Raw genomic sequence first — 115343 nt, 5'->3', positions numbered from 1 at the left:
CAGTCTGATGCGCGTCATGGCTCAGATGGGCATGGTGATGAACCTGGACAAGTGCATCGGCTGCCACACCTGTTCGGTCACCTGCAAGCAGGCGTGGACGAACCGGTCGGGCACCGAGTACGTCTGGTTCAACAACGTGGAGACCCGGCCTGGGCAGGGCTATCCCCGGCGGTACGAGGACCAGGAGAAGTGGAAGGGCGGCTGGGTGCTCAACCGCCGCGGCCGGCTGAAGCTGCGGGCCGGCGGTCGGTTGAAGAAGCTGCTGGGCATCTTCGCCTCGCCGGTGCAGCCGGAGCTCAAGGACTACTACGAACCGTGGACCTACGACTATCAGACGCTGATCGACGCCCCGCTCGGTGACGACTTCCCGGTGGCCCGACCGAAGTCGCTGATCACCGGCGAGGACACCAAGATCACCTGGTCGGCGAACTGGGACGACGATCTCGGGGGCACCAGCGAGCTCGGCCACCTGGACCCGATCGTGGCCAAGGTCCGGCAGGAGTCGAACGACAAGATCAAGTTCGAGTTCGAGAAGACGTTCATGTTCTACCTCCCGCGGATCTGCGAGCACTGCCTGAACCCGTCCTGCATGGCGTCCTGCCCGTCCGGCGCGATCTACAAGCGGTCCGAGGACGGCATCGTGCTGGTCGACCAGGACCGGTGCCGAGGGTGGCGCCAGTGCATAACCGGTTGCCCGTACAAGAAGATCTACTTCAACCACAAGACCGGCAAGGCCGAGAAGTGCACGATGTGCTACCCCCGGGTCGAGGTCGGGCTACCCACCGTCTGCTCGGAGACCTGTGTGGGTCGGCTGCGTTACCTCGGTCTGTTCCTGTACGACGCCGACGCGGTCACCGGTGCCGCCGCCACCCCGGACGAGAAGGACCTCTACGCCGCTCAGCTGGACGTGATCTTGGATCCGAACGAGCCGGAGGTCCTCCAGAACGCCCGCCAGCAGGGGATCCCAGCCGACTGGCTGGACGCGGCGAAGCGGTCGCCGGTCTACGCGTTGGCTAAGAAGTACAAGGTGGCACTGCCGCTGCACCCGGAGTACCGGACCATGCCGATGGTGTGGTACATCCCCCCGCTGTCCCCGGTCGTCGACCTGCTCCGCGACCAGGGGCACGACGCGGAGAACGCCGACGTCCTGTTCGGCGCGATCCACGAGCTCCGGATCCCGCTGGAGTACCTGGCCGAGCTGTTCACCGCCGGAGACACCGGCGAGGTCGAGCGGGTCCTCACCACCCTGGCCGCGATGCGGGCCCAGATGCGCAACGCCACGCTGGGCCGGACGGCCGACGAGTCGATCGCCGCCGCGGTGGGCATGACCAGCCAGGAGGTCTACGAGATGTACCGGCTGCTGGCCATCGCCAAGTACGAGGATCGCTACGTCATCCCCAAGGCCCACGTCGAGCAAGCCCACGACCTGGAGGAGATGGGCTGCTCGCTGGACTTCGACGGTGGACCGTACGAGATGGGTGAGTCCGGGCCGTTCGGCGAGGCCAGCGGTCGATCCACACCGGTGGCGGTGGAGACCTTCCACGCCCTCAAGCAGCGGCAGACCTCCGACAGCGCCACCTCCGACGAGACGCTGCGCGGCCGGGTGAACCTGTTGAACTGGGACGGCAACGGATCCCCACCGGGCATGTTCCCGTCGTCCCCCAACGCGACAACGGAGAGGCAGAGCCAGGCATGAGGGGCTCCGACAGGATCGACCGGTCGGACCGGGTCGTCTGGCAGGCCGCCTCCGTGGTGCTGGGCTACCCCGACGACGAGGTGGTGGGCCGAGAAGGTCTCATCCGCGCAGCCCTCACCGACGCGGCCCCGGGTCGTGCCGCCGACTTCGACGCCGTGTGGGACTTCTGGGCGACGACCGCCGCGGCAGCGGTGCAGAACCACTACGTCGAGATCTTCGACCTGTCCCGACGGCACACGCTGTATCTGTCGTACTACACCGACGGCGACACCCGCCGACGCGGTGAGACCCTGATGACGATCAAGCAGCGCTACCGCCGCTCCGGCTTCCTCGTCGACACCCACGGCGAGCTGCCCGATTACCTGCCGTTGATCTTGGAGTACGCCGCCCGGGTGGACCCGCGAGACGGAGCCGAGCTGCTGCAGGACTTCCGGCGCAGCCTCGAGCTGCTCCGGCTGGCCCTGGTCGACAAGGCCACCCCGTACGCCGGCGTGGTCGCAGCGGTGTGTGCCACCCTGCCGGGACCATCGCCCCGGGACCGGAAGGCCGTGATGGCGATGGCCGCGGCCGGGCCTCCGACCGAGACCGTGGGACTGGAGCCGGCCGATCCGCGGCTGCTGCCACTGAAACCGGTGAACGTCTGATGGACGTGCTGCTGTGGGGAGTCCTCCCCTACCTCATGCTGGCGGTGCTGGTGGGCGGCACGATCTGGCGCTACCGCTACGACCAGTTCGGCTGGACCACCCGGTCCTCCCAGCTGTACGAGTCGCGGCTGCTGCGGATCGGCTCGCCACTGTTCCACTTCGGCATCCTGGTGGTGATCGTGGGTCACTTCGTCGGTCTGGTGATCCCGAAGTCGTGGACGGACCGGATCGGGGTGAGCGAGCACCTCTACCACCTGAACGCCCTGGCGCTCGGCTCGGTCGCCGGGATCGCCACGCTGGTCGGTGTGGTGATCTTGATCTACCGGCGGCGGACCACCGGACCGGTCTTCATGGCCACCACCAGGAACGACAAGCTGATGTACGTCGTCCTGGTGGCCGCGATCATCGCCGGGCTGGCCACCACCGTGCTCAGCGTGGTGGCGCCGGACCACGGGCCAAGCTACCGGGAGACGGTGTCTCCCTGGTTCCGCTCGGTGTTCATCCTGCAGCCCGACGTCACCGCGATGGCCGCCGCGCCGCTGGCCTTCAAGATCCACGTGCTGATCGGGATGCTGCTGTTCTGCCTGTGGCCGTTCACCCGCCTGGTGCACGCCTTCACGGCCCCCCTCCACTACCTCTTCCGGCCCTACATCGTCTACCGCAGTCGCGACGACCGGCCCCGCCCCGGCGCCACTCCAGGGCACCGCGGCTGGGACCCGGTGGGCACCCGAGACCGCAGCCGCGGTGCCCCCTGACCGCCTGAACGGAGCGACATGACCGCTGCCACCCCGTCGACACCGACGATCGAGAAGTCTGCCCAGACCCGCAACCTCCTTCTGGCCCTGCTGGCGTTCGCCGTCACCTTCTGGGCCTGGAACCTGATCGGCCCGCTGGGCGTCCGCTACAGCACCGAGCTCGGGCTCAGTGCCACCCAGAAGTCCCTGCTGGTGGCGATGCCCGTGCTCGTCGGCTCGCTGGGCCGCATTCCCGTGGGCGCACTCACCGACCGGTACGGCGGTCGGGTGATGTTCACGATCATGCTGTTCGCCTCCAGCGTGCCCGTGCTGCTGGTGTGCCTCGCCGGAACGCTGAAGTCCTACTCCCTGCTGCTGGCCTTCGGCTTCCTCCTCGGTATCGCCGGCACCACCTTCGCCATCGGCATCCCCTTCGTCAACGCCTGGTATGAGAAGCCCCGCCGCGGCTTCGCCACCGGCGTCTTCGGCGCGGGCATGGGCGGCACCGCGCTCTCGTCGTTCTTCACCCCGCGGATGGTGCAGTCGATCGGCTACGTCGCCACCTACGTGTCCATCGCGATCGCCCTTGCCGTCGTCGGGGTGATCGTCTGGTTGATGATGCGCGACTCCCCCCTCTGGTCGCCGAACACCGACCCGGTGGTCCCGAAGCTCGCGGCCGCGGCCAGGCTCACTGTGACCTGGCAGATGGCGTTCCTCTACGCGGTCACGTTCGGCGGCTTCGTGGCCTTCTCCACCTACTTGCCGACTTACCTGAAGGACGTCTACGACTTCGACCTCACCGGGGCCGGCACCCGGACCGCAGGCTTCGCCATCGCCGCCGTGATCGCCAGACCGGTCGGCGGCATCCTGTCCGACAAGGTCGGGCCGCGGGCGGTGATGATCGTCTCGCTGGCCGGTGCGGCGGTGATGGCGATCGTGATCGCCCTGAAGCTGCCGCCGGAGATCCCGGCCGGGATCGCCTTCGTGCTGATGGCGGTGTTCCTCGGTCTGGGCACCGGGGCCACCTTCGCCTGGGTGGCCCAGCTCGCCCCGCCCGCGAAGGTCGGAACCGTCACCGGCATCGTCGGTGCCGCCGGCGGCCTCGGTGGCTACTTCCCGCCGTTGGTGATGGGAGCCACCTACGACGAACAGGACCACAGCTACACCATCGGGCTGATCCTGCTCTCCGTCACCGCCGTTGCCACGCTGGCCTACACGATCTTCGGGATCAAGAAGAAGCAAACGACCGCAGCTTAAACCGCAGGGGAACGACAGACGCCAGACAGAGCACATCCGTGCCTGGCTGCTGTCCGATAGGCCGCCCTATGACGACGACCCCGTGCCTGTGGTCGAGCGTTCGGACAAGGCGGCGAGAGGCTTCGGTGCTGCGATGGCGACGCACCGCATCCGCTCCCATGCGGAGGGTTCCCACCGTCAGCTCAGGACTGTCTTCGGACGACTTCCCCTGGCGCGTCGACGGAGGTCAGCGCCATCTCTGCACGTCTCGGATGTCCCTCTCCAGGTAACCGGCATCAGCGCAGTCAGACGGGCTCATGGACCACGCCTACCACCGAACTACCGTAGTGTTCTGGTCGGTTGCTGGGCCTGCCACACGCCGTCCCGCCCATCCGCCCAGAACCGTGGAGGTGGTCGCGACGGATCAATCGCAGAAGGCGGGCGCGGTCCTGATCCGTGACGCTCAGGTTCTCGATGCGCCAGCCATGGGTGAGCTGATGGTGACGACCTGGCTACGGGCGCATCGCGCCCACATCCCAGCGGGAGCCTGGCATCGGCGGCGGGCCTCGTGGACCCCAGAGGATTCAGCCGCCGGCTGGGAGCGGCACCTCCGAGACCGTGACGCCGACCCGGGCGGCGCCCAAGCGTGCTATCTGGTCGCCGAAGACCCCGCCGGATCCCTGGTCGCGGTCGCCGCGGCGGCCGTCGCCGCGAACGACCCGACTGGCTCCACAGGTGAGGTGGGGTCGCTGTACGTCGACCCCGATCATCAACGTCACGGCCTCGGACGACAAATGCTCCAACAACTCGCCACCCGGCTTGGCACCATGGGCGTCCGGACCCTCCACATCGGCGTGATCGCCACCAACGTCGACGCGCAGCGCTTCTACGAGGCACTCGGCGGCCATCCCGAGGGAGAACGCCTCTTCGACGAAGACGGTGACCTCCTGCCCGAGCGGATCTACGCCTGGCCAGACCTCACCACACTGCTCCCACAGCCCTGACCCGACGTCGCCGCTCGTGACCTGGTGGATTGGTTCACCGCCCACCTACTGGTCAACTGCGCCCCACGGCTCGACGTCGAGGCGTCCAGCACACGGTCGTCGGCATTCAGCCCGACGTGGCCCTCACCATGGTCGTCTGACCTCCGGGGTCGGACCGGCGACCACCCTCGAGGTGGCATCACCACGACGGTCTGGCCCACCTGCGGCGGAGCGGGCCGTCATCGGTCGAGGCGCCGCCGCCGTCGATAGAGTGAGGCATGAACAGCCCACGCGTTGAACAGGCTTCCCCGCTGCCGGCGGTGCGCGTCGAAGACGACACCCAAGTCCGCCTGAGCTCCGCCGAGTTCGTTCTCGTCGAGTTCGACGACCCCGTGTTCGACACGGCCAGGATGCATCCGGTCAACGGGAAGAAGGACCGGATTCGGTTGCCCGTCTCCGGCACCTACGTGCTCACCGGCGAGGTGGAGTGGGAACCGAATGGCGACGGGTACCGCACAGTGCAGATCGTCGTGCTGGACCGCGGCGACAACTACCCCAGCCTCGGGAAATCCCTCGTCGAACCACGCGCGAGCACAGTGCAGCCCACCGTGCAGCAAGTGGTAGCCATAGCCCGCCTCGACGAGGGCGCGATCATCGGCCTGATCGCCGGGCAAGGCAGCGGAGGTGACCTCGAGCTGGTCCGCGCGACCCTGGCGGCCGCCTTCATCAGCCCCTGACGCGCGATTCAGCCGTCCGGGTGCAGCTGACCCCTCGAAGTGGGCATCGTCATCGAGCGGGACATACGACGATGCGGATCCGCCAGGTGCGGAGCGCTGACCGGGAATCTGGCTCGCTGCTCAGGGTGGACGGCTGACAGAAACCTCAGCGGCAGACTCAGGGTGCACGTGTGAGTCCTGCCGGCCGAGAGCGTTGGTCGCGGAGTCGTCGCCGTCAGCGGCAGCGAATGCCGAGGCAGTCCTGTTCTCCGTTGCCGCGGGCTTGGTTGCCGCCGGCGTCGATGTGGCCGGGTCCGTCGGCGCGCAGACCGACCGCGCCGTTGTGGTTGGCGCTGTTGCGCCGCCAGACGGTCCCGTCGCCGGAATCGTTGATCCCGTTCTCGTCATTGTGGCTCACGCGGTTGCCGACGTAACGAACGCCAGACCCAGCTACTGCGTCGATGCCGTCGATACCGTTGCGGCGTACGACGTTGTCGATCACCACCGTGTTGACTGCGGATTCGAGAGCGATCCCGTCGAAGGTGTTGCCCGCGACGTGGTTGCGGGTGTGCAGATTCTCTCGAGAGTCGATGTCGGTGATGCCGGTGGTGTCGTTGTTGACTGCCAGGTTACCGGCGACCGTCACCTTCTCCGTGCGGCGGAGCACCATGCCCTCTCGGTTGCCCACCAGCCGGTTGCCCGTCACCTTGACAGCGGTCGACTCCTCGAAGTTCACACCTTCCAGGGTTCGCGTGATCGTCACCCGCTCGACGCGGGCAGCGTCGGCGTCGTACCCGAGGACGCCTCGGCTGAAGTCGCTTATCCGGCCGTTCCTGATGCGCACGTTCTCGTACGCGTCGATGTCGATGCCGGACAGGCTGACAAACGGACCAACACCAGAGACCAGGTGTCCGTTGAGGTCGATGTCCACGTCGTTCGCGCCGACGATCAAGCCGTTGCCGGGACAGCCGACCAGATCGCGGGTAAGCCGCACGTTCTCGGTGATCACGCTGCCGCACGTCAGCTGCACATCCGAGACGGTCGGGGTTGCGAGCGCTGTCCCGCTCGGTGCGATGGCGAGAAGAGCCGTCACGATGCCGGCCGCGGCAGCCCCGTGGCCTGTGCGCTGGCGCTTTTGAGGCGTTGTGGTGGTGGGCATGATCAGTTCCTTTCGTTGACGTGTTCGTGATCACGTGCTGGGTCTATTGGCCTGTGCCGGCACGCCGCTGCCATCGTGTCGGCGACCGTGCGCTCCCGGGGCTGAGCCTGAACATGATCGAACGCGTTCTGTCTCGCTCAGACCTTGGTGTAGGACAGTCCGGCGCTGGCCCTCTCCTACCGCCGGTTGGTTGGTGTTCACCACCGTAGGGAGACCCTGCCGCTGCCGGCATCGGCGCCGGAACTCACTCTCGCCCGGCGCTGCCCAGCACTGATGGCGGCCGACGCGTACTCCTGCACATCCGCCGACACACGGAAAGGCGGCCGCGGACGCGGCGTGCATGCCCCCAGCAGCAGGCGGCGGCATGGCGCAGCGCCTCACACGCCACATACGCCTGACTTGGCCGACCTGCTCGCACAGACCCGTACGGAACGACTGAACGGCACCCGTCAGCTGCTGGCCTGGTTGCCCGGCGCCAACCTTGACACCCCGCAGGCCGTCGACGTGGTCTACGCCTTGATCTCCCCCGAACTCGCTTGCTCTCCGAACAACGCGGCTGAGACCTCACCACCTGCGCAGCTTGGCTCGGCGGCCAGATCACCGACCAGGTCAACAGGCTCGCTGCACCCTCAACGCCCCGCGACTCTGACGGTCCCCGGTAGGCAATGTGTCCCGGCGCGGGAAGTCCTTAGGCCCTACTGGGTCGGCGCACGCGCACCTACCGTTCAAGTGGCAAGGAAGATCGGCCCGGAGAGTCCGGCCGGCCTCTGAGAGGAGGACTTCGTGCACGACTCCGCTATCTCGGGTGCGCTGGCGACCATTCGCACGAGGCTGCAGGATCCGGCCGTGCTAGTCGTCATTGCGGTTGTTTTTCTGGTCTCCGCCGTCGGACAAGCGATCTTGCGGGCCTGGGTGGGCGACAACTCAGCCGTGATCACCGCGGTGCTGAGCATCCTCGGATCAGTGTTTCTGGCTGCGGCCATCATCGTCGCTTCCCGACGCGACCGCTGACCAGATGAGCCGCTCACCACCCGGGATGCAAGCACACAGCACGATTGGTCTCTGCCACCTGTTGTCACATTGACGGTGCCGCGACCGTCATGGCGCTCGACGCACGCAATCGTCGGTGACGGTCGGTGTGAGCCGTACCGATGAGGCGCCGATCGCGAGCTGCAGCGGCGAGCGGGCTGATGGGGAGGTTATCTTGGCGGTTCCCTCACCTTCAACCGACTCATCGGCAAGAACGGGCTAGGCCAGGTGCATCCAGCGTTCGAGGACCCGACGCAGCGCGGCATCCTCGCGCGCCACGGTGTCAGCATCCGGGAACGTGATCACGCCGCGAATGTCGGACAGCCAGCGGACCAGTCCTTCATCCTCGGTGAGGATCGCAGGTCTGCTCCGATCCTCGGGTCGTTGAGCGCCACGATGCAGGATCAGCTGCACCTGTCGCTGCCGGTTCTGCACGTTGACGGTCATCAGGTCGACGGCATCGAGGGTGTAGGTCGGTGAGTTCCACTTCACGTGCTCGTGCAGCTGCGGCCCTACGTCCTTGATGCGCGCACGAAGCGCTTCGACGATCCCGCGTTGGCGTGCATCGAGATCGTCGAGGAAGGCTGCGACGTCCCGGTAGCGTGCCTTCGCCGGTCCTCGGGCTCTGGTCCGGCCCCCCGAGGTGGCGTCACTGCCCGTTCTGGTCCGAGCCTCGCTGTCGCTCACGTTGTCTGAGACCGACCGGTCGCCGCGATCTCATCGGGCCTGAGCACACGGAGTGGTCGTCTGGACAGCTGACGTACCGCCGGCTGGGGCGGCTGCAGGTCGGGAGCTCGTGCGCGCACCGTGCGCGGGTGGCCAGACGTCTCCATCTGGCCCGTCCGACGAGCGTGGCTGGGAGGCCTTCAATCGATCGGCTAGTCTGGAGCCGGTATACCCCCCTGGGTATTGCCCGCAACAGAGGAGAGAGCCATGGGCTACGCGCTCAGCACCACCGTCCAGCAGCCGTACGACGCCGTCGTCCCCCGGGTCAAGGCCGCCCTGGGCGATCAGGGATTCGGGATCCTGACCGAGATCGACATCAGGGCCACGATGAAGGCCAAGCTCGATGCCGATGTGCCGGCCCAGGTGATCCTGGGCGCCTGCCGGCCCCCGCTCGCGCTGGCCGCCCTCCAGGCAGAGCCGTCGATCGGGCTGCTCCTCCCGTGCAACGTCGTCGTGCGCGCCCTCGACGCGTCCACCACGGCGGTCGAGGCGGTCGACCCCCAGACCATGGTGTCGATGACCGACAACCCCGCGCTGCAAGGGGTGGCCGACGACGCCACCCAGCGGCTCACGACCGCTCTGGCGAGCCTGGCGGCCCGATCGACCGAGGACCGGTGATGGTCCAGCTGCAGCCCGACACGGTCCGGCCCCTCTCCAACCGGCTCAAGCGCGCCCAGGGCCAGCTCAACGCCGTCATCCGGATGCTCGAGGAGGGGCAGGACTGCGAAGCAGTCGTCACCCAGCTCGCGGCCGTCAGCCGCGCCCTCGACCGCGCCGGCTTCGCCGTCATCGCCACCGGTCTCAAGCAGTGCCTCACCGAAGACGGTGGAGCCGACAGCCTCGACACGAAGAAGATGGAGAAGCTCTTCCTCTCTCTCGCCTGACACGTCCTGACTCCGGCCCGGCAGGGACTGCCGACGGCCTCCCTGGCCGGGGCCTGAACTCCTCCCACCGGCACCTACCGGGGGGGCCTGGGCTGACCCACCCAGCGCCCTCGAGGCACAGACGACGCGGTAGAGTTCATTACCAGGAATGTTGTTCGACGTGATGAGATCGGACGGGTCATGGAGTTCTTCGATGTGCTGGTGCGCTACGAAGTGGCGCTGTGGAATGCGGTCGACCAGGCCCTGCGCCGCGATGGCCGGCTGACTCTGGGTCAGCTCCACGCTCTGCGCGTGATCGACCGGTACGCCGGTCAGGCCCGAGTGCAGGACCTGAGCAGCGACATCGGCATCAGCGTGGGTGCGGCGAGCAAGCTGGTGGACCGGCTCGAGCGGGACGGCCTGGCCGTTCGGAGGCCCAACCCGGCCAACCGACGCTCGTCGCTGATCGCGTTCACGCCTCGTGGGCACCAGGCGCTCACGGCGGCGCTCGAGCGGGCGCTCGCCGCCGTGGACCGCGCTGTGGCGGGCGAGGATGTTCAGCCGCTGGTAGCTGCGCTGGGTCGGCTCCAGGCGCGACTGGATGACCGGTCCGTGGGGACGGCAGCATGACCGAGACCGCTTCTGGTGAGCCGCCGGCGAGACCACCAACCGGCTCGCCCGCGGTCGCGGTCGCGTCGTGCTGACCTGACTCAGCCACCCCGGACCCCAGAGAACTCACCCACCAGTGAAGGACGCATCCGTGATCACCCACGCCCTGACTGACCTGCCCGACGGTGCTGTCGCCCACCGCGTCACCGCCCGACCAGCTGACGTCGGCGGCCGCAGAGCCGTCGCCGTCGAGCTGCCGGACGAGATCACCCGGCACGGCCGACCCGGCATCGACTACGTCGACCAACCCACCTTCCTGATCATCCCGACCACCTTCAGCACCGGCACGATCGCCGTCGACGTGTGGAGCCGCCTCAACGGCAAGGGCATGCCCGACTCCCGAGCATTCGCCGGCCTCGCGTATCGCATCAACGACCGGCGCGACGCCTTCGAAAGCGTGTACCTGCGCCCGCTCAACGGCCTCAGGTGCGACCCGCCGCCGCCGCGAGACCGTCGTGCCATCCAGTACTTCGCCTACCCCGATTGGCCGTTCGATCGGCTCCGAGACACCTACCCGGACGGCCGGTACGAAGCCGGCCTCGCCATAGGCCCCGAAGAATGGATCTACCTCGAGCTCGCCGTGACCGCCACCACCGTGACCGCCACCGTCAACGGGGTCGCCGCGCTCACCATCGAACAACCCAAGGCACAGCCACGGGCCGGCGCCGTCGGTCTGTTCGTCGACATCGGCACCGAAGCGTTCTTCTCCCACCTCACCATCGACACGGGCTCGTAAGCCGTCGGTCACGCAGTGAGATCACTGGTCCAGCGTCCCGCGCTCTGCCGGCTACCGGTTGATCCACTGCTGCATCGCCGCGGGGTAGCGGTCTCCGGTGAGATCGATCGTGGCGGCCGCCGCTGTGATCTCGGCCAGATCCTCTTCAGGCAGCGTGACCGCTGCGGAGGCCGTGTTCTCCTGCAGCCGGTGCCGCTTCGTGGTGCCCGGGATGGGCACGATGGAGGGATGCTGGGCCAGGATCCAGGCCAGAGCCACCTGAGCGGGTGCGGCGTCGAGGCGCGACGCGACGACGGACAGGAGGTCGACGAGATCCTGGTTGGCCCGCCGGGCTTCCTCGGTGAACCGGGGAAGTCGGCTGCGCAGGTCGTCGTCGGCGAAGCTGGTCGAGCTGTCGATGGTGCCGGTCAGGAAGCCCTTGCCGAGCGGACTGAACGGGACCAGACCGATCCCGAGCTCCAGCAGCGTGGGCAGGATCTCCGCCTCGGGTTCGCGCCAGAACAGGGAGTACTCGCTCTGCAGCGCCGTGACCGGCTGGACCGCGTGGGCGCGACGGATGACGTCGACCCCGGCCTCGGACAGACCGAAGTGGGCGACCTTGCCGGCGTCGATCAGCTCCTTGACGGTGCCGGCGACGTCTTCGATGGGCACCTCCGGATCGACCCGGTGCTGGTAGAGCAGGTCGATCCGCTCGACATTCAACCGTCGCAGGGATTCCTCGACTGTCGATCGGATGTGATCGGGGCTGCTGTCGAGGCCGCTGCGGGTGCCGCCGTCGAACGAGAAGCCGAACTTGGTGGCGATCACGACCTGATCGCGCACGCCCGCGATCGCCTTGCCGAGCAGCTCCTCGTTCACGAACGGCCCGTACACCTGGGCTGTGTCGAAGAACGTGACACCGAGATCCACGGCCGCCTGGATGAGGTCGATGCCGTCCTGCTCGGGTACGTCGCTGCCGTACGCGTGGCTGAGGCCCATGCAACCGAAGCCGATCGCGGAGACCTCGAGGCCGCTGGTGCCGAGCTCGCGGGTGATCATGATGGTGTCCTCACTGGTGATCGGGTTCGGGTCTGGCTGGGTCCATCCGCGGGCGTAGCTACCGGAAGTAGGTCGGCTGCCGCGGCAGATAGTGCTGCTCGAGGGCGACGACCTCGTCGTCGGTGAGCTGGAGGTCGAGGGCGGCCACCGCATCGCTGAGGTGGTGCGGCTTGGTCGACCCGACGATCGGGGCACTGACCACCGCGTTGTGCAGCACCCAGGCGAGCGCGACCTGCGCCATCGGCACGCCACGAGCTTCGGCGATCCGCTGCACGGCGTCGACGACGGCGACGTCACTGTCCAGGAACAGCGGCCGACCGTACATGTCGACGTCGGCGTTCTTGACCGACCGCTCGGTGCCCGTCGCACCCCACGGGCGCGCGAGTCGGCCGGCCGCCAGCGGGCTCCACGGAATGGCGCCGACACCCTGGTGGGCCAGCAGACCGAACATCTCCCGCTCCTCCTCCCGGTGCAGCAGGCTGTACTGGTCCTGCATCGAGATGAACCGGGTCCAGCCGTGGAGGTCGGCGGCGTGCTGCATGGTGGCGAACTGCCACGCCCACATCGACGAGGCCCCGAGATAGCGGACCTTGCCGGCCTTGACGACGTCGTGCAACGCCTCCATCGTCTCTCGATCGGCGTGTGCGGGTCGAAGCGGTGGATCTGGTAGAGATCGATGTAGTCCGTGCCGAGCCGGGCCAGCGACGCGTCGACCTGCTCCAGCACCGCTCGTCGGGACAGCCCGGCACCGCCGGGCCCATCGCCCATCGGCTGGAAGAGCTTCGTCGCCAGCACGATGTCGTCTCGACGGGTGTACGCCTTGAGCGCGCGCCCCACGATCTCCTCGGAGCTGCCGTGCCCGTAGATGTTGGCGGTGTCCCAGAAGGTGATGCCGAGCTCGATCGCCTGGCGGAAGATCGGCTCCCCCGCCTCGTCGCCCAGTGCCCACGGCATCCGGGAGCCGTCGCCGAAGCTCATGCACCCCAGGGCGATCCTGCTGACCTTCAACCCCGACGACCCGAGTCGTACCTGCTCCACCACGCTGTCCTCTCTTTGACTCCCCCCATCCAAGCCGCCCTGAGGGCCGCGAACCAGGCCCTGCTGAGCCATGGCCTGACAGGGCCTGGGATCCCGTCAGCTCCCGCACGAGCGTCAACCGCTGACCGGACGGCAGGTGCCTCCCACCCGCTGGACCCGGCGCTCGAGCTCCGTCAGCGGTAGCTCTCGTGACCAGATCCGCGGGCACCGGCCACGTCGAGCCGGGCGGACCGAGCATCGATCTCCGCGATGTCGTCGGCACCGAGGATGACGGCGGCGGCCTGCAGGTTCTCGGTGACCCGTTCCGGTCGGCGGCTGCCGGGGATCGGGACGATGCCGGGCGACTTCGCGAGCAGCCAGGCGAGAGCTACCTGTCCTGGGGTGACCTGCTGGCGGCCGGCGATCTTGCTGACCAGGTCGACGATCGGCTGGTTCGCCTCCAGCGCCTCGGGGGTGAAGCGGGGGAACCGGCTGCGGATGTCGTTCGCGGCGAACGCCTCACCGCGGCCGACGGTGCCGGTCAGAAAGCCCTGCCCCAGCGGTGACCAGGGCACGAAACCGATGCCCAGCTCCTCGCAGGCGGGCAGCACCTCGGCCTCGGGGTCGCGGGCCCAGATCGAGTACTCGCTCTGCACGGCGGCGACGGCCTGCACGGCATGGGCCCGGCGGATGGTGTCCGCGCTGGCCTCCGACAGACCGAAGTGGCCGACCTTGCCGGCGTCGATGAGCTCCTTGACGGTGCCGGCGACGTCTTCGATCGGCACCTCCGGATCGACCCGGTGCTGGTAGAGCAGGTCGATGTGGTCGGTTCGTAGCCGCTGCAGCGATCCGTTGACGGCCCGGCGGATGTTCTCGGGCCGGCTGTTCAGCCCGGTGCGGGTGACGCTGTCGTAGCCGAAGCCGAACTTGGTGGCGATGACGATCTGGTCGCGGATCGGCTCGATCGCCTCGCCGACCAGGGTCTCGTTGGTGAGCGGACCGTACGCCTCGGCGGTGTCGAAGAACGTGATGCCCTGGTCGTGGGCACTGCGGATGAGGCTGACGCCGTGGTCGGTGTCGACCGGTTCGCCGTAGTTGGCGCTCAGGCCCATGCAACCCAGCCCGATCGCTGAGACCTCCAGGCTGCCGAGATGTCGCTTCTCCATCGTGTTCCTCTCGTGTCGCGCCGTGTCGTGCCGGGCGCGGTCGTCGTTGGTGGGGTGGAAGTGGGTGAGAGCCGTCAGGCGAGAAGTCGGTTCTGACGGAGCCAGGTCTCGACGTCGTCGCGCTGCTGGGCGACCTCCTCGCCCCGGACAGCCAGGCCCGGACGGATCTCCGCGCCGGCGCAGGCCTCGGTGTAGAGGCGTTGGGTGCTGCCGAGGCCGCTGACCGCGTACGTGACGAACGGGTGCACCGTCGTGCCGGTGAGGTCGAGTCCGTCGACGAAGGTGTTCATGATCATCAGGGGCCGAACGTTCCAGATCGGGCTACCCAACAGCACGTGCTCGCAACCCTCGACCGACGTCAGCGGTGACACGATCTCCGGTCGCGCGTCGGAGTCCTGCTCGGTGACGTTGCGCGCAACAGTCTCGTCGTACGCCTCCGGGTAGGGCTCGGCCGCCTCGATCCGGAACACGTCACAGTCGATCAGCTCGGCGATCATCTCGGCCAGCACCTGCGTGTTGCCGACAGCCAGATCCCGCCGCCCGCCGTAGTAGTAGTTCTCCCCCGGCCGGGAGAAGTACGCCACAGGACGCGGCCGGTCACGGAGGTGTCACCTGCTGTCGGGGTCGAAGCGGGAGCCGCTCAGGGCGACGTGGTGGGGTTCTGATCAGCGGCCGGGGGCGGGCTGCCCGGAGCAGCACAGCCCGCCAGGGTCCAGCCACCGGCGCCCAGGAGCACTGCTGCTCGCAACAGCGTCCGGCGGCTGGGCCCTGACGACCCGTCGGTGCGAGGACGGCTGATCGTGCTCAGTCCTCGGGGATCGGACGACCGAACGCCTCGAGGGTGATCACCTCGGGCTCGGGTCCGCCGCGCTGACCGGTGTCCAGGCCGTCGATCGCGGCGAGCTCGTCGGCGGTCAGGTCGAAGTCGAACACGTCCAGGTTCTCCGCGATCCGGGCCGGCTTGGTCGACTTCGGGATGACCGAACGCCCCTGCTGGACACCCCACCGCAGCATCACCTGAGCGGGTGACTTCCCGTGCGCCACGGCGAGTCGTGCGATCACCGGATCCTGCAGGGTGCTGGTGTGCTTCCCGTCGCGGTAGAAGGTGATGCCGCCGATCGGCGACCAGGCCTGGGTGAGGATGCCGTGCTCGGCGCCCAGGTCCTGGACCTCACGCTGCTGGAAGTACGGGTGCAGCTCGATCTGGTTGACCGCCGGCACCACCGTCGCCTTCTCGAGCAGGGCGGTGAGGTGGTCGACCATGAAGTTGCTGACCCCGATCGCGCGGACCTTTCCGTCGGACAGCAACGTCTCCAACGCTCGGTACGACTCCAGGGTCGCCTCAAAATCAGACGGCAGCGCCTGGTGCAGGATCAGCAGGTCGATCTGGTCGACACCGAGCTTCCGGGCCGACTTCTCGAACCCGTGCAGGGTCTGGTCGTAGCCGTAGTCGCTGATCCAGATCTTGGTCTCCACGAACACGTCACCGCGATCGACACCGGAGGCGGCGATGGCCTCCCCGACCTGACGCTCGTTGCCGTAGGCAGCGGCGGTGTCGATGTGGCGGTAGCCCGCCTCCAGGGCGGCCGTGACCGCATCCCGGGTCTCATCGGGCGGGGTCTGGAACACCCCGAGTCCGAGGGCGGGCAGGGTGACGCCGTTGTTCAGCGTGAGCGTGGACACGTCGGGCATGGTGCATCTCGTTTCTCTCCGGCGTTCGCCTGAGGTGGTGGGACGGTGCGAACAGGGTTGTCGGTTGATCGTCAGTCGCTGCCGGGGACCGGGCGGTCGGCCCCGGCCGGTCTCGCGACCGGGGTGTGTGGCGTGGCTCCGGTGGCGGCCCACGAGGCGAGCAGCCTCAGCTTCTCCTCGGCCGGTGAACCGGGGTCGGCGGTGTAGGCGATCAGCGTCAGGTCGTCGCCGGAGAACTCCAGAGCGTCCCCGGTCAGCTCGATGTCGCCGACCAGGCGGTTGTGCAGCCGCTTGCGGGCGGTCCGGTGCAACCGTACGTTCTGTCGCGCCCAGCGGGCCACGAATTCGTCACTGCGCGTCGACAGCTCCCCGATCAGGTCACTCAACGCCTTGTCGCGCGGGTCGCGTCCGGCCTGGGCCCGCAGCGCCCCCGTGAAGTCATCGGCGACGTGGTCCCAGTCCAGGAAGAAGCCGCGCGAGTGCGGGTCCAGGAACAGATAGCGGGCCAGGTTCACCGGCAACCGCTCCTCATCGAGCACCCCCCCGTACAGCGCTCGGCAGAGCTCGTTCGCGGCGACGATCTCCATCCGCGACGTGCGCACGTAGGCGGGAACACCGGTCATCCCGGCCAGGATCGCCCTGATCGCAGGCCTCGGCTCGGACGTGGACCTGCGACGCCGCGGCCGCGGAAAGGTGCCGCCCCGGGACCGGGCGAGATCGAACAGGTGCTGGCGTTCGGCATCGTCGAGCTGCAGGGCCCGGGCCACCGCCTCCAGCACCGACTCCGACGCACCGCTCAGGTTGCCGCGCTCGAGCCGGCCGTAGTAGTCGACGCTGAGACCGGCGAGCAGAGCGACCTCCTCCCGCCGCAGACCCGGCACTCGGCGGTTGGCACCGTACGACGGCAGACCGGCCTGCTCCGGACTGAGCTGGGCCCGCCGGCTGACGAGGAAGTCCCGGACGTCTTGGCGCTGATCCACGACACCGACGCTAGAGGGCCGCCCTCCCTCGGAACAGGACCTGTCAGTACATGGTTCACCAGGTCCCCCCGCCCTGAGGCGGGGCCGCGACGAGCGGCCACGTCGGTCGTGACATGGGCCCTCCTGCGGGGTGTGGGCAGGCGACCAGTGCTCAGAGCGCCTTCCTCAGGTGCACGTCCTCAGGCTCGAGCTCGTAGAGCTCCGGCAGTGGTCGGTCAGTCACGACGTAGCCTCGCGCCAGGTAGAAGCGGACCGTGTTCTGCGATGGTGTAGCGCTGACGACGATCTGGGTGGCGCCGGCGTCGCGGGCGATGCAGTCGAGCTCGTCGGAGAGGCGACGACCGATGCCCGTTGCGCGGAAGGCCGCGTCGACATGGAGAAAAGCGAGCTGCGCGATCTCGGGGCGGACGTGGGGCACGACCACGCCGATCCCGACCAACCGCCCGTCAGCGAGAGCGCCGAGAGCGATCCCGCCCGCATCAACGTAGTGCTCGAGGGCCTGGCGCTGCGCCGCGACGGAGTGGTCGTGGGTGCCGTGGGGGTCCCAACCTGGCGAGTTCCAGCTTCCGGGACGTTCGTGAAGGTCGACTCCGCGCTGCTCGTAGATGACGTCGATGCGCTCCTGCCGGTCGAGGTCGGCAACGCCGCCCAGGTCCTCGCGTTCGAGCCGCTTGTACTCCATCGAAGCCCCCACGTACCCACCTCAGCCGCATCGACGACCATCCGTCAAGACCGTTGACCCCCTCCACTCAGGACGCCACGGTCCTCCTGTGCCGATGCACCCCCGGTATCACCCGCGTCAGCCCTTTCTCTTAGTGGCAACGGCCGACCACCGTCGGCTGCCGTCTGCGAAGGAGCACACCATGCACCGACTCACCGCAACTCTGGCCGCCACCGCCGCCCTCGTCACCGCCTTCGTCGCGTCGCCGCCGGCGGCCACGGCCGCGCCCTCCGACCCTCCCGCGCGTGGGGTCGTGGTGGCACACGGCGGCCTGATCGGACACCTCCGACCCAGCGTCCACGCCCCGGCCAACTACACGTTCCCGAACGGCTCGAAGGTGACGCTGTCCTGCAAGGTGTCCGGCACCGTGGTGGACGGCAACGCCCGCTGGTACCTGGTGGTGGCGGAGGGCGACGCGAACTGGGTGTCCGCCCGTTACGTGAGCAACGTCGGTCCGGCCCCCGATCCGTGTGACCCCAGCGACGGCACCTTCGCCGCCAAGGCGACCGCGAAGCTGACCAAGCGGGTCGGTCCGACCACCGCCGACGCCAGCGCCGGCAGCTACGCCAAGGGCCAGAAGCTCCGGGTCCAGTGCTTCACCGACTCCGGCCAGAAGTGGTACCTCACCGACGGCGGTCGGTGGGTCCGGGCAGCGTACGTGAGCACGTCGTCGAAGGTGCGCTACTGCACGAACTACTCCTGATCGCAGCCCGTCCGGTGGCACCTGTCGATGCCACCGGACGTGCGCGGGATCCAGCGCGGTGCCAGCCGATCGCCGGGTGACTGTCACGGCCCGGGGCGGAGTTTTCCACCAGGCGGAGCAGCCAGCAGGAATTCTTTTGACGTTGGGAGTTTTGCGGTTCCGGCTGACCCCGGGACGGTTAGCCTCCCGCCATCGACAGGCGCCGGTCGCCGGCGTCTCCACTCCGGATGTCGAGGTCAGAGAGGACTGAACGTGCAACTCGCAGAGAGGTCGGCCCCGCGCCGACGGCGGGCGCTGGTCGCCGCCTCGGCAGCTTTCGTCGTCGCGGCGGCGTCGTGGGCGTCACCGGCCCACGCCGAGCCGGACCCGGGCGGGCCGGTCACGACGCAGGTCGCTGACCCGTGTCCCTCCCCCGTCCCGACCGCCGCCATCGTGCCGGGCCTGGTCGGCCAGGGCATGACGGTCGTCCGGGGGGACACCCCGCAGCCGTTCACGGTGACGGTCCTCGGCCTCCTGAAGGACGGCATCGGCGCCGGTCGCGACATGGTGATGATCGAGGTCTCCGATCTGGACGGCTCCACCGTCGTCGGGGACAACGGGATCTGGGCAGGGATGTCCGGATCACCGGTCTACGTCGACGGCAAGCTGCTCGGTGCGGTCTCGTACGGGTTCACCGCCTCGCCGTCACCGATCGGCGGGCTCACACCGGCGGCGGACATGCTCGCGCTGCTGGGGTCGAGCCCGGCCAGGACGGCGAGTGCGCCACGGACGAAGGTCACGCTCTCGACGGGCCAGCGGAAGTCGCTGGACACCAGGGCCGCGGCCGCTGTGCCCCGCACCACGCTGCAGCGGCTTCGGACCCCGGTCTCGGTGAGCGGGCTGACCAGCAAGCGGCTGGCCAGTCTCCAGGGAGCCTTCGACGGCGCCGGGCGGTCTGTGATCACCTACGCCGGCGGCCGGACGAGCGCCACCGCCGTGGCCGCCGCCGCTCCCGTGCCGGGCGGGAACTTCGCCGCCGTGCTGACCTCGGGGGACCTGTCGATCAGCGGGGTCGGGACCACGACGGCCGTCTGCGGCAGCAAGGTGCTCGCCTTCGGCCACCCGATGGACTTCGCCGGCCAGGTCACCTACGGGGCGAACGCCGCCACCTCACTGGCCATCGTCAAGGACGGCACCTTCGGCTCCTTCAAGATGGCGAACGTCGGTGGGACCTTCGGGACCGTGGACCAGGACCGGCTGGCCGCCCTCCGCGCCACTCTCGGCAGGGGCCCGGCGACGACGCCGATCACCTCGACGATCACGAACCTGGACAACCGGCGAACCCGCACCGGCACCACCCAGGTCGCCGCACCCGACTACACGGCCGTCGCCACCGCGTACGGCCTGTGGGCCAACTACGACTCGACCTTCGACAAGTGGGGGAAGGGCCTGGCCACCTCCAGCTGGACCATCCGCGGCACCCGAGCGGCGGGCAAGGCCTTCGCCGTGAGCCGCAGCAACATGTGGTCCGATCGGAGCGATCCCACGATCGAGCCGACGATCGAGGTCGCGGACGCGGTCGACGCCATCCGTTCCAACGAGCTCGAACCGGTCAAGATCACCAGCGTCGCCTTCAAGTCCGCGGTGTCGTCGGCCTACGACCAGTACCGGATCACCAGGATCGCCGTCTCGGTCAACGGCGGCAGGTACAAGACGTCGTCGGTGATCAAGGTGAAGCCCAAGGCGAAGCTGCGGGTCAAGGTGACGATGCGCGGCTACCAGAGCACGGTCGATCGCACGGTCCTGCTGAACCTGACGGTGGCGAAGCGCTACGCCAAGCAGACCGGCACCCTGACGGTGCAGGGCGGGCTGGACGGTTCCAGCAGCTCCGACACCGATCCCAGCTGTCTGCTGGAAGCCTGCGACGAACCGGACGGGAGCCTGAACTCCGTCCTGGCCGGCCTCACGGCGGCGCCGGCCAACAACGCGGTGCAGGCTGACCTGGACTTCGACGAAAACGCCGAAGGCGAGTTCAGCACGGATGCGCGGACCGCGGCGAAGGCACCGGTGTCCGGCGAGCAGTCCATCGTGATCAAGGTCAAGAAGAAGTAGGTCACGCCGGCCGCTGCTCGGTCCTCGCGGGAGGACCGAGCACCGGCCGGTACGTGCTCGAGTCACTGGCCACCTGGCCCGCAGGGATCAGCGCAACCGACGCGCGCGCAGCACCAGGTCGTCGACGTGGTGGGCACCAGCGCCGCCCTCGGGGGTGATCCGGGGACGTTGCTCGTCGACCTCCACCTGCCAGTCGTCGTCCAGCAGCGCCGCGACCATCGCGGGCCACACGTAGTCGGCGGGGTCGAAGCCGCCCTCGTGCACCGGCTGGGTGTCCATCCCGGCGTGGTGGACCAGCAGGAGCACCCCGCCGGGGGCGACGGCGGCGAGCAGCGCCCGTTCGGCGGCGGCGTCCGGTGTCCGCTGCAGCGCCGGGTACTGCGCGGAGACGAGGTCGTACGACCCCGACGGCAGCGAGGCCTCGGCGAGCCCGGCGTGCACCCACTGCACGGCGACCCCGGCATCACGGGCGTGACCGGCCGCCCGCTCCAGCGCCACCCCGGAGACCTCGAGCGCGGTCACGTCCCACCCACGCTGAGCCAGCCAGACCGCGTCCGACCCCTCACCGCACCCGACGTCGAGCACCCGGCCCGGGAGGAGGTCGGCGGCCTCCACCACCAGTGCGCCGTTCGGCCGCCCGCTCCACAGCCGGTCGCTCTCGCGATAGCGGGTGTCCCACTCGGCCCGGACCGTCGGATCCCCCACGTAGTCGGCTGCGGGGGGCCGGTCGACGTCGCTGGATCCTGCCGGGCTCGTGATCATGGCTCCATCCTCACCCAGCAGCGTGATCCCGCCGCCGCCGCGTTGCCGACTCGGCAAGGCGCACCTGGACAGCACTCCCCCGACGCCCGGCGTGCGTGGTGGTTCACCACCCGGGCGGAGCGGGCGAGTGTCGGTCAGCGCCGGGCTGCAGCGCTGAGGGGCGTCAGCTGACGAGCTCGGAGCCGACCCGGTCGGCGATCGCCCGCAGCACCGGCACGGCCCGGTCGCCGAACGCCTCGTCCACCCGGCTCAGCGGACCCGAGACGGAGACCGCCATCGGCGCCGGCGCCTTGGGGATGGACACCGCGTAGCAGCGGACGCCGAGCTCCTGCTCCTCGTCGTCGATCGAGTAGCCCCGGCGACGGATCTCGCTCAGGTCGGCCAGCAGCGACTCGATGCTCGCATGGCTCTTCGGCGTGGGCGTGGCCATGCCGGTCCGGGACACGATCCGGCGTACCTCGTCGTCGGACAGCGTGGCCAGGATCGCCTTGCCCACCCCGGTGTCGTGCAGATTGGCCCGGCGGCCGACCTCGGTGAACATCCGCATCGCGTGCGGTGAGGGCTGCTGGGCCACGTAGACGATCTGGTCGCCGTCCATCAACGCCATGTTGGCCGTCTCGCCGAGCTCGCGGACCAGCTCCACCAGCTTCGGTTGTGCCACCCGGCCCAGCTGTCGGCCCGCACGCTCACCGAGCGGAATGAGTCGGGCACCCAGGGCGTACCGGCGGGACGGGAGCTGACGGGCGTAACCGAGCAGCACGCAGGTCCGCAGCAACCGGTGGATCGTGGGCATCGGCAGCTCGGAGGCGGCCGCCAGGTCGCTCAGGGACGCCTCGCCACCGGCGTCCGCGATGATCTCCAGCAGCTCGAAGACACGCTCGACCGACTGGACGGTGCCCGAACGAGCCTCGGTGGTCGGCTGGGCCATGGCGGACCTCTTTCTCACATCGATACGGCTTCCACCATACAGAAGAGTCCATCCGATGGGCGAGATTCACCGCGCAGGCCACCTTGACGACACCGCCAACTCTGCCTAGAGTTTCCACATAACAGATAGTTGCTTCCACAAAGCGGAACAGAAGAGGATCTAGCCGACGATGTCGACCTACACCGTGAACGCCTCCATCCTGCTGACCGAGGTGGCGATCCTGCGCCGACCCTCCGCCGTGGCCGATGCCGGGTTCACCGCTGCGGAGTTCTGGTGGCCGTTCCCCGGCGCCGTGCCCAGCGACAGCGACGTCGACGCGTTCGTCGGGGCCGTCCAGGACGCGGGCCTCCAGTTGTCGGGTCTCAACTTCTTCGCCGGCGACATGGCCGCCGGCGACCGTGGTCTGGTCAGCTGGGTCGGACGCGAGTCCGAGTTCGCCGACAACGTCGACGTCGTCGCCGGCATCGGCGAGCGGCTGGGTTGCCGAGCATTCAACGCCCTGTACGGTCTGCGCCCCGACGACGTCGCCACCGCGGCGGCCGACGAGCTGGCGGCGACCAACCTGCACCTGGCCGCCGACAGGATCGCCGGCATCGGCGGGACCGTGCTGCTGGAGCCGGTGTCCGGCTCACCGACCTACCCGCTGAAGACCGCGGCCGACGTGATCACCGTGATCGAGCGGGTCGGCGCCGACAACATCCGGCTGCTGGCCGACTTCTACCACCTGGCGGTCAACGGCGACGACGTCGCCGCGGTGATCGCGGAGCACGCCGCCGACTTCGGTCACATCCAGATCGCCGACGACCCGGGTCGCGGCCAGCCCGGCACCGGCACCCTCCCCTTGGCTGACTGGCTCGCGGCGGCCACGGCCGGCGGCTACGACGGCTACGTGGGGCTGGAGTACAAGGACAGCACCGACGACCCGTTCGGGTGGCTCCCGCGCGACCAGCGCTCCTGATCCACCGAGTTCCCGCCCGACCGACGACTGACGACGAAGGACCTGACCATGACTGACAGCAAGCCCCGCATCGCCTTCATCGGCCTCGGCATCATGGGTGGGCCGATGGCCGCCAACCTGGTGAAGGCCGGCTACGCCGTGACCGGCTACAACCGCAGCCGCGCCAAGGTCGACACCCTCGTGGAAGCCGGCGGCGCCGGCGCCGACAGCATCGCCGAGGCGGTCGCCGACGCGGACGTGATCATCACGATCGTGCCGGACTCCCCCGATGTCGAAGCCGTGGCTGACGGTGAGGACGGGATCTTCGCCCACGCCAAGTCCGGGGCCGTCTGGGTGGACTGCTCGTCCATCCGACCGGACGTGTCGGTGGCGCTCGCGAAGCAGGCCGCCGAGAAGGGCATCAGAGCCGTCGACGCGCCGGTGTCCGGCGGTGAGGCGGGCGCCATCGAGGCCACCTTGTCGATCATGGTCGGCGGCGACGCCGACGTCGTGGAGTCCGTCCGCCCGGTGCTCGAAGCCGTCGGCAAGACGGTCGTCCACGTCGGCCCGTCCGGCTCCGGTCAGACCGTCAAGGCGGCCAACCAGCTGATCGTGGCCGGCACCATCGAGCTGGTCGCCGAGGCGCTGGTCTTCCTGGAGGCGTACGGCGTCGACACCGCCGCCGCCATCGAGGTGCTGGCCGGCGGTCTGGCCGGCAACCGGATCCTGGACCGCAAGGCCACCTCGATGGTCGCCCGCGAGTTCACGCCCGGCTTCCGGGTGGACCTGCACCACAAGGACATGGGCATCATCCTGGCTGCCGCTCGTGAGGCCGGCGTGGCCATCCCGCTCGGCGCCCACACCGCCCAGCTGATGCAGTCGCTGCGCCAGCTCGGGCACGGCGACCTCGATCATTCCGCCCTGCTGCTGCTGGTCGAGCAGCTGTCCGGCCGCTCGCCCTCCCACTGACCCCCCACGACACGCTCGACGCTGAGCAAGGAGAACTGACATGACTCGGATGAAGGCCGCGGACGCGGCAGTCCTGATCTTGGAGAAGGAAGGGGCGACGCAGGCGTTCGGGCTGCCCGGCGCGGCGATCAACCCCTTCTACGCGGCGATGCGCCGGCACGGCGGCGTCAAGCACGTGCTGGCCCGCCACGTGGAAGCGGCCTCCCACATGGCCGAGGGTTTCACCCGGGCCGAGGCCGGCAACATCGGTATCTGCATCGGCACCTCCGGTCCGGCCGGCACCGACATGATCACCGGTCTCTACTCCGCCGCCGCGGACTCGATCCCGATCCTGTGCATCACCGGCCAGGCCCCGGTGGCCAAGCTGGACAAGGAGGACTTCCAGGCCGTCGACATCGCGTCGATCGCCGGCCCCGTGTCCAAGTGGGCGGTGACGATCAAGGAGGCCGCCCAGATCCCGGGTGCCTTCCAGAAGGCGTTCTGGCTGATGCGCGAGGGTCGCCCCGGTCCGGTGCTGCTGGACCTGCCGATCGACGTGCAGCTGACCGAGATCGAGTTCGACATCGACACCTACGAGCCGCTGCCCGTGCAGCGTCCCGCGCTGACCCCGGCCCAGGCGAGCAAGATCATCGACCTGCTGGCCGCCGCCGAGCGACCCGTCATCGTGGCCGGCGGTGGCATCATCAACGCCGACGCCGCCCAGCGGCTGGTCGAGCTGGCCGAGCTGCTGGGCGTGCCGGTGATCCCGACCCTGATGGGCTGGGGCATCATCCCCGACGACCACCCGCTGCACGCGGGCATGGTGGGCATCCAGACCTCGCACCGCTACGGGAACGCGACCATGCTGGAGTCGGACTTCGTGCTCGGCATCGGCAACCGCTGGGCCAACCGGCACACCGGCGCGCTGGACGTCTACACCAAGGGCCGCACCTTCGTGCACATCGACATCGAGCCGACACAGATCGGCCGCGTGTTCGCCCCCGACTACGGGGTGGCCTCCGACGCCGGCGCCGCCCTGGACGCCCTGCTGATCGAGGTGAAGAGCCGTCGGGCCGATCTGCGGCTGCCCGACTACGACGTGTGGGCCAAGGACTGCGCGCTGCGCAAGTCCACCCTGCAGCGCAAGACGCACTTCTCCGAGGTACCGATCAAGCCCCAGCGCGTCTACGAGGAGATGAACCGCGCGTTCGACCGCGACACGGTGTACGTGTCCACGATCGGGCTGTCGCAGATCGCCGGCGCTCAGCTGCTGCACGTCTACAAGGACCGGCACTGGATCAACTGCGGTCAGGCCGGACCCCTGGGCTGGACGATGCCGGCCGCCCTGGGCGTGGCCGTGGCCCGGCCGGAGGCGAACGTGGTGGCGCTGTCCGGCGACTACGACTTCCAGTTCCTGATCGAGGAGCTGGCCGTGGGGGCTCAGCACCGGATCCCCTACGTGCACGTCCTGGTGAACAACTCCTACCTGGGGCTGATCCGGCAGGCGCAGCGCGGGTTCGACATGACCTACCACGTCTCGCTGGGCTTCGACAACATCAACTCCCCCGAGCTGGAGGGCTACGGCGTCGACCACGTCAAGGTGGTGGAAGGCCTGGGCTGCAAGGCGATCCGGGTCCACCAGCCCGACGACCTGGAGGCCGCGCTGCGGTCCGCGCAGGAGCTGGCCCACCGCGAGCGGTTGCCGGTGGTGGTCGAGGTGATCTTGGAGAAGATCACCAACATCTCGATGGGCGCCGCCGGGTTGGACGCGGTCAACGAGTTCGAGCCGCTGGCGATCTCGGGCGAGGACGCACCGACGGCCATCTCGGTGATGGACTCGCCGGAACCGGTCCTGGTGCCCGCGAGCGTGACGGCAGGCGCGGGAGACTGATCTCATGCGCGTGGTCATCGCTCCCGACAAGTTCAAGGGCTCCCTGAAGGCCGCCGAGGTCGCGGCGGAGGTCGCCGCCGGTCTGACCGACGGAGGGCTGGTCGCCGAGGTGCATCGGGTGCCGATGGCCGACGGCGGTGAGGGCACGGTGGAGGCCGCCCTCAGCGCCGGGTACGCGCCGCTGGTCGTCGAGGTGTCCGGGCCGCTCGGCGCGCCGGTGCGGGCCACCGTCGCCGTCGAGCAGACGACCTCCACCGCGGTGATCGAGATGGCCGCCGCGTCCGGACTGGGCGTCCTCCCGACCGGCGACGACGGCGAGCTCGTCCGGGACGCACTCCGCGCCTCCAGCCGCGGCACCGGCGAGCTGATCCTGGCCGCCCTGGACGCCGGGTGCCGCCGGGTCGTGCTCGGGGTCGGTGGCAGCGCCAACACCGACGGCGGCGCGGGCCTGCTCGCGGCCCTGGGCGTACGCCTGCTGGATCCGGACGGGCAGCCCGTGCCCGACGGCGGCGGCGGTCTGCGCCGGCTCCACACGGTGGAGGTCGACGGCCTGGATGCCAGGCTCGGACAGACCGAGCTGGTGCTGGCCGCCGACGTCACCAACCCGCTCCTCGGTGACACCGGGGCGGCCGCGGTCTTCGGACCGCAGAAGGGTGCCACCCCCGCCGACGTCGCCGAGCTCGACGCCAACCTCACCGGGCTGGTCGACCGGCTGGCTGCGGTGGCCGGCGCCGGCGCCCGGGACGCGGCCGGTCGACCGGGAGCCGGCGCGGCCGGCGGGGTCGGGTACGCCGCCCTGTTCCTCGGTGCCGTCCGACGCCCCGGGATCGAGGTCGTGATGGATCTGGTCGACCTCGACGCCGTGCTGTCCGGCGCGGACGTGGTGATCACCGGCGAGGGCAGCCTCGACGGCCAGAGCCTCGGCGGCAAGACGCCCCTCGGCGTGGCCGCCCGGGCCCGGTCCCTGGGGGTGGCCACCGTGCTGGCCGTGTGCGGCCGGACCACGCTCGAGGAGACCGAGCGGCGAGGCGCCGGGTTCGACCGGGTCTGGGCCCTGACCGACATCGAGTCCGACGTGAGCCGCTGCATGTCGGAGGCCGGGCCTCTGCTGCGGCGGCTGGGCGTCGAGATCGCCGGCTACCTGACCGATTCCACCCGTCCCTGACCGAGGAGCACCTGTGTCCCCCTCAGCAAGCACCGACCCGGCCCGTATCGCCGAGGTCAACCGCCCGGAACGGGTCCGCGCCCAGATCGCCGAGCTGCGGAGGTCCACACCGGCGGCCGAGCCCGCCCCGCCGGTCGAGACCGCCGAGCGCACCGCTCCGTACGACCTGGTCTTCCGGGGCCGCCGGATCCTCACCACCGCCGGCATCACCGACCGGGAGATCGGCGTCCGGGCCGGCACGATCGTGGCCATCGAGCCGTACGGTCACGGGCTGCAGGGCACCCAGGTGATCGACCTGGCCGACGACGAGACCCTGATCCCGGGTCTGGTCGACACCCACGTGCACATCAACGAGCCGGGACGCACCGACTGGGAGGGTTTCGCGACCGCCACCAAGGCGGCCGCCGCCGGCGGGGTCACCACGGTGATCGACATGCCGCTGAACTCCATCCCCTCGACGGTCAACGGACCGGCGCTCGAGCTCAAGCGCCTGGTCGCCGAGGGCCAGGCCTACGTCGACCTGGGCTTCTGGGGCGGCGCCGTCCCGGGCAACCTGAACGATCTGCGCGAGCTGCACGACGCGGGCGCCTTCGGCTTCAAGTGCTTCCTGCTGCACTCCGGGGTGGACGAGTTCCCGCACCTGGAACCCGACGAGCTGGAGGAGTACCTGCGGGTGCTGGCCTCCTACGACGCGCTGATGATCGTCCACGCCGAGGACTCCCGGGCCATCGACCGGGCCCCGCAGCCCGACGGTGACGTGTACGCGAAGTTCCTGGCCTCACGGCCCCGCGGCGCGGAGAACCTGGCCATCGCCGAGGTGATCGAGCGGACCCGCTGGACCGGCGCCCGGACCCACATCCTGCACCTGTCCAGCTCCGACGCGCTGCCGATGCTGGCCAGCGCCAAGGCCGACGGGCTCGACATCACCGTGGAGACCTGCCCGCACTACCTGACCTTGATGGCCGAGGAGATCCCCAACGGCGGGACGGCGTACAAGTGCTGCCCCCCGATCCGGGAGATCGGCAACCGGGAGCAGCTCTGGCAGGGGCTGTTGGACGGCACCATCGACTACATCGCCTCCGACCACTCCCCCTCCACGCTGGAGCTGAAGGACCTGGAGAACGGCGACTTCGGGGTCGCCTGGGGCGGCATCGCGTCGGTCCAGCTGGGACTGTCGCTGGTCTGGACCGAGGCCCGCCGCCGCGACATCAGCCTGGAGCAGGTGGTGGAGTGGATGGCCAGCAAGCCCGCCGATCGGGTCCGACTCCGGTCCAAGGGTCGGTTGGCCCTGGGCTACGACGCCGACCTGGCCGTCTTCGCCGCCGACGACGCGTACGTGGTCGACGCGGCCAAGCTGCACCACAAGAACCCGCTGACGCCGTATCACGGCAAGACGATCTCCGGCGTGGTGCGCCAGACCTTCGTCCGCGGCCGGCTGGTGGACTTCGAGACCCCGCACGGCCGGCAGCTCAGCCGCGGCATCGACTGACCCGGGCGCTCCTCCGGCCCCCCACACGGATCTGCTCGGGTTCGTCGGTTCTGCTCGGTCTATAGATCGAGCAGAACCGCCGAACCCGAGCAGATGTGGTGTGAGCAGGAAGCGCGCCGTCAGCTCATGTTGTGGCGGAGGTAGGCGGGCTCGCGCAGGCCCAGGATGGCCTCGACCATCCGAGCGGCGCGGACCGACTCGCGCACCTGGTGCATCCGCAGGATGCGCGCCCCGTTCAGTGCGCAGACCGTGGCAGCGGCCAGCGACGCCTCCAGCCGCTCGCCCCGCTCCAGGTCAACGGACTCCCCGATGAAGTCCTTGTTGGACACCGCGGCCAGCACGGGTAGCCCGAGGTCGGCCAGCTCGGCGAACCGGCGGGTGATCTCGAGGGAGTGCCGGGTGTTCTTGTTCAGGTCGTGGCCGGGGTCGATGACGATCCGCTCCGCCGGCACACCGCGCGCGGTGGCCAGGGCGACCCGGTCGACCAGGAAGGCACGGATCTCGGACACCACGTCGTCGTACGTGGGTCGCCGCAGGTGGACACCGGGGGCCGCCGCGCTGTGGGTGATCACCAGGGTCGCGGCCGAGTCGGCCACCACGTCGGCCAGCTCGGGGTCCCGCAGTCCGCTGGTGTCGTTGATCACCCCGGCGCCGGCCGCGATCGCCGCCCGGGCCACCACCGGTCGTACGGTGTCGACCGACACCACGACCCCCTCGGCCGCCAGACCGGCGACGACCGGGATCACGCGGTCCAGCTCCTCCTCCGGCGACACCTTCGGCACGTCCGGGGAGAACGGCACCCCGCCGACGTCGATCCAGCCGGCCCCGTCGGCGGTGGCCCGCCGCCCGGCCTCGACCGCACGGTCCAGCGCGTACGTGCGTCCACGGTCGTAGAACGAGTCGGGGGTGCGGTTGACGATGCCCATCACCACGATCTCGTGGGCGAAGTCGAACACCCGCCCGCCGATGGTGCGAACCGGCTGGGCGAGCGGCGGCAGGTAGGGCATGTGGATCAGTCTGCCCCGGACACCTGGTCCTCGCTCGACTCGCGGCCCCGCAGCCGGCTGACGAGCACCGGATCGCTGACGACGAGCCGGTCGACCTCCTCGCCGCCGTCGCACCGGCACAAGCCGATGGTCAGCGACGCCGAGCTGCGGCCGACCACCCGCCAGGTGCCGCCGGCGTCCTCCCAGCGGCTCAGGGTGCCGCGTTCGTCCACGACGTCCTCATCCACGACGACTCCTCACTCCAGCGACTCAGTCACGGGTCTCGCTCACCGACGACGCCCACCGCGCAGGACGTGCTCGGGGGCACCCTGCTCGGCCGGACGCACCGCGAGGGCCGGCTCAGTGAGCCGACCCTCGCGGTCAGGGGTGGAGGTGGCGGGAATCGAACCCGCGTCCTCGAGCGACGATCCAGGACTTCTCCGAGCGCAGCTGGTGAAGATCGTTTTCTCGGCCCCTGCACTCGCGCCAGCACGTTGCAGACAGGCCCAGTCTCAGTTGATGTTCCCGTTAGGTCCTGGGACCACTCCTAACAGGTGAGCCTTCTTGATGAGGCCAGATTCCGGGACGAAGGCACGCCCGGGCTGACCCTTCGATCACTGATCAGGCAGCGAGAGCGAAGTCAGTGCGTTCAGACTTGGCACTTATTGGTTTCCAAGGAACATTAACGAGTTGACCTTGGATTCTCGGCTCGCTTCTCCTGGGTCTACCGACCCGAGTCGAAACCGATCACCCCCTGTTGAGTTGTGCTCCACCACTCTACCCGGTCTCGACGACGCGGGCACCCGGTTTGCTCCGGATGCCCGCGTCGGTCGAGTCGCGCCGGTCGTGCTACCGCTCCGAGAGGGCCTCGACCTTGACGATCTTCTTGACCGGGTTGGTCCAGTCGTCACCCTGCAGCGCCTTGGCCCCGCTGAGCACGGTCAGCAGCACCCAGCCGAGGAAGGCCAGACCGATGAGGAAGTCGAAGATGCCCAGACCGGTGACCCCCTGCAGCACCAGCAGACCGATCCAGCTGCCCAGGGCGACGAGCTGGAAGTTGAACGCCTTGGCCGCCTCCTTGCGGGGGTAGCTGCCCTGCGGGCTGAGCGCGAAGAACACCAGCGGTCCGAAGATCGAGGTGAGCAGAGCCGAGAAGTGCGCGGCCCCGGCGACGCCGCGGCCCGCCTGCTGCTTCGTCTGCCGGCCCACCAGCGGCTGGTAGGCCGGGTGGACTCCCATGGCCCGCGAGGTGGTGGGCACCTGGACGAGACCGTAGAACGCCTCGTTCAGGTCCTTGCGGGTGCCGGCACCCAGGACCTGGCCGATGCGGCGGTCGAACTCGTCGGAGGAGACGCGGCCGTCGGCGTACGCCTCCTGGAGCCAGTGCTCGGCTCGGTCGCGTTGTTCCTCGGTCACGGGGAGGTGGAGGCTGGGATGCTCGAAGGTGGCGCTCATGGAGACCATGCTCCCCGCGTCCGCCGGCTGGGGCCATCGGGCTCTCCCCCAGTCCGACCCCGACCGGGCGGCAGGGGGGCACGAGGACGGTGACCGTGGGGCGGCGCTGTCGACGTCGAGGCGGTTGCCGCAGACTGGGGTCGTGCCGAACGAACGCAACGTCCTGGGCGGTGAGCTGGAGCCGTGCGGACTGGATCCGATCACCGGCTTCTACCGTGACGGTCACTGCACCTGTGGTCCGGCGCAGGCCCGCCACCTCATCTGCGTCGTCGTGACCCGCGAGTTCCTCAGCCACCAGCGCTCCGTCGGCAACGACCTGACCACGCCGATCCAGACCTACGGGTTCCCGGGTCTGCACCCCGGCGATCGCTGGTGCGTGGTGCTGGAGCGCTGGTTGCAGGCCTACGAGGCCGGGGCGGCGGCACCGGTCGTGCTGACCGCCACCAACGAGCAGGTGCTCGAGGTCATCGAGCTGGAGGTGTTGCGCCGGTTCGCCGTCGACGTGCCCGATGACCTCAGCTCGCTGGGCTGACCCGGGTCGGCGAGAGACTCCGCCGGCGTCCCCCGCGGGGGTCGGCCGACGATGACCGGATCCCGGCGCCGTCGTGCTCGCCACCGCACCCACCGGTAAGTTGGTCGCCCATGACCGAGAAACCAGAAGTGGACTTCTACGAGGGTGACACCCCGACGGACCTGGTGATCACCGACCTGATCGTCGGCGAGGGTGATGAGGCGAAGGCCGGCCAGCAGGTGAAGGTGCACTACGTGGGCGTCGCCCACAGCACCGGGGAAGAGTTCGACGCGTCCTACAACCGCGGTGCGCCGCTGGACTTCCCACTCGGGGCGGGCCGCGTCATCCAGGGCTGGGACCAGGGTGTGGTCGGGATGAAGGTCGGCGGTCGCCGCCAGCTGGTGATCCCGCCGCACCTCGGCTACGGGGACCGCGGCGCCGGCGGCGTGATCAAGCCGGGCGAGACGCTGATCTTCGTGGTCGACCTCGTCGCTGTCCGGTAGCTCGCTTCCGAGCGGAACTTCCGCTACCGGGACCCCCACCTACCAGGAACCGCCGCCACCGCCACCACCGCCGCCACCGGAGAACCCGCCGCCGCCGAACGAGCTGCCCCCGCCGAAGCCGGTTCCGCTCGCGCCGGACGACGGCGCCGGGGCGGCGGCGGTGGTCAGGCTGCTGGTCAGGAAGCCGGTGTTGAAGGCGGCCATGTTGTAGCTGCCGACGTACCAGTACGGGGTCTCGTTGGGGATCCGACCCATGGCCACCAGGTCGCCACAGATCTTGGCCCACCGGTCGGCGAGCTCGAAGGCGATGGCCCACGGCAGGTACTTGGAGAAGATGTCCTCCCCCTCCTCGAACCGGATCTGGTCGGCCTCGGCGGTGGCCAGGTAGGTCTTGAAACCCTCGACCTGGTCACAGACCGCCCGCCCGTCCGCGGTGCGCTGACCTCGGCGCATCTTGAACCGGATGATCGCGAACGTGATCAGGATCGGCAGCAGCGGCACCAGCAGCAGCAGGAAGACCGCGCCCAGGGTGAAGCCGAGGAAGACAGCGAACACGATGATCCCGAAGCCGAAACCGCTGGTCGCCGCCGCCGAGGGGACGGCGCGGAACCAGCCCCGGCTGGCCACCTGGTTGCGGACCGACTTCTGCATCGCCAGGTGCGCCTTGGACAGGCTGCCCTGCTTGGACAGGTCCTCCACGGCTCCCGGCGGCTGCCCGCCGAACAGCTCGGTCAGCAGCACCATCTCGTGCGGTGCGGTGGCCCGGTTCGGGTCGACCAGGGTGACCTGGAAGTCCTTCTTGCCCTCGCTCTGCACGGTCAGGGCGCCCTTGACCGCCAGGTCGATGATGGTCGCTGCCGTCTCGCGGGTGTCGACCTGCCCGTCGATCAACAACCCGGCCTCGGCCACCGGGATCCGTGGCGGGGTGAAAGCCACCGGGATGGGCAGATCCGGGTCGCTGGCCACCACCGGCGCCTGCTGACCGGGCAGCGGCACGGTGCCCGGGGCGAGCCCGGCGTAGCGGCGGTCGCGGCCGTTCTTGCGCCACCACAGCGTGCCGACCAGGGGTGCGCCGATCAGCGAGACCAGCCCGGCCCCGATCAGGGCGAAGACCCCGGCCCGCTCCCCCGCGCTCAGCTTGCTGCCGTCCGGCTCCAGGTGCGGCGCGTTGTCGGTGACCAGACCGGACCTGATCTTCACGCCGACCGTCATCCCCTGGCCGGCCGGGAGGCTGTCCTGGGTGAAGGTGGCCACGCCGTCGGCGATCCGGTCCGAGGTGCAGGCGTCCTTGCTCTGCACCGGTCCCGCGAAGCAGCTCAGCTCCTGGGCGCCGCCCGGCACCGTGGCCTTGACCGAGACGTCGGACATCGGCGCCTTCCAGTCCGAGCCGGTGGCGTCCCAGTAGAACTCGTCGTAGCCGTTGAAGGTGCGCATCGCTCCCTTGACCGAGTACGTGATCACATACGTCGCGGTGGGCGAGCTGATGGTCTCGTCGGGGTCACCGATCCGGAGCCGCAGCTGTTCGCCGCGCCCCCCGTCGGTCTCGTCGGTGTTCGCGCTGAACTGGGTGGCCACGCCGGGATCGGGGCTGCTGACGTCCTCGATGTCCACGGTGTAGACCGCGTCCTGCTGGTCGTCGTACTTCTCCCGGGTGACGAAGTAGCGGTCGATGCCGTGCCGTCCGGACTCGGAGCCGAACCGCCAGACGATCGTCTCCTTCGCCTGCAGCACACCGTCGGTGCCCATCGTGTACTCGATGGCGAACTTCTCGATCTGGTCCGTGGCGGCCGCGGCGGGGGACGCGGTGGCCAGGGAGAACCCCAGGGCCAGGACCAGCCCGGCGAGGCCGAGCAGGAGCTTGCTTCCCAGCCGACGCATCAGCGACCTCGCCGGGTCCGCGCGGCCAGGGCGCGCTGCGCCTCCCGGTCCGCATCACGCTGGGCGATGGACTGACGCTTGTCGTACTCCCGCTTGCCGGTGGCGATGGCGATCTCCACCTTGGCGTAGCCGTCGTTGAAGTAGATGGCCAACGGCACCAGCGTCGAGCCCTTGGTCTCCAGCTCGCGGGCGATCTTCTCGATCTCACGGCGGTGCAGCAGCAGCTTGCGCGTACGCCGGGCGGTGTGGTTGGTCCAGGTGCCGTGGCTGTACTCCGGGATGTGGGCGGCCCGCAGCCACACCTCGCCGTCGTCCACGGTGGCGAAGGCGTCCGCCAGCGTGGCGCGCCCCTCGCGCAGCGACTTCACCTCGGTGCCGCTGAGCGCGAGGCCCGCCTCGTAGGTGTCCCCGATGTGATAGTCGTGCCGAGCCTTGCGGTTCTGCGCGACGATCTTGCGTCCCGTCTCCTTCGCCATGTGTCCATCCTGCCAGCACCTGGGGCGCAGTCTTCAGGAGTAAAACCCACGTCGGGTGTGGATAGCGGTGCAAAAGCCGGTCAGAACCAGGTCATCGGGTTCCGGAGCTTGCCGTCGAGGTAGACCATCAGGTGCAGGTGGCATCCGGTGGAGTAGCCCGTGGTGCCGACGTAGCCGATCACCTCACCCTTGCTGACGTGGTCGCCGACGCCGACGGTGTAGCGGATCGCGTGGTTGTAGGCGGTGGTGACGAACCGGCCGTCCACCACGCCGTGGTCGACGATCAGCCGGTTGCCGTAGCCGGCGTTGTAGTACTTCTCCACCACCTTGCCGCTGTACGGCGCGCGGATGGCGTTGCCGCAGCCCGCCCCGAAGTCGGTGCCGTCGTGCAGCTTCCAGTACTTCAGGATCGGGTGGAACCGCATCCCGTACGGCGAGGTGATCGGTGCACTCACCGGGTAGGAGAACCCGTGGCTGGCGCTGCGGCCCGAGCTCGACGAGCCGGACGAGCTCGAGCTGGACGAGCTCGAGCCGGAGTCGCTCTTCGCCTTCTTCGACGCCCTGCTGCTCGAGCTGGAGCTGCTCTCCTCGGCCGCGGTGGCGGCATCGGCCCGGCGCTCGGCGGCCCGCTGCTTGGCCCGCTCCCGCTTGGCCTCGGCCTTGCGCTGGGCCCGCTCGGCCGCGGCGGCCCTGGCGGCGGCGATCCGGGCGGCGCGCTCGGCCGCGGCCTTGCGGGCGGCCTCGGCCCTGGCCTGGGCGATCCGCACCGCGATGCGCTGCTCGACGTTCGCCCGCTCCTGGCTCAGCTTGGTGTAGTCCCGCTTGTCCTGGGCCACCTCCGAAGCCGCCTGGGAGGCAGCCGACTGACGCTGCGAGAGCAGCGACGCGACGGCCGCCTGCTGCTGGGTGGCCCGGGTCTCCAACCGCCGCTTGGTGACCAGGTTGTCGGCCGCCTCCCGACGATCGGCGGCCATCGCCTTCTCGATCGCCGCCTGCTTCGCCTTGGCCGCGGCCAGCTGCGCCTGCAGGACCTCGGTCCGGTCGATGGTGGCGGCCGTGGTGTCGAACATGGTGGTGGACCACTGGAGCCGGGTCTGCAGGTCCGTGGTGCCGGTGTCGGAGATCATCATCGCCACCGGGAGCAGGTTGGTCTGCTGCTGGTACTGGTCACGGACCATGTCCCCGGCGAGCTTCTTCTCGGCGTCCAGCTTGGCCTGGTTGGCCTTCACCGCCGCCTTGGCCTTGGCCAGGTCCTGCTGCGCCTTCTTGAGCTTGGCGGCCATGACCACGTCGAGCCGCTGCGCCGCAGCCAGCTCGACCCGGGTCTGCGCGAGGGCCGCCTGCGCGCCGGCGAGCTGCGACTCGGCCACGTCGACGGCATCGGCCGCCGCGTTGAGCGCCCGGGAGGACTCGTTCAGCTCCTGCTTCTTGGCCGCCTGCTGCGCCTTCACCTGGTCGCGCTGGTCGGTCAGGTCGTCCGCCAGGGCCGGCGGGACCAGGAGGGCAGCGGTCACTGCGGAGCAGATACCCACGGCCACCACCAGCCGTACGTGCCCGAATACCGGTGCCACAGCTCAATCCCCAATCGCTTTGATGACCCCGAACCAAGCGGTTCGAGACTCTCAAGGTGCAATTGAGGTTGAGATTTTCCTTATTACACCCTGAGGTACTTACGAGTCGTTATCAGCGTCGGGATGATAGACAGCGCGAGCCCCACGGCCGCAACCCCTAGAAGGGCCCAACCGGTCTGTTCCCACCCAATCCAAGGTAAACCTCTAATAGAGACTTGAGCTTTCTGCATGATGATGAAGTAAACGCCTGTGACGAGTGTGACGGAAGCGAACACAATGCCGATAAGTGCAGCAATGACCGCTTCAAAAAGGAACGGCAACGTGATATAGAGATTGCTCGCTCCGACCAGGCGCATGATGCCGATCTCCCGGCGCCGGGCGAAGGCGTTCAGCCGGATGGTGTTGCCGATCTGCAGGGCGGCGGCCAGGAGCAGCAGCACGGAGGCGCCGATGGTGCCCCACTGCAGCAGCCGGAGCCAGGAGAACAGCGGGTCCAGGTACTTCTTCAGGTCCTGGACCGCCTGCACGCCCTTCAGGCCGACCACCGCACTGACCACCCCCTCGTACTGCTCGGGGTTCTTCAGCTTGACCCGGAACGACTCCTGCATCTGGTCGACGGTGAGGGAGTCCTGGATCGGGCTGCCCGCATAGGCCTTCTGGAACGCTTCCCAGGCCTCCTGCTTGGTCTCGAAGTAGACGCCGCCGGGAGCCACCTCGGGATTGGACTCCAAAGTCTGCCGGATCGTGTCCTTCTGCGCCTCGGTGACGCCCTGCCCGGGCTCGCACTGTTCGCCCCGCACGTCGGGGGTGCACAAGAAGATGGAGATCTCGATCTTGTCGTACCAGTTGCCCTTGAACAGGTCGACCTGCTGGTTGGCCAGCAGACCCGCCCCGAACAGCGACAGCGACACCCACATGGTCATGACCACGGCGAGAGTCATCGTCAGGTTCTGCCGCAGTCCGGCGAAGGTCTCGGAGAAGATGTGGCGGAAACGCATGCTGGGTCCTCAGTCTCGGGCGCCGGATCGGGCCGGGTGGGCGGGAAGGGCGACCGGCTCACTGGTAGCCGTACACGCCGCGGCTCTGGTCGCGGACGACGGCGCCGTCCTCGAGCTCGATCACCCGCTTGCGCATCTGGTCGACGATGGTCGAGTCGTGGGTGGCCATCAGCACCGTGGTGTCGGAGCGGTTGATCCGGTCCAGCAGCTTCATGATGCCGACGCTGGTGGCGGGGTCGAGGTTGCCGGTGGGCTCGTCGGCGATCAGGATCTTCGGCCGGTTGACGAAGGCGCGGGCGATGGCCACCCGCTGCTGCTCGCCCCCGCTGAGCTCGTCGGGCAGCCGTCCGCCCTTGCCGTCCAGGCCGACCAGGTCCAGCACCTCCGGCACCACCCGCTTGATGGTCGACGAGGGCTTGCCGATGACCTGCAGGGCGAAGGCCACGTTCTCGGCCACCGTCTTGTTGGGCAGCAGGCGGAAGTCCTGAAACACGGTGCCGATCTCCCGCCGCATCGCCGGGACCTTCCAGCTGTGCAGCTTGTTGAGCTCACGACCGGCGACGAAGACCTTGCCCTTGCTCGAGCGCTGCTCCCGCAGGATGAGGCGGAGGAAGGTCGACTTGCCCGAGCCCGACGGCCCGACCAGGAAGACGAACTCGCCCTTGTCGATGTCGACCGACACCTCGGAGAGGGCAGCTCGACGCTGGCCGTCGTAGGTCTTGCTCACGTTGTCGAAACGAATCACGTCACGCCTCGGGCTGGGGTAGACGACAGGGAACCGGGCGTGGTACCCGGCGGCAGGCCGTCGACGAGTCTAGGTGACCGATCTGTGATTCCCGGGCCTTGGCAAGGCGTCGGGCGTGCCCGCAACGACTCAGGACGCGGCGATCTCGCTGGTCCGCCGCCACCGGATGCCGGACTCGATGAAGCCGTCCAGCTCCCCGTCGAACACGGCATCGGGTGAGGACACCTCGAAGTCGGTGCGCAGGTCCTTGACCATCTGGTAGGGGTGCAGCACGTAGGAGCGCATCTGGGAGCCCCAGCTGTTGCCGCCGTCGCCCTTCAACAGGTTCATCTCCGCCTCGCGGTCCCGCCGGGCCTTCTCCAGCAGCCGGGACTGCAGCACCCGCAGCGCCGCCGCCTTGTTCTGCAGCTGGGACTTCTCGTTCTGGCAGGAGACCACGATGCCGGTCGGCAGGTGGGTGATGCGCACCGCCGAGTCGGTGGTGTTCACGCTCTGGCCACCCGGACCGGAGGAGCGGAAGACGTCGATCCGGATGTCGGCCTCGGGCACGTCGATGTGGTCGGTCTCCTCGGTCACCGGCAGCACCTCGACCCCGGCGAAGGAGGTCTGCCGCCGCCCCTGGTTGTCGAACGGGGAGATCCGCACCAGCCGGTGGGTGCCCTGCTCGACCGACAGCGTCCCGTACGCGTACGGGGCGCGGACCTGGAAGGTGGCTGACTTGATGCCGGCCTCCTCGGCGTAGGAGGTGTCGTAGACCTCCGTCGGGTAGCCGTGCCGCTCGGCCCAGCGCAGGTACATCCGCAGCAGCATCGCCGCGAAGTCGGCCGCGTCGATGCCGCCGGCCTCGGAGCGGATGGTGACCAGGGCGTTGCGGGGGTCGTACTCCCCGGCGAGCAGGGTGCGCACCTCCAGCGACTCGACCGCCTTGTGCAGGGAGGTCAGCTCGGTCTCGGCCTCGGCCAGCGACGGGGCGTCGGCCTCGTCCTGGGCCAGCTCGATCAGGATCGTCAGGTCGTCCAGCCGGGAGCGCAGCTCGGCCAGCTTGTCGACCTCGGACTGCAGGGCGGACAGCTTCGAGGTGACCCGCTGGGCGTTGTCCACGTCGTCCCACAGATCGGGGGCGGCGACCTCCTCCGAGAGCGCCGCGATCTCGATCTTCTTGGTCGCCGGGTCGACGACGGCCTCGATCGAGGTCAGAGCCTTGTCGAGAGCCGAGAGTTCTGCAGGAAAGTCGGTGCCAGCCATGATCGACCACTCTACGCAAGGACGCCGGTGGTTGCCGCCGGACGCTCGTCCGGCCCCTCTCGCCCCCACTAGGGTGACGCGCATGAGTGAGACCGTGCTGGCCATCGACATCGGTGGCACCAAGATCGCGGCGGCCGTGGTCGACGCCGAGGGCACCGTCCTGGCCGATCGGCTGGAGCCCACTGCCGCCTCCCCCGACCCGGAGACCGTGTTCGCGGGTGTCGCGGCCGCCGTGCGCGGTCTGAGCGACCAGCTGCGGCCGACGGACGGGCGGATCCGGGTCGGCATCTCCTCCGCCGGACCCATCGACGGACCGGCCGGCACCGTCTCCCCGGTCAACATCGGGGCCTGGCGCGGTTTCCCGGTCGCCGCCCGGGTGCGCGAGGTGCTCGCCGAGACGCACGGAGCCGACGTGGTCAGCGTCGGTCTGGCCGGTGACGGACACTGCTTCGCCCTCGGCGAGCACTGGCTGGGTGCCGGCCGCGACGTCGACTCGATGATGGGAGTCGTGCTCTCCACCGGAGTCGGCGGCGGCGTGGTCGTCGACAACCGGCTGTTCGCCGGATCCACCGGCAACGCCGTCCACCTGGGGCACATCAGCGTCAACGCCTGGGGCCCGCGGTGCGTCTGCGGCGGCCAGGGCTGCACCGAGATGTACGCCCGCGGGCCGGCCCTGGTCGCCGCGGCCCAGGAGCAGGGCTGGGCCGGCGGGGACGACGCCCGGGCGCTGACCGCGGACGCCCGCGCCGGCGACGACATCGCCGTCCGGGTGATCGACCAGGGCATGCGCGCCCTGGCCGCCGGGATCGCCACCACCGCGACCGAGCTGGACGTCGCCGTGGTCGTGCTCGGCGGCGGCGTGTCCAGGGCCGGTGAGGTGATCTTCGAGCCGCTGCGACGCCACCTCCGCGACTTCGCGGTGCTCGACTACGTCGCGGCTCTGGAGGTCCGGCCGGCCGTCCTGGAGACCGCCGGTCTGCTCGGCGCCGCGGCGCTGGCGTTTAGCCGGGAGTAGCCGCCGGGCGCGGCCGGTAGACCGACAGGGTCAGGGCCCCGTCACTCGCCACCCGCACCAGGTCGAGATCGACCGTCCCGGTGAACAGCCGCTCCCCCTCGCCGAGGAAGGTCGGCACGGCGAGCAGCCGGTACTCGTCGACGGCGCCCGCCGACGCCAGGTCCCGGACGACGCCGAGGCTGCCGATCACCACCACGTCCCGGGTGGCGGCGAGGCGGCGGGCACCCTCGACCACCTCTCCGGTCAGCCGTCGGGAGTTCGCCCAGACGGTGAGGTCGGGACCCGAGCGGGTGACGACGTACTTCGGCAGGGTGTTCATGGCGGTCGAGAAGGCGTCCAGGCGCTGGGGCCACAGCCGCGAGAAGTGCTCCCAGGTGCGTCGCCCGAACAGCACGGCCCCGGTCTGCAGGATCGGACCGAGGTCGAACTTGTCACCGGCCAGGCGTTCGGGGCCGAACCGGAACGCCCACCCACCCCGGGCGGTGCCGCCGCGACCGTCGGGGTCCTCGACGATGCCGTCCAGGGTCACGTACTCGATGACGATGATCTTGGCCATGCTCACTCCTGTCCCTCCGGCTCGGTGCCGGTCGGAGAGTGATACCGGTGGGAACGGCCGGGCTCATCGGTGTCGGCCCGATCGCGGCGACAGGGTCAGGCCGAATACCGCGGCGGCGCCCCCACGAGCTCGACGACCGCCGGGTCGGCGAAGACGGTGGCGCGGACCACGAGGCCACCGGCCACGGTGAGCAGCTGGACGGAGTGGGCCTCGCCGTCCAGGTACGCGGTGAAGCCGGCCTCGCCGTTGGCCCACACCGGCACCGTGCGCCAGTCGCGGCCGCGGGTCCGGTAGACCCGCCTCATGAACCCCGCGTACGCCTCCGGTCCGACGTACCAGTTCCACATCGGCGGCATCTCCAGGACGACCTCGGCCGCCAGCAGGCGGACGATCGCCGGCACGTCGGCCCGTTCGAAGGCGGCCGCGTACCGGTCGACGACCGCCCGCTGCTCGGTGGGCGACCCGGTTACGGTGTCGGCGCCGCCCCCGATGTCCGCGAGCCGGGCCCGGGCCCGCTGCAGCGCGCTGTTCACCGCGGCCGTGGTCAGGCCGAGCGCCTCGGCCACCTCGGCCGCCGGCAGCTGCAGGACCTCGCGCAGCAGGAGAGCGGCCCGCTGCCGCGCCGGCAGCAGCTGGAGCGCTGCGACCAAGGCGAGCCGAAGCTGGTCGCGTTCGACCGCCGAGGTCGCCGGATCCACAGGGAGCGGGATCAGCCAGGGCACCTCGGGGCCGCGGACGAACGCGGTGTCCGGGTCGTCGAAGCGGGCACCGACCCCGGAGGGCAGCGGTCGGGACCGCCGCGACGCCAGTGCCGTCAGGCAGGCGTTGGTCGCGATCCGGTAGAGCCAGGTGCGCAGCGACCCCCGGTCCGGATCGAAGGAGTCGGCGGCCCGCCACGCCCGCAGCAGGGTCTCCTGGACCAGGTCCTCGGCGTCGTGCGGTGAGGCCATCATCCGGTAGCAGTGGACCAGGAGCTCGCGGCGGTACGGGGCCACCAGCCCGTCGAAATCCGCGCGCAGGGTCGGCGCGGTCACGGCACCGGGGTCAGGCGTCCCCTGGTGAGGGCCAGTCGGCGGCCCGCCACGGCGGCGATCTCCTCGGGATCGTGACTGACCAGGACGACGGGGATCGGTTGCGTACCGACGTCGGCGAGCACGGCCTGCAGCAGCCGGATCCGGGTGCCGACCTCGACCGCCGACAACGGCTCGTCCAGCAGCACCGCGGCCTCCGGACCGCCGAGGCCGAAACCCACGATGGCCCGGGCCAGCGCCACCCGCTGCCGCTCGCCGGCGGACAGCTGCGCCGGGCGGCTGTCGGCCAGGACGGTGTCGAGCTCCAGCAGGTCCAGCACCATCGCGACCCGATGCGCCCCGATCCGGCGTCGCTTCTTGTCCGACGGCAGCGCGGTGGCGATGTTGGCGGCCACGTTGTTCTCCCGGTCCAGGACCGCGTCCTGCCCCGCCAGCATCAGGTTGCGGCGGTCGTCGCGCACCAGCACGTCGGCATCGGTGAGCGTGACCCCGCTCAGCCGCACCGAGCCACGGTCGGGATCCACCGTGCCGGCGATCACCTGGAGCAGCGTCGTCTTGCCCGACGCCGAGGGCCCGGAGATGCCGAGCACCTCCCCCGGTGCGACCGTCAGGTCGATGTCGGCCAGGACGAGGCGGTCGGCGTACGACTTGGACAGCCCGCGGACCTCCAGGGCACCGCCGGCCTTCGGCGTCCGGCGCCCGATCAGGAGACGCGCTCCGGCTCTCCCGACAGGTCCTCGATCCGGACGAAGACGTCCTCGCCGCGCTCACGGCGCGGCGGCCAGTCGTGCACCCAGATGACCACGAAGGCGGCCAGCGAGGCGGCCAGCGCCAGCACCGGACCGATGGTGAACACGAACACGCTGATCAGGCCGATCACGTCGATCGCGAGCACCGCCGCGGCGCCGCTGCGGCCGAGCTTGCCGTGACGGGCGCGCCAGGCCGCGTACGCGACCCAGGGCACCATGGCCAGCAGCAGGAAGACCCAGGAGAAGGTGGAGGCCAGACCCGCGCCGTCGATCAGGCGGATCATCCCCGCCATGCTGACCAGACCGGTCAGCGCCCCGAGGGCGGTCAGAAGGTTCTTGTCCATCGTGTTCCTCCTGCGGGGGTGTGGTTCCGCGGTCGCCGTCGTGACCTCAACGTAGCCCAGATCGGTGGTCCCGCGTCGGAGCGCAACCCCGTCCTGGGTGAATCCGCCGTCGATCCGCCGGACCGGGCTGTCCGCCGGCCGTGCACGGCCGGCGCCTAGGCTGGCCCGATGTCACCGATCGTCGTCGTGGGGGCCGGTCTGGCCGGGCTGGCCTGTGCCCAGCGGCTGGTCGCCGCCGGCCGCGAGGTCGTGGTGGTGGAAGCCTCCGACGCGGTCGGCGGACGCGTGCGCACCGACCTGGTCGACGGCTTCCGCTGCGACCGCGGCTTCCAGCTGATCAACCCCGCCTACCCGGCGCTCCCGCGGGTCGTCGACGTCGACCAGCTCGATCTGCGCTCCTTCGGCGCCGGCGTCGTCGTGGCCACCGAGCAGGGGCGATCGGTCCTCGCCGATCCCCGCCGTCTCCCGCGGTTGCTGCCGGCCACCCTGCGCAGCCCCGTCGGCTCGCTCCGGGAACGCCTCGCGTTCGTCCGCTGGGCCCTGTCCAGCTTGCTGCCCGTCCGTCGGCAGCTCGCCGGACCGGACCGGACCCTGGCCGAGGCCCTCGACCGGGCCGGGATCCGGGGGGAGCTGCGGACCGCCGTGCTCGAGCCGTTCCTGGCCGGCGTGCTGGCCGACTGGGACGGGACCACCTCGGCCACCTTCGCCCGGTTGCTGCTGCGCTCGTTCCTGCTCGGCTCCCCCGCTGTGCCGTCGACCGGGATCTCCCGGCTGCCCGAGCTGCTCGCCGCGAGCCTCCCGACCGGCACGATCCGGCTCGAGACCCCGGCGGTCGAGGTGGGCGCCCGGTCGGTGCGCACCGCCGACGAGGAGATCCAGGCCGAGGCTGTGGTGGTGGCTGCGTCCCCGCGGGCCGCGGCCGATCTGACCGACATCCCGGTGCCGGCGACCAGGTCGTTGACCACCTTCTGGCACACAGCCCCGCGGGCCCCCAGCTCGGCCCGGCTGCTGCACCTGGACGGCGCCCGCCGGGGTCCGCTGGTGAACACGGCGGTGATGACCAACGTGGCCCCCGGTTACGCGCCACCCGGCCGGGTGCTGATCGCCAGCTCCACCGTGGGCGCGGACGGCTCGGTGGAGGCCGAGGGAACGGTACGCCGGCAGGCCGGGCAGGTCTACGGGGTCGACACCGACGACTGGGAGCTCGTCACCCGGCACGTCATCAACGAGGCCCTGCCGCACCAGCCGCCGCCGCTGATCATCCGCCGGGCGTCGCGGTTGCCCAGCGGGGTCTTCGTCGCGGGCGACCACCGCGACACCGCCTCCATCCAGGGCGCGCTGGTGTCGGGTCGTCGCGCGGCCGACGCGATCACCGGCTAGTAGACGTCCCGGACGTAGCGCTTCTCCCGTTTGAGGTCGGCCACGTACTCGACGGCGTCCTCGGCACCCCGACCGCGCTGCTGCTCGATCACCAGCCGGAGGGCCGCGTCGACGTCCTTGGCCATCCGGGTGGCGTCGCCGCAGACGTAGAAGTGCCCGCCGTCCTCCAACCAGGCGTAGAGCTGGGCGGACTGCTCCAGCATCCGGGTCTGCACGTACACCTTCTCGGCCTGGTCGCGGGAGAAGGCCAGATCGAGCCGGTGCAGCACGCCGCGCCCGGCCAGCTCGGTCAGCTCGTCGGCGTAGATGAAGTCCTCCGCCCGGTGCTGGTCGCCGAAGAACAGCCAGTTGCGACCGGTCGCGCCCCGGGCCGCCCGCTCGTGCAGGAAGGCCCGGAACGGCGCCACCCCGGTGCCCGGTCCGACCATGATCATCGGTCGGTCGTCGTCGGCCGGCACCCGGAAGGCGGCGTTCGGCTGCAGGTAGATGCCGACCTCCCCCTCCCCCAGCCGGTCGGCCAGGAAGGTGGAGCAGACCCCGCCCCGGACCCGGTCCTCGCCGTGACGCACCGACGCGACGGTGAGGTGGATCCGGTCGGGGCTGTGCAGCGGGCTCGACGAGATGGAGTAGGCCCGGGGCTGCAGCGTACGGAGCGCGCCCGCCAGCTCGTCGGCGGTCAGGCTCACCCCCGGGGCGGCCAGGAGCAGATCGAGGACGTCCTTGCCCCACAGCCAGTGGTCGAGGGTGTCCCGCTCGCCCCGGGCCAGCACGGCGGCCAGGTCGCCGTCGGGATCGCGTTCGGCCAGCAGGGTCAGCAGGTCCCGGGACGGGGTGCGGATCTCCCAGCCCCTGGTCAGCCGCTCCCCCACCGTGCCGCCGTCGACGGCGACGTCCGGGTGCAGACCAAGACGGTCCAGCAGGGCCTCGACCAGGGCGCCGTCGTTGACCGGCACCACCCCGAGCGCGTCACCGGCGGCGTAGGTGATGCCGCTGTCGCCCAGGTCGAACTCGTAGTGCCGGATCTCCTTCGCACTCCGCGGACCCGACAGCACCCGGTTGGTCACCAGCCGGGACCGGTACGGCTCCCGCCTGGTCCACCGCTGGCGCGGCGGCCGGGCCGCTGCCACCACGGGGACCGGCGGCGTCGGCAGCGCCGCCCCGGCTGCTCCCGGCGCCTCCGCGGCCAGGTGCTCGGTCACGTCGGTGACCCAGGCCGTCGCGGGCTCCTCGAAGTCGACGTCGCAGTCGACCCGCGGGACGACACGCACCGCCCCCAGCTGCTCCAACCGGGTGTCGATCAGCCGGCCGGCCTGGCAGAAGCCCTCGTAGCCGCTGTCCCCCAGCGACAGCACGGCGTAGCGGGTCTCCTCCAGCCGCGGCGCGGCGTCGGAGGCCAGCGCCTCCCAGAACAGCTCGGCGTTGTCGGGCATCTCGCCCTCGCCGTACGTGGAGGTGACCACCAGCAGGTAGGACCGGGTGGCCAGCGTCGCCACGTCCAGGTCGTCCAGGGCGGAGACGGTGGCGCCGAGACCACGCCCCCGGACGGCGCCGGCCAGCCGCTCGGCCAGCTCCTCGCTGTTGCCGGTCTGGGTGCCGTACGCGATGTCGACGGTGAGCGTGGGGACGGTGGCGGTCTCGCCGTCGTGCCGGCGGGCGGCGGCCATCCCGGCCAGGAAGCCGCCGAGCCAGGCCCGCTGGTCCACGGTGAACGGGGCGTCGGTGGGGATGGACAGGAGCGTGGTCACGCGGGCACCTCCTCGGTCAGGGCCACGTGGGCCAGCTGGGCCAGGTCCTCCATCGCCGCGGCGACCAGCAGCTCGTCGAACTGCGACCGGTCGAGCCGACCGGCGTTCGCCCGCTGCTGGTGCAGGATCCAGCCGTAGGTGCCCGGGGCGTCCATGCCCCGCACGTTGCGACGCTCCAGCGACTGCTGGTAGTCGCCGAGCCGTTTGGTGGCGATCTGGGCGGCCAGCTCGGCGTCGACGAAGCGTTCCAGCCGGCCCCGGACGTAGCGCACCAGCTTCTGTCGGACGGCGAAGTCCTCGGTCAGCACGAGCTTGCGCGCGGCAGCGGTGATCCGGGGATCGCCGAGGCCGGTGGTCCCGGGCACCCGCTCGAGCGCGATCTCCTGCGCGATGGCCAGGACCGTGTAGGACGACAGGACGGCGAAGGCGTCGGGCGAGGTGGGCTGGCCGAAGGCGGGCGTCCGACCACCGGCGACCGGTCTGTCGTCCCGCAGGGACAGCTTGAACTCCCGCAGGCGGTCGGTGGCCACCGACGTGGCCAGCTCGTCCAGCAGCTCCTTGCGCGGCTTGGCGGCCAGGATCTGGTCGCTGTCGGCGTAGAGCAGCAGGGCCGTCGGGGTCCCCACCACGATCTGCGTCCGGGTCTGTGCCCAGTCCGCGAGCAGCCGGGCCGCCAGCGCCGAGCCGGTGCTGTCCAGGTGCCACTGCAGCATCAGCAGCACGGCCTCCTCGTGGAAGCCGGGAACCTCCGCGTCCTCGCCCCCGACCGGCGGCTGCCCGACCAGCTGGTGCACGACCAGGGAGTCGCTGACCCGCTCGGCCAGCTCGCCGGCCGGGTCGTACTGGTAGACGAAGCCGCCGCTCATGCCGTTGCCGAGGCCCTTGCCGAACGTGCCCAGGTTGAGCACGGCCCCGTTCGTCATGTACTCGCAGCAGAAGTCGCCGACCCCCTCGACCACGGCGGTGCCACCGGAGTTGCGGACCGCGAAGCGGTCGCCGGCCTCGCCCTGCACGAAGGTCCGCCCGCCGGTGGCGCCGAACAGGGCGAAGTTGCCGATCAGCACGTTGCCGCCGGGTGCGGCGCTGCCGCCGCCCGGGGTGCGGACGACGATGCGACCACCGCTCTGGGACTTGGCGACCCCGTCGTTGGCGGTCCCCGTGTGGTTCAGCTCCAGGCCGTCGTTGCAGAACGCGCCGTACGACTGGCCGGCCGTGCCCGTGCTGACCACCCGGACCGAGCCCTCGGCCAGGAACCTGCGACCCCGGTCGTCGGTGAGCACCGCCGGCGCCCGGTCCAGCTGCTCCGCCGCCGACGGGGTGTGGTTCAGCAGCCGTTCGAGGTCGACCGACAGCTGTCCGCCGACGGACTTGTGGTGGTTGCGCAGCCCGATCCCGTCGATCTCCACCGAGGACTCCCCCGCCTCGAACAGGCTGGTCGTGACCTGCTCGAGCACGGCGTCGTCGAGCGTGAAGTCGGCCTCCAGGTACACCGGGTCGGTGACGGTGCGCACCGGGACCCGGGTCAGCATGGCCCGGACGTCGAGCTCGCCGACGCTGGCCGGGTGGTCGAGCAGCTGCAGCAGATCGGTCCGCCCCCGTGCCTCGGCCAGCGAGCGCAGCCCGAGCTTGGCCAGGATCTCCCGGACGTCGTGGGCGATGTTCAGCAGGTACTGGGCCAGCGCCCGCGGGTCACCGTCGAACACCTCCGGGTTGGTGGTGAGTCCGGCCGGGCACTTGATGTTGCAGTTCTTGGCCATCACGCACTTGAGCATCATCAGCGCTGTGGTGCCGAACTCGAAGCTGTCGCCGCCCAGCAGCGCGGAGACCACGACGTCGCCACCCGTCTGGTGCGCGCCCGAGCAGCGCAGCACCACCTTGTCCCGCAGCCCGTTGACGCTGAGCGCCTGGTGCACTTCGGCCACGCCGATCTCGGCGGAGCGGCCGGCGTACTTGAGACTGGTCACCGCCGCGGCCCCGGTGCCGCCGGTGTTCCCGGCCACGTTGATGACGTCGGCGCCGGCCTTGGCCACCCCGACCGCGATGGTGCCGATCCCCTCCGACGAGACCAGCTTGACGATCACCCGGACCCGGGCCGCCTTGCAGTCGTGGATCAGCTGGGCGAGGTCCTCGATCGAGTACGTGTCGTGGTGCGGCGGCGGCGAGATGAGCTCGATGCCGGGGGTGCCACCGCGGGCGGCGGCGATGTCGACAGTCACCTTCGGGGCCGGCAACTGGCCACCCTCACCCGGCTTGGCCCCCTGCCCGATCTTGATCTCCAGCTCCTGCAGCATCGGGTCGGCGAGGTAGCCGGCCCAGATCCCGAACCGGCCGGAGGCGAACTGCTTGATCCGCGAGCCCCTGATGGTCCCGGCCCGGGTGTGGTGCTCGCCACCCTCCCCGCAGTTGGACAGCCCGCCCACCATGTTGGTGCCGTGCGCGACCGCCTCGTGCGCGGTGGCGACCAGGGCGCCGTGGCTCATCGCCCCGGACGCCAGGGACGCGGTGATCTCGTGGGCCGCCTGCACCTCCGCCAGCGGCACGCTGGCCGGGGAGTGCTGCAGCAGGACCAGGAACGCGTACGCCGCCCCTCGTGCCGTCAGCAGCAACCCGTCGGGACCGAGCTCGACGACGGTGACGTCGTCGCCGTAGTCGGTCGTCAGGTAGTCGGCCAGGCCGACGTAGGACGCGTGCTCGACGTGCGGCGCGTCCACCAGGCGCAGGCGGAAGCCGTCGGACTCCACGGGCTCGATGGACAGCCCCCTGACCCGGACGCTGGCGTTGCCGGCCACCGAGAAGCGGCCCAGCTCACGGGCGAACTCGTCGGCGGTGGTCAGCATCGTCACGTCGGCGGGCAGGGCGAGCACGTCGCGCAACGCGGAGGGCCGCCGAGCCCGCTCGGTCTGGGTGGTGGCCACGAAGTCGCGGTAGCCCGGGGTGATCGCGAACTCGTCGATCTGGTCCTCGGTGAGCGCCTCGAAGCCCGTGTGCCGGTAGGCGTCGTCTGTCAGCCCGTACGCGTCGTCGAGCTGGCCGAGGGTGAGCAACCGCAGGTCCGAGGACTCGTCCTCGGCCGGTGCGAAGGCGGGACGCTCCTCGGTCATGTCCGCGAAGCCGCGGACCGCGGTCAGACCGTAGGAGTGCCCGGCGCCGTCGGAGCGCTCCTTGAACAGGCCCAGCAGCGGCACCTGGTTCTCCGCGCCGACCGCGCAGGCCCGGGTGTGCCAGTCGGTCGAGGCCTGGGCGATCCGGGCGAAGCCGACACCGCCGACCGGGGCCGCCAGGTGCGGGAAGCAGCGGGCCAGCACCGGGTCCCGGGTGTCGAGGTAGTTGGGTTCGAAGAACTCGCCCCCGATGTAGCTCTCGACCGTGCACAGCCCGACCCGGCCCATCGTCTTGGCGAGCGACTTCAACGCGGCCTTGCGGAACCGGTCGAAGGCGCGGTCGGTGTCGGTCTTCTGCCCGGCGGGAGCCGCCGGACTCGGGTACTTCTCCTCGGCCCGCAGGCGCGCGGTCAGGCAGTAGACCGCTGCGGCACCGAACCCGAGAGCGCACGCGATGTGGTGCGAGGACGGCAGCTGACCGCTCTCGGCGATCAGCGACACCCTCCTCCGCAGCCCGGTGGCGATCAGCCGCTGGTTGACCGCGGCCAGACCCAGCAGCAGCGGCAGCGGCGCCCGGGTGGTGGAGATCGAGCGGTCGGTCAGCACCGCGATGCCCCCCTGCTCGCGGGCGAAGGCCTCGATCTGGTCGCAGAGCAGGTCCATCGCGGCGACCATGGCCTCGGCGTTGGCGTCCGGCGCGTCCGGCACGGGTGCGTAGAGCAGGTCGAACCGCTCCAGCGGGGTGACCTGCTGCTCGCGGAGCTTCACCATCTCGAGGTGGTCCAGGATCGGTGAGTCGAGCACGATCTGCCGGGTCCCGGTCGGCCCGGAGCCGGTCTGGTGCGACTCGGGACCGGTGCCGTCCGGCTTGGCGCCGAGGGCGACCCGCATGCTCATCCCGTCGGCCTCCCGGATCGAGTCCAGCGGCGGGTTGGTGACCTGGGCGAAGCGCTGCGAGAAGTACTTGGCGAGACCACCTTCGGTGTCGGACAGGGCGTTGATCGCGTTGCCGTAGCCCATCGCGGAGATCCGCTCGGACCCGTCGGCCAGCATCGGGTCCATCATGAACCGGAAGCTCTCCTGGTTGTGCGAGTACGCCACGAACCGGCCGTGCAGACTCAGGTCGCCGTCGTAGCCCAGCGTGCTGGTGCCGCGGGCGATCGCCGGGGCGGGGAGGTCGTCGAGTCCCACCCGCGCCTGCTCCAGCAGCGCCCCGTAGTCGCGCCGGGCCGCCAGCGCGGCCAGCGCCTCCCGGGTGCGCAGGATCCGGCCGGTGCGGTGGTCGAGGTAGAGCATCCCGCCGGCCTCGATCCGGCCCCGGTGCACGACCTCCTCGGCCGGCAGCGGGACCTGTCCGGCCTCGGAGGCCACGATCAGGTACTCGTCGGTCTCCACCGTGCGCAGCGGCCGCAGGCCGAGCCGGTCGAGCCGGGCGCCGACCACGTCGCCGTCGCTGAAGATCACCGCCGCCGGGCCGTCGTTCTTCTCCTCGTAGAGGGAGAAGTACTCGAGCATGTCCCGGACGGGCGTGGGCAGGCTGCGGTCGTTCTCCCAGGCCGGCGGCATCAGGGACACGACCGCCTCGACGACGTCCAGCCCGTCGTCGAAGACCCGGCTCTGCAGGGTCTGGTCCAGCCGGCTGCTGTCGGACTGACCGGGCGGGCGCACGATCCGGCGCAGCCGGGCGCGAGCACCCGCGTCGTCGGCCAGCCGGTTCTTGCGGTCGGTGTTCAGCTCGCCGTTGTGCGCCATCATCCGGAACGGCTGGGCCATGGTGGGGTGCGGTTCGGTGTTGGTGGAGAACCGGGTGTGGAAGTAGAGGGTGCGCACCTCGTGGCGCGGGTCGACCAGGTCGGTGAAGTAGCTGACCACCTCGCCGGCGTTCAGCCGGCCCTTGAGGACCTGGGTGCGCGCGCTGAGCGACAGCGGGTAGAGCCCGGCCAGCTCGGGACGCTCGTACGCGCTCTGCTCGATCTCCAGCAGGGCGGCGTTAGCCGCCCGGTCGACGTCGGTCCGGGTGCGGTCGTCCGCCGCGCCGAAGACCCACTGCACGATCGGCAGCTGGAGGGCCACGGCGGCCGGCCGCAACGCGCTGTCGGCCACCGGCACGATCCGCTCCAGCAGCACCGTCAGACCCTGGACCTCGAGGGCGCCGCGGACGATGGCCCGGCCCTCGTCGGCGTACGCGGGGTCGGTGGGGAGGAAGAGGTTCGCGACGCCGAAGGTGCCGGCCTCCAGCGGTCGACCGGTGAGGTCGCTGAAGAAGCGGACCGAGAGGTCGACGCTCACCCCGGCCCCGTCCCCCACACCCTCGGACGACATGCCGCCGCGGTGCGGGATCGCACACAGGGCCTGTTCGCCGCGCACGATGACGTCGTGGTCCTGACGCCCGTCCTTGCGGGTGATGAAGCCGACGCCGCAGGCACTGGACTCGCGGCGGGGGTCGTAGAGGCCGATCGCAGACGTGGTCACGTGGCAGCTCCAGCGCGGGCCTGGTCTCCCTGCGGGAACGGGAGAAGAAGGAGAACGACGCCACGCTGCGACGATCAGAGGCGAACGGGTCCGGCGGGCCGGTCGAGTCGGTGGCGATGCCGTGCGCTCATGGTAGGGCGGGGCCCCAGCCCTGGGCTACGGCTCCGGATGTGATCCTGCTGACCATGCCGCCCGGGTGAGCCGGTACTGGCGGAAGCGGACGCCGCCGTACGCGACCTCGCCGTCGGGGACGAACCCGTGGCGGGCGACGGCACGGTCGGGGTGGCGGCTGTACGGCAGGGCGATCAGCACCTCGTCGAGACCGAGCTCGTCGAAGCCCTGGGCGAGCGCACGACGGGTGATCGCCTCGCCGTGCCCCCAGAAGCGTGGTCGCAGCACCAGCGCGAAGTCGGCGCCGTTCTCCTCGGCCTGGAAGCCGCCCCAGCCGGCGAGCCGGCCGTCGACCAGGACCGCCCACGGGCCGAACCCGTGCTCGTCCCACTGCCTGTTCTTGGCGGCGACCCAGGCGGCGGCCGTCTCCGCGGTGAACGGCTCACCTCCCGCCAGCGGCAGGTGACGCGCGTTGCGCGGCTCGTTGAGCAGGCTGGTCACGGCGTCGAGATCGACCTCGGTGAGGCGGACGAACGTGATGTCGGACGCGGCCACGACGAGCATCGTAGGCGCGGCCCCGGGTCCGCGCTGAGCAGCTCCGGATCGCAGCTGGTGGGAGCAGAGGGACTCGAACCCCCGACATCTTGCTTGTAAGGCAAGCGCTCTAACCAGCTGAGCTATGCTCCCGCGCCCCGGGCGCAGCCCAGGACAGCCGGCCAATCTAGTGGCCGGAGCCGACCGGACCAACCCGGGTCCAGGACCACGACCTCGCCGGGACCGGTCAGGCGGAGGTCATGGCGGCCAGGTGGTCCTCGAGATCGCGGGCCTCGCCGATCCCGTTGACCACGCTCCAGCGGACCACACCGTCAGCGTCCAGCAGGAACGAGCCGCGGAGCGCGCAGCCGGCGACCTCGTCGAACACGCCGTAGGACCGGGCGATGCCGCCGTGCGGCCAGTGGTCGGTCAGCAGGTCGAAGGCCAGCCCCTCCGCGTCGGCGTACGCGCGCAGGGTGAACATCGCGTCGCAGGAGATCGCCACCACCCGCGCGCCGAGCTCGTCGAACCGCTGCCAGCGGTCCCGGAGGCTCCGCAGCTCACCGGTGCAGATGGAGCTGAACGCCCAGGGGTAGAAGATCAGCACCGCCGGGGCCCCCCGCAGGTCGCTCAGTGACACCGACTGGCCGTACTGGTTGCGGGTGCGGAAGTCCGGGGCGGCCGTTCCGTCGGGGACGACCGGGGTGCCGGTGGCCGTCGGGTCGAGCCCGCTCACTTGCGGGTGCCGCGCGGCCGCACCAGCTTGTGGGCGGCCCAGTCGGGCGAGACGTTGGCCGAGGTGGTCAGGGCGAGACCGGCGGTGACCGCGGCCTCGGAGATGTCGGAGTTGTCGACGTAGCCGTTGCGACCCACCTTGGGGGTGAGCAGCCAGAGCACCCCGCTCGCGCTGAGGTCGATCACGGAGTCCACCAGACCGTCGACCAGATCACCGTCGTCGTCGCGCCACCACAGCAGCACCACGTCGACAGCGTCCATCGCCTCCTCGATCAGCTCGCCGTCGATCGCGTCCTCGACCGCCACGCGCACCTGGTCGTCGACGTCCTCGTCCCAACCGATCTCCTGCACGACCTGACCTCGGGTCAGGCCGAACTTCCCCCCCGCCGGGCTCTTCGCCTCGGAGGGTCCTGCCGTCGCGCTCACTGTCCAGCCTCCAGCGTCATCCGAAGGGGAACGGCGCGGTCGCCGTTGCCGTCCCCGGTCCATGTGGGACGAAAGCCTGCCATGGGCCGCTGCCCGGCGGAACCCCGGCGTCTCATCCGCCCTGCCGCAGAGCCGCCACGGTCTCGGCGACGGACCGGGCGTTACCGGCCACCTGCCACCGGTTGCCGTCGATCTCGACGACCTCGGCGGCGCCGCCGGCGCCGATCACCAGGGCCGCGCCGGGGAACCAGTCCCAGGGGTGCAGGTTGGCCTGCAGGAACACCCCGATCCGGCCGGTGGCCACCCCGGCGAGGTCGACCGAGGCGGAGCCGAGCATCCGCACGGTGGCCGCCGCACCCACTGCCGAGCGCCAGGACGCGACCCGCGGTTCGTCGCGGAGGTTCCTCGGGTGCAGATAGGTGGCGACCGAGACCCGTTCCAGCGGCTCGTCGGTCAGCGTCGCGACGGGCACGCCGTTCAACGTCGTCGGTCGGTCCCGGCCACCGACCCAGAGCTCGTCCCGGGCCGGGTAGTAGACCGCCCCCAGGAGGGGTCCGTCGTGGTCGATCAACCCGATAGCCGAGCACCAGTACGGCAGCCCGGACAAGAAGTTGTAGGTCCCGTCGACCGGGTCGATGAACCAGGTGCGGTCCCCCGGGCGGGCCGCCCCCTCCTCCCCGACCAGGCCGTCGTCGGGGCGCAGTGCGGTCAGCCGCTCCACGACCAACGCCTCGGCGGCGTGGTCGGCGGCCGACACGACGTCGGACACCGAGGTCTTGTAGTGCGTGTCCAGGCCTTCGGCGAGCATGCCCGCCGCCAGGGTCCCGGCCTCGCGCACCAGGCTGGCTGCTACCTCCGCGTCATCCACACCCGGAGGGTAGTCGCCCCGCTCAGCCTTTCCGGCACCAGGACAGCAACCGCTCCACGGGCCAGGTGTTGATCACCCGGTCCGGATCGAGTCCGAGCTCCTCGGCGCGCTCGCACCCGTACGCCAGGAACTCCAGCTGACCCGGGGCGTGCGCGTCGGTGTCGATGGAGAACTGGCACCCCGTCTCGATGGCCAGCTCGAGCAGCCGGGTGGGCGGGTCCCGGCGCTCGGGCCGGGAGTTGATCTCCACCGCCACCCCGAAGGCACGGCAGGCCTCGAACACGACCTCGGCGTCGAAGCTGGACTCCGGTCGGGTGCCCCGCTCACCCTCGATCAACCGGCCGGTGCAGTGGCCCAGGATGTTGGTCCGCGGGTTCGCGATGGCGCCGACCATCCGGTGCGTCATCGTCTCGGAGTCCGAGCGCAGCTTGGAGTGCACGCTGGCCACCACCACGTCCAGCTCGGCCAGCAGGTCGTCGTCCTGATCGAGACCGCCGTCGTCGAGGATGTCGACCTCGATCCCCTGCAGCACACGGAATCCGGGCAGCGCGGCGTCCAGGTCCCTGGTCACCTGCAGCTGCTGCCGGAGCCGCTCGGCGGTCAGGCCTCGGGCCACCGTCAGCCGCGGCGAGTGATCGGTGATCGCGCAGTACGCGTGGCCGAGCGCCTGCGCGGTGATCATCATCTCCTCCAGCGGGCTGCCGCCGTCGGACCAGGTCGAGTGCACGTGCAGATCGCCCTTGATCAACGAGCGCATCCGGTCGCCACCGGTGGCCAGCGGCTGCCTCTCGTCCCGCAGCTGCTGCAGGTAGTCCGGCACCCGGCCGGCGCTGGCCTGGCTGATCACCAGCGCGGTCTTGGGTCCGATGCCGGGGATCGTCTTCCAGTCGTCGGTCTCGGCGTGCCGGGCCCGGTCGTCCGGGTCGAGCGCGGCGACGGTGTCGGCGGCCCGCCGGTAGGCCTTGACGCGATGGGTGTCGGAACGGGCCCGCTCCAGCAGGAAGCCGATCTCCCGCAGGGCGTCGACGGGGTTCATCGGCCGCCCTCGGGTGCGCGGCGGGGACGGGGCTTCAGAGCCACCGTCGGCATCGTCGGTGCTTCCATCACGCGTTCCCCCGGCGCGACCACCGGGCGGAAACGACCGCCTTCGGCATCGGCGCCGCGGTGCTGCCACTGCTCCCGGAAGGCCGTCACCTCCTCGTGCGTCCGGCCGATGAAGTTCCACCACATGACGATCTCCTCGGCGAACGGCTCGCCGCCCAGCAGCAGCACCCGGGCGCCGTCGCCGCCCGCCGTCAGCGTCACGGCATCCCGGCCGGTGCCGAGGTAGACGAGCTGGTCGGTCGTCGCCGCGGTGGTGCCGGTGGTCACCTCGCCGGAGACGACGAAGACCCCGTGCTCGTGGTCGGCGTCGACACCCAGGTCGACGGAGGCGCCGGGCTCCAGCGTGAGGTCCGCGCCGACCAGCGGGGAGAAGCTGATCGCCGGGGACGCCACCCCGTCGACCTCGCCGATGAGCACCTGACCCCGGACGCCGGGTCGCTCGAGGACCGGCAGGTCGGTGTAGCGGTCGAACCGCGGTGCGTCGTCCCGGACGGCGTCCGGCAGCGCGACCCACAGCTGCAGCCCGTGCAGCTGGGGCGGCTTGTCGGGCAGCGACATCTCCGAGTGCACGATGCCGTGGCCGGCCGTCATGATGTTGAGGGTCCCGGGCGTGACCATGGCCCGGGTGCCCAGGCTGTCGCGGTGCTCGATCTCGCCGGCCACCAGCCAGCTGACCGTCTGCAGCCCGGTGTGCGGGTGCGCGGGGACCTGCATCCCCGGCGCGTCGCTGACGTCCTCGGGCCCGTAGTGGTCCAGGAAGCACCAGGCACCGATCATCCGGATGGCCCGGTCGGGCAGCACCCGCGCCACCTCGGTCGTCTTGCCCAGCCACACCTTGCGGGCGGCGAGCAACAGCTCCTCGGGCCCGGTCGGCAGCGAGGACCGGCACACGTACTCCTGCGGCTTCGCCTCCCGTACGCTCACCGCGATCCTCTCCTCGACTCCGCCCGACCCGACCCGGCCCGGCACGCTTCCCGCGGACCCGCCGGGAGTGGGGTGACCGAGCACTACGCTCACCCTATGGCGGCGACGAAGGGGCTCACCAGGTCCCGTCCGTCGTCGGCGAAGACCCGCGCGGCGATCGTCCGGCGGCTGTCGGCGCAGACCGCGGGGATGACCACGGTGGCCGTGGGCGAGATGGAGACGCGGCACACCTGGTTCCGCGAGCTCGACGCCGAACCCCGCTCCTGGATCACCCTGGTGGCTCGGGCCGGCATCGACGGCTTCGTCACCTGGTTCGCCGACCCGGACCCGGACGGCCCGGTGACGTCGGACGTGTTCGGCTCCGCCCCCCGGGAGCTGGCCCGTCGGATCAGCCTGCACCAGACCGTCGAGCTGGTCCGCACCACCATCGACGTGGTGGAGACGCAGATCGACGAGGTGATGCCCCGGTCCGACCGACCGGTGCTGCACACGGCGATCGTGGCCTACAGCCGGGAGGTCGCGTTCGCGGCCGCCGAGATCTACGCGCGGGCCGCGGAGCTGCGCGGCACCTGGGACGCCCGGCTGGAGGCGTCGGTGGTCGACGCGGTGCTGCGGGGGGAGACCGACGAGTCGGTCCTCTCGCGCGCCTCCACCCTGGGCTGGACCTCCAACCAGGGGGTCGTCGTGGTGGTCGGCAGCGCACCGCACACCGACGCTCCCAGCGTCGACGCGGCGTCGGAGCTCGAGGCGATCCGTCACCAGGCGGCGATCTCGGGTCTGGACATGCTCGGCGCCGTGCAGGGTGATCGGCTGATCGTGGTGCTCGGCGGCCCGGCGCTGAAGGACCCGGACTGGACCCTCGGCGTGGTCGCCCGCTTCGTCGGCTCCTTCGCCCCCGGCCCCGTCGTGGTCGGCCCGCCGGTCGACCACCTGATGGACACCGGCGCCAGCACCCGGGAGGCGCTCAGCGGCTACCGGGCGGTGGTGGGCTGGCCGGAGGCGCCACGACCGGTCAGTGCGCACGACCTGCTGCCCGAGCGGGCCCTGAACGGCGACGGGCACGCCCGTCGGGCGCTGGCCCGCGAGCTCCACGACCCGCTGCAGGACGCCGGCGGCGGTCTGCTGGAGACCCTGGTGGTCTTCCTGGACCAGGGGCTGTCGGTGGAGGCCACGGCCCGGGCGCTGTTCGTCCACGCCAACACCGTCCGCTACCGGCTCCGGCGCGTGCACGAGGTCAGCGGCTACAGCCCGACCGACCCCCGCGACGCGTACGCCCTGCGGCTCGCGCTCACCCTGGGCCGGCTGCTCGGTCGCCGGGGACTGACCGACGGGGGCCGCGGCGACTGAGCCGGCCGTCGTCGTCTGATCGACGTCGTTTTGTCAGATTCCTACAACCAGCGCGACGCAGATTCGTCGTGTCCCTGCGCGACGCGGACGGTCCGGTCGCGCCATAGTCGAGACGTGCTGGCCATCGTCGCGCCCGGTCAGGGCGCACAGACCCCGGGGTTCCTGTCGCCCTGGCTGACCGAGTCCACCTTCGCCGACCGCCTCGACCACCTCTCCGCGGTGACCGAGCTGGACCTGCGCCACTACGGCACCGAGGCCGATGCCGACACGATCCGGGACACCGCCGTGGCGCAGCCGCTGCTGGTGGCCGCGGGCCTGCTGGCCGCCGGGGCCCTGCTGGAGCCGGGCGACACCGCGAGCGCCGGCGTCGGGGTGGTGGCCGGGCACTCGGTCGGCGAGATCACCGCCGCCGCCCTCGTCGGTGCACTGTCCGACGACGAGGCGATGACCTTCGTCCGGGAGCGGGGCCGGGCGATGGCCGAGGCCGCCGCCCGCACCCCCACCTCGATGACCGCGGTGATCGGCGGCAAGGTCGACGAGGTGCTCGCCGCCATCGAGGCCCAAGGACTCACTGCCGCCAACAACAACGGCAGCGGTCAGATCGTCGCCGCGGGCACCGTCCAGCAGCTGGCCGCGCTGACGGAGAACCCGCCGGCCCGGGCCCGGTTGATCCAGCTGAGTGTCGCCGGGGCCTTCCACACCGCGCACATGGCACCGGCGTCGGACCACCTGGCCCGGCTCGCCGACTCCCTCCATCCCCACGACCCCACGACCCGGCTGCTGTCCAACGCCGACGGCCGGGTCGTCACCGACGGCTCGGACGTGCTGCGGCGACTCGTCGGTCAGGTCGCCTCGCCGGTCCGCTGGGACCTCTGCCTGCAGGCGATGGCCGAGCTCGGCGTCACCGGTCTGCTCGAGCTCACCCCGGCGGGAACGCTGACCGGCATCGCCAAGCGCAACCTGAAGGGGGTCGAGCTGTTCGCGCTGAGCACGCCCGACCAGCTGCCGGAGGCTCGCGAGTTCCTCCAGCGGCACGCCGCCGGGTCCGCGGACGCGCCCCGAGCCACGTCGTGACCGGCCCGGAGCAGGTCCCCCGCGTGGTGCTGCGCACCTCGACCGGCGGCCCGTACGCGCGCGTCCTCGGCTTCGGTGGCTACCGCCCACGGCGGGTGGTCGACAACGCCGAGATCTGCACCATGATCGACTCCTCCGACGAGTGGATCCGGACCCGCTCCGGTATCCGGGAGCGTCGGTGGGCCTCGCCCGACGAGACCGTGCAGATGATGTCGGTGTCGGCGGCCCGGGTCGCGATCGAGCGCGCCGGTCTCGATCCGGCGCAGATCGACACCGTCATCGTGGCCACGGTCTCGCACCTCCTGCAGACCCCGGCGGCCGCCGCCACGATCGCCGCCGAGCTGGGCACCACGGGCGCGGCCTTCGACGTGTCCGCCGCCTGCGCGGGCTTCTGCTACGGGTTGACGCTCGCGGACTCCCTGGTCCGCACGGGTGCCTCGACGTACGCGCTGGTGATCGGCGTGGAGCGACTGTCCGACATCACGAGCCAGACGGATCGCACCAGCGCGTTCATCTTCGCCGACGGGGCGGGCGCGGCGGTCGTCGGTCCGAGCGACGTCCCGGCCATCGGACCGGTGGTCTGGGGCTCCGACGGGGACCAGTCCGGGCTCATCACCCAGACCGAGCCGTGGGACCGGGCGATGGCGTCCGAGCCGCCCCGGTGGCCGGTGATGACGATGGACGGCAGACCCGTGTTCAAGTGGGCGGCGTACGCGATGGCCGAGGCCGCCGCCGAGGCCCTCGACCGAGCCGGCCTGACCGCCGACCAGATCGAGGTGTTCGTCCCGCACCAGGCCAACATGCGGATCACCGACGCCATGCTGCGGGCCCTGAAGCTGCCCGACTCCGTCGTGGTGGGGCGGGACATCGAGCGGCAGGGCAACACCTCCGCCGCCTCCATCCCGCTCGCCCTCGATACCCTGCTCACGTCCGGCGAGGCGCGCAGCGGTCAGACCTGCCTGGTCATCGGCTTCGGCGCGGGCCTGGTGTACGCCGGTCAGGTGATCGTGCTGCCATGATCGTGCCCGACCACAGATTCCTGGGCTGACCACTTCCGGTCCGTCCACCGTTCAACCCCAAGGAGCCCTGAGCCCGATGCCCACCACCGAAGAGGTCCGTGCCGACCTGGCCGACATCGTCAACGAGGTCGCCGGTGTGCCGACCGACGACGTGCAGCTGGACAAGTCGTTCACCGACGACCTGGACGTCGACTCGCTGTCGATGGTCGAGATCATCTACGCCGCTGAGGAGAAGTTCAGCGTGAGCATCCCCGACGAGGAGGCCAAGAACCTCAAGACCGTCGGGGACGCGGTCGCCTACATCGAGCGCGCCGCTTCCTGACGCCTCGGAGGGTCACGCCGACGACGGCCGCAGCAGTGGTCGGGTCCGCGTGACCCTCGGCGTGACCATCCCGGCCGTCCGGCCGATCCACTCCCCGGGCGCCCTCGCTCCCGGTCGCTCGACCCCTGACCACGGAAGGTCCAACCCATGAGCCCGACCCCCATCGTCGTCACCGGACTGGGCGCCACCACCCCGCTCGGCGGTGACGTGGCCAGCACCTGGGAGGGCCTGCTCGCGGGCCGCTCCGGCGTCAGCAGCATCCAGGCCGACTGGGCCGCCGACCTGTCCGTACGGATCGCGGCCTCCGCGGCCGTCGACCCCGCCGGCGTGCTGGAGCGGGTCGAGGCACGCCGCCTCGACCGGTCGGCCCAGCTGGGCGTCGTCGCGGCCCTGGAGGCATGGCAGGACGCCGGCTTCGGGCTCAAGGAGGAGAACCCGGTCGACCGGCAGCGGCTCGGGGCGGTGATCGCCACCGGCATCGGCGGCCTGCAGACCCTCCTCGGCCAGTGGGACGTGCAGCGGGAGAAGGGAGCCCGCCGGGTGTCCCCCCTCGCGATCCCGATGCTGATGGCCAACGCGACCGCAGCGAACGTCAGCCTGCGGATCGGCGCCCAGGCCGGCGCCCACGCGCCGGTGTCGGCCTGCGCCTCCAGCAACGAGGCGATCGCCTACGGCATCGACATGATCCGCCTGGGCCGCGCCGACGTGGTCGTGGTCGGCGGCGCCGAGGGCGTCATCCACCCGATGCCGATCGCGTGCTTCTCCCAGATGCAGGCGATGAGCCGGCGCAACGACGAGCCCGAGCGGGCGTCCCGCCCCTGGGACAAGGGCCGGGACGGTTTCGTGCTCGGCGAGGGCGCGGCGGTGATGGTGATCGAGACGCTCGAGCACGCGCAGGCCCGCGGAGCGCGGATCTACGGCGAGCTGGCCGGGGCGGGCATCACCTCCGACGCCCACGACATGGTCCAGCCCGACCCGACCGGGGAGTCCCAGGCCCGGGCGATGACGTACGCGCTGCGGGAGTCCGGGCTGCAGCCCGGCGACATCTCCCACGTGAACGCCCACGCCACCTCCACCCCGCAGGGCGACGTCACCGAGGCGCTGTCCATCCGGATGGCCCTGGGTGAGGACACCTCGGCGATCGTCACCGGCACGAAGTCGATGACCGGTCACCTGCTCGGTGGCGCCGGCGCCCTGGAGTCGCTGGCCACCCTGCTCGCCCTCTACCACCGCACCGTGCCGCCGACGATCAACCTGGAGGACCCGGAGCCCGGACTGGGCATCGACATCGCCAGCACCGTGCGCGAGCTGCCGGCCGGGGACCTGGCCGGCATCAACAACTCCTTCGGCTTCGGCGGTCACAACGTGGCCATCGCCGTCACCAACCGCTACGCCACCAGCTCCTGACCCGGCTGACGCCCCATTTCGCTAGGTCGCGCCCCCTGTCCAGAGGGGCGTCGCAGAGTGAAAGGGGGCGTCAGCGGGTCTCGGGGCTAGACCACCTTGTGCAACCAGCGGACCGGGGCACCCTCGCCGGCGTAGCGGAACGGCTCCAGCTCGGCGTCCCACGGTCGGCCCAGCAGGGTGTCCAGCGCCTCCACCAGGTCCTGCTGGCCCAGGGAGGCCATCACCATCGCGTGCTTGATCCGCTCCTCGGGCACCACCACGTCCCCGTGCAGCCCGATCTGGGTGTGCAGCACCCCGAGGGTCGGGGTGTAGGAGTAGCGGTGTGCCTCGACGCCGGCGCTCGCTTCCTCGGTCACCTCGAACCGGACCCGCTGCCAGCCCTTGAGCGCGCTGGTCAGCCGGGCGGCGGTACCGGCCGGGCCCGTCCAGGCGTACTCGGTCCGGTAGGCGGCACGCTCCGCCGGCTGGGGGATCCAGTCCAGGCGTACGGGCGTGCCGAAGGCACCGCCGACCGCCCACTCGATGTGCGGGCACAGTGCCGACGGTGCGGCGTGGACGTACAACACTCCACGGGTTGTGCTCATCGATCCTCCAGTGACGCAGGGTGAGGGCTGTCTTCCCCAACATCCTCACGACGCCGTCCCGGCGGATCTGGGTCCATTCTGCCTCATCCGTCACAGGAGAACCAGCGCAGGTTTCCCGAGGACGTCCGGCGTCAGCCCGGGGTGCCGGGAGCGCTCGGCGCCCCGCTCGGTCGCGTACCGCCGGGGGCGCCGCCGCCACCGCCGCCGGGGGCACCACCGCCGGTCGGCTCGGTGGCGGTGTCGATCGGGACGGACAACGTGGCCACGTATCCCGCCGTGACGTCCCCGGTGACCGCGGCCAGCTGGTGCTCGGCGCCGTCGTCGCCGAAGACGTTGTCGCTCTCCAGCGTGAGCTGCGCCAGGTTCGCGACCGAGGCCTCGTAGCCCGTGGTCGCGTAGACCGCGTCGACCATGTCCTTCGGCAGCGCCAGCTGTGAGGTGGCGATGGCGCTGGACGCGTCGGTGATCGACGCCTCGTCGGGGTAGACCTCGAAGTGGATGTGCGGCCAGCGGCCGGTGTAGCAGGCCGGCACGATGCTGGTGAACCGGACCTTGCCGTCGGCGTCGGTGACCTGGACGCCCCGGAGGTAGTTCTCGTCCTCCACTCCCGAGGAGTACATCGAGTACCGCCCCTCGCGGTCACAGTGCCACGCGTAGACCGCGACGCCGGCGAACGGCACGGCGTCCTTCGCCAGGTCCAGCAGGGTCAGCTCGACCTGCAGCGGGACGCCGGCGGCGGTGGTGGTCGAGGTGCCGAACGAGGACCGGATGTCGGTCCGGACGATGCCGGACTCCTCGAGCACGTCGGGCCCGTTGGACCCGTCGCCGGGATAGGGGCCGGCGGTCTCGTCCGGGATCTCGGTCAGCCCCGAGCCGCTGCTCGTCGTCGTGTCGGAGGTGGTCGCGGCGTCGACCCCGCAGGCCGCGAGAGCGACCATCCCCGCCCCCAGACCGAGCGCCTGCAGCATCCGGCGGCGGGACAGCAGCGTACGGACGTCGAAGTCGAGACCCTGGTCGACGACCTCGTCGGCAGGACGGGGCAGGAGCCGGCCCTGGTAGGAGGGACCACGGGGGGTGGGGTCGGGCTGGGGCTGGTTCACGGGTCGTTCGCCTCTCGGAGGTGCGGGTCGGTCGAGTCAGATCCTGGCGGGTGGCGCTGTGCCGGACGCGGGACCCGTCTGTGGGTGCGCTGTGGGTTCGCGGTGCGCCCTACCCGCCGGTGCGGTCCGGAGGGTCTTCTAGAGTGAGTCGGATGACTACCGCGCCCTACGGAACCTGGCCCTCCCCGGTGACCACCGAGCTGGTCACGTCCGGCACCGTCGGTCTGGCGTCACCCCAGCTGGACGGCGACACGCTCTACTGGCTCGAGGCGCGACCCGACGACGGAGGGCGGGTCAGCCTGTCCCGCGTCTCGGTCGGCGGCTCCCCCGAGCGCGTGACCGCGCCCGAGGCGAACGTCCGCAGCCGCGTCCACGAGTACGGCGGCGGGGCGTATGCCGTCCGCGACGGTGTCGTGGTCTACACCGACTTCGGCGACAACCGGGTCCACCTCATCGAGCACGGTCGCAACGCGGCGCTGACTCCCGCGGGGACCCATCGCTACGCCGACCTGCGGGTCCACCCCGACCGGGATCTCGTGCTGGCGGTGCGGGAGGACCACTCCGGGGCGGGCGAGCCGGTGAACACCATCGTGGCCCTGTCGCTGCGGGACGAGGGACCAGGCACGGTCCTCTGCCAGGGGGCGGACTTCTACTCCGACCCCGAGCTGTCCGACACCGGCGCCCTGGCCTGGACCGAGTGGAACCACCCGGCCATGCCGTGGGACTCCACCAGGATCCGCCGCGGCCGCCTGGTCGACGGTGCGGTGGTCGACGTCGTCGAGGTGGCCGGTGGTCCGACGGAGTCCGCTGTCCACCCACGCTGGGCGCCGGGCGGCGAGCTGGTCTTCGTCTCCGACCGCACGGACTGGTGGAACCTCTACGCCGAACGCGACGGCTCCGTCAGTCCCCTGTGGCCGGAGCCCGCCGAGTTCGCCACCCCGCAGTGGGTCTTCGGTGACCAGCCCTACGTGGTGCTGGACTCGAGCCGCCTGCTGGTCAGCCGGGTCAGCGACGGCGTCGCCTCGGTCCACCTCCTGGACCGGTCGTCGCAGACGCTGCGGCCGGTCCTGGACGCCGGGCTGTACGGCCCGCTGGCGGCCGCGCACGAGCGCGCCGCCCTGCTCGTCGAGGATCCCGACCGACCGGCTCGGCTGGCGGTCGTGGAGCTGGCCACGGGCACCTGGCACGACATCCGGCAGGCCAGTGAGGAGGCGCTCGCCCCGGAGTGGGTGTCGGTCCCCCGCGCGGTCAGCTGGCCGAGCACCCTCGACGACCTCCCCGGCGACGTGCACGGGTGGTACTACCCGCCGACCAACCCCGAGCACGCCGCTCCGGACGGGGAGCTGCCGCCGCTGATCACCCTGTCCCACGGCGGACCCACCTCGTTCAGCGACACCGGGTACGCGGTGTCGCTGCAGTACTGGACCTCCCGCGGTTTCGCCGTCCTCGACGTCAACTACCGCGGGTCGACCGGCTACGGCCGGCCCTACCGCGACGCGCTGCGCGGCGCGTGGGGGGTGGTGGACGTGGCCGACTGCGCCGGCGGGGCCGCGGCCCTGGCCGAGCAGGGGCTGGCGGATCCCGCCCGGCTGATCGTGCGCGGCGGCAGCGCTGGTGGGTACACCACGTTGCAGGCGCTGACCACGACGGACACCTTCACCGCCGGCATCAGCTTCTATGGCGTGGCCGATCCCGAGGCCCTGGCCCGGGACACGCACAAGTTCGAGGCGCGCTACCTGGACGGTCTGATCGGTCCGTACCCGGAAGCCATCGAGACCTACCGGGAGCGGTCGCCCATCCTGCACGTGGACCGGCTGTCGGTGCCGTTGCTGCTCCTGCAGGGATCCGAGGACGCCGTGGTCCCGCCGAACCAGGCCGAGACGATGGCGGCAGCGGTCCGGGCCAAGGGCCTGCCGGTGGCGATGATCATCTTCGAGGGTGAGGGCCACGGCTTCCGCCGCGCCGACTCCATCCGTGCCGCCCTGGAGGCCCAGCTCGACTTCCTCGGCCGCGTCTTCGGCTTCACCCCCGCCGACCGTCTGACCCCGATCGAGATCGACAACCTGTAGGAGTCGGGGCGGCCAGCTGCAGTCCAGCGGCCTTCGGCCACGGGTCAGCAGCTGGCCCTGAGCTCCCGCGCGCCGGCCACGACCGTCCGGGTCACTCGCTGCCGCCACCGAGCCACGTCCGGTTCTCCCCCAGGCGGCCGGGCCGACCGGAACCCACCCCCGAGCCACATCCGGCTCCCCCCAGACAGCCCGGATCGACCGGAACCCACCCCCGAGCCACATCCGGCACAGCCCAGGCGGCCGGATCGACCGGAACCCACCCCCGAGCCACATCCGGCTCCCCCAGACAGCCCGACCACACCGGAACCCACCCCCGAGCCACATCCGGCACAGCCCAGGCAGCCCGCACCCACCGGAACCCACCGCCGAGTCACATCCGTCCGTTCCAGGCTGCTGAGGCGCCGGCCAACCCCGGACGATCACCGGCCCGCGCCCGGACTCCGACCTGAGCCGGAACCGGGTGCGACGGCAGAGCGCTGAGGCCCCTGGGGCGGCGTCGGGGCGTGGATGGGTCTGGCGGGAGCCCGAGCTTGCGAGGGCGGATGGTTGGCCCGCCGCCGCCCCAGGGGCCTCAGCGCGGACGGGGCCGAACTCGGATCCCCGAGCGGGTCAGCGCCCGGACACCGGCCAGTAGTCGTTCGGATCCAGCCGGTCGCCGAAGATCGCTTGGCCGACCCGCACCGTGGTCGCCCCGTAGCCGATGGCCTGCTCGTAGTCGCCGGACATCCCCATGGAGAGCTCGGCCCACCGTTCCGGCTGCCCGTCGGTGTCCTGCAACCGGGCCTGCAGGTCACGCATCCGGTCGAAGCACGCCCCGACCAGCGCACTGTCGTCGGAGAACACCGCCAGGGTCATCAGCCCCCGTACGCGCAGGGTGGCGAACCGTTCCAGCTCGGCGGCGAACGTGGGTACCTGGTCCGGTGGCAGCCCGAACTTGGAGTCCTCGCCGGAGGAGTTCACCTGCACGAATACGTCCAGCGTCCGGTCCAGGGCGCTCAGCCGACGGTCCAGCGCCTCCGCCAGCCGCAGGGAGTCCAGCGCGTGGAACTCCGCCGCCACCTCGGCGACCTGCTTGGCCTTGTTGGTCTGCAGATGGCCGATCACGGCCCACCGGAGATCGGGGACATCGGCGAACACCGCGGCCTTGGCCACGGCCTCCTGCACCTTGTTCTCCCCGAACAGCCGGAAGCCGGCGTCGTACGCCTCCCGGATCACCGGCGGCGGCTTGGTCTTGCTGACCGGCAGCAGCCGGACGGTCGCCGGATCACGACCGGCCGCCGCACACGCCACGTCGACGCGCCGGCGCACCTCGGCCAGGTTCTCGGCGATGTCCACCGGCCCAGCCTAGTGAGCGGTCCCCACGGCTCCCCCACGTCACCGAGGAGGCGGCGCGATCAGGGCCAGCGCGCTCCGAGCGAGATCATGCCGAGGGCCGCCAAGATGGCGAAGGCCAGCCCGAAGCCGGCGTAGCGCGAGGTCACCTCGCGGTCGACCTTCTCCTTGCCGACCGAGCGACCGATGTCCTTGTAGACCTCGTCCAGCTGCCCGGCGCTCTCCGCCGTGTACGCCTGACCACCGGAGATCTTGGCCACCCGCTGCAGCTCCACCCGGTCGACCGGGACCGGCTCGCGCCGCCCGCCGACCTGGATGTACCCGTCCTCGGTGCCGTACGCGATGGTGTAGATCGGCACGTTCTGGTCCCGGGAGGCCCGCGCGGCCTGGTCCGAGGCGCGACCGACCTGGGTCTTCCCGTCACTCAGCAGCACGATCCGGGCGGGGACGTCCGCGGTCGGGTCGTCGGGGTCCGGCGGCACCTGGCTGAGCGCGGCCAGCGAGGTGTAGATCCCCTCGCCGATGGCGGTGGAGGGCTGCGGCTGCAGTGCCTCGATCGCCGCCGTCACCGCACCGCGGTCCAGGGTGGGCGGCACCAGGGTGGTCGCGGTGCCGGCGAACGAGACCAGGGAGACGTTGAACTCGGTGGGCAGACCGGTGACGAAGGCCGACGCAGCGGTCTTGGCCGCCTCCAGCCGGTTGGGTTCGACGTCGGTGGCCTCCATCGACAGGGACACGTCGATGGTGACCACGATGGTGGCCCGCTGGCGGTCCTCCAGCACCTCGTCCTTGGGCTTGGCGAACGCGAGGGTCAAGGTGAGCAGGCTGAGGATCGACAGACCCACGGCGACGTGCCGGACCCAGACCCGGTCCTTGGGGATCACCAGGTCGAACATGGTGCGGCCCATCGACCGGCGCTTGCTGGCCCGCCGCCGGGACAGCAGCACGTAGCCGCCGACCAGGGCGGGGATGAGCAGCAGCAGCCACAGCCGGTTGGGCTCGAGGAACTGCAACAGGGGGATCAGCGGGATCACGGCCACTTCGCCCCCAGGGAGATCGCGCCGAGGGCGGCCAGCACCGCGAAGGCGAGTCCGTAGCCGGCGAACCGCGAGGTCACCTCACGCTCGGCCTTCTCGTAGCCGACCTCGGTGCCGATGTTGTCGTAGACCCGGTCGAGCTGCTCCAGGGTGGCCGCGGCGAAGTAGTCGCCGTTGGTGGTCGCCGCGATCTGCTTCATCAGGTCGTGGTCGACCGGCACCGGCTCCCGCTTGCCGTCCAGGTCCACGTAGCCGTTCTCGGTGCCGTACGCGATCGTGTAGATCGGCACCTTCGCGTTGCGCGCCTCGGCGGCCGCCTGCATCGGGGCCCGCCCGGCGGTGTTGGAGCCGTCGGTGAGCAGGACGATGGCACCGGGGGCGACGGAGTCGGGCTTGTTCGGGTCCTTCGGGGCCTGCTGCAGGGCCCGCAGGGCGGTGTAGATGCCCTCGCCGATGGCGGTGCCGTCCTGCAGCTGGATGCTGTTGATGGCGTTCTCGACGGTGTTGTGGGCCAGCGTCGGCGGGACCAGGATCGAGGAGTTGCCGGCCATCGACACCACCGAGACGTTGTACTTGTCCGGGATGCTCTCGACGAACTCGACAGCCGCCGCCTTGGCCGCGGCCAGCCGGTTCGGGGCCACGTCGGTGGCCTGCATCGACTGGGAGGCGTCGATCACGATCACCACGGTGGCCCGCTCCCGCGGCACGTCGATCTGGGTGCTGGGGCGGGCGAACGCCGCGGTCAGGGTGACCAGGCTCAACAGGGACAGCGCGACCGCCAGGTGCCGGCGCCACTGCGACTGCTTCGGCACGACGATGTCGAGCATCGAGGTGTTGGTGAACCGCATCCCGCGCCGGTTCTTGCGCCGGGCCGCGAAGACGTACGCCGCGAGCAGCAGCGGGATGACGAGCAGGATCCACAGCCGGTCCGGCGCGATGAAGGACAGCAGCGGGATCACCTCGTCACTCCCTGGGGCGGCGCGTGCAACATGCTGGCGACGCGGCGGTAGGCCAGCACGAACCGGGCGATGTCCTGGACCCAGTCACGGTCGGTGCGGAGCTGGATGTGCCCCACACCAGCACGACGAAGCGCGATCCGGATTCGTTCCCGCTGCGCGGCCGACGCCGCGTCCATCCGGGCCCGGGCGGCGTCGTCGGCGGTGTTGACGTAGCGCTCGAAGTCGGTCTCGGGATCGCGGATCAGCATGTCGCCGACGTCGGGGAACTCGATCTCACGGGAGTCCACCACCTCCACCGCCAGCACCTGGTTGCGCACGCCCAGGCGCCGCATCGACCGCTCCCACTCCGGCTCCACGTTGGGGTCCAGCTCGTGGTCGCCCGGGGTCAGGAAGTCCGACACCACCACCCGCAGACCGCGCCGCCGCTGGGTCCGGGACAGCTGCTCGACCGCCGCGGCCAGCGACATCGACCCGGTCGCGTGGTCGGGCACGAAGGGCTCGGTCAGCATCCGCCGCAGCACGCCGTACAGCGCGGAACGTCCCGACACCGCGGGCAGCCGCCGGATCCGGTCGGGTCGCATGATGTAGCCGCCGAACCGGTCACCGACCCGCTGACCGAGGAAGCCGATGGTGGCCACCGCGGCGATGCCCAGATCCCGCTTGGTGACGCCCTCGGTGCCCCAGTTCATCGACGGGGTGACGTCGAGCAGCGCCCACACCTCGAGCTCCCGGTCGGAGATGGTGTCGCGGACGTGGGCCACGTTGGTCCGGGCCGTCACCGACCAGTCGATCCGTCGGACGTCGTCCTGACCGGGCTGGTAGACCCGGGCCTCGTTGGTCTCCGACCCGGGACCGGGCAGCAGACCGAGGTGGTCACCGTGCAGGAACCCTTCCAGCCGCCGCACGATCGCCAGCTCCAGCCGCCGCAGCGCGGCCTCGGGGGCGAGCTTGTTCAGCGGGATGGTCGGCTGGGTCGGCTCGCCGAGGACCGAGGACAGCGCGCCGTACGCGGCCGGGTCCGGCGCCGCCATCGTCGGTGCGCCGGTCGGCGGCGGGAACGCCGGAGCCCCGCCGGGGGGCGGGTAGGCAGAGGGCGGGTAGCCGGGCACGCCCCCCGGCGGCGGATACGCAGGAGCGCCGGACGGGGGCGGGAAACCGGGAGCGGAGGACGACATGGGACTCAGCTGAAGTCCGGCTGCGCCGCCTGCCGCTGCGGGGCGCGCGGACCGCCGGGCTGCTGGGACTGACCGGGCTGCTGGGACTGACCGCCGTTCCACACCGGGGTGGGCGGCGGCACCATCGCGATGATCCGGTCGATCACCTGGGCGGGCTGGATGTTGTCGGCGATCGCGTCGAAACCGAGCACGATGCGGTGGGACATCACGTCCTTGGCCACCGACTGCACGTCGGTGGGCAGCACGTAGTCGCGCCCGTGGATCAGGGCCAGGGCGCGCGCGGCGGCGACCAGGCCGAGGGTGGCGCGGGGGCTGCAGCCGAGCTGGATCACCGAGGTCAAGTCCGGCAGGTTGAACTCCGCCGGCGTCCGGGTGGCCAGCACCAGCCGCACGATGTACTCCGCGACCAGGTTGTGGACGAACACCTCCGAGGCCTGCTTCTGCAGCTGCAGGATCTTCTGGGGATCCAGCACCGGCCGCGACGTCGGCGGCTGGACGCTCATCCGACGGAGGATCTCGAACTCCTCGTTGCCGCGCGGGTAGGGGACGTCGACCTTGAGCAGGAACCGGTCCCGTTGCGCTTCCGGCAGCGGGTAGACGCCCTCGGACTCGATCGGGTTCTGGGTGGCGATGACGATGAAGGGCTCGGGCATCGGGTAGGTCCGGCCGCCGATCGAGACCTGCTTCTCCGCCATCAGCTCCAGCATCGCCGCCTGCACCTTGGCGGGCGCGCGGTTGACCTCGTCGGCCAGCACGAAGTTCACGAAGACGGGACCGAGCTCGACGTCGAAGCCCTCCTGGCTCGCCTTGTAGATCCGGGTGCCGACGATGTCGGAGGGCACCAGGTCCGGGGTGAACTGGATCCGGGCGAAGTCGCCGCCGACGACGGTGGCGAACGAGCGGACGGCCAGCGTCTTCGCCACCCCGGGCACGCCCTCGAGCAGGATGTGGCCCTTGGCCAGCAGGCCGACCATCAGCTGCTCGACCATGTGCTCCTGGCCGACGATGACGCGCTGCACCTGGCTGATCGCCTCGCCCAGCAGACGCGAGGCCTGCTGGTTGCCGTTCTGGGGTGCGGGCTGGGTCGGCGCTGCGGGGGGAGCCGACGGGGCTCCTGGACCGTGCGACGGACTGCTCACTCTCAGACTCCTGGTGGTGGCGGGGTGCGGAACGGTGGCCCATTCTCGCAGACCCATCCAAGCCCACCCGGGGGTCGACGGCCGCACCCCCGCCGCGGCGTCCGGCGCCGCCGGGTCAGGTCGCCGGTCGTGCCACCCGATCCCGCATAGACTCGGCGGGCACCGCGCCGAGCCCGGCGTCCGGGCACCCCAGCCGACGAGGAGCGATGTCCACCCCACCAGCCGATCCTGACTGGGTGCCGGTCAGTCCGCTGCTCCCCGACGACCCGCCGCGGGTCGGCGACTTCTGGCTCGACGCCCGGATCGGGGCCGCGGAGTCCGGGGTGGCCTACACCGCCCACACCGAGGCGAGCGCCGACCAAGGGTCGGACGCCCAGGGCCGCACCGCCATGGTCATCGTGCTCTCCGAGGGTGCGGCCGCCGACGCCGCCGCCCGCGACCGGCTGGCCGGCGTCGTCAACGACATGCACATCGACACGGTGCTGGCCCGGGGCGGTCACGGTCAGGACTTCGGTCGGCTGGGCCGCAAGTACGTGGCCGACGAGGGTGACCCGCTGCCGGCCGACGGCACGCTGCTCGCCCCCTGGGTCGCGCTGGCGTACGACGGGACCGCGGCCGCGGCCGACGAGGCCGCCCGGGTGCTGGACGAGGTCCAGCTGGCGACCCTGTCCCCGCAGGGCGCTCCGGCCGGGCCGGACTACCAGCACTACTGGCAGGACCGGGTGAAGCCCGGTCTGGTCCGGCTCTGGCCGCTGCCCTGGCCGGGGCGTTACGACCGGGCCGGCTGGAAGACGATCCTGGTCTCCTGGCTGTTGATGCTGCTGCTGGCCGCGCTGGCCGTGCTGATCGCGATCCTGATCTTCCGCAACCAGCCGCCACAGACCCCGCCGACGCCGACCGGCGGCTCGGGCAGCCCTCCCCCCCAGTCCCAGTCCGGCTCACCGCCCCCGCAGTCCGGTTCGCCGTCGCCCCAGTCGGGATCGCCGTCGGCCAGCCAGTCGGGTTCGGAGTCCGGCACGCCGTCGGGCAGTCCCTCCGGCAGCGAGTCCGGCTCGCCCTCGGCCTCCGGCTCGGACTCGGGGTCCGCGTCTCCGTCGCCCAGCGGCAGCGAGTCCGGCGGCGGTCAGCCGAGCCCCGACGAGTCCGGCTCGCCCGGCGGCAACACACCGACATCGAGGCTGTAGGCGGCACGCTCGAAAGTTCGGTCGACTTCGCAACACGAGCAGCCCGGCTGAGGTTGAATGTGCGAAGTCGTCCCCGCTCACCGATTCTCAGACAGGCACCCCATGAAGATCCGCACCTGGCTCCTCCCAGCGGCCGCCCTGGCCGTCCTCTGCGTCCCGACCGTCGCCGCGGCCGACACCACCGTGCGAGCTCGACTCGTCGAGCTCAACGGCAGCGGCGCTTCGGGAACGGTCACTCTCACGGCGACGGACGACGGCGGCCTGAAGGTGGCGATCCGTTCGCGCGGCCTGGTGCCCAACCAGCCCCACCCCCAGCACGTCCACGGGTCGGGCAGCGCCGGGAAGCACTTCATGTGCCCGACGCTGGAGAAGAACGACACCGACCAGGACGGCGTGCTCACGAACGAGGAGGCCACCGGCGAGTACGGCGTGATCTTCCTGGCTCTGACGACTCGGGGTGGCGCCACGCCGGAGGACGGGCTGGATGTCGCCCGGATGCCCGTGGCCGACGCCTCGGGGCGGCTGGACTACGAGCGGACCTTCGCCCCCGGTGCCGTTCCCGACGGCCTGATCGACAACCTCTCCTCACTGCACGTGGTGCAGCACGGCATCGACGTCAACGACAACGACAAGTACGACGTCGAGGCCCTCGGGGTCTCGACCTTCGCCGAGAACCTCGGGGTGCCCGGCGTACCGGAAGAGGCCACCAACCCTGCGAGCTGCGGCGTCGTCCAGGGTGCCGGTGCGGCCGACCACTCCCGCGGCGGGCCGGAGATGGGCGGCACACCCGTCGCTGATCAGGGCACCGTGCTCGCCGCCAGCGGGGCCGTGCTGGTGGCAGCAGCCGCAGCGCTCGGCTGGGCCCGCGCCAGCCGTCGCCGGAGCGTCCGCTGACGGAGAGTGGTGCCGTGTCCGGGTCGTTTCGCGGTTCGACCACCGGCTCGTCCGGCGGGGGAGTCCTGGCCGCCCTCATGCTGATCGGACTGGCGATGGTCTCGGCGGGGCTGGCCGTGCCCAGCGGCGCCGAGAGCGGCGCGACCGCGGCCCGAACGACGACCCGGTCCGACAACACGAACACCTCGCTGAGTCTGGACCGCTCCCTGGTGGTTCGACCGGGCCCCGTCCTCGAGCGACGCGGCCGCACCATGCCGAACGACGGCATTGAGGTGGCGCTCTCGGGCACCGAAGCCCCTGGCCCGGTGACGACGAGCGCGACCGCCTTGAGGGACCGGGTCGCGGGGGTCGTGCTGCCTGAATCCGACCCGGTGGACGTCGCCGTCCCGGCGCTCCGCCTGCGCTCGGACCTGGTCCGCCTGGGGTTGACCCCGGACGGGGCCATGGAGACTCCCGCCAACCCGGCCGAGGCCGGCTGGTTCACGCGCGGCGCCGCGCCCGGTGCCCTGGGCCCGGCCGTCATCGCCGGCCACGTGACCTGGAACGGCAGCCCCGGCGTGTTCCACCGGCTGCGGCGGCTGAAGGCCGGTGACCAGGTGCTGGTCGGTCGGAAGGACGGGCACACGGCCGTCTTCACCGTCGAGAGGGTGGCACGCTACTCGAAGTCGCAGTTTCCGACCCGCGATGTGTTCGGTGCCATCGACCACGCCGGGCTGAGGCTGATCACCTGCGGGGGTGCCTATGACACGGTGCAGCACCGCTACCCCGACAACGTGGTCGTGTTCGCCCGCCAGACGTCGATCCGCCGGGGCTAGGCCTACCGCGCGATCACGACGACGAAGGAGTCGGACGTCACCTCACCGCGGACGTCGACCACCCGCAGCCGGTGTCGACGCGGTTCCGCGAGCTCGACGTAGGCGGTGAAGGCGCCGGTCCGGTCGGTCTTGGCCGGCACCGGGAAGGCCTGCCAGCGGCCGCCCTCCCACCGCTGGACCCGCACGAACGTGTCCGCTCCGCCGCGGTAGGTGCCGCGGACGGGAACCGTCTGGAACGGCACGGCGGTGTGGAGCGGATTCTGCACCCGGATCTCCGCCTTCTCTGTGCGCGCACCGGCACCCACGGGAACGGCCTCCGGGAGGGCGATGAGGACCGACGCCGGGGACCGGGTCGGTCCCGCCGTCGTGCCGGGTGTCGGCGCGGAGTTCGGCCCACTCGTCACTGGCGCACCCGAGGAGATCGGCTCGGTCAACAGCCAGGCGGTGCTCGAGACCACCACGGTGGCCAGCGCAGCAGCCAGCGTGAGCGCGCCCACTCGCCGACCGCGCCCGCCGGGTCTCGGGCTGTCGTCTCTCACCACGACGGGGCGATCCGTGTCGGCTCCCGGTGCGGCAGCGACACGCCGGCCGAGGACCGTTCGCGGCCCCTCGCGGCGGGCGATCGGAGCCGACAGACCGCGGAGTCGATCGGCGAGCTCAGCCGCGGTCGGCCGTGCAGCCGGGTCGGAACTCAATCCCGCCATCACCACGTCCATCAGGAACCAGTTCACCCCGGGCAGGGGGACGATCGGCTGTCGGACGGCCTCGAGGACCTCACGACCGTCCGCTGCCGGCGCCACCTCACGCGGCGCCCGGCCGGCCAGCAGCGCATACAGCGTGGCGGCCAGCGAGAAGACGTCGCCAGCTTCGCTCACAGTCACGCTCTCGAACGCCTCCGGCGGGGCGTACGCGGGTGTCAACCGCACCGGATCGGTTGCCTCGACCTCCGCGCCGGCCAGAGCGGCGAGTCCGAAATCGGCTAACCGGGGGCGGCCGAGGGTGTCGAGCAGGATGTTGGCCGGTTTGACGTCGCAGTGGACGACCCCGGACCGGTGGGCAGCTGCCAGGGCGTCTGCCACGGTGATCCCGGTGGAGATGACCCTGGCCTCGCTCGGCCGGTTCTCGGGCTGCAGCCACTGGGTCAAGGACCCACCGGGACACAGCTCCATGATCACGTACGGTCGGTGGTCCGCGAGCAGACCGGCGTGGTAGGCGGTCACGACGCCTGGGTTGTCGCCGAGCCGACCGATGGCGATCGCCTCGCGGGTGAACGTGCCGGTCTGGCCACCGACGAACTCATCCTGGTAGACCTTCACCGCGACGGGTCGGTCGAGCAGCTCCTGCCGTGCTCGCCAGACGAGGGCCACGCCCCCACGCGCCAGCGGCCTCCACTCGGTCAGGCCCCTGATCAGCGGATGCTCCAACGTCCCCACCCCCGGAATCCCCGTGCCCGCCGTGCGCCCCCACGATTCGGACGAGTCCACACTAAACCCCCGCCGGGGCGCCCGCTACACCCTGACCTGGCCGATCACCGCGATGAGCGCCGCCGCCGTCGTCGGGGAGGACGACGGCGACCGCGACGTCCGCTGGGGAGCGGCCGTCCGTGGCAGGATTCACGGCGTGCGCACCCCGAAGCTGATCGCGACCGACCTGGACGGCACCTTCCTGTCGCCGGACTCCACGGTCAGCGCGGAGAACTCGGCGGCGGTGCTCGCCGCCCAGGAGGCCGGGGTCACGGTCGTCTTCGCGACCGGTCGCCCGATCCGCTGGCTCGAGGTGATCCGGGGTCTGCCCGGCGCGCACCCGACGGTGATCGCCAGCAACGGCGCGGCGCTCTACGACGCCGCGGCGGACGCGATGCTCGACAAGATCACCATCGACACCGAGGCCGCCCTGGACGCGGTCACCCGGATCCGTACGGTGGTCGACGACGTCCGGTTCGCGTTCGAGTCCGGCACCCGGTTCGGGCACGAACCGCACTACACGACGTGGGAACCCAGCGACGGCAGCGATCCGGACGTCTTCAGCGGGCCGCTGGAGACGATCGTGCACGAGGACCTGGTCAAGGTCCTGGTCCAGTCGCCCGGTCTGGCGTCCGACGAGCTGCTGGCCCGGGTCGACCACGTGCTCGGCAACCGGCTGTCGGCCACCCACTCCTCCGCCCGCGGCCACGGGCTGGTGGAGATCAGCGCTCGGGGGGTCGACAAGGGCGCGATGCTGGCCCGGGTCTGTGCGCGGATGGGCATCGACGCCGCCGACGTGGCCGCGTTCGGTGACATGCCGAACGACCTGTCCATGCTCAGCTGGGTCGGCCAGCCGTACGTGATGGCCAACGCCCACCCGGCCCTGATCGCCCAGGGCTTCGCCTCGGTGCCGCCCAACTCCGAGTCCGGGGTCGGGCGGACCATCCGCCGACTGCTGGGCTGACCGGGGTGACCGCGGTGCCGGCCCGGGTCGGGCGCGGGGTGGCCATCTGCCTGCTGCCGGTGCTGATGGCGCTCGACGTGGGGGCCAGCACGTTTCCCGGGGGGACGACGCTGCCCTGGCACCCCGTCATGGTCGACCTCGATGTGTACCGCCTCGCCGGTCGGGTGCTGCTGGACGGCGGCAACTTCTACCAGCTGCCCGGTCCCCTGCAGTTCCTCTACCCGCCGTTCGCCGCCCTGCTGGCGGTGCCCCTCACGGTGCTGCCGGTCGCCCTGGTGCAGATCGCGTGGACCGTCGCTGGCGCGCTGATGATCGTGGCGATCCTGCACCGCTGGGGACAGACCGGATGGCGGCTGAGCCTGTGGTCCACCGCCGTGGTGTTCGCGGTCCTGCCGGTCAGCCAGACGCTGGCCTTCGGCCAGCTCGGCATCCTGCTCGTCGCCCTGGTGGTGCTGGATCTGGCGCCCGGGCCCCGGGCCCTGCCGGGCCGCCGGCGGCTGCCGGAGGGGGTGCTGACCGGTGTTGCCGCCACCCTCAAGCTGACGCCGATGATCTTCGTGCTCTACCTGCTGGCGGTGCGACGGTGGCGGGCCGCGCTGACCGCGACGATCGCCGCGGGGGCCCTGACCGTCCTGGCCGCGATCGTGCTGCCGAGCGAGTCGCTGGACTTCTGGAGCCGACTGGCCCGCGGTGACACGGGCCTCGGTCACAGCCTGATCTACTACACCAACCAGTCCGTGTACGCCGACTTCGTCCGGGCCTTCTCCCTCGCCCCGGCGGGCACCGTGCTGGGGCTGCTGGCCAGCGCGGTGGTGGTGGCCCTGGGGGTGTGGGCGGCCGCCGTCTGGCACCGGGCGGGCGAGGTCCGGTTCGCGATCGCCCTGTGTGGCGTGGCCAGCCTGCTGGCCTCGCCGGTCTCCTGGCTGCACCACTTCGTCTGGGTCGTGCCGCTGGCCTTCGGTCTGGCCGAGCTGGCCCCCTCCCCGGGCCCCGCTCAGCGGACCCGCGGCCACCACCCGCGGGCACGGGTGGTGACCGCGCGGGAACCGCGAGCCCCGGTCTGGCTCCTCGTGCTCGGCTGGGCCTTCGTCGGTTGGGTGGTCGTCTCGCCCTACCGCCGGCTGCCCAACGGCGGGGACCTGGAGCTGGCCTGGACCGCCGGTCAGCACCTGCTGGCCTCGGTCACCGCCGTTCTCGGGGTGGCGCTGCTGCTGGCCGCGGCCCTGGTGGGTCGGCGCCGGGCGGAGGGTCGCAGCCGGCAGGTCCCGGACACCGGGAAGGGCGCCCCCGCGCCCCCCCGTTGAGCGGACCGGGCGGTCAGCGCCGGATCAGATCGAGGATCCAGGGGACGATGTCGCGGGCCTGGTCGACGGCGGCGGAGGCCGTGGCGACCAGCGGGTAGACCGAGACACCGAACGCCACGACGACCGCCACCCCGACGCTGAGCCAGGCCTGCACGCTGGAACCGGACCTCAGGGCCCGCACGAGCAGGGCGAGGGCGACCAGATAGCCCAGGGCGACGACGACCACGATCCGACCGACGGGAACCACCAGCGTCCCCGCTGTCAGCCCGTCCCCGCTGCCGATCAGCGCGGCCACGCTGATCAGGAGCACGACGGCCAGGACGACGCCCACCGCCCCGACGGCGGCGGCGACCATCGCGCCCCGGGCCCTGCCCGACCGGCCGTACCGGGAACCGCGACCCGTCCGTCGCCGAAAGCTGACCTGCCTGCTCATCCGGTGTGCTCCTTCCGCGCTGGGCCGGCGTCGGGCAACGGCTGTCACTGGGTAGGACGTCGCCCCGCCCGGATCCGTCACACCGATCCGGCCGGCTCACGCGTGCGAACCGGACGTGCCGGAAGAAACCTGCGTCACCGCAGATCGATCGGGGTACAGCCGTGACGATGGACCGCTCGGCGGTGTCCTGATCAGGAGATGTCCTCGACCTGAAGTGGTCGTGGCGTGACAGAGGAGCAGATGTGGCCGGCGAGCACGGTGTGTCGAACGAGGTCCTGCAGTCGTCCCTGGGCTGGTACGCGGGCCTGGTGAGCCGGGTGCTGAACGATCCGAGCCGCTGGTTGGGCGTCGACGACGCTCGACCCCAGCGGGTGCCGGGTCTCCCCGGTCGGTTGCTGCGGGGCGCGCGGCGCAAGGTGCTGGGCGACGTGAACCCGACGTCGCCGCAGTGGGCCAGCCGCCCGGTGGCGTTCCGGACGCGGTGGTGGACGTCACGGATCGCGGCCAGCGCGGGCCTGGCGGCGGCCGCCCCCCGGTTCGCCGGGGCCCTGGCCGACCGGGTGCCGCTGCAGGCGGCCCTCGGCGCCTCGGCGGCCGGCCTGGCCGTCTGCGCCGTCGCCCGGGAGCACGGCGTGACCGATCCGAAGGACTGGGTCCCGCTGCTGTCCCAGGTGCTGTTCCACCGACCGCTGGCGGCCGGCGGCAGCGTTCCCGCCGACGCGGTGCCGGACGAGGCCCGGGCCGACGAGCACCTCGAGGCCACGGCCGCCGACCCGACCGAGCCGCCGAGCGGCCTCGCGGCCGTCGGCGAGATCGTGCAGCGGACCGTACGGACGTTGTGGGGGCTGGCGCGGGCGCTGCTGGACGTCCAGGGCCTGCTGGACGAGCGGCCCCGCGGCGGCTTCGTCGCCCGGCGTCTGTCCGCCCTCCCGGTCGTGGGCGTGGCCGGCGGCTGGCTCGACGAGCGGGGCGGGATCAGGCGGGCCGCCAAGACCACGGCTCGACTGGTGCAGCGCTGACGGATCGGCCCGACCCTTCACCGGGCCTGACCGCCCCCGCGGCCTGACCGAATCCACGACCTGACCGGACGCGGCGTCCATGCCCCGCCGGCTCGACGGTCTCACCGGCCGAGGGGCTCACCGGCTCGGCAGCCCCACCGGCTCGAGGGGTTGCGAATCACGGGGTTGCGGATCACGGGGCCCGACTCACCACGGCCTCAGCTCGTGGTCGGCTCTATCACCAGGATGCTGATCTCGACGGAGCCCGGCTCCAGGCCGCGGCCGGTCAGGTGCGCGCGCAGCCGCTCCCGCAGCCGGTGGGCGAGCAGCCGCGCCTGCTGGTCGGTGGTCACCGCCACGTGGACGCCGACATCGACGATCCGGCCGCGCACGGTCAGCTCCAGGTGCTGCGCCGGATCGTCGCCCTCACGGCTCCGCCACGCCTGCACGGCGCCACGCAGGGTCGGCTCGATCCGCAGCACCCCGGAGGTCTGGGTGACGATGTCCGCGAGCGCCTCGCCCAGCTCCTCGATCTCGGCGGCGTCGACCAGCCCGTGCCGGAGGTCGGACGGCCCGGTCACGGGGTGGACCGGATCGGGCCCGGTCGAGCCGGGCACCCCACCGTCGTGGGCGGCGAGGTCAGGCATCGTGGACGTCCCGGACGTCGATGTCGACGGTGACGACATTCATCCCCACTTCCTCGAACACGGCTCGGCGCACGGCCCGCCGGATCAGCTCGCTGACCACCGGGATCGCCACCGCGACCGACACGCTGATCTGCAGGAACACGGCGACCCGGGACGGTCGGGTCGTGCGGTAGGACTCGGGCACGTCCACCAGGTCGGCCGCCCCAGAACGCTCCTCACCAGGACCCGGGTCCTCCCGGCTCGGGTCCTCCCGGCTCGGGTCGTCCGGGTACGGGTGGTCCGAACTCGGCGTCGAACCCGCCCGCTCGGTCGACTCCCCCTGCTCGGTCGACCCCGCCCACTGGTCGGTCGACTCCGCCCACTGGTCGGACAAGGCCCGGGGGTCGCCGAGCTCCACCCGGCAGCGTCGGACCTCCACGCCCGGCACGGCGTCGCCGGCGCGTCGGACCGCGGCGGCCACCGTCTGCTCGCTGACGGACAGGTCCGAGACCGTGCCGTCGGCCACGGGCTCGTCGAGCGGCAGCCGACGGCCTCGGCGGACCTCCGCCCGGGCGATCTCCATGACGCGGCTCAGCACCTGTGGACCCGGTTGGAGATCCGGCTGGGCGGCGTCCGCCCGACGCTGGGCGTCGATCACGCGGTTCAGCCGTCCCAGACTCGCCCGCGCCTCCTGGCAGTAGGGGCACTGGCGCTCATGGGCTGAGGGGGGTCGGTCGATGGTCGCCCAGACGTCATCGATGTCTCGGCCGCATCCGAGGCGGTTGGTCGAGTCCGTGCTCACCGCCATGCGTCCATTCCTCTCGCCAGATTCTGTCGAGCCCGAGCCAGCCGTCCCCGAACCGTGGACGCGGACAGGTTCATCGCGTAGGCGATCTCGGCGTAGCTCAGCTCGTGCAGCTCCCGGAGCACCCAGCACACCCGCTGGTCCTCGGGAAGCTGGGCCAGCACCTCGTTCAGACCGCGGAGCTGAGCCTCGATCTCCGCCGACTCGGCCGGACTGCCGCCGACCCCGCCAGCCATCACCCGCTGCCCCGCCCCGAGCTCGGCCAGCTCGTCGGCTTCGACCGGTTCGACGCCCCGGCGGGACCGTGTCCGCAGCAGACTGAGGCACCGTCGCGTCATGATCTGGTACACCCAGCTGCGGAACACCAGCGGCTCCATCAGCCCCGGCAGTTTACGCCAGACCTGCACCATGGTGTCCTGGAGCGCGTCCTCGGCCTCACCACGATCGCCCAGCAGCCGGTAGGCCAACCGGAACAGCGGCCCCTGGTAGTGCCGGAGGAGCTGCTCGAACGCGATCAGGTCCCCGTCCTGGGCCCGGCCGACGACCGTCGCCTCCGCCACGCCACCGAAGGCCCGCTCCGGGACGCCCTCAACGGTGCCGCTCACCGCTCACCCTCCTGCACCGGGACATGGTGTCACCCACCGGCCGCTGTCCCGGTCGTCGTGCCGCCACCTGACGGTGTGTCCTCTCTCGTTCTGTCGTCTTCGCCAGCCTGGCTGTCGTACGGCCGCTCGGTCTCCTCTGGCCGTCACCCACCTCCCGTCCGGGTGGCGCTTGCGCCCGTCAGCCCGTGGGCGGGTCGTCCCCGGTGTGGCGCGCTCGCCGCCGTTCGGCTGTCGCGGCATCCTCCGACGACCGCGGAGCGGTCCTGCCCGCCTTCTGGACGAGCGAACCGGCCCCTTTGAGCACTGACCCCATCAGCGTGATGCCGGTGCCCGCCAGCCGGGTGATCACCCGCCCGGCCATCAGCGCTCCCCGCCCGTGCGGGGGTGGTCGACCTGTGACATGGGCTCACTCCTTCGACGAGACGAACCGGGCGGGTGCGCCCGGACACCGGTGAAGACGCCACCGCTCGGGTGGATGTCACGGCCGGATCTGCCAGAGCGCGCATCGGCCAGGGGACCAGCGGCGTCGGCACCGGGCTCGGACGCGGGCTCCCTGTCCCGAACGGGAGCGGAAGCCGCCCGTGGTCGGGAAACGCCCGCGTGGCGGCATCGGCACAGCGCGCAAGCCGACCACGGTCGGGAAACGCCCGCGTGGCGAGGTCAGAGCCGGTCGGATGCCGCCCGTGGTCGGAAGAAGCCCGCCGCCCCGGAGTGCGGGGTCAGACCCCGGCGGGATCCGCCCGTGGTCGGACACGGCGCAGCCGGGAGGATCAGAAGATCTCCGGGCGCGCTCCCTGCGGCACCGGCGACGGCCGGTCGCACCGGCTGACCACCGGAACTGTCGCACCGGCCGCCGATGCCTCGGCGATCCGCTCCATCACCTCGTGGACGTGGAAGCCGAGCTCGGCGCTCTGCCGGTGCGCGGTGCCTGTCGCGACGGCGCGCGCGAGGTCGGACAGGCCGTAGCCGCGACCGGCCCCCGCGTAGCCGGCGAGGTCGGAGACGTACGCGAACGGCTCGGTGCGGGCCCGCGCGATGCCCACCGGGTTGGCGAACTGGTTCGGATCGGGCACGTCCAGCGAGGCCGCCGAGCCGTACACCTCGATCCGGGGCAGCTGACTGGCGACGGTGTCGAAGCTGACGATCAGCGTGCTGATCACACCGCTGTCGTGTCGCAGGGTGGCGGCCACGTAGGTGTCGACCTCGACCGGCAGGACCTCTCCCGCCCGCGGTCCGTCATCGGGCACCCGCCGCTCGGTCCGCAACCGCGAGCTCATCGCCGACACCTCGGCGATCGGGCCCAGCAGCGTCACCAGGGCGGTCAGGTAGTAGACGCCCATGTCGAGCAGCGGGCCGCCCCCGCGCAGGTAGTAGAACCCCGGGTTCGGGTGCCAGCCCTCGTGCCCGGGCGACATCATGAAGGCGGTCGCGGCGATCGGCCGCCCGATCTGGCCGTCGTCGATCAGCCGGCGGGCGGTCTGGATGCCGATGCCCAGCACGGTGTCCGGCGCACTGCCGATCCGCCGACCGGCCTTCTCGGCCGCCGCCAGCATCTGGGTCGCCTCTGCCGCGCTGACGGCGAACGGCTTCTCCAGGTAGACGTGCTTGCCCGCCTCGAGCGCCGCGATGGTGAGCGGGGCGTGCAGCTGAGGCGGGGTGAGGTTCAGCACGAGGTCGACCGACGGGTCGGCCAGCACCTCGGCCAGCGGTCGGGCCGGGACGCCCTGCTCGCCCGCCACCCGCTCGGCGGCGGCCGGGACGGCGTCGGTGACGCTCACCAGTCGCAGGTTCTGCAGGTTCGGCAGACTGGCCAGGTACTGCGCGGAGATGTTCCCGCAGCCCACCAGGGCCACGGTCAGCGGAGCCGGCTCCGTCCCGTGGTCGCCGGGGACGACCTGGGCGGGCGTGGGGTCGCTCACCGGCTGGCCCACAGCAGTCCCCGCTTGACCAGGGTGTCGACCTGCGGCACCTCCAGGATCTCCACCCGGTGCCCCGGGGTGCAGACGAAGATCCGGCCCTGACCCCACTGACGGGTCCAGATGGCGGGCGAGGTGACGGGTCGGTGCCACGGGTCCCACTCCCGCACGGCCTGGGTGGTGGTGGCCAGCACGTCGACGTAGTCGTCGCTGAGCACCCAGTACTGCTCGGTCACCAGGTCGAAGTCGCCGACCCCGGCGGTGATCGGGTGCTCGGCGGCGGCCGGCAGCATCTCGATCCGGTAGGGCACGTAGTTGTCCGACTGCTCACCGACGAGCTCGTCCGGATGCTTGCCGGGGTGGCAGGCGAACTGGCCGCCGACCAGGTGCAGGTAGTCCGAGGTGTTGCGGTAGGAGTCGGCGATCCCGCCGTGCCAGCCAGCGAACCCGGTGCCCGCCTCGATGGCCGCCCGCAGTCCCGTGAACTGCTCCTTCTCGATCGTGCTCATGGTCATGCACTGCACGATCAGGTCGGTGTCGGCCATCCGCTCGGCATCGGCGTACGGGGCCGGGGAGTCGAACACGTCGACGGTGAAACCGTGGCGCTCCAGGAACGGGATGAACAGGTCGGTGGCCTCGACCGGCTGGTGACCGTCCCAGCCGCCGCGGACGACGACCGCGTGTCGGGGGCGGGTGGGGTCGAATCCGGAGAGGGTGGCGGTGTCGGCGTCGGTCACGGCGGCGGAGTCTCCTCGGCGCTGGGGGTGGCGGATGAACGTTCACAGCCATTATCCCGTGCCACCTCTCGATGGGCACCGGGCCCGCCCCGATCCGCCTGTCGCCGCACTAGGCTCGGTCCGTGCAGCTGCCGACCGGAGGCGACGTCGAACCCGTCACGCCGCTGACCTCGCGACCGCTGCGCCGCACCCTGCTGAGCCAGTTCTGGGCGGACCTGTGTTTCCTGCACTGGCCGGTCGACCCTGGTCTGGTGGCTCCGTTGCTGCCCGCCGGCACGCGGCCCGACACCCTGGACGGGATGACGTACGTCGGCCTGATCGGCTTCCGGATGGTGGGGCTCGGGCTGTTCCGCGGTCCTGGGCTGCCGTGGGTCGGCACCTTCGCCGAGACCAACGTGCGGCTCTACAGCGTGGACGGCCACGGCCGACGCGGTGTGGTCTTCCGTTCCCTCGACGCGACCCGGCTGCTGGCGGTGCTGACCGCCCGGGTCACGCTCCGGCTTCCGTACGCGTGGTCGCGGATGAGTGTCGAGCGACACGACGACGAGATCACGTACCGCTGCCGGCGCCGGTGGCCAGAGCCGAGGGGCGCCGCCAGCACGATGCGGATCCGGGTCGGACAACCGGTCGACCGCCCGACGCCGCTGGACCACTTCCTGACCGCCCGCTGGGGACTGCACACCGCGATCGGTCGGCGGACCGTGCACCTGCCCAACGCGCACCCGACCTGGCCGCTGTGGACGGCGGACCTGCTGGAGCTCGACGACCAGCTGGTGGCCGCCGGCGGGCTGCCCGCCCCGGTGGGACCGCCGGTGAGCGTGCGCTACTCCCCGGGGGTGCCGGTCACTTTCGGGTCGCCGGACGTCTGTCCACCCCTGGTCCCGGTCGGCACCTGAGCAACGGCGTCGACCTGCTGGTCCCTCGACGCCGTCCGGCACGAACCGTCCCGCTCGGGCCGAGCGCCGACCCCCGGGGCGCCGTCGATCCGCTCGTCGGGGCCAGCCGCGACCCCTTGGCTCCCCGCCTCAGCAGGAGCGCACGCCTCAGCAGTAGCGCACGCCGGTGAAGTTCACCCGCAGCGTGTAGAGCGAGGTCGTCGCGGTCAGGTAGAGGTGGTTGTGCTGCCGTCCGCCGAAGCAGAAGTTGGCCACCGTCTCCGGCACCAGCAGCTTGCCGCTCAGCGTGCCGTCCGGCTCGTAGCAGTGCAGACCGTCCTGCGCGGCACCCCAGAGGCGACCGCGGGTGTCGAAGCGGATGCCGTCGTAGCCGTCCGGATCGGCCGCGAAGACCTCCCCGCCGCTGAGACCGGCGCCGTCCACGGAGAAGACGCGGACGTGGTGCTCCTCGCTGTCGACCACGTAGAGCCGGGTGAAGTCGGCGCTGAAGGCCAGTCCGTTGGGCTGGCTGAAGTCGTCGGCCACCACGGCCAGCCCGCCGGAGGGGTCGAGTCGGTAGACGTTGCGGCTGCCGATCTCCTCGGTCGCGGCGTGGCCCTCGTAGTCGGTCATGATCCCGTAGGTCGGATCGGTGAACCAGATCGCTCCGTCGCCGGCCACGACGACGTCGTTCGGGCTGTTCAGCCGCTGACCCCGATAGGAGTCGGCCAGCACCGTGACCGACCCGTCGTGCTCGGTACGGGTGACGCGCCGGTGACCGTGCTCGCAGGTGACGAACCGCGACTCGGCGTCGATCGTGCGACCGTTGGTGAACCCGACTCCGGTGGCCACCTCGACGACGTGACCGGTGATCTCGTCGTAGCGCAGCACCCGGTCGTTGGGGATGTCGCTGAACAGCACGAACCGACCGGCCGGGTGGTGGGCCGGGCCCTCCAGCCATCGCCCCTGGTCGAACACCTTGCCCAGCCAGCGGTCTCCGCCGGTGCCGGCGAACCGCTCATCGAGGGTGACGAACTCGGCGGGGATCATCTCGGGGCTGCGGCGCACCCGGTCACGTTAGCGCCGCCGGCCGGGGGCCCCGAAGGCCCGCCCCTCTCGGCGCGGCTGGGTGTGGCGGATACCAACTCACGAACGCCGCATGAACGTCAAAAAGAAACTCGTCGACTGTTCGTATTTCCGTCCACGGCGGTCGCTCGGGATGCCTAGGTTTCTCCCAGCGCGTCCGGCAGCGGAGTCGGGCGCCGATCACCAGGAGCGTGCATGCGACCTCTCTCCCGAAGGTTGTTCGCCATGGCCTCGGCCATGGCCCTGACCGCCGGACTGCTCTCTGTGTCCACCGCCCCCGCGGCGGACGCAGCGACCTCGTCCACCTCGAAGGTGGAGAAGCGGCGGAGCAAGGCGGTCAAGACCCCCAAGCTGAAGTGGTACACCTGCTACGGCTACGCGAAGTGCGCGACCGTCAAGGTCCCGCTCGACTACGACAAGCCCAAGGGCAAGAAGGTCGAGCTCGCGGTGCTGAAGGTGCCGGCGAAGAACCAGAAGAGGAAGATCGGCTCGCTGTTCGTCAACCCCGGCGGCCCCGGGGGGTCCGGCACCGAGATCGCCTACGGTTCCCCCTACTTCCTCAGCCCGGCGGTGACGGATCGGTTCGACGTGGTCGGCTTCGACCCGCGTGGGGTCGCGTTCAGCCAGAACGTCAAGTGCTTCTCCTCCCCGCGCACCGGTTCGCCGGTGTCGGACAAGATCAGCTCGGTGGCCTTCCCGTACGGAGCCGCTCAGGAGAAGGCCTTCAAGAAGGTCTACGACAAGCACGCGAAGGGCTGCTCCACGACCGGCAAGCCGCTCAGCGGCGCCATGTCCACCGCGGAGGTCGCGCGGGACATGGACCTGCTGCGCCGGGCGGTCGGCGACAAGAAGCTCACCTACCTGGGCTTCTCCTACGGCAGCTACCTCGGCGAGGTGTACGCCAACCTGTACCCCGACCGCGTCCGGGCGCTGGCCGTCGACGGCGTTCTCGACCCGGCCCGCTGGGCGGGCACCAAGAAGACCCAGAGCACCCCGATCGGCGCCCGACTCGGCTCCGCCGAGGGCGCCAGCAAGGCCCTGAACCGCGCGCTCCTGCTGTGCGACAGGGTGGGCGAGGCCTACTGCAGCTTCGCCGGCGGCAACCCGGTGGCCAACTACGAGAAGATCGCCCAGAAGCTGCGCAAGGGTCCCCTGACCGTGGTCGACGAGGAGTCCGGCGAGCAGTTCGTCGTCACCTACGCCGACTTCGTGGGAACCTCGCTGGGCATCCTCTACTCCCAGTACTACACCGCGGAGGACCTGACGTGGTTCGCCAGCTACGTGGGTCAGCTGACCGGGGTCACGCCGGCCACCGCGCCCCGTCAGCAGACGACCCAGGCGCTGATCACGCTGACCAAGAAGATCAAGGCCGAGCAGCAGCGGCGGCCGCTGCCGGGCAAGCGGCTCGGCTTCCCGTACGACAACAGCGTGGACGCCTTCCAGACCATCGCCTGCACGGACTCCCGGAACAGCAAGAACCTGGCCGACTTCGGGCGCCTGGCGAACGCGGCCGACAAGCGGGCCCCGTACTTCGGTCGGCTCTGGCTGTGGAACCTGGCCGGCTGCTCCAGCACGAAGTGGACGGTCAAGGACGAGGACGCCTACCGCGGCCCCTGGACGAAGAGGACCAGCACCCCGGTGCTGATCGTCGGCAACTACTGGGACCCGGCCACCAACTACGCGGGCGCGCTGTCGACGTCGAAGCGGCTGCCGAACAGCCGGCTGCTGTCGTCCAACTCGTGGGGCCACACCGCGTACGGCACCTCCGAGTGCGTCACCGACGCGGTGGACACCTACCTGCTGACCAAGAAGGTGCCGGCCCCGGGCAAGGTCTGCACCGGTGAGTACACGCCGTTCGCCGATCCGATCCAGGAGGACTCGACCAAGCGCTCCCGCGCCAAGGAGCAGAACAGCCCGGTCGCCGTCCCGCCGGCCAAGCCCGGCCTGCGCTGAGCGGACCCCGCTCGCCGGGCGAGCGGGGCAGCGAGCCACGAGAACCACACCCTGCGCGGGTCGGAGATCATCCGGCCCGCGCAGGGTCGTCTCCGGCGCCCTCGGGTCAGGGCACCTGGGAGGAGGACTCCTGGGTCCCCTCGACGTCCAGCGTCCGCTCCGCCGACTCCTGCAGGATCACCTCGGCCTGGTGCTGCGGGTCGTCGCTGCCGGCGGCGATCTCCTCGGGCAGCAGGTGCGCCCGCTCGTTCACGGTGTCCTGGTCGACGGGTTCCTGGTCGACGGGTTCCTGATCGCTGGTCTCGGGGTTGTCGCTCATCCGTGAACCGTACGCGGTGCCGTGCGCCGGGACCGGGTTCAGCAGCTGCAGGTCCAGGCGTACCAGCCGTCGGCGATCGGGGTGAAGCCGTTCGGCGGGAAACGGGTCGCCTCGTCCCCGGCAGGGAGCCCGTGGGGGGCGTACGCGAAACCCGCGTCGTCGCCCAGGGCGCCCCGCTCCTGCAGGAACATCAGGCCACCGGCGAACCCGTGGCAGGCGGAGATGGCGTAGGTGCCGATCTGTGGGGGGCAGGTCCCGGGGTAGGCCTGCCAGTGGTCGGCACCTGACCCCGGGAGCGGACCGGCCTCCTGCACGACCTGCTCGAAGGACGGCCGGCTGTGCTCGAACCGGGCTCGCAGCGCGACGTCCCCGCCCACCTCGATCGCGATCCCGCCGCCGACGGCCAGCACCAGGGCGGCGACCAGACCGGCCGGTCGCAGCCAACGGGCCGCCGGTGCCGGTTCCGCGCCCATGATCATCAGCAACCCACCGAGGACGAGCACGGACACGATCACCCCGGCGGCCAGGGGCCAGCCCGGGAAGCTCGCGGCCCACAGCAGCACCGCGACCACCGCCGCCCCGACGGCGACCAGACCCGCCGCGCGCAGGCACTCGCGCTCGGTCGAGGTCACGTCAGCCGCGCCTAGCCCTGCAGCAGGGACTGTGCGCCGTCGATCCACAGCTCGGTGCCGCTGATGTGGGAGGCGTGGTCGGAGGCCAGGAAGGCGATCAGGTCGCCGACCTGCTCGGCCGACCCGGGACGGCCCCCGGTCAGCGGGATCTCCCCGCGGGGGAACTCGACGGGGATCTGCACGTCCTCGTTCTCGGCCTTGGTGTTGTCGGAGATCTCGGTGCTGATCGCCCCCGGGCAGACCACGTTGACCCGGATCCCGGCCGGACCCAGCTCGACCGCCAGCATCTTGGTCAGCGCCACCTGCCCGGCCTTGCTGCTGGAGTAGGCGGACGCGCCGGAGTTGGAGAACATCCGGGTGCCGTTGACCGACGAGGTGACCACGACCGAGCCGCCGCGTTCCCGCAGGTGCGGGACGGCGTACTTGATGGTGGTGAAGGTGCCGACCAGGTTGATGTCCACGGTGGTGCGGAAGTCGTCCACGGTCAGGTCGTCGATCCCGGCCCAGGTGCCGTTGACCCCCGCGTTGGCCACGACGATGTCGAGGCGTCCCCAGGTCTGCACGGTGGTGTCGATGGCGGACCGCACGGAGTCCTCGTCGCTGACGTCGCACGGCACGGTGATCGCCGATCCGCCGTCGCGCGCGATCTGCTCGGCCACCTCGGTGAGCTCCTCGGGCGTGCGGCCGGCCAGCGCGACCCGGACCCCCTGCCGGGCCAGCACCTGCGCCGTCGCCTGCCCGATCCCGGACCCTCCCCCGCTGATGAACGCCACCTTGTCCTGCATCGTCATCTCCTTCGACGTCTGTGCTCGGTCCGGGTGTCCGGATCCGGACCCCCGCGTCTTGCTACCCGCCGCCGTCGGGTCGAATCAAGGGCTCCCCCGGCCGGGACGGGGCAGCGTCTCTGGTCAGCCGGTCTGCCGCGTCCGCTCGGTCGGGTCGACCGCCTCCGCCGCCAGCAGCTCGTCCAGCTCGGCGCGGACCCGGCACCGCCTGGAGCTCGTCGGCGGGCGACACCGACGCGACCGACGCAACCGGGTCCGGGACCGGGACCGCAGTCGGGCGGGTCGCCCCGGGCTCCACCGCTGACACGGGCCGGCCAGTGACGAGACGACCGGCCACCCGCAGGAACTCGTCGGCGGCGTGCGGGCCGAGCCGGTCACCCAGGCAGTGGCGCCGGTACGCCCGGCGCCGCTCCGCGAGGGGGTCGTCCCCGTGCAGGTGGTCGAGGGCCTCGTCCAGGGTGGAGAGGTCCTTCTCGATCACGTACGCGACCCGGGCCATCGGGAACTCGGCGCGGAAGGTCTCACCCGACGCCCGCATCGCGACCATGGCGAAAGGCTTGCCGGACGCGAGGTTGTCCGACGCGACCGACGACACGTCGGTCACCAACCCGTCGGCGGCGTTGAGGCAGTCGGCCACGTCCCAGGTCCGCTCGGCGTGCTCGCCCCAGACGTGCGCGCGGCCGGTCGCGCGCCGGTCGGCCCCGAGCCGCTGCTGGATCCGCCGGATCAGGGCGGCGTCGACCGGGTCGGCGTAGCTCAGCGGGTGCGGCCGGAAGATCACCGTCGTCCCCCGCTCGAGCAGGGCGGCGACGATCCGCTCACCCAGCGGCAGCGAGGAGTAGTCGGTGCTGGGTCGTCCGCCGCGCCAGGTCGGCGCGTAGAGGATGGTCCGCGGCGCGCCGGCGGGCAGCGGCTCGTCGCGCACCTCGATCCGCTCGATCTGGGGCCGCCCGACGACCAGCAGGCGGTCCGGCGGGATCGTGACCCCGTGGGCGGCGTAGCGCTCGACCCCCTGCTGACCGGAGACGAGCACCTTGTCGTAGGTCGCGTGCCGGGCGCTGAAGTTCGCCGCCTTGTCGGAGTCGCCGTGGTTGAGCCAGACGTGGGTGAGCCGGCGGAACTTCTGGAAGCTGAGGTTGGCCCGGCTCCCCTGCACGTAGAAGGCGGCCTTCATCGACGGCACCACCAGCGCGTCCAGGTTGCCCAGCGCGCTGGTGGTCCGCGGCACCACCACCGGCTCTCTGGTGAGGGCGGTGATGGTGGGCACCGTCGAGGGTTCGCGGGTGATCACCACGAACGGCTGGCCCAGCCGCTCCAGGTACGGCAGCCACATCCCCAGCTGGTAACGGGCACCGTGCTCGCCGCCGTAGTAGACCGCGAACGCCGGTCGGTGCTTCGCCAACGCGGTGGGCAGCCCGGCCAGCGACGCGCGGCTGATCACGTTCGCGTGCAGGGCGTGGCCGATCATGATCAGCACGCCGGCGACGCCCAGCAGGACGACGCCGAGGTAGAGCCAGGCCGGTGCCGCCAGCGCCGCGAGCACGCCGCCGGCGACCGTCAGGGCCACGGAGCCGAGGGGGAGGAGGTCCGGCCGGAAGGGCGGCGCCGGCACCGGTCGCACGCCGGGGAGGTTCACCGCCACCGGTTCGGTCCTGCTCAGCAGGACCTTGATCGTCGGCTCGGTCAGCACCGCCAGCAGAGCCAGCCCGCTGGCCGCCCAGACCCAGACCGCCTGCTCGGGACGACGGAGCAGGTAGGCGGCGGCGACGCCGAGCAGCAGCACCAGCCGCGAGCCGGCGTACGCGGTCAGCAGCGGAGTCAGTCGTGCGGCTTCCCGGCGCAGCAACCACGCGACCACCAGTGTCGCGACGGCAACCAGCACCGCACCGGCGACGCGCGCGGCGACGGGCTGCGTGGCGAACAACAGCACCACTCCCGCCACGGCCACGACGTTCGCGGCACAGGACACCAGCAGGTCGATGATCTTGGACTGGTTCGCGCCGACGGTGGCGGACCAGCCCCGGACGCTCAGGGCGCTGGGCGGCGGCTCCATGCCGAGACGGTAGCGGGCGAACTCCGCCACGCTCGGTTGCACGCGCCGCGCACGGGCCGATCGTGACCGAGCGGTCCCCGAACACGCGTGGATCGCCCCGGCGAGACGCCGCAGGACCCCGACCGGTCGACGACGGGTGTAGGGCGGGCGGGGCTCGAACCCGCGACCCAGGGATTATGAGTCCCCTGCTCTGACCTGCTGAGCTACCGCCCCCGGTGCTGCGACCCCCGATGCTAGCGGTCCAGCGCCCGAGTGCCGGTCGCCGTGCGCCGCAGGGCTCGGCCCGGCCGGGCCGGGGTGCGGACACCGTCGGCCAGCACCGGCTCGCCGTCGACCAGCACCCAGTCGATGCCCGTGGCCTGCTGTCGAGGATGGGCGTACGTCGCGGTGTCCTGCACCCGGTCGGGGTCGAAGAGGACCAGGTCGGCGTGGTGGCCGACCCGGACCAGGCCCCGGTCGACCAGCCGCAGCCGCGCCGCCGCCCGGCCGGTCAGGTGGTGCACGCAGTCCGCCAGGTCGAGCACGCCGAGCTCGCGGACGTAGTGGGCCAGGTAGCGCGGGAACGTCCCCCAGGCTCGCGGATGCGGCTTCGCGCCGACCAGGATGGCGTCGGAGCCGCCCGTGTGCACCCGGTGCCGCATGATCGCGCGGACGTTCTCCTCGTGGCCCACGTGCTGCAGGATCGTGGTGGCCAGCCGGTCGGCCAGCACCAGGTCCGCGTACGCGTCGACCGGCGCGACCCCACGGAGGACCGCCAGCTGCGCGACCGTGCGTCCGACCACCTCGGACAGCCGCGGGTCCCCCACCCCGCTGATCTCGATGGTCGTCCAGTCCACCGGGCAGCCGTGGCAGCCCTCGCTCCCCGTAACCTCCAGCGCGTGGCCGATCCGGGCCCGGGCGTCCGGGTCGGCCAGCCGGGCGGTGATCGCGTCCGGACCGCCCGCCGTGGCCCAGCGCGGCAGCAGGGCCACCAGCGACGTGGATCCGGCCAGGTACGGGTAGGTGTCGAGGGTGATGTCCAGCCCGTCGTCCAGGGCGTTGTCGATCATGGTCAGCAGCTCGCCGGCGCGGCCCGCGTTGACGTCGAAGTTGAGGGTGGCGTGGGTCAGGTGCAGTCCGCAGCCGGACCGCCGGGCGACCATGATCATCTCCTCGTACGCGGCCAGCGCCCCCCGCCCGTACGACCGGTGGTGCGGCGCGAAGTAGCCACCCGCCGCCGCCACCACCCGGCAGAGCTCGACCAGCTCGTCGGTGTCGGCGTACATGCCCGGTGGGTAGGTCAGGCCGCTGCTCAGACCGACGGCGCCGTCCCGCAGCCCCTGGCGGACGACGGCGGCCATCTCCACCCGCTCGGCCGCCGTGGCGGGCCGGTCCTCCTGCCCCACCACCTGCAGCCGTACGGTGCCCTGCGGCACCAGGTAGGCGGCGTGGACGGCGATCCCCTGATCGAGAGCGTCCAGGTAGTCCGACACCCGCGGCCAGCCGAGGGCACGTTCCGGGTCACCGTTCCAGCCGGCCAGCTGGCGGCGCAGCTGCCCGGCGGTGACCTCGTCGGCCGGCGCGTAGGACAGCCCGTCCTGGCCGAGCACCTCGCAGGTGACGCCCTGGCTGACCTTGGCGAGATGATCATGGTCGACCAGTAGCGCGACGTCGGAGTGGGCGTGCAGGTCGATGAAGCCCGGCGCGAGCACCCGGCCGTCGGCCCTGATCACGCGGCGGGCCGGGGCGGCGTCCCCGACCGGGTCGATCGCCACGATCCGGTCCCCGGCGATCGTCACGTCGGCCGGCCGGCCCGGAGCGCCGGTCCCGTCGACCACCAGCGCGTCGGTGATCAGCAGGTCGTCGGTCACGTCGCTCCCGGACTCAGAAGTAGGTCCGGATCAGGTCGACCACCACCGGGTCGGCGGCGTCGGCGTCGTCGATCACCGGAATCAGCTGCCACTTGTCGAACGCCGTGCAGGGGTGAGACACCCCGAGCCGCAGCTCGTCGCCGATCCGCACCGGGGCCGGCAGGGCCGGGTCCCAGCGGAGGAAGCCGTGCTGGTCGTTCAGGGCGGTGATGCTCAGACCCGTCAGCCGCTGTGGTGCCTCCCCCGCGTCCCGCGGCCGGCGCAGCTGCACCTCCGGCAGCCCGAGGTCGTACGGCAGGTCCCGCTTGCCGCCGTCGACCAGCGCCAGTCCGGGCTCCGGTTGGCTGCTCACCCGCACCCAACCGTGCAGGGCGCTGACCAACCCGGGCCCGGGGGTGCGTGGGTGCTCGCCCAGCGGGCTGAGATGTCGGTAGTGACCGTCGTCGTGGGTGAGGTACGCCCCGGACCGGAGCACCACCCGGACGCCCTCGGCGGTCAGCGGTCCGAGCACCTCGGCCACGTCGTCGAAGTAGGCACTGCCGCCGGCGGTGACCACCGGCACCAGCCCGGTCGGGTACCAGCCCTCGGCGTCGATCCGCTCGTGCACCCGCCGCACACCGGTGAGGAAGCCGCGCACCGCGGTCAGGCTGGCCGGATCGCTGTCGGCCGCCAGGGCGGCCTCGTAGCCACCGACCCCGGCCAGCCGCAGGTGTGGCGCCTCGGCGACGGCTCGGGCCACGTCGACCGCCGCGGCCAGGTCGCGGGCGCCGGTGCGTCCGCCGGGACCACCGAGCTCGACCAGCACGTCGAGCGGCCGGTAGCCGTCGTCCGACGACGGCGCGTACGACGCCAGGGCCTCCTCCATCAGCGCCACGGTGGCCACGTCGTCGGCCCAGGTGATCACCTGCGCACGTGGGTCCGCGGCGAGCTGGTCGGCGATCCAGCGCAGCGACAGCGGCGAGATGATCGCGTTCGCGATGAGCACCCGCGACACCCCGAACGCCCGCGCCACCGCCAGCTGGGGCAGGTTGGCCAGCGTGATGGCCCAGGCCCCGGCGGCCAGCTGGTCCGCCCACAGCCGCGGTGCCATCGTGGTCTTGCCGTGCGGCGCCAGGTCGAGTCCTCGCTCGGCGCACCAGCGCGCCAGGGTGGCCACGTTCTGCCGGAGAGCCGGGGCCGCCAGGGTCAGCAGCGGCGTCGGGAACTCGCTCAGCGGCACCCGCTGAGCGACGACCTGCGCGGGAGTCCGCCCCCAGAGCTCCGGCGGGACACCCTTGTCGGCCCAGGTCAGCGGCTGGGCGTCCGACACCGCCAGGGCGGCGGCATCGAGGACGGCGGGATCGGGTTCGGGCATGGGCACCTCCGACCGGCAGACTACGCACACCACCGCGCCCCGCCCGCACGATCACCGGCCAGCACGATCACCGACCAGCACGGTCGCCGGCAGGCGCGCGGTCACCGACCAGCCGCCCGAGGAGCACCCGTGACCGTCAACCCGAAGATCGCCGTGTCCACCACCGACGCCCCCGCCCCGGCGCCGGTGTTCTCCCAGGGGGTGCGCCGGGGGCCGATCCTGCAGGTCTCCGGCCAGGGACCGGTCGACCCCGCCTCAGGCTCCTACCTGCACCCCGGCGACGTCGCCGCGCAGACCACCAGCACCCTGGCCAACGTCGAGGCGGTGCTGACCGCCGGCGGGGCGACGTTCGAGGACGTGATCATGCTCCGCGTCTACCTGACCACCCGCGACGACTTCGCGGCCATGAACGAGGCGTACGGGGCCTTTCTGACCGACCGGTGCCAGGTGCTGCCCGCCCGCACCACGGTGTTCGTCGGGCTGCCGCGGGAGGAGATGCTGGTCGAGATCGACGCCCTGGCCGTGCTGCCCGACTGAGCCGAGGGTCAGCGAGCGGCCAGGCTGTCGGCGAGCCGGTCCAGCCACTCGGCCACGCCGCTCGGCCCGTCCACCACCAGGTCCGCCAGCTCGGTGAGGGCGTCCTCCTCGTGCGAGGCCGAGCAGACCAGCAGCCCGGGCATCCCCTCGGTCCGGAACTGCTCGACCGCCCGGAAGGCGGGCAGGTCACCGAGGTCGTCGCCGGCGAAGATGATGCAGCTGACGCCGGTCTCGGCCACGATCGCGCGGAGCGCGTCGCCCTTGTCGATCCCGGGAGCGCGGATCTCCCACACGTTCTTGCCCGGCTCCAGCTTCAGGTCGTAGCGGTCCGCGAGCTCGGCCAGCGGCTCGGCCAGCTGGTCGAACGCCGTCGCCGGGTCCTCCAGCTCGCGGGTGTGCACGCCGATGGCGCGCCCCTTGTCCTCGATCCGGACGCCGTCCAGACCCAGGCCGGCGAGCAGGCCCGGCAGCTCCTCCTGCAGGTGGGTGATGCCCTCCGGGGTCGGCGGCAGGTCGAACCGGTCACCGGCGGCGTCCCAGCGCTCCACGCCGTACTGACCGAGGACCGTCATCGACTCCAGCCCCTGGGCCGCCCGGAAGCCGCCGAGGCGGACGGCGGTCCGGGCCGGACGACCGGTGATCACGACGATCGAGCCCAGCATCGACCCCAACCGGGAGAGGGCGGCGACCGCGGTCGGGTCGGCGTGGGCGTGCTCCGGGTCGTCGATGATCGGCGCCAGCGTGCCGTCGAAGTCCAGGGCGAGCATGGTCTGCTCGGGTCGATCCATCACCGTACGCATCGCGTCGATTCCCGCGTCCGAGACCGGGCCCGTGCCACTCATGGGAGGAGCCTCCCACGTACGGGGCCGGTCGGCCCAACCGAGGTTTCCGCCGCACCGACCGGCCCGGTCACGGGGCGCGGGCGCTATGGTCACAGGGATGCGGGACACGAGAACAGAGCGGTTCGGGGTGGGGCGACGATGAGCGCGACAGGACGACGATGAGCGCCGCCAGACGGGGGGCGAGCCGGCGCGCCTCCTTCGTGGTGGTGGCCAACCGGCTCCCGGTGGACCGGGTCGAGAACCCCGACGGCTCGCAGGAGTGGCGGACCTCCCCCGGTGGTCTGGTCACCGCCTTCGAGCCGGTGATGCGCACGCATCGCGGTGCGTGGGTCGGCTGGCCCGGCTCGCCGGACGACGACGTGGAGCCGTTCGTCCACAACGACCTGCAGCTCGAACCGGTGCACCTCAGCGCCGACGACGTCGAGCTCTACTACGAGGGCTTCTCCAACGGCACCCTGTGGCCGCTCTACCACGACGTGGTCGCCCCGCCGGCCTACCACCGGGACTGGTGGGACCGCTACGTGACCGTCAACGAGCGCTTCGCCGAGGCGGCGGCCCGGGTGGCCGACGACGGCGGTCAGGTCTGGATCCAGGACTACCAACTCCAGCTCGTGCCGCAGCTGCTGCGCCAGCTGCGCCCGGATCTCAAGATCGGGTTCTTCCTGCACATCCCCTTCCCGCCCACCGAGCTGTTCCAGCAGCTGCCCTGGCGCAGCCAGATCCTGCAGGGGCTGCTCGGGGCGGACCTGGTCGGCTTCCAGCTGCCCGGCGGCGCGCAGAACTTCGTCCGGCTGGTGCGGCAGCGGTTCTCGTACGAGACCCGGCGGGACCGCATCCGCACCCCCGACGGTCGGACCGTGGTGGCCCGGGCCTACCCGATCGCCATCGACTCCTCGAGCATGCACGACCTGGCGATGTCGGAGGAGACGGCCGCCCGGGCGCAGGAGATCCGCGAGGACCTCGGGAACCCGACGACGATCTTCCTCGGCGTGGACCGGCTGGACTACACCAAGGGGCTGCCGGAGCGGATCCGCGCCTTCGGCGAGCTGGTCGCCGACGGTGCCGTCGACCCCGCCGACGCCGTCTTCCTCCAGGTGGCGACGCCGTCCCGGGAGCGGGTCGAGCAGTACCGGATCCTGCGGGACGACATCGACCGGTTGGTCGGCCGGATCAACGGCGACACCGGGCTGCTCGGTCGGCCGCCGATCATCTACCTGCACAACTCCTACCCCCGCGAGGAGATGGCCGCCATGTACCGGGCGGCCGACGTCATGGTCGTCACCCCGCTGCGTGACGGGATGAACCTGGTGGCCAAGGAGTACGTGGCCTGCCGGGACGGCGACAACGGGGCGTTGGTGCTGAGCGAGTTCACCGGGGCGGCGAAGGAGCTGCGGCAGGCCTACCTGGTCAACCCGCACGACATCGACGGGCTGAAGTCGACGATGCTCGCGGCGGCCGGCGACTCCAGCCGCAACAAGGCCCGCCGGATGCGCATCATGCGCCGGCACGTGTTCGACCACGACATCGACCACTGGGCGGGTCAGTTCCTGGACGACCTGGGCAAGCTGGGTCCCGGCAGCGACTACTGAGCAGATGGCCGACAGACCACACGCCGACAGGAACCGACCCGTACGACGGTGGTGGAGCCGGTCCCGGGGCGTCCCCCCGGAGGCCCACGCCGGCTGGAAGAAGAGCCTGACCGAGGAGCCGGGGCGTCCGGCGCGCATCCTGGCCTGGGCACCGACGGCCGACGGCGGTCTGGTGCTGCTCAGCCCGGCGGTGGTCTCGGTGTGGCGCGAGGACGACTGGCGGCACCACGGGTGGCACGAGATCGAGCGGGGCGGCTGGAACGCCGAGACCGCCCAGCTGCGCTGGCAGACCTACGACGGCGTCCGCGGCGCGGTGGCGCTGCCCGACCCCGCCCGGGTGCCCGAGGTCTTCCGGGAGCGGGTGGACGCCAGCGTGGTCTTCGAGCGGTTCGTGCCGCTCGGCGGGACCGGCGACCGTGGCGTGGTCGTCAGCGGACGACGCGATCTGGCCGCCGGGGCGACCGATCTCACCTGGCACACCACGCTCACGCGGGGCATCACCTGGCGAACTCCCGGGGTCCGGGAGCTGGCCGACACGGCGCTGGCCGCGCTGCGGCACGAGTACGACGAACGCTGATCGGGCTGCTAAAGTACGTAGCCGCGTCACACGCGATCCCCTGTAGCTCAGTTGGCAGAGCGCTTGACTGTTAATCAGGATGTCGTTGGTTCGAGTCCAACCGGGGGAGCTTTCAGCGGGCGTTCGGCGGTCAGCCCGCCAGCCTCTCCCGCTCCCCCTGGGGGCACACCTCCCGGAGCCGCTCCAGCGCTCGTCGCTCGGCCCGGCGCACCCGGTTCCCTGTCACGCCGAGCTGACGGGCGACCTCGGCGTAGGTCAGGGGATCGCCGCCGAACCCGAGGCGCAGCTCGAGCACCCGCCGCTCGAACCCCTCCACCAGCCCGATCAGGTCGACCGGGGCCACCCGCTCCCCGAGCACCTCCTCCAGCCCCGGGTCGTCGGCCGCGATGTCGTCGACCTCGTCCAGGCCCTGCGGTCGCTCGTGGGTGAGCAGTCGGCTGGTCCAGTCCGTCGACCGCCCCAGCGCGGTCGCCACCTCACCCGCTGTCGGCAGCCGGCCGAGCTCCTGGGCGAGCACCGCCTCGATGCCGCGGGCGTGCCGCAGCTGCGTGGCCCGGCTGGTCGGCAGGTTCAGCGAGCCCAGCAGCCGGGCGCTGGCGGCACCGGTGAACGCTCGGATCCAGAGCAGACCGTAGGTGGCGAAGCGGCTCCCGCGCCGGCAGTCGTAGCGGTCCACGGCGGTCATCAGCCCCAGGCAGCCCTCCTGGAACAGGTCGGCGTCGGGCAGCCCGACGCGCTGCCCGGCCTGGTGGGCCACCATCGAGACCAACCGCAGGTTCGCCTCGACATAGCGCCGCCGGGCCCGCGCACCGGCCGCGACCAGCCAGCCGAGCTCCTCGACGGTGGCACCGTGGGGTCGCTCGCCCCGGTCCAGCGCCGCGGCGGCCAGGATCCCGGCCTCGATCTGCAGGGCCAGCGCGACCTCCTCGTCGGCGGTCAGCAGCGGTTCGGCCTGGGGTACGGAGGTGTCCATGCCTCACTGTCGGCGGCCGACCGGTGAGGCGGCAACCGTCCGGTCCGAGTTGTCCACAGGGACCGGGAAGATCGTCGCGCCGGGCTGCGGCCCGGGTCGGGCGCCGCCGTCCCGGGCCGGCGTCAGACCGCGCCGCGGAGGCTCTCGGCGTGCAGCTCGCTGCGGTGGGCCTCCAGCACGACGAGCTCGGAGAACATCTGGTTGTACGCCGTCGGGTTGTCCACCGGGTTGGTGCGCTGGAGCTTGGACTTCAGCTCGGCGACCTGCCGCATCACGGTCAGCAGCCGCAGCTTGGCCGCGTTGGCCTGGACGTAGTGCGCGGTGGCGGGGCCGTGCAGGGACAGTGGCTCCACGGCCAGGGCGGCCACCAGGGAGGCCAGCAGCGGATGGGGCACCGCCGTGGCGACCTGGTGGACCCAGACCGCACCGGCAGCGGGGGCGTCGCGGTGCTCGGCGCGCGCGTTCTGGATCGAGCGGAAGACGGCCGCGTACGCGCGGTGGGTGAAGTCGGCGGCGTCCAGCTCCAGCCAGTCCGGCTCGAACAGCACCGGCGCCTGGAGCAGCAGCTTCATCGTCTCGCGCTCGGTCACCAGCAGCCGGTCGTCGGGCTCGGGCAGCCAGCGACGCTCGGCGGCGACGCTCGTCGGCGTGCCGCTGCCAGCCGGTTCGGCCGTGCCGGAGCGGCTCTCGGAGCCACGGGCGTCGGCACGGGTGTCGCCGGGCCGACCGTTGTCGGGCCGACTGCTCTCGGCGCGCTGCTCGGCGCGCTCGTGCCGCGCCGCCGACCGCATCACCTCGCGCCGCACCTCCTCCACGTCCATCCCCAGCATCCCGGCGAGCTCACGGACGTAGCCGCCCACCAGACCGCTGTCCCGGATGCTGCTGACCAGGGGCGCCGCCTCCCGGAGGGCCGACAGCCGGCCGTCGGCCCGGTCGAGGTCGTGCTGGGTCAAGATGTTGGCCATCACGAACCGGTAGAGCGGCACCCGGCGCGCCACCAGCTCGCGGACGGCCGCGTCGCCGTGCTGCAGGCGCAGGTCGCAGGGATCCAACCCGGAGGGCTCGACGGCGACGTAGGTCTGGGCGATGAAGTTGGCGTCGCCACCGAAGACCTTGAGGGCGGCGGCCTGTCCGGCCGCGTCGCCGTCGAAGGTGAAGATGACCTCGCCACGGAACGCGTCGTGGTTGCCCATCAGCCGGCGCAGCAGCCGGGCGTGGTCGTCGCCGAAGGCGGTGCCGCAGGAGGCGACCGCCGTGTCGACCCCGGCGACGTGCGCCGCCATCACGTCGGTGTAGCCCTCCACCACCACTGCCTGCGACTTCTTGCCGATCTGCTGGCGGGCCAGATCCAGCCCGTACAGGACGTGGGACTTCTTGTAGAGCGGGGTCTCGGGGGTGTTCAGGTACTTCGCCGGCATCCGGTCGTCGTCGCGCAGGCGCCGGGCACCGAAGCCGAGCACCTGGCGGCCGGAGTCCCGGATCGGCCAGAGCAGGCGGCCCTGGAAGTAGTCCCAGCCCGCCTCGCGGATGAGACCGCCGGTGACCAGCTCGGCGTCGCGGAAGCCCCGCCCGTTGAGGTGCCGACGCAGCGCCCGACCGTCCTGGGGCGCGTACCCGACACCGAAGTGCTCCGCGGTGGCCCGGTCGAAGCCGCGCTCGCCGAGGAACTGCCGGCCGATGGCGGCCTCGGGGCTGGACAGCTGCTCGGCGTAGAACTCGGCCGCCGCCTGGTGGGCCTCCATCAGCCGCAGCCGCAGTCCGCGCTCGGGCTGGGAGGCGCCGCCGTCGGTGTAGCGGAGCTGGATCCCGACGCGGTCGGCCAGCCGCTCGACGGTCTCGGTGAACGACAGGTTGTCGATCTTCTGCACGAAGGAGATGACGTCGCCGCCCTCGCCGCACCCGAAGCAGTAGAAGAAGCCACGCGACGGGTTGACCTGGAAGCTGGGCGTCTTCTCGTCGTGGAAGGGGCACAGACCCTTCATCGTGCCGCTGCCGGCGTTGCGCAGGGCGACGTAGGAACCCACGACCTCGTCGATCCGGGCCCGCTCCCGGACGGTCGCGATGTCCTCGTCGTTGATCCGTCCCGGCACGGGTGCAGTCTAGGTGGGCGGGGCGGCCCTCAGTCGCGGTCCGTGCCCCGGCGGAGGGGCAGCCGCACCTGGAAGCGGGTGTTCCCCGGCTCCGAGACCACGCGCAGGTCGCCGCCGTGCCGCTGGGTGATGACGCGGTAGCAGATGTCCAGCCCCAACCCCGTGCCCTCGCCCACCGGCTTGGTGGTGAAGAACGGCTCGAAGATCCGGTCCCGCAGCTCGGCCGGGATCCCGCTGCCGGTGTCGCCGATCTCGACCAGCACGCAGTCGTCCTCGCGGGCGGTGCGGATCCGCAGGATGCCGCCGTCCGGCATGGCCTGCAGGGCGTTGTCGATCAGGTTGGTCCACACCTGGTTGAGCTCGGCCGGGTGCCCGGGCACGGTCGGCAGGTCTGGCGCCAGGTCCTTCTCCACCGTGATCGGCGCGGTCTTCAGCTTGTGTCCCAGCATGATCAGGGTGCTGATCAGACCCTCCTTCACCACCACGTCCTGGAGGCCGGCCCGGTCGACCTGGGAGTACTGCTTGGCCGCCCCGACCAGGGTGGAGATGCGCTGGGTCGAGTCCTCGATCTCGTTCATCAGCTGCTCGGTCTCCAGCGCGTACGCCACCCAGTGCAGGCCGTCGGAGAGGAGCTCGTCGGGCACCTTGGCGGCGACCTCGTCCAGCCAGTCCGGGTCCACACCCGCCGCCACCAGGGCCGGGGCCAGATCCCAGCTGTTGGCCACGCCGTGGTCGTCCAGCCAGTCGCCGATGGTGTCCTCGAGGTCGCTGACCTCCATCGTGGACATCTCCTGCACCTTGGCCATCCGCTCCACCGCCGCGTCCTGCACCTCGACCAGGATCTGCAGCGCCGCGGCGTCGACCCGACCGGAGGCGAGGTGGGCGAGCTTGCCGCGCATCCGGCTCACCCGCTCCCGCAGCGACGCGGTGGCCCGCACCGCCGCCGCGGCCGGGTTGTTCAGCTCGTGGGTCAGCCCGGCGGACAGGCGCCCGAGCGACAGCAGCCGCTCCCGCTGACCGACGGCGGCCTGACTGGACCGCATGCCGATGGTCAGCCCCTCGAGCAGGTGCATGGCCATCGGGAACCACTCGCGGATCCGTTCGCCGATGTCGGCGGCGTCGATCACCCAGAACCGGCAGTCGGTGATCGCCACCAGGCTGCTCGAGTAGGCCGAGTCCTCGCCGACCATGAACGACTGGGTGGCGCCGGCGTAGACGCCCAGCTGGCTGGTCCGGGAGATCTCCACGTCGGTGCTCTCGACCCGCCGGTGCATGGAGATGGTGCCGTCCAGCAGCACGAAGAAGCAGGTCGCGCGCTCCCCCTCGCGGTAGACGAAGTTCCCGCGGGACCGCCGCTCGGTCCTTCCGCGTCGGCTCAGCCAGTCGAGCTGGTCGGCGTCCAGCGACTCGAACAGGAAGAGCCTGCGGAGCTCCTCCGGGGCCAGCCCGGCCCCGGCGTCGGTCCCTGCACTGGTGTCGGTCATGGCCTTCCCTTCCTCGTCCTGCTCACCCGCGATCCTGCTCACCTGCGATCCTGCCCACCTGCGATCCTGCCCACCCGCCATCCTGCTCAGCCGTCAGGACCTCTCGCCTCGTCAACGCCTCCCGACCGGTGCGTCTTCCGCCACGCCCGGGAGCTCCCTGGCTCACTCCGCCAGGTAGCGGTGCACCAGGGTGACCGCGAGCGCACCCTCACCCACGGCCGAGGCCACCCGCTTCACCGACTGCGACCGCACGTCGCCGGCCACGAACACCCCCGGGATGCTGGACTCCAGCAGGTACGGCTCGCGGTCCAGGTCCCAGCCGGCGGGCCGCTGTCCGTCGACCACCAGGTCCGGCCCCGTCCGCACGAAGCCGGCCTCGTCGGTCTCCAGCACGTCGGGCAGCCAGCCGGTCAGCGGAGCCGCCCCGATGAAGACGAACAGGTGACCCGCGTCGACCTGCTGACGAGTTCCCTGGTCCAGGTCGACGAGCGTGACGCACTCCAGGTGATCGGTCCCGGAGCACCGCTCCACCTGGGTCCGGGTCCGCACGTCGATGGTGTCGATGGCGGCGATCTGCTCGATCAGGTAGCTCGACATCGAGCGCTCCAGAGACTCCCCGCGCACGGCCAGGGTGACCCGGGCGGCGTGGGCGGAGAAGAACACGGCAGCCTGACCGGCGGAGTTCGCGCCACCGACGATGATCACGTGGTCGCCGGCGCAGGCGGTCGCCTGGGTCGAGGCGGACCCGTAGTAGACGCCACGACCGACCAGCTCGTCCACCCCGTCGGCGGCGAGCTGCCGGTAGGAGACGCCCGTGGCCAGCAGCACCGCCCGGGTCAGCACGCTCGAGCCGTCGTCGAACACGACCCGCCGGGCGGGCCCCTGCACCTCGAGCCCGACCGCCGTCCGGGCGGTGATCAGCTCGGCACCCAACCGGACCGCCTGGCGACGGGCCCGCTCGGTGAGCTGGCCGCCGGAGACGCCGTCGGGGAAGCCCAGGTAGTTCTCGATCCGCGAGCTCTGACCGGCCTGCCCACCGGCGGCGGCACGCTCGATGATGACGGTGTTGAGTCCTTCGGACGCGCCGTAGACCGCCGCCCCCAGCCCGGCCGGACCTCCACCCACGATGACGAGGTCGTAGAACTCCTCGGTCGGGGCGGTGGACAGGCCCACGGCGTCGGCCAGCTCGGCCAGCCCCGGCCGGATGAGCGTGTCGCCGGCGCTGGTGATCACCACCGGGATGTCGTCCGGGGTCGCACCGGCTGCGGCCATCAGCCGCTTGCCGTCGGGCTCGGCCACGTTGTACCACCGGTAGGACACCAGGTTGCGGGCCAGGAAGTCGCGCACCTCGTAGGACGGTGCGGACCACGGGTGGCCGAGGATCTTGAGCTTGCGCTCGGCCGTGTGCCCGTCCCGCTGCCAGGCGGCCAGCAGCTCGTCGATGACCGGGTAGAGCTTCTCCTCGGGTGGCTCCCACGGCTTGAGCAGGTAGTGGTCGACGTCCACGACGTTGATCGCGGCGATGGCCGCGTCGGTGTCGGCGTACGCGGTGAGCAGCGCCCGGCGTGCGAACGGCACCAGGTCCATCGCCGCCTCGAGGAAGTCGATGCCACTCATCTGGGGCATCCGGTAGTCGGCCAGGATCACCGCCACCTGCTCGCCACGGAGGACGACCTCGCGAATCGCGTCCAGCGCGGCCGGACCGGAGTCCGCCCGAAGGATGCGGTAGTCGTTCCCGTACCGACGCCGGAGATCCCGGGCGACGGCCCGGGACACCGAGGGGTCGTCGTCGACGGTCAGCAGCACCGGGCGGGCCGAGCGGTCCGGAGAGCCGGACTCGGGGGGTCCATTCGTCACAGGGACATCTTGCCCGTTGGCGGCAACCCCGATCGAGGTGTCCGCCGACGTCCGTCCGGTGGCCGGGAGCCCGCCGGTCCGGCGGGCTCTCGGCCGTCCACCACTAGTCGACAGCGGTCACCAGGTAGAGGACCGCGTGGTCGGGGTCGATGTTGGCCGGCATCAGACCCGACCGGGCGAGGGCCGCTCCCGACAGCTCCACCCCCTGCTCACCGTCGGGCACCAGCCGGGTGCGCTCCCCCGCGTTCAGCGCGGCGTACTCGTCGACGGAGGGCATCCGCAGCCCGAACCAGGCCGGCGGCCGTCCCCGGTGGGGCAGCAGGTCCGCGACCGGAGCCACCCGGTAGCGGCGCGTCGGGTCCAGGCCCCGCAACGGGATGCGACCGACGGAGACCGCCTCCGAGCGGTCGACCGCGACGACGGAGAAGATCGCCGAGCTCTGGTCGGGGGCCACCACACCGTGCACGTTGACGCTGCTGTCGGGGAAGTCCACCCGGACCAGGTCACCGGCCAGCAGCAACCCGCGGTGCTCCTTGTAGAACGAGATCCAGCCCCGGAGCTCGGCCAGCTCCGCCTCGCTGGCCCTGGCGAGATCCCACTCGATGCCCAGGTGACCGAAGACCGCGGTCGCCGCCCGGTAGTCCAGGTCGTGCGCCCGCCCCGTGGTGTGGGACTCGCCGGAGGCGATGTGGGCGCCCATCAGCTCCGGCGGGATGAGCTGGGTGGTCCAGCGGTGCATCTCCTGCCGCTCGTGCGGGTCGATGCAGTCCGACACCCAGACCCGCTCGGTCCGCTCCAGCACCCCGAGGTCCACCCGTGCCCCGCCGGACGAGCAGGACTCGATCTCCAGACCCGGGAACGCGGCCTTGATCTCGTCGACCAGCCGGTAGAACGCGAGCGTCTGCTCGTGCACGCCGGGTCGGCCGTCGAGCTGGGTCCCGGCGTCGACCAGGTCGCGGTTGTGGTCCCACTTGATGTAGTCGATCCGGTACTCGGTCAGGATCGCGAAGATCGCGTCCCGGATGTAGGCGTAGCACTCCGGGAGACCGAGGTTGATCACCTGCTGGAAACGCGACTCCACCGGCAGCCGGTCGCCGGTGGCCATCACCCACTCGGGGTGCGCGCGGGCGGTGTCGGAGTCCAGGTTGATCATCTCCGGCTCGAACCACAGCCCGAACTCCATGCCCAGGTCCTTGACCTTGTTCACGATCGGGTGCAGCCCGTTCGGCCAGACGTCCGGCGACACCGTCCAGTCACCCAGGCCCGAGTGGTCGTCGCGGCGGGAGCCGAACCAGCCGTCGTCGAGCACGTAGCGCTCGACACCGAGCTCAGCCGCCCGCTCCGCCAGGTCGACCAACCGGTCGAGGTCGTGGTCGAAGTACACGGCCTCCCACACGTTGATGGTCACCGGCCGGTCGGTGCTCGGGTGGTTCGGGCGGGCGCGCAGGAACCGGTGGAAGCGGCGGGCCACCTCGTCCAGACCGTCGCCGTACGCGCCGTAGAGCCAGGGCGAACCGTAGGACTCACCGGTGGCCAGCACGATCTCGCCGGGCAGCAGCAGCTCGCCGCCGCCCAGCACCTGCTCGCCGGTGGAGAGCCGCTCGGCGTAGTGGACGTGGTTGCCGCTCCAGGCCGTGTGCACCGCCCAGATCTCGCCGCTGCCGAAGGAGAACCCCGGGGTCCCCGCGTGCAGCACGGTGGCCGCGTCGGCGCCCGTGCGGCCCTTGCGGTTCTCCCGCAGGTGGATGCCGGTCTGCAGCGGGCTGCGCCGGGCCACGCGCTCCTTGCCCCACCGGCCGCACATGTCGAGCAGCTCGCGCGCCACCGGCGGCACCGGCAGCGCCGGGGTGAGGCCCTGGACCTCGTACGGCTCGGCGCCGGTGTTGGTGACCGTGGCCCGCACCCGCAGCAGCCCGCCGGCGGTCAGCTCGACCGTCAGGGTGACCGCGAGACCCGCCACCTCATCGGCGGCGTCGACCTCGAGCACGGTCGGGCCCTCGGTGGCGATCAGGGAGCCGTCGGTGTCGGCCGTCGCGCCGTCCACGCGCAGGCCGGTGGTGGAGAACTTGGGGGACCAGTCGCGGCCGCTGCGGGAGCCCGCCAGACCCGGCCGGCCCAGCCAGCCGGTCCAGTGCTCGGGCAGCAGCGCCAGGTGCACCGGGTCGTCGCTGATGTTGGCGGCCCCGGGGAACTCCGACGCCCGCGCGGTGGCGGCGGCGTCGGCGGTGGTGAGCTCGCCGAGATCAGCTCCCCAGTAGGAGAGTGAGGGGAGGTGTCCGTCGGTGAGGTCGACGAGCGCACCCACCCCCTCGGTGCGCAGCAGGACGTAGGCGTTGACGGGCACGGCGTTCCTTTCGAGTCCGAGGCAGGGGAAAGCGCTGAGCGCCCGGAGACATGGGTCTCCGAGCGCTCAGCGATGGTGCTGGAGCCGTCGGGGCTAGGTCTTGGACCCCGACAGCGCGATGCCCTCGACGATCTGCTTCTGGGCGATGATGAAGATGATTAGGAACGGCACCGCCGCCAACGAGGTCGCCGCCATCAGGCCACCCCAGTCGGAGGAGTAGGCACCCTTGAACTGCGCCACCCACAGCGGCAGCGTGAACAGCGTGTCGGTGTTGATGAAGATCAACGGTGCCAGGAAGTCGTTCCACCGGCCCAGGAAGATGAAGATCCCCAGGGCCACCATCGGGGTCTTGAGCAGGGGCAGGATCATCGTGAGGAAGATCTTGACCCTACCTGCACCGTCGATGGCTGCCGCCTCCTCCAGCTCCAACGGGATGCCGCGGACGTACTGCCGCAGCAGGAACACCCCGAAGGCGTTGAAGAGGGCGGGCGGCACGATCAGGGCCAGGTGGGTGTCGATCCAGCGGAGCTCTCCCAGGATCAGGTACTGCGGGATCACGATCAGCTGGAACGGCACCATCATGGTGGCCAGGAAGACGCCGAACAGCGCGTTGTTGCCCGGGAACCGCATCCGGGCGAACGCGTACGCCGCCATGGCGCAGGTGATCAGGGAGATCACCGTGACCAGTGTGGCGATGTAGAAGGAGTTGAAGAAGGACGTGTAGAAGCTGCCCGTCCCGAAGGCGGTCTGGTAGTTCTGGATGGTCCAGGCCATCGGGAACATCTTGGGCGGCTTGATGAAGATCTCGTCGAGGGGCTTGAACGACGAGAGGATCATCCACAGGAACGGCAGCGCCATCAGGATCGAGGCGATGGTCAGGAAGAGGTGCAGCAGGACGCGAGCGGGCCGGAGGGCACGCTTGTTCTGGACCTGCTCGACGTTCGGCTCGTGAACGGTCTCGTCGAGAGCCTGGACGGGGATGTTGTTCTGGAGAGTCATTCTGTGTAGTGCACCCATCTCTTCTGGGCGAGGAGCTGGAGACCAGTCACCGCCAACAGGATCAGGAACAGAACCATCGCCAGAGCGGCGCCGCGACCGAAGTCGAACTGACGGAAGGCGACCTGGACGATCTCGTACACGATGGTGCGTGCGTACGCCGGAGCCGTCGTCTCGTAGAAGAAGTAGATGTAGTCGAACACCTGGAACGAGCCGATGATGCCGGTGATCGAGAGGAACAGGATCGTCGGCGACAGCAGCGGGAGGGTGATCTTCCGCATCTTCTGGAACTCCGAGGCCCCGTCGATGTCGGCCGCCTCATAGAGCGCCCGCGGGACGTTCTCGATACCGGCCATGAACATGACGACCTGGTAGCCGATGCCCTGCCAGACGGTGACGAACACGATGGCCGGGATGGCCGTCTTCGGGTCCTGCAGCCAGTCCGGCAACGTGATGCCGAGGTTGGTCGAGAAGAACCCGTTGATGGGCGACAGTTCGGGGTTGAGCAGCCACAGCCAGATCGCCGACACCGCGATGGTCGACGTGACCTGCGGCGCGAAGAAGGCTGTCCGGTAGACGCTCTTCATCTTCGCGGCCTTCTGCATGAAGAAGGCGGCGAGGAAGCCCGAGACCAGCAGACCCGGCACCTGCAGCACGGTGAACCACAGGGTGTTGACCATCGAGGTGCGCATCTGCGGGTCGCTGAACACCCACGCGAAGTTCGCGAACCCGGCGAACGACCGGGTGCCGAAGCCGTCCCAGTTGGAGAACGCCAGCACCACGGCGAAGATCAGCGGGCCGATCATGAAGACGACGAGCCCGAGCAGCTGTGGCGCCAGGAACCCGTAGGCCAGCAGGGTGTCCTTCCGCCGTCTGGCCGAGAGCGCCCGCTTCTTGCCGCCGGGTGATGAGTCCACCACCGGCCGCGCATCGGTTGCGGTGGTCACCGCCTAGCCCCCTGCGTTGATGAAGGCGGCCATCTTGCTGGCGAAGGTCTTGGCGTCCGCGCCACCCTTGATCAGGCCGTCGAAGGTGGTCCCGAAGTTCGTCCCGACCTTGGAGCTGCGGGCGATGACCTCGGGCACGGCGTACGCCTTGGCCGCGACCTCGGTGAAGTACTTCGCGTTGGCCGGCAGGCCACCCTCGAGCACGATGTCGTCCAGGCCGGCCATCGACGGCACCGCGTTGCCGCCGCCGGAGAGGCGCTGCTTCTGGCCGTCGGCGTTGACGTAGCGGGACAGGAACTGCAGCGAGGCCTCCTTGTCCTTGGCCCCGGTCTGCACCCCCATGGCCGCGGTGTAGACCGCCACCGGCATGACCGTCTTGCCGTCCTCGGACGGCATCGGGGCGATGTCGTACTGCACGTTCTTGAGCTTGCGCAGGTTGGGCAGGATCCACCGGCCGTACTGCACGGAAGCCAGCTGGCCGCCGTAGAACAGGGCGTCGACACCCTGGCCCTTGGGCAACGTGCCGCCGAAGGTGATCGTCTCGTTCTTGAAGTGGTCGAACAACCAGCTGATGATCTCCATCGCCTTGGGGTCGGTGTCGAAGACCGCCTTGTCGTCGGCGATCGCCGTGCCACCGAAGGTGGTGATCAGGCTGAACAGGTCGAACCAGTTGCCTTCCACGACCATGCCGCGCTTGCCGGTCGCCTTGACCTTGGTCAGCATGTCGTCGAGCGCGTCCCGGTTCCACGTACCGCCGGTGAAGGCCGCCACCGGGTCCGGGGTGAAGCCGGCCTCTTCGAGCAGACCCTTGTTGAACCAGAACACCTTCGGGTTGCAGTCGACCGGGATGCCGTAGAGCTTGCCGTCCTCGCTCTTGCACCACTGGTAGAGGCCCTCGTAGACGTCGGCGATCTTGACCTCGGCCTTGTCGGTTCCCAGGAAGTCGTCCAGCGGCTCGAGCTTGCCGCTGGCGATCAGCGGAGCCATCGAGGTGTCGCCGATGTAGAAGGCGTCCGGGGCGGCGCCGCCGGCGAGCTGGGTCAGCAGCTTCGACTGGTAGTCGCCGACCACCTGCTGCCAGGTGACCGGGTTGCCGTACTTGGCGGTGTAGTCCTTGGAGAACTGCTTGAACCGCTCGCCCTCGCCGGGGTTGGCCCACGAAGCCCAGGTGATCGCACCCTTGGAGCCCTCGCCGCCACCACCGCTGCCGCCGGCCGGTCCGGCACCGCTACCGCTGCCACAACCGGCCAGCAGCGTTCCCGCACCGGCGACACCCAGTCCGGCCAGTGCGGTCGTACCCAGGAAACTCCGGCGCGACACAGCGCGTCCGAGTGCGTCCTTGACTTCAGTCATACATTCCTCCTCGAATGTCGCCCCTGGGCTCCCGAATAGCCAGAGGAGATCCTTAGCGTGCTCGATCCTGCCCGGCACGCAACCGGTTGTCAACGGTTGTCACCCACGAATGTGGGCATCATCTGATCTCTCGCAGCAGACCACGGGATCCGCTGGTACGCAAGAATGCGACCGAATAGTTATCTACGGGTCACGTAAGGTGCCGTCGAGTCGCGGACGATCAGGTCGACCCGCAGCTGCTCGGTCCCCTCGAGCGAAGCGGTCTCGTCTCGACGTGTGTCGCCGAGCACCTCCAGCAGGGCCAGGGCGGCGCGCTTGCCCTGGGCGTGAGCGTGCTGGTCGACGGTGGTGAGATCCCACAGGTGGGACATCGGGTGATCGTCGAACCCGGCCACGGAGATGTCCCGCGGGCACAGGACCCCGGCCCGGCGCAGGGACGCGATGAGCCCGAACGCGAGCTCGTCGGACTGGCAGAAAACGGCACCGGGCAAGGGATCCGCCGAGGCGAGCAGCTGCCGTCCCACCAGCTCGCCGTCACGGCTGTGGCAGTCGCCGGGACGCAGCCGGCGCACGGCATCGGCATCGTGACCCGCCTCGGCCAGTCCGTCCAGGAAGCCCGCGGCCCGGAGCTCCCAGATGCTCACATCCAGCTTCCCGAGCATCTGCCCCTCGACCATCGCGAAGGAGGTGTGGCCCAGTCCGGCGAGGTGCCGGGCCACCAGGCGGCCGCCCTCCCGGTGGTCGACGAACAGTCCCGGGGCGGTCGACAGCGGCCCGCCGTGGGCGGCCACCGGGACCAGCGCCTTGCCCTCCTGGGCGTCCGGGACGCTCGTCGTACCCGCGAACAGCAGGGCGTCGCGGGAGCGACCGGCGCCCAGCTGCCGGAAGAGCCGGGCGAACTGCTCGGAGCCGATCTGCAGGAAGTCGGAGTCGATGTCGAGGTTGATCAGCTCGATCCGGAAGCCGGCGGCACTGAGCACCTCGCTCGCCCCGGACGCCACCTCGCTGAAGTACCAGGAGCGGAGGCTGGGCAGGACGATCCCGACGGTGCGGGTCGAACCGGTCGCCAGTGCCGTGCCGAGCTCGGACGCCGAGTAGTCCAGCTCGTCGGCGGCGGCCAGGATGCGCCGCCTGGTCTGCTCGCCGACCCCGTCCATCCCCCGCAGGGCCCGGGAGACGGTGCCCTTGTTGACCCCGGCTCGGCGCGCGACGTCCACGATGGTGACGCGCCGCTTCTTCTCCTGGCTCGTCGCCACGAACCAGGTCGTTGCGTCGGAGGACACGCCAGGAGCATAGGACCCCGCGGCGCCACCCGCACCGTCGTTGCTCGTCGTCGGAGAGGACGTCTCCGGCTCAGCGCCAGCGATAGCGCACCTCAGGACGTCCGGCCCGGCCCTCGTGCGAGGCGCGTCGCTCCACCAGGGCGGAGTCGGCCAGGTACTCCAGGTAGCGACGGGCCGTGACCCGTGAGGTGCCGACCTGCTCGGCCGCCTCCCCCGCGCTCAGGGCCTCGGCCCCCTGCAGCACCCCGGTGATCCGGCCGAGCATCTCCACCGAGAGGCCCTTGGGCAGGTTCTGGGAGCTGAGGGCCGGACGCAGGGTGGCGATCATGGCGTCGATCTCGGTCTGGCCCAGCGCCGCCTGACGACTGTCCAGCTGGGCCCGGTACGCCAGGTACTGCTCGATCTTGGTCCGGAAGGAGCTGAAGGTGAAGGGCTTGATCACGTACGCCACCACGCCCTGCGCCACGGCCTGACGCACGACGTCGACGTCGCGGGCCGCGGTCACCGCGATCACGTCCGCCCCGTGCCCGGTGCCGCGGATGCGCCGGAGCAGGTCGAGTCCGTGGCTGTCGGGCAGGTTCATGTCCAGCACCACGAGGTCGATGTCGGGCTGGGCCGCCAGCAGCCGCAGCGCCTCACGACCGGACCGGGCGACGCCGACCACGGTCAGCCCGAGCCGCTGGAGGTAGACGGCGTTGGCCTCGGCCACCACCGCCTCGTCCTCGACCACCACGGCGGTCAGCCCCGAGGTCGCCGACGGCTCCGCCGATGTCGTCACGCGTGCTCCCCCCGCACGGGCGACATCCGTGTCGCCCGCGTCCCGCTCAGATCTTCCTCGCCGGGGATGTCGACGGTGAACTCGGCCCCACCCAGTCGCGAGGCACCGACCTCGATCCGCCCGCCGAGACGCCGGACGACCTCGGTCACCAGGGCCAGGCCGATCCCCCGGCCGATGCCGTCGGCGCCCGGTTTGGTCGACCACCCGCGGGTGAAGACCTGCTGGCGCCGCTCAGGGGCCAGACCCGGGCCGGAGTCGGCGACCCGCAGCCGCAGCCGGTGTCCCTCGAGGTCGCAGAACACCTCCACCCGACGGTCCCGCTCCACCTCGCCGGTGGCGTCCAGGGCGTTGTCGATCAGGTTGCCGACCAGGGTGACGAGGTCCTGGGGGTCGAAGTCGTGGTCCGCGACGCGGGAGCCGTCCACGACGGTCAGCTCGATGCCACGTTCCGCCGCCTGGGCGGTCTTGCCCAGCAGCGTCGCGGCCAGCACCGGGTCGTCGACCGCTGCCACCACCTCGTCGGTGAGACGCTGGGCCAGCGCCAGCTCCGCCGTCGCGAACTCGACAGCGGCCACGGTGCGACCCATCTCGATCAGCGACACCACCGTCTGCATCCGGTTGGCCGCCTCGTGGTTCAGGGCCCGCAGCGAGTCGGCCAGGCTCCGGGCGGAGTCGAGCTCGCCGGAGACCGACTGCAGGTCGGTGCGGTCGCGGAGCGTGATCACGGAGCCGACCACCCTGCCCTCCCAGGTGGCGACGGTCCGGTTCACCACCAGGATCTTGTCGTGCACCAGCTGGACCTCGTCCCGGATCTCCTCCGGGCTCCCGGTCCGCTCGACGAAGGACGTCGGCAGGTCGAGATCACCGAGGTCGGTGCCCACGACGTCGCCGGTCAGGGCCAGCAGCCGCCGCGCCTCGTCGTTGACCAGCTGCACCCGCCCCATCGGGTCCAGCAGCAGCATGCCCTCGCGGACGGCGTGCAGGACTGCGTCGTAGTACTCGAGCATGGCGATCAGCTGGGTCTCCGCCAGCCCCCGGGTCTGGCGCCGGAGCCGGCGGCTGATGGCGAAGGCGCCCGCGGCGCCGACAGCCAGCGCACCGACCCCGGCCAGCAGGATCGGCGGCAGGGTCGGCCAGATGGAGCGCTGGACGCTGGCTATGGTGATGCCCACCGAGACCAGGCCGACCAGGCGGTCGCCGTCGGTCACCGGGGCGACCGAGCGGACCGATCGGCCGAGGGTGCCGGTGTACTCCTCGGTGATGGTGCCTCCCGCGCGCGCGGCCTCGATGGTGCCGAGGTAGCGACCGCCGATCTGGCTGCGGTCCGGGTGGGTCCAGCGGACCCCGTCGGGGCTCATCATCACGATGAAGCTGGTGCCCGTGGCCCGCTGGACCTGGTCGGCGTACGGCTGCAGGCTCGCCGTCGGGTCGGAGGTGAGCGCGCCGGCCCGGACCGTCGGCGAGGAGGCGAGCGACTCGGCCACCCCGAGGGTGACGTCGCCGGCGGACCGGACCGCGTCCCGCCGGGCGTCCAGGACGGCCAGCCCGAGGCCACCGACCACCACAAGGGCGACCACGACCAGCTGCAGCAGCAGGATCTGCGCCGCGACGCTGCTGCTCCTCAGCCGGTCGAGGGGGGCCATGCCGGCATTGTCCACCAGCCCCGTCCGTGCGGGCCGGCTCTGGTCGACGTGAACTCAACGTACGCAACGAGGACGGGTCCCACGGCAGACCGCAGGATACGAGCACCCGGTGTTCCGGGCCCACTCGTCAGCGTCGATTCGAGGAGAGATCATGGCTGCCACCCTCACCCCGCCCAGCGGGGAAGCCCCGGCCAGCAAGAAGAAGGACCGGACCCACTGGCTCTACATCTCGGTCCTCATCGCCGTCGGGCTGGGGATCGCCGTCGGGCTGGTGTTCCCGGAGGTGGGCAAGGCCCTCAAGCCGCTCGGCACCGGCTTCGTCAACCTGATCAAGATGATGATCGCGCCGGTGATCTTCTGCACGATCGTGCTCGGCATCGGCTCGGTGCGCAAGGCCTCGCAGGTCGGCAAGGTCGGCAGCATCGCCCTGGTCTACTTCCTGACCATGTCGACCCTGGCCCTGGCCATCGGTCTGCTGGTCGGCAACATCATCCACCCGGGTGAGGGGCTGCGGATCACCCCCGAGGTCGCCGAGAAGGGTGCCGGCGCGGTCACCAGCGAGAAGCTGACCACCGCCGAGTTCCTGCTGCACATCATCCCCACCACCCTGTTCTCCGCCCTGACCACCGAGGTGGTGCTGCAGACGCTGCTGGTGGCGCTGCTGGTCGGCTTCGCGCTGCAGGCGATGGGCAAGAGCGGGGAGCCGGTCCTGAAGGGCATCGGGCACCTGCAGAAGCTCGTCTTCCGGATCCTGTCCATGATCATGTGGCTGGCCCCGGTCGGTGCCTTCGGGGCCATCGCGGCGGTCGTCGGCGCCACCGGGGTGGCTGCCCTGAAGGCCCTGGCGATCCTGATGTTCGGCTTCTACACCGCCTGCGCCCTGTTCGTGTTCGTCATCCTCGGCTCCCTGCTGTGGGTCGTGGCGCGGATCAACATCTTCTCGCTGTTCCGCTACCTGGGCCGCGAGTTCCTGCTGATCGTGGCGACCTCCTCCTCGGAGTCGGCCCTGCCGCGGTTGATCGCCAAGATGGAGCACATCGGGGTCTCCCGCTCCACCGTCGGTGTGGTCGTGCCGACCGGCTACTCGTTCAACCTCGACGGCACCGCGATCTACCTGACCATGGCCTCGCTGTTCATCGCCGCCGCGATGGGCGACCCGCTCACCGTCGGCGAGCAGATCTCGCTGCTGGTCTTCATGATGATCGCCTCCAAGGGCGCCGCCGGGGTCACCGGCGCCGGTCTGGCCACGCTGGCCGGAGGTCTCGCCTCGCACCGCCCCGAGCTGATCGACGGAGTCGGGCTCATCGTCGGCATCGACCGGTTCATGTCCGAGGCCCGCGCCGTCACGAACTTCGCCGGGAACGCCATCGCCACCCTGGTGATCGGCACCTGGACCCGGAGCGTGGACCACGACCAGGTGGCCCTGGTCCTCCGCGGCGGCGACCCGTTCAACGAGGAGACGATGGTCGACGACGGCCACGGCACCGAGGTCGAAGACCGCGAGCCGGAGCTGGCCACCGCCCAGCGCTGACCCCTCCCCCTCCCCTCTCCCGCTGCTCCCCCTCACCCACCCGCTGACGCCCCCTTTCACTCACTCACGCCCCCTGTGCAGGGGTAGCGCGAGAGAGCGAAAGGTGGCGTCAGCGGTTCCAG

Annotated in this window: 105 protein-coding genes, 3 tRNA genes, 1 other RNA gene and 1 pseudogene; 42 read left to right on the top strand and 68 right to left on the bottom strand. The window is 71.2% G+C overall.

Annotated features, from left to right (window positions below):
• Nucleotides 1–7: 7 nt before the first annotated feature.
• The 6 genes from narH to ABD714_RS04795 all read left to right on the top strand — a co-directional run bounded on the left by narH (nt 8) and on the right by ABD714_RS04795 (nt 6030).
• On the top strand, nt 8–1696 hold the full coding sequence (gene narH, locus ABD714_RS04820; RefSeq protein WP_344811122.1) for a nitrate reductase subunit beta: 1689 nt from the start codon (nt 8–10) through the stop codon (nt 1694–1696).
• Entirely contained in the window at nt 1693–2340 is a 648-nt protein-coding gene (gene narJ / locus ABD714_RS04815; RefSeq protein WP_344811121.1) for a nitrate reductase molybdenum cofactor assembly chaperone, read from the top strand. Before narH ends, narJ begins: the two co-directional genes overlap by 4 nt.
• Complete coding sequence (gene narI / locus ABD714_RS04810; RefSeq protein ID WP_344811120.1) at nt 2340–3095, top strand: respiratory nitrate reductase subunit gamma; 756 nt, start codon at nt 2340–2342, stop codon at nt 3093–3095. The genes narJ and narI overlap by 1 nt, the downstream gene beginning before the upstream one ends.
• Before the next feature lie 18 nt (nt 3096–3113).
• Complete coding sequence (locus ABD714_RS04805) at nt 3114–4331, top strand: nitrate/nitrite transporter (protein ID WP_344811119.1); 1218 nt, start codon at nt 3114–3116, stop codon at nt 4329–4331.
• A 389-nt stretch (nt 4332–4720) separates the two neighbouring features.
• On the top strand, nt 4721–5314 hold the full coding sequence (locus ABD714_RS04800) for a GNAT family N-acetyltransferase (protein WP_344811118.1): 594 nt from the start codon (nt 4721–4723) through the stop codon (nt 5312–5314).
• A 257-nt stretch (nt 5315–5571) separates the two neighbouring features.
• On the top strand, nt 5572–6030 hold the full coding sequence (locus tag ABD714_RS04795) for a hypothetical protein (protein ID WP_344811117.1): 459 nt from the start codon (nt 5572–5574) through the stop codon (nt 6028–6030).
• Nucleotides 6031–6244: 214 nt separating this feature from the next.
• Here the strand turns inward: ABD714_RS04795 and ABD714_RS04790 are convergent, their stop codons facing one another.
• The gene (locus tag ABD714_RS04790; RefSeq protein WP_344811116.1) at nt 6245–7168 is read right to left on the bottom strand and encodes a NosD domain-containing protein; all 924 of its coding nucleotides are present in this window, start codon (nt 7166–7168) and stop codon (nt 6245–6247) included.
• A gap of 783 nt (nt 7169–7951) precedes the next feature.
• Between ABD714_RS04790 and ABD714_RS04785 the strand changes: the two genes are divergently transcribed.
• Nucleotides 7952–8179 carry a hypothetical protein gene (locus ABD714_RS04785; protein WP_344811115.1) on the top strand — a complete coding sequence of 76 codons (228 nt, stop codon included), beginning with the start codon at nt 7952–7954 and terminating at the stop codon, nt 8177–8179.
• A 237-nt stretch (nt 8180–8416) separates the two neighbouring features.
• Here ABD714_RS04785 and ABD714_RS04780 read toward each other — a convergent pair whose 3' ends face one another.
• The gene (locus ABD714_RS04780) at nt 8417–8884 is read right to left on the bottom strand and encodes a DUF1801 domain-containing protein (protein WP_344811114.1); all 468 of its coding nucleotides are present in this window, start codon (nt 8882–8884) and stop codon (nt 8417–8419) included.
• Nucleotides 8885–9130: 246 nt separating this feature from the next.
• On the opposite strand from ABD714_RS04780, the gene ABD714_RS04775 reads away from it, so the two are divergent.
• From ABD714_RS04775 to ABD714_RS04760, 4 genes are all read left to right on the top strand, one after another.
• Nucleotides 9131–9541, top strand: a complete 411-nt coding sequence (locus tag ABD714_RS04775) for a DUF302 domain-containing protein (RefSeq protein WP_344811113.1) — start codon at nt 9131–9133, stop codon at nt 9539–9541.
• Nucleotides 9541–9807 carry a metal-sensitive transcriptional regulator gene (locus tag ABD714_RS04770; RefSeq protein WP_344811112.1) on the top strand — a complete coding sequence of 89 codons (267 nt, stop codon included), beginning with the start codon at nt 9541–9543 and terminating at the stop codon, nt 9805–9807. Before ABD714_RS04775 ends, ABD714_RS04770 begins: the two co-directional genes overlap by 1 nt.
• A 195-nt stretch (nt 9808–10002) precedes the next feature.
• A complete protein-coding gene (locus ABD714_RS04765; RefSeq protein WP_344811111.1) occupies nt 10003–10416 on the top strand; it encodes a MarR family winged helix-turn-helix transcriptional regulator in 414 nt (137 codons plus the stop codon).
• A 130-nt stretch (nt 10417–10546) separates the two neighbouring features.
• A complete protein-coding gene (locus tag ABD714_RS04760) occupies nt 10547–11191 on the top strand; it encodes a hypothetical protein (protein WP_344811110.1) in 645 nt (214 codons plus the stop codon).
• A gap of 51 nt (nt 11192–11242) precedes the next feature.
• Here the strand turns inward: ABD714_RS04760 and ABD714_RS04755 are convergent, their stop codons facing one another.
• Both ABD714_RS04755 and ABD714_RS04750 read right to left on the bottom strand, forming a co-directional pair.
• Complete coding sequence (locus ABD714_RS04755) at nt 11243–12229, bottom strand: aldo/keto reductase (protein WP_344811109.1); 987 nt, start codon at nt 12227–12229, stop codon at nt 11243–11245.
• A 58-nt stretch (nt 12230–12287) separates the two neighbouring features.
• Nucleotides 12288–13183: pseudogene (locus ABD714_RS04750) on the bottom strand (aldo/keto reductase).
• Here ABD714_RS04750 and ABD714_RS04745 point away from each other — a divergent pair.
• Nucleotides 13104–13286, top strand: a complete 183-nt coding sequence (locus ABD714_RS04745; RefSeq protein WP_344811291.1) for a hypothetical protein — start codon at nt 13104–13106, stop codon at nt 13284–13286. The pseudogene ABD714_RS04750 and the gene ABD714_RS04745 overlap by 80 nt on opposite strands.
• 154 nt (nt 13287–13440) lie before the next feature.
• Here ABD714_RS04745 and ABD714_RS04740 read toward each other — a convergent pair whose 3' ends face one another.
• The 5 genes from ABD714_RS04740 to ABD714_RS04720 form a co-directional block, all read right to left on the bottom strand.
• Nucleotides 13441–14412, bottom strand: a complete 972-nt coding sequence (locus ABD714_RS04740; RefSeq protein ID WP_344811108.1) for an aldo/keto reductase — start codon at nt 14410–14412, stop codon at nt 13441–13443.
• A 74-nt stretch (nt 14413–14486) separates the two neighbouring features.
• Nucleotides 14487–14996, bottom strand: a complete 510-nt coding sequence (locus ABD714_RS04735) for a flavodoxin (RefSeq protein WP_344811107.1) — start codon at nt 14994–14996, stop codon at nt 14487–14489.
• A gap of 220 nt (nt 14997–15216) precedes the next feature.
• A complete protein-coding gene (locus ABD714_RS04730) occupies nt 15217–16104 on the bottom strand; it encodes an aldo/keto reductase (RefSeq protein ID WP_344811106.1) in 888 nt (295 codons plus the stop codon).
• 71 nt (nt 16105–16175) lie between these two features.
• Complete coding sequence (locus tag ABD714_RS04725) at nt 16176–17084, bottom strand: helix-turn-helix transcriptional regulator (RefSeq protein ID WP_344811105.1); 909 nt, start codon at nt 17082–17084, stop codon at nt 16176–16178.
• A 151-nt stretch (nt 17085–17235) separates the two neighbouring features.
• Nucleotides 17236–17766 (bottom strand): GNAT family N-acetyltransferase, encoded by a 531-nt coding sequence (locus ABD714_RS04720; RefSeq protein WP_344811104.1) that lies wholly within the window; start codon nt 17764–17766, stop codon nt 17236–17238.
• A 181-nt stretch (nt 17767–17947) separates the two neighbouring features.
• Here ABD714_RS04720 and ABD714_RS04715 point away from each other — a divergent pair, with 181 nt between their 5' ends.
• Both ABD714_RS04715 and ABD714_RS04710 read left to right on the top strand, forming a co-directional pair.
• On the top strand, nt 17948–18508 hold the full coding sequence (locus tag ABD714_RS04715) for an SH3 domain-containing protein (RefSeq protein ID WP_344811103.1): 561 nt from the start codon (nt 17948–17950) through the stop codon (nt 18506–18508).
• A 252-nt stretch (nt 18509–18760) separates the two neighbouring features.
• A complete protein-coding gene (locus tag ABD714_RS04710) occupies nt 18761–20599 on the top strand; it encodes a SpoIVB peptidase S55 domain-containing protein (protein WP_344811102.1) in 1839 nt (612 codons plus the stop codon).
• An 87-nt stretch (nt 20600–20686) separates the two neighbouring features.
• Here ABD714_RS04710 and ABD714_RS04705 read toward each other — a convergent pair whose 3' ends face one another.
• On the bottom strand, nt 20687–21361 hold the full coding sequence (locus ABD714_RS04705; RefSeq protein ID WP_344811101.1) for a class I SAM-dependent methyltransferase: 675 nt from the start codon (nt 21359–21361) through the stop codon (nt 20687–20689).
• 163 nt (nt 21362–21524) lie between these two features.
• Entirely contained in the window at nt 21525–22289 is a 765-nt protein-coding gene (locus ABD714_RS04700) for an IclR family transcriptional regulator (protein ID WP_344811100.1), read from the bottom strand.
• 169 nt (nt 22290–22458) lie between these two features.
• Here ABD714_RS04700 and ABD714_RS04695 point away from each other — a divergent pair, with 169 nt between their 5' ends.
• The 5 genes from ABD714_RS04695 to allB are packed head-to-tail and all read left to right on the top strand — an operon-like array spanning nt 22459 to nt 28719.
• A complete protein-coding gene (locus tag ABD714_RS04695; protein WP_344811099.1) occupies nt 22459–23247 on the top strand; it encodes a hydroxypyruvate isomerase family protein in 789 nt (262 codons plus the stop codon).
• Nucleotides 23248–23295: 48 nt separating this feature from the next.
• On the top strand, nt 23296–24195 hold the full coding sequence (locus tag ABD714_RS04690; RefSeq protein WP_344811098.1) for a 2-hydroxy-3-oxopropionate reductase: 900 nt from the start codon (nt 23296–23298) through the stop codon (nt 24193–24195).
• 40 nt (nt 24196–24235) lie between these two features.
• Nucleotides 24236–26065 (top strand): glyoxylate carboligase, encoded by a 1830-nt coding sequence (gene gcl / locus ABD714_RS04685; protein ID WP_344811097.1) that lies wholly within the window; start codon nt 24236–24238, stop codon nt 26063–26065.
• A gap of 4 nt (nt 26066–26069) precedes the next feature.
• Entirely contained in the window at nt 26070–27230 is a 1161-nt protein-coding gene (locus ABD714_RS04680; RefSeq protein WP_344811095.1) for a glycerate kinase, read from the top strand.
• A 13-nt stretch (nt 27231–27243) separates the two neighbouring features.
• Nucleotides 27244–28719, top strand: a complete 1476-nt coding sequence (allB, locus tag ABD714_RS04675) for an allantoinase AllB (RefSeq protein WP_344811094.1) — start codon at nt 27244–27246, stop codon at nt 28717–28719.
• Between the two features lie 119 nt (nt 28720–28838).
• Here the strand turns inward: allB and folP are convergent, their stop codons facing one another.
• The 4 genes from folP to ABD714_RS04655 all read right to left on the bottom strand — a co-directional run bounded on the left by folP (nt 28839) and on the right by ABD714_RS04655 (nt 31160).
• Nucleotides 28839–29726 (bottom strand): dihydropteroate synthase, encoded by an 888-nt coding sequence (gene folP / locus ABD714_RS04670; protein WP_344811093.1) that lies wholly within the window; start codon nt 29724–29726, stop codon nt 28839–28841.
• A 5-nt stretch (nt 29727–29731) separates the two neighbouring features.
• The gene (locus ABD714_RS04665; protein WP_344811092.1) at nt 29732–29953 is read right to left on the bottom strand and encodes a hypothetical protein; all 222 of its coding nucleotides are present in this window, start codon (nt 29951–29953) and stop codon (nt 29732–29734) included.
• Between the two features lie 137 nt (nt 29954–30090).
• Nucleotides 30091–30460: a transfer-messenger RNA gene (ssrA, locus tag ABD714_RS04660) on the bottom strand.
• A 94-nt stretch (nt 30461–30554) separates the two neighbouring features.
• On the bottom strand, nt 30555–31160 hold the full coding sequence (locus ABD714_RS04655; protein ID WP_344811091.1) for a DUF1707 domain-containing protein: 606 nt from the start codon (nt 31158–31160) through the stop codon (nt 30555–30557).
• 142 nt (nt 31161–31302) lie between these two features.
• Between ABD714_RS04655 and ABD714_RS04650 the strand changes: the two genes are divergently transcribed.
• On the top strand, nt 31303–31692 hold the full coding sequence (locus tag ABD714_RS04650; protein ID WP_344811090.1) for a DUF2237 family protein: 390 nt from the start codon (nt 31303–31305) through the stop codon (nt 31690–31692).
• 110 nt (nt 31693–31802) lie between these two features.
• Nucleotides 31803–32174, top strand: coding sequence for an FKBP-type peptidyl-prolyl cis-trans isomerase (locus ABD714_RS04645; RefSeq protein ID WP_344811089.1), 372 nt, complete (start codon nt 31803–31805; stop codon nt 32172–32174).
• Between the two features lie 39 nt (nt 32175–32213).
• Here the strand turns inward: ABD714_RS04645 and ABD714_RS04640 are convergent, their stop codons facing one another.
• From ABD714_RS04640 to prfB, 6 genes are all read right to left on the bottom strand, one after another.
• Nucleotides 32214–34052, bottom strand: coding sequence for a DUF2207 domain-containing protein (locus tag ABD714_RS04640; protein ID WP_344811088.1), 1839 nt, complete (start codon nt 34050–34052; stop codon nt 32214–32216).
• Nucleotides 34052–34528 carry an SsrA-binding protein SmpB gene (gene smpB, locus ABD714_RS04635; protein WP_344811087.1) on the bottom strand — a complete coding sequence of 159 codons (477 nt, stop codon included), beginning with the start codon at nt 34526–34528 and terminating at the stop codon, nt 34052–34054. Before smpB ends, ABD714_RS04640 begins: the two co-directional genes overlap by 1 nt.
• 80 nt (nt 34529–34608) lie before the next feature.
• A complete protein-coding gene (locus tag ABD714_RS04630; protein ID WP_344811086.1) occupies nt 34609–36099 on the bottom strand; it encodes a peptidoglycan DD-metalloendopeptidase family protein in 1491 nt (496 codons plus the stop codon).
• An 83-nt stretch (nt 36100–36182) separates the two neighbouring features.
• On the bottom strand, nt 36183–37097 hold the full coding sequence (gene ftsX, locus ABD714_RS04625; protein WP_344811085.1) for a permease-like cell division protein FtsX: 915 nt from the start codon (nt 37095–37097) through the stop codon (nt 36183–36185).
• A 58-nt stretch (nt 37098–37155) separates the two neighbouring features.
• A complete protein-coding gene (ftsE, locus tag ABD714_RS04620) occupies nt 37156–37842 on the bottom strand; it encodes a cell division ATP-binding protein FtsE (RefSeq protein WP_344811084.1) in 687 nt (228 codons plus the stop codon).
• Between the two features lie 129 nt (nt 37843–37971).
• Nucleotides 37972–39087, bottom strand: a complete 1116-nt coding sequence (gene prfB, locus ABD714_RS04615; RefSeq protein ID WP_344811083.1) for a peptide chain release factor 2 — start codon at nt 39085–39087, stop codon at nt 37972–37974.
• Nucleotides 39088–39169: 82 nt separating this feature from the next.
• Here prfB and ABD714_RS04610 point away from each other — a divergent pair, with 82 nt between their 5' ends.
• On the top strand, nt 39170–40102 hold the full coding sequence (locus ABD714_RS04610; RefSeq protein ID WP_344811082.1) for an ROK family protein: 933 nt from the start codon (nt 39170–39172) through the stop codon (nt 40100–40102).
• Here ABD714_RS04610 and ABD714_RS04605 read toward each other — a convergent pair.
• From ABD714_RS04605 to ABD714_RS04590, 4 genes are all read right to left on the bottom strand, one after another.
• Nucleotides 40089–40658: a dihydrofolate reductase family protein gene (locus tag ABD714_RS04605; RefSeq protein ID WP_344811081.1), complete on the bottom strand. Its 570-nt coding sequence runs from the start codon at nt 40656–40658 to the stop codon at nt 40089–40091. The two genes, ABD714_RS04610 and ABD714_RS04605, sit on opposite strands and share 14 nt — an antisense overlap.
• Before the next feature lie 95 nt (nt 40659–40753).
• On the bottom strand, nt 40754–41692 hold the full coding sequence (locus ABD714_RS04600) for an RNA polymerase subunit sigma-70 (protein WP_344811080.1): 939 nt from the start codon (nt 41690–41692) through the stop codon (nt 40754–40756).
• Entirely contained in the window at nt 41689–42306 is a 618-nt protein-coding gene (locus ABD714_RS04595) for an ATP-binding cassette domain-containing protein (protein ID WP_344811284.1), read from the bottom strand. The genes ABD714_RS04600 and ABD714_RS04595 overlap by 4 nt, the downstream gene beginning before the upstream one ends.
• 86 nt (nt 42307–42392) lie before the next feature.
• The gene (locus ABD714_RS04590) at nt 42393–42782 is read right to left on the bottom strand and encodes a hypothetical protein (protein ID WP_344811079.1); all 390 of its coding nucleotides are present in this window, start codon (nt 42780–42782) and stop codon (nt 42393–42395) included.
• A 168-nt stretch (nt 42783–42950) separates the two neighbouring features.
• Here ABD714_RS04590 and ABD714_RS04585 point away from each other — a divergent pair, with 168 nt between their 5' ends.
• Entirely contained in the window at nt 42951–44162 is a 1212-nt protein-coding gene (locus ABD714_RS04585; protein WP_344811078.1) for an NAD(P)/FAD-dependent oxidoreductase, read from the top strand.
• Here the strand turns inward: ABD714_RS04585 and ABD714_RS04580 are convergent.
• The 9 genes from ABD714_RS04580 to ABD714_RS04540 all read right to left on the bottom strand — a co-directional run bounded on the left by ABD714_RS04580 (nt 44159) and on the right by ABD714_RS04540 (nt 56182).
• Nucleotides 44159–45907 (bottom strand): diflavin oxidoreductase, encoded by a 1749-nt coding sequence (locus ABD714_RS04580; protein WP_344811077.1) that lies wholly within the window; start codon nt 45905–45907, stop codon nt 44159–44161. The two genes, ABD714_RS04585 and ABD714_RS04580, sit on opposite strands and share 4 nt — an antisense overlap.
• Complete coding sequence (locus ABD714_RS04575) at nt 45904–51480, bottom strand: glutamate synthase-related protein (RefSeq protein WP_344811076.1); 5577 nt, start codon at nt 51478–51480, stop codon at nt 45904–45906. Before ABD714_RS04575 ends, ABD714_RS04580 begins: the two co-directional genes overlap by 4 nt.
• 156 nt (nt 51481–51636) lie before the next feature.
• A complete protein-coding gene (locus tag ABD714_RS04570) occupies nt 51637–52146 on the bottom strand; it encodes a GNAT family N-acetyltransferase (protein WP_344811075.1) in 510 nt (169 codons plus the stop codon).
• A 55-nt stretch (nt 52147–52201) separates the two neighbouring features.
• A tRNA-Val gene (locus tag ABD714_RS04565) sits at nt 52202–52278 on the bottom strand.
• A 94-nt stretch (nt 52279–52372) separates the two neighbouring features.
• Nucleotides 52373–52861 (bottom strand): peroxiredoxin, encoded by a 489-nt coding sequence (locus ABD714_RS04560; RefSeq protein WP_344811074.1) that lies wholly within the window; start codon nt 52859–52861, stop codon nt 52373–52375.
• The gene (locus ABD714_RS04555; RefSeq protein WP_425562336.1) at nt 52858–53286 is read right to left on the bottom strand and encodes a DUF3052 domain-containing protein; all 429 of its coding nucleotides are present in this window, start codon (nt 53284–53286) and stop codon (nt 52858–52860) included. The genes ABD714_RS04560 and ABD714_RS04555 overlap by 4 nt, the downstream gene beginning before the upstream one ends.
• A gap of 112 nt (nt 53287–53398) precedes the next feature.
• Entirely contained in the window at nt 53399–54154 is a 756-nt protein-coding gene (locus tag ABD714_RS04550; protein WP_344811073.1) for an inositol monophosphatase family protein, read from the bottom strand.
• 22 nt (nt 54155–54176) lie between these two features.
• Nucleotides 54177–55190, bottom strand: a complete 1014-nt coding sequence (locus ABD714_RS04545) for a PHP domain-containing protein (RefSeq protein WP_344811072.1) — start codon at nt 55188–55190, stop codon at nt 54177–54179.
• Nucleotides 55187–56182, bottom strand: coding sequence for a pirin family protein (locus ABD714_RS04540; RefSeq protein WP_344811071.1), 996 nt, complete (start codon nt 56180–56182; stop codon nt 55187–55189). The genes ABD714_RS04545 and ABD714_RS04540 overlap by 4 nt, the downstream gene beginning before the upstream one ends.
• A 189-nt stretch (nt 56183–56371) precedes the next feature.
• Here ABD714_RS04540 and ABD714_RS04535 point away from each other — a divergent pair, with 189 nt between their 5' ends.
• The 5 genes from ABD714_RS04535 (at nt 56372) to ABD714_RS04515 (ending at nt 61351) form a co-directional block, all read left to right on the top strand.
• Nucleotides 56372–57529 (top strand): PucR family transcriptional regulator, encoded by a 1158-nt coding sequence (locus ABD714_RS04535; RefSeq protein ID WP_425562345.1) that lies wholly within the window; start codon nt 56372–56374, stop codon nt 57527–57529.
• 114 nt (nt 57530–57643) lie between these two features.
• Nucleotides 57644–58603, top strand: a complete 960-nt coding sequence (locus ABD714_RS04530) for an ACP S-malonyltransferase (RefSeq protein WP_344811069.1) — start codon at nt 57644–57646, stop codon at nt 58601–58603.
• The gene (locus ABD714_RS04525; protein ID WP_344811068.1) at nt 58600–59622 is read left to right on the top strand and encodes a beta-ketoacyl-ACP synthase III; all 1023 of its coding nucleotides are present in this window, start codon (nt 58600–58602) and stop codon (nt 59620–59622) included. The genes ABD714_RS04530 and ABD714_RS04525 overlap by 4 nt, the downstream gene beginning before the upstream one ends.
• Nucleotides 59623–59698: 76 nt before the next feature.
• Nucleotides 59699–59944, top strand: coding sequence for an acyl carrier protein (locus tag ABD714_RS04520; RefSeq protein ID WP_344811067.1), 246 nt, complete (start codon nt 59699–59701; stop codon nt 59942–59944).
• Nucleotides 59945–60091: 147 nt separating this feature from the next.
• Nucleotides 60092–61351 (top strand): beta-ketoacyl-[acyl-carrier-protein] synthase family protein, encoded by a 1260-nt coding sequence (locus tag ABD714_RS04515; protein ID WP_344811066.1) that lies wholly within the window; start codon nt 60092–60094, stop codon nt 61349–61351.
• 86 nt (nt 61352–61437) lie between these two features.
• Here the strand turns inward: ABD714_RS04515 and ABD714_RS04510 are convergent, their stop codons facing one another.
• Both ABD714_RS04510 and ABD714_RS04505 read right to left on the bottom strand, forming a co-directional pair.
• Nucleotides 61438–61935, bottom strand: coding sequence for a DUF3145 domain-containing protein (locus tag ABD714_RS04510; protein ID WP_344811065.1), 498 nt, complete (start codon nt 61933–61935; stop codon nt 61438–61440).
• Nucleotides 61936–62066: 131 nt separating this feature from the next.
• Entirely contained in the window at nt 62067–63035 is a 969-nt protein-coding gene (locus ABD714_RS04505) for an intradiol ring-cleavage dioxygenase (RefSeq protein WP_344811064.1), read from the bottom strand.
• 152 nt (nt 63036–63187) lie between these two features.
• Here ABD714_RS04505 and ABD714_RS04500 point away from each other — a divergent pair, with 152 nt between their 5' ends.
• Nucleotides 63188–65104 (top strand): S9 family peptidase, encoded by a 1917-nt coding sequence (locus ABD714_RS04500; RefSeq protein WP_344811063.1) that lies wholly within the window; start codon nt 63188–63190, stop codon nt 65102–65104.
• Nucleotides 65105–65713: 609 nt separating this feature from the next.
• On the opposite strand, the gene ABD714_RS04495 is transcribed toward ABD714_RS04500, so the two are convergent.
• The 5 genes from ABD714_RS04495 to ABD714_RS04475 form a co-directional block, all read right to left on the bottom strand.
• The gene (locus ABD714_RS04495) at nt 65714–66439 is read right to left on the bottom strand and encodes a YggS family pyridoxal phosphate-dependent enzyme (RefSeq protein ID WP_344811062.1); all 726 of its coding nucleotides are present in this window, start codon (nt 66437–66439) and stop codon (nt 65714–65716) included.
• Between the two features lie 59 nt (nt 66440–66498).
• On the bottom strand, nt 66499–67467 hold the full coding sequence (locus ABD714_RS04490; protein ID WP_344811282.1) for a VWA domain-containing protein: 969 nt from the start codon (nt 67465–67467) through the stop codon (nt 66499–66501).
• Nucleotides 67467–68432: a VWA domain-containing protein gene (locus ABD714_RS04485; protein WP_344811061.1), complete on the bottom strand. Its 966-nt coding sequence runs from the start codon at nt 68430–68432 to the stop codon at nt 67467–67469. Before ABD714_RS04485 ends, ABD714_RS04490 begins: the two co-directional genes overlap by 1 nt.
• Nucleotides 68429–69463, bottom strand: a complete 1035-nt coding sequence (locus ABD714_RS04480) for a DUF58 domain-containing protein (protein WP_344811281.1) — start codon at nt 69461–69463, stop codon at nt 68429–68431. The genes ABD714_RS04485 and ABD714_RS04480 overlap by 4 nt, the downstream gene beginning before the upstream one ends.
• 149 nt (nt 69464–69612) lie before the next feature.
• The gene (locus ABD714_RS04475) at nt 69613–70746 is read right to left on the bottom strand and encodes an AAA family ATPase (RefSeq protein ID WP_425562335.1); all 1134 of its coding nucleotides are present in this window, start codon (nt 70744–70746) and stop codon (nt 69613–69615) included.
• A gap of 206 nt (nt 70747–70952) precedes the next feature.
• Between ABD714_RS04475 and ABD714_RS04470 the strand changes: the two genes are divergently transcribed.
• From ABD714_RS04470 to ABD714_RS04460, 3 genes are all read left to right on the top strand, one after another.
• Nucleotides 70953–71930: a hypothetical protein gene (locus tag ABD714_RS04470; protein ID WP_344811060.1), complete on the top strand. Its 978-nt coding sequence runs from the start codon at nt 70953–70955 to the stop codon at nt 71928–71930.
• A gap of 102 nt (nt 71931–72032) precedes the next feature.
• The gene (locus ABD714_RS04465; RefSeq protein ID WP_344811059.1) at nt 72033–72824 is read left to right on the top strand and encodes a hypothetical protein; all 792 of its coding nucleotides are present in this window, start codon (nt 72033–72035) and stop codon (nt 72822–72824) included.
• A gap of 14 nt (nt 72825–72838) precedes the next feature.
• A complete protein-coding gene (locus tag ABD714_RS04460; RefSeq protein WP_344811058.1) occupies nt 72839–73639 on the top strand; it encodes a class F sortase in 801 nt (266 codons plus the stop codon).
• Nucleotides 73640–73641: 2 nt separating this feature from the next.
• On the opposite strand, the gene ABD714_RS04455 is transcribed toward ABD714_RS04460, so the two are convergent.
• Nucleotides 73642–75072, bottom strand: coding sequence for a serine/threonine-protein kinase (locus ABD714_RS04455; RefSeq protein ID WP_344811057.1), 1431 nt, complete (start codon nt 75070–75072; stop codon nt 73642–73644).
• Nucleotides 75073–75094: 22 nt separating this feature from the next.
• On the opposite strand from ABD714_RS04455, the gene ABD714_RS04450 reads away from it, so the two are divergent.
• Together ABD714_RS04450 and ABD714_RS04445 are read left to right on the top strand one after the other, a co-directional pair.
• A complete protein-coding gene (locus ABD714_RS04450; RefSeq protein ID WP_344811056.1) occupies nt 75095–76066 on the top strand; it encodes an HAD family hydrolase in 972 nt (323 codons plus the stop codon).
• Between the two features lie 5 nt (nt 76067–76071).
• Nucleotides 76072–77370, top strand: a complete 1299-nt coding sequence (locus ABD714_RS04445; RefSeq protein WP_344811055.1) for a glycosyltransferase 87 family protein — start codon at nt 76072–76074, stop codon at nt 77368–77370.
• Nucleotides 77371–77383: 13 nt separating this feature from the next.
• Here ABD714_RS04445 and ABD714_RS04440 read toward each other — a convergent pair whose 3' ends face one another.
• Nucleotides 77384–77803, bottom strand: coding sequence for a hypothetical protein (locus ABD714_RS04440; RefSeq protein WP_344811054.1), 420 nt, complete (start codon nt 77801–77803; stop codon nt 77384–77386).
• Between the two features lie 242 nt (nt 77804–78045).
• Here ABD714_RS04440 and ABD714_RS04435 point away from each other — a divergent pair, with 242 nt between their 5' ends.
• Nucleotides 78046–78822 (top strand): hypothetical protein, encoded by a 777-nt coding sequence (locus ABD714_RS04435; protein WP_344811053.1) that lies wholly within the window; start codon nt 78046–78048, stop codon nt 78820–78822.
• A gap of 197 nt (nt 78823–79019) precedes the next feature.
• On the opposite strand, the gene ABD714_RS04430 is transcribed toward ABD714_RS04435, so the two are convergent.
• From ABD714_RS04430 to ABD714_RS04410, 5 genes are all read right to left on the bottom strand, one after another.
• Nucleotides 79020–79448 (bottom strand): hypothetical protein, encoded by a 429-nt coding sequence (locus ABD714_RS04430; protein WP_344811052.1) that lies wholly within the window; start codon nt 79446–79448, stop codon nt 79020–79022.
• Entirely contained in the window at nt 79441–80235 is a 795-nt protein-coding gene (locus ABD714_RS04425) for an Asp23/Gls24 family envelope stress response protein (RefSeq protein WP_344811051.1), read from the bottom strand. The genes ABD714_RS04430 and ABD714_RS04425 overlap by 8 nt, the downstream gene beginning before the upstream one ends.
• The gene (locus tag ABD714_RS04420; RefSeq protein ID WP_344811050.1) at nt 80226–80837 is read right to left on the bottom strand and encodes an RNA polymerase sigma factor; all 612 of its coding nucleotides are present in this window, start codon (nt 80835–80837) and stop codon (nt 80226–80228) included. Before ABD714_RS04420 ends, ABD714_RS04425 begins: the two co-directional genes overlap by 10 nt.
• A 770-nt stretch (nt 80838–81607) precedes the next feature.
• Nucleotides 81608–82756: a Gfo/Idh/MocA family protein gene (locus ABD714_RS04415; protein ID WP_344811049.1), complete on the bottom strand. Its 1149-nt coding sequence runs from the start codon at nt 82754–82756 to the stop codon at nt 81608–81610.
• A complete protein-coding gene (locus tag ABD714_RS04410) occupies nt 82753–83490 on the bottom strand; it encodes a ThuA domain-containing protein (protein WP_344811048.1) in 738 nt (245 codons plus the stop codon). Before ABD714_RS04410 ends, ABD714_RS04415 begins: the two co-directional genes overlap by 4 nt.
• Nucleotides 83491–83612: 122 nt before the next feature.
• Between ABD714_RS04410 and ABD714_RS04405 the strand changes: the two genes are divergently transcribed.
• On the top strand, nt 83613–84386 hold the full coding sequence (locus tag ABD714_RS04405) for a YqjF family protein (RefSeq protein WP_344811047.1): 774 nt from the start codon (nt 83613–83615) through the stop codon (nt 84384–84386).
• Between the two features lie 147 nt (nt 84387–84533).
• Here the strand turns inward: ABD714_RS04405 and ABD714_RS04400 are convergent, their stop codons facing one another.
• Nucleotides 84534–85433: an SMP-30/gluconolactonase/LRE family protein gene (locus tag ABD714_RS04400; protein WP_344811046.1), complete on the bottom strand. Its 900-nt coding sequence runs from the start codon at nt 85431–85433 to the stop codon at nt 84534–84536.
• A gap of 243 nt (nt 85434–85676) precedes the next feature.
• On the opposite strand from ABD714_RS04400, the gene ABD714_RS04395 reads away from it, so the two are divergent.
• Complete coding sequence (locus ABD714_RS04395; RefSeq protein ID WP_344811045.1) at nt 85677–87404, top strand: alpha/beta hydrolase; 1728 nt, start codon at nt 85677–85679, stop codon at nt 87402–87404.
• A gap of 106 nt (nt 87405–87510) precedes the next feature.
• Here ABD714_RS04395 and ABD714_RS04390 read toward each other — a convergent pair whose 3' ends face one another.
• The 7 genes from ABD714_RS04390 to ABD714_RS04360 form a co-directional block, all read right to left on the bottom strand.
• The gene (locus tag ABD714_RS04390; protein WP_344811044.1) at nt 87511–87723 is read right to left on the bottom strand and encodes a hypothetical protein; all 213 of its coding nucleotides are present in this window, start codon (nt 87721–87723) and stop codon (nt 87511–87513) included.
• Nucleotides 87724–87761: 38 nt separating this feature from the next.
• Nucleotides 87762–88355 (bottom strand): hypothetical protein, encoded by a 594-nt coding sequence (locus ABD714_RS04385; RefSeq protein WP_344811043.1) that lies wholly within the window; start codon nt 88353–88355, stop codon nt 87762–87764.
• A gap of 11 nt (nt 88356–88366) precedes the next feature.
• Nucleotides 88367–89140, bottom strand: a complete 774-nt coding sequence (locus ABD714_RS04380) for an SDR family oxidoreductase (protein ID WP_344811042.1) — start codon at nt 89138–89140, stop codon at nt 88367–88369.
• A gap of 61 nt (nt 89141–89201) precedes the next feature.
• Nucleotides 89202–91193, bottom strand: a complete 1992-nt coding sequence (locus ABD714_RS04375) for a CDP-glycerol glycerophosphotransferase family protein (protein WP_344811041.1) — start codon at nt 91191–91193, stop codon at nt 89202–89204.
• Nucleotides 91194–91332: 139 nt separating this feature from the next.
• Nucleotides 91333–91406: transfer RNA gene (locus ABD714_RS04370), tRNA-Ile, on the bottom strand.
• Between the two features lie 20 nt (nt 91407–91426).
• Nucleotides 91427–93043 carry an N-acyl-D-amino-acid deacylase family protein gene (locus tag ABD714_RS04365; RefSeq protein WP_344811040.1) on the bottom strand — a complete coding sequence of 539 codons (1617 nt, stop codon included), beginning with the start codon at nt 93041–93043 and terminating at the stop codon, nt 91427–91429.
• A 13-nt stretch (nt 93044–93056) separates the two neighbouring features.
• A complete protein-coding gene (locus ABD714_RS04360) occupies nt 93057–94397 on the bottom strand; it encodes a type III PLP-dependent enzyme domain-containing protein (protein ID WP_344811039.1) in 1341 nt (446 codons plus the stop codon).
• Between the two features lie 129 nt (nt 94398–94526).
• Here ABD714_RS04360 and ABD714_RS04355 point away from each other — a divergent pair, with 129 nt between their 5' ends.
• Nucleotides 94527–94934 (top strand): RidA family protein, encoded by a 408-nt coding sequence (locus tag ABD714_RS04355; RefSeq protein ID WP_344811038.1) that lies wholly within the window; start codon nt 94527–94529, stop codon nt 94932–94934.
• 8 nt (nt 94935–94942) lie between these two features.
• On the opposite strand, the gene otsB is transcribed toward ABD714_RS04355, so the two are convergent.
• Nucleotides 94943–95776: a trehalose-phosphatase gene (otsB, locus tag ABD714_RS04350; RefSeq protein ID WP_344811037.1), complete on the bottom strand. Its 834-nt coding sequence runs from the start codon at nt 95774–95776 to the stop codon at nt 94943–94945.
• A gap of 158 nt (nt 95777–95934) precedes the next feature.
• On the opposite strand from otsB, the gene ABD714_RS04345 reads away from it, so the two are divergent.
• The 3 genes from ABD714_RS04345 to ABD714_RS04335 all read left to right on the top strand — a co-directional run bounded on the left by ABD714_RS04345 (nt 95935) and on the right by ABD714_RS04335 (nt 98051).
• On the top strand, nt 95935–97365 hold the full coding sequence (locus ABD714_RS04345) for an alpha,alpha-trehalose-phosphate synthase (UDP-forming) (RefSeq protein ID WP_344811036.1): 1431 nt from the start codon (nt 95935–95937) through the stop codon (nt 97363–97365).
• A gap of 4 nt (nt 97366–97369) precedes the next feature.
• The gene (locus tag ABD714_RS04340) at nt 97370–97942 is read left to right on the top strand and encodes a hypothetical protein (protein ID WP_344811035.1); all 573 of its coding nucleotides are present in this window, start codon (nt 97370–97372) and stop codon (nt 97940–97942) included.
• A 36-nt stretch (nt 97943–97978) separates the two neighbouring features.
• Nucleotides 97979–98051 (top strand) — tRNA-Asn (locus ABD714_RS04335).
• Between the two features lie 21 nt (nt 98052–98072).
• Here the strand turns inward: ABD714_RS04335 and ABD714_RS04330 are convergent.
• The 11 genes from ABD714_RS04330 to ABD714_RS04280 form a co-directional block, all read right to left on the bottom strand.
• Entirely contained in the window at nt 98073–98915 is an 843-nt protein-coding gene (locus ABD714_RS04330; protein ID WP_344811034.1) for a sigma-70 family RNA polymerase sigma factor, read from the bottom strand.
• A 122-nt stretch (nt 98916–99037) separates the two neighbouring features.
• On the bottom strand, nt 99038–101005 hold the full coding sequence (gene dnaG, locus ABD714_RS04325) for a DNA primase (protein WP_344811033.1): 1968 nt from the start codon (nt 101003–101005) through the stop codon (nt 99038–99040).
• A gap of 29 nt (nt 101006–101034) precedes the next feature.
• Nucleotides 101035–102531: an ATP-binding protein gene (locus tag ABD714_RS04320; protein WP_344811032.1), complete on the bottom strand. Its 1497-nt coding sequence runs from the start codon at nt 102529–102531 to the stop codon at nt 101035–101037.
• 120 nt (nt 102532–102651) lie between these two features.
• Nucleotides 102652–104346, bottom strand: a complete 1695-nt coding sequence (locus ABD714_RS04315; protein WP_344811031.1) for an NAD(P)/FAD-dependent oxidoreductase — start codon at nt 104344–104346, stop codon at nt 102652–102654.
• 103 nt (nt 104347–104449) lie between these two features.
• Nucleotides 104450–106690, bottom strand: coding sequence for an alpha-galactosidase (locus tag ABD714_RS04310; protein ID WP_344811030.1), 2241 nt, complete (start codon nt 106688–106690; stop codon nt 104450–104452).
• A gap of 93 nt (nt 106691–106783) precedes the next feature.
• Complete coding sequence (locus ABD714_RS04305; protein ID WP_344811029.1) at nt 106784–107689, bottom strand: carbohydrate ABC transporter permease; 906 nt, start codon at nt 107687–107689, stop codon at nt 106784–106786.
• Complete coding sequence (locus tag ABD714_RS04300; RefSeq protein ID WP_344811028.1) at nt 107686–108633, bottom strand: carbohydrate ABC transporter permease; 948 nt, start codon at nt 108631–108633, stop codon at nt 107686–107688. Before ABD714_RS04300 ends, ABD714_RS04305 begins: the two co-directional genes overlap by 4 nt.
• 3 nt (nt 108634–108636) lie before the next feature.
• A complete protein-coding gene (locus ABD714_RS04295) occupies nt 108637–109986 on the bottom strand; it encodes an extracellular solute-binding protein (protein WP_344811027.1) in 1350 nt (449 codons plus the stop codon).
• A 179-nt stretch (nt 109987–110165) separates the two neighbouring features.
• Nucleotides 110166–111269, bottom strand: a complete 1104-nt coding sequence (locus ABD714_RS04290) for a LacI family DNA-binding transcriptional regulator (protein ID WP_344811026.1) — start codon at nt 111267–111269, stop codon at nt 110166–110168.
• A 70-nt stretch (nt 111270–111339) separates the two neighbouring features.
• The gene (locus ABD714_RS04285) at nt 111340–112047 is read right to left on the bottom strand and encodes a response regulator (RefSeq protein WP_344811025.1); all 708 of its coding nucleotides are present in this window, start codon (nt 112045–112047) and stop codon (nt 111340–111342) included.
• Nucleotides 112044–113690 carry a sensor histidine kinase gene (locus ABD714_RS04280; protein WP_344811024.1) on the bottom strand — a complete coding sequence of 549 codons (1647 nt, stop codon included), beginning with the start codon at nt 113688–113690 and terminating at the stop codon, nt 112044–112046. Before ABD714_RS04280 ends, ABD714_RS04285 begins: the two co-directional genes overlap by 4 nt.
• Before the next feature lie 151 nt (nt 113691–113841).
• Between ABD714_RS04280 and ABD714_RS04275 the strand changes: the two genes are divergently transcribed.
• Nucleotides 113842–115221, top strand: a complete 1380-nt coding sequence (locus ABD714_RS04275) for a cation:dicarboxylate symporter family transporter (protein WP_344811023.1) — start codon at nt 113842–113844, stop codon at nt 115219–115221.
• Nucleotides 115222–115343: the final 122 nt, after the last annotated feature.

Source organism: Microlunatus aurantiacus (assembly GCF_039536605.1).
Classification (GTDB): domain Bacteria; phylum Actinomycetota; class Actinomycetes; order Propionibacteriales; family Propionibacteriaceae; genus Microlunatus; species Microlunatus aurantiacus.
This window is presented reverse-complemented; position numbering and strand designations above follow the sequence as displayed.

Coding starts and splice junctions, on each gene's coding strand:
- ABD714_RS04430 (WP_344811052.1), bottom strand. CDS start 79,448: ATGCCTGACCTCGCCGCCCACGACGGTGGGGTGCCCGGCTCGACCGGG.
- ABD714_RS04680 (WP_344811095.1), top strand. CDS start 26,070: ATGCGCGTGGTCATCGCTCCCGACAAGTTCAAGGGCTCCCTGAAGGCC.
- ABD714_RS04645 (WP_344811089.1), top strand. CDS start 31,803: ATGACCGAGAAACCAGAAGTGGACTTCTACGAGGGTGACACCCCGACG.
- ABD714_RS04795 (WP_344811117.1), top strand. CDS start 5,572: ATGAACAGCCCACGCGTTGAACAGGCTTCCCCGCTGCCGGCGGTGCGC.
- ABD714_RS04690 (WP_344811098.1), top strand. CDS start 23,296: ATGACTGACAGCAAGCCCCGCATCGCCTTCATCGGCCTCGGCATCATG.
- ABD714_RS04790 (WP_344811116.1), bottom strand. CDS start 7,168: ATGCCCACCACCACAACGCCTCAAAAGCGCCAGCGCACAGGCCACGGG.
- ABD714_RS04275 (WP_344811023.1), top strand. CDS start 113,842: ATGGCTGCCACCCTCACCCCGCCCAGCGGGGAAGCCCCGGCCAGCAAG.
- ABD714_RS04330 (WP_344811034.1), bottom strand. CDS start 98,915: ATGGACACCTCCGTACCCCAGGCCGAACCGCTGCTGACCGCCGACGAG.
- ABD714_RS04640 (WP_344811088.1), bottom strand. CDS start 34,052: ATGCGTCGGCTGGGAAGCAAGCTCCTGCTCGGCCTCGCCGGGCTGGTC.
- otsB (WP_344811037.1), bottom strand. CDS start 95,776: ATGAGTGGCACGGGCCCGGTCTCGGACGCGGGAATCGACGCGATGCGT.
- ABD714_RS04340 (WP_344811035.1), top strand. CDS start 97,370: ATGGCCGACAGACCACACGCCGACAGGAACCGACCCGTACGACGGTGG.
- narI (WP_344811120.1), top strand. CDS start 2,340: ATGGACGTGCTGCTGTGGGGAGTCCTCCCCTACCTCATGCTGGCGGTG.
- ABD714_RS04440 (WP_344811054.1), bottom strand. CDS start 77,803: ATGAGCAGGCAGGTCAGCTTTCGGCGACGGACGGGTCGCGGTTCCCGG.
- ABD714_RS04715 (WP_344811103.1), top strand. CDS start 17,948: ATGCACCGACTCACCGCAACTCTGGCCGCCACCGCCGCCCTCGTCACC.
- ABD714_RS04655 (WP_344811091.1), bottom strand. CDS start 31,160: ATGAGCGCCACCTTCGAGCATCCCAGCCTCCACCTCCCCGTGACCGAG.
- ABD714_RS04345 (WP_344811036.1), top strand. CDS start 95,935: ATGAGCGCCGCCAGACGGGGGGCGAGCCGGCGCGCCTCCTTCGTGGTG.
- smpB (WP_344811087.1), bottom strand. CDS start 34,528: ATGGCGAAGGAGACGGGACGCAAGATCGTCGCGCAGAACCGCAAGGCT.
- ABD714_RS04730 (WP_344811106.1), bottom strand. CDS start 16,104: ATGCCCGACGTGTCCACGCTCACGCTGAACAACGGCGTCACCCTGCCC.
- gcl (WP_344811097.1), top strand. CDS start 24,236: ATGACTCGGATGAAGGCCGCGGACGCGGCAGTCCTGATCTTGGAGAAG.
- ABD714_RS04500 (WP_344811063.1), top strand. CDS start 63,188: ATGACTACCGCGCCCTACGGAACCTGGCCCTCCCCGGTGACCACCGAG.
- ABD714_RS04520 (WP_344811067.1), top strand. CDS start 59,699: ATGCCCACCACCGAAGAGGTCCGTGCCGACCTGGCCGACATCGTCAAC.
- ABD714_RS04510 (WP_344811065.1), bottom strand. CDS start 61,935: ATGAGCACAACCCGTGGAGTGTTGTACGTCCACGCCGCACCGTCGGCA.
- ABD714_RS04605 (WP_344811081.1), bottom strand. CDS start 40,658: ATGGCCAAGATCATCGTCATCGAGTACGTGACCCTGGACGGCATCGTC.
- ABD714_RS04545 (WP_344811072.1), bottom strand. CDS start 55,190: ATGAACCCCGTCGACGCCCTGCGGGAGATCGGCTTCCTGCTGGAGCGG.
- ABD714_RS04395 (WP_344811045.1), top strand. CDS start 85,677: ATGGCCTCGGCCATGGCCCTGACCGCCGGACTGCTCTCTGTGTCCACC.
- ABD714_RS04305 (WP_344811029.1), bottom strand. CDS start 107,689: ATGACTCTCCAGAACAACATCCCCGTCCAGGCTCTCGACGAGACCGTT.
- ABD714_RS04280 (WP_344811024.1), bottom strand. CDS start 113,690: ATGGCCCCCCTCGACCGGCTGAGGAGCAGCAGCGTCGCGGCGCAGATC.
- ABD714_RS04465 (WP_344811059.1), top strand. CDS start 72,033: ATGAAGATCCGCACCTGGCTCCTCCCAGCGGCCGCCCTGGCCGTCCTC.
- ABD714_RS04590 (WP_344811079.1), bottom strand. CDS start 42,782: ATGGACAAGAACCTTCTGACCGCCCTCGGGGCGCTGACCGGTCTGGTC.
- ABD714_RS04470 (WP_344811060.1), top strand. CDS start 70,953: ATGTCCACCCCACCAGCCGATCCTGACTGGGTGCCGGTCAGTCCGCTG.
- ABD714_RS04390 (WP_344811044.1), bottom strand. CDS start 87,723: ATGAGCGACAACCCCGAGACCAGCGATCAGGAACCCGTCGACCAGGAA.
- ABD714_RS04535 (WP_425562345.1), top strand. CDS start 56,372: ATGACCACGGTGGCCGTGGGCGAGATGGAGACGCGGCACACCTGGTTC.
- ABD714_RS04720 (WP_344811104.1), bottom strand. CDS start 17,766: ATGGAGTACAAGCGGCTCGAACGCGAGGACCTGGGCGGCGTTGCCGAC.
- ABD714_RS04805 (WP_344811119.1), top strand. CDS start 3,114: ATGACCGCTGCCACCCCGTCGACACCGACGATCGAGAAGTCTGCCCAG.
- ABD714_RS04295 (WP_344811027.1), bottom strand. CDS start 109,986: ATGACTGAAGTCAAGGACGCACTCGGACGCGCTGTGTCGCGCCGGAGT.
- ABD714_RS04755 (WP_344811109.1), bottom strand. CDS start 12,229: ATGATCACCCGCGAGCTCGGCACCAGCGGCCTCGAGGTCTCCGCGATC.
- ABD714_RS04740 (WP_344811108.1), bottom strand. CDS start 14,412: ATGGAGAAGCGACATCTCGGCAGCCTGGAGGTCTCAGCGATCGGGCTG.
- prfB (WP_344811083.1), bottom strand. CDS start 39,087: ATGGCTGGCACCGACTTTCCTGCAGAACTCTCGGCTCTCGACAAGGCT.
- ABD714_RS04515 (WP_344811066.1), top strand. CDS start 60,092: ATGAGCCCGACCCCCATCGTCGTCACCGGACTGGGCGCCACCACCCCG.
- ABD714_RS04770 (WP_344811112.1), top strand. CDS start 9,541: ATGGTCCAGCTGCAGCCCGACACGGTCCGGCCCCTCTCCAACCGGCTC.
- ABD714_RS04375 (WP_344811041.1), bottom strand. CDS start 91,193: ATGGAGCCGCCGCCCAGCGCCCTGAGCGTCCGGGGCTGGTCCGCCACC.
- ABD714_RS04425 (WP_344811051.1), bottom strand. CDS start 80,235: ATGGCGGTGAGCACGGACTCGACCAACCGCCTCGGATGCGGCCGAGAC.
- ftsX (WP_344811085.1), bottom strand. CDS start 37,097: ATGCGTTTCCGCCACATCTTCTCCGAGACCTTCGCCGGACTGCGGCAG.
- ABD714_RS04585 (WP_344811078.1), top strand. CDS start 42,951: ATGTCACCGATCGTCGTCGTGGGGGCCGGTCTGGCCGGGCTGGCCTGT.
- ABD714_RS04610 (WP_344811082.1), top strand. CDS start 39,170: ATGAGTGAGACCGTGCTGGCCATCGACATCGGTGGCACCAAGATCGCG.
- narJ (WP_344811121.1), top strand. CDS start 1,693: ATGAGGGGCTCCGACAGGATCGACCGGTCGGACCGGGTCGTCTGGCAG.
- folP (WP_344811093.1), bottom strand. CDS start 29,726: ATGCCCTACCTGCCGCCGCTCGCCCAGCCGGTTCGCACCATCGGCGGG.
- ABD714_RS04380 (WP_344811042.1), bottom strand. CDS start 89,140: ATGCAGGACAAGGTGGCGTTCATCAGCGGGGGAGGGTCCGGGATCGGG.
- ABD714_RS04705 (WP_344811101.1), bottom strand. CDS start 21,361: ATGATCACGAGCCCGGCAGGATCCAGCGACGTCGACCGGCCCCCCGCA.
- ABD714_RS04360 (WP_344811039.1), bottom strand. CDS start 94,397: ATGCCCGAACCCGATCCCGCCGTCCTCGATGCCGCCGCCCTGGCGGTG.
- narH (WP_344811122.1), top strand. CDS start 8: ATGCGCGTCATGGCTCAGATGGGCATGGTGATGAACCTGGACAAGTGC.
- ABD714_RS04695 (WP_344811099.1), top strand. CDS start 22,459: ATGTCGACCTACACCGTGAACGCCTCCATCCTGCTGACCGAGGTGGCG.
- ABD714_RS04700 (WP_344811100.1), bottom strand. CDS start 22,289: ATGGCCCAGCCGACCACCGAGGCTCGTTCGGGCACCGTCCAGTCGGTC.
- ABD714_RS04480 (WP_344811281.1), bottom strand. CDS start 69,463: ATGGCGGCGCCGGACCCGGCCGCGTACGGCGCGCTGTCCTCGGTCCTC.
- ABD714_RS04775 (WP_344811113.1), top strand. CDS start 9,131: ATGGGCTACGCGCTCAGCACCACCGTCCAGCAGCCGTACGACGCCGTC.